The sequence below is a fragment of the Chitinophaga japonensis genome (assembly GCF_007830125.1).
Taxonomy (GTDB): Bacteria; Bacteroidota; Bacteroidia; order Chitinophagales; family Chitinophagaceae; genus Chitinophaga; species Chitinophaga japonensis.
This window is the reverse complement of sequence record NZ_VLLG01000007.1, coordinates 171,831-287,173: the sequence shown is the minus strand read 5'-3', so window position 1 is coordinate 287,173 and position 115,343 is coordinate 171,831. Positions and strand designations below refer to the sequence as shown.

General features: G+C 52.7%; 64 protein-coding genes and 1 tRNA gene (2 of these 65 cut by a window edge). 50 read left to right on the top strand and 15 right to left on the bottom strand.

The window, feature by feature from the left end; genetic code table 11:
* The 22 genes from LX66_RS26970 to LX66_RS26865 form a co-directional block, all read left to right on the top strand.
* Window positions 1-532, top strand: partial view of a non-ribosomal peptide synthetase gene (locus tag LX66_RS26970; protein ID WP_145719323.1) — the 3' end only. It extends 2,786 nt beyond the left edge of the window; only the last 532 of its 3,318 coding nucleotides appear in the window; its start codon lies beyond the left edge, outside the window; it ends in the stop codon at window positions 530-532.
* Between the two features lie 25 nt (window positions 533-557).
* Entirely contained in the window at window positions 558-1,583 is a 1,026-nt protein-coding gene (locus LX66_RS26965) for a TauD/TfdA family dioxygenase (RefSeq protein ID WP_145719320.1), read from the top strand.
* A 17-nt stretch (window positions 1,584-1,600) separates the two neighbouring features.
* Complete coding sequence (locus tag LX66_RS26960; RefSeq protein WP_145719319.1) at window positions 1,601-11,224, top strand: non-ribosomal peptide synthetase; 9,624 nt, start codon at window positions 1,601-1,603, stop codon at window positions 11,222-11,224.
* Between the two features lie 19 nt (window positions 11,225-11,243).
* Window positions 11,244-14,417: a non-ribosomal peptide synthetase gene (locus LX66_RS26955; protein WP_145719317.1), complete on the top strand. Its 3,174-nt coding sequence runs from the start codon at window positions 11,244-11,246 to the stop codon at window positions 14,415-14,417.
* 26 nt (window positions 14,418-14,443) lie between these two features.
* Window positions 14,444-19,813, top strand: coding sequence for an SDR family NAD(P)-dependent oxidoreductase (locus tag LX66_RS26950; RefSeq protein ID WP_145719314.1), 5,370 nt, complete (start codon window positions 14,444-14,446; stop codon window positions 19,811-19,813).
* Window positions 19,814-19,831: 18 nt separating this feature from the next.
* Window positions 19,832-20,710, top strand: a complete 879-nt coding sequence (locus LX66_RS26945; RefSeq protein WP_145719312.1) for a 3-hydroxyacyl-CoA dehydrogenase family protein — start codon at window positions 19,832-19,834, stop codon at window positions 20,708-20,710.
* 22 nt (window positions 20,711-20,732) lie between these two features.
* Window positions 20,733-20,987: an acyl carrier protein gene (locus LX66_RS26940; RefSeq protein ID WP_145719311.1), complete on the top strand. Its 255-nt coding sequence runs from the start codon at window positions 20,733-20,735 to the stop codon at window positions 20,985-20,987.
* A gap of 11 nt (window positions 20,988-20,998) precedes the next feature.
* On the top strand, window positions 20,999-22,156 hold the full coding sequence (locus LX66_RS26935) for an acyl-CoA dehydrogenase family protein (RefSeq protein ID WP_145719309.1): 1,158 nt from the start codon (window positions 20,999-21,001) through the stop codon (window positions 22,154-22,156).
* A 10-nt stretch (window positions 22,157-22,166) separates the two neighbouring features.
* Entirely contained in the window at window positions 22,167-23,135 is a 969-nt protein-coding gene (locus LX66_RS26930) for a 3-oxoacyl-[acyl-carrier-protein] synthase III C-terminal domain-containing protein (protein WP_145719307.1), read from the top strand.
* A 5-nt stretch (window positions 23,136-23,140) separates the two neighbouring features.
* Window positions 23,141-24,184, top strand: coding sequence for an HAD-IIIC family phosphatase (locus tag LX66_RS26925; protein ID WP_145719305.1), 1,044 nt, complete (start codon window positions 23,141-23,143; stop codon window positions 24,182-24,184).
* A gap of 146 nt (window positions 24,185-24,330) precedes the next feature.
* Window positions 24,331-27,420: a non-ribosomal peptide synthetase gene (locus tag LX66_RS26920; RefSeq protein WP_145719304.1), complete on the top strand. Its 3,090-nt coding sequence runs from the start codon at window positions 24,331-24,333 to the stop codon at window positions 27,418-27,420.
* Between the two features lie 17 nt (window positions 27,421-27,437).
* On the top strand, window positions 27,438-28,697 hold the full coding sequence (fabD, locus tag LX66_RS26915; protein WP_145719302.1) for an ACP S-malonyltransferase: 1,260 nt from the start codon (window positions 27,438-27,440) through the stop codon (window positions 28,695-28,697).
* On the top strand, window positions 28,694-41,776 hold the full coding sequence (locus LX66_RS26910) for a non-ribosomal peptide synthetase (RefSeq protein ID WP_145719300.1): 13,083 nt from the start codon (window positions 28,694-28,696) through the stop codon (window positions 41,774-41,776). Before fabD ends, LX66_RS26910 begins: the two co-directional genes overlap by 4 nt.
* Window positions 41,773-52,137 (top strand): non-ribosomal peptide synthetase, encoded by a 10,365-nt coding sequence (locus LX66_RS26905; protein WP_145719299.1) that lies wholly within the window; start codon window positions 41,773-41,775, stop codon window positions 52,135-52,137. Before LX66_RS26910 ends, LX66_RS26905 begins: the two co-directional genes overlap by 4 nt.
* A gap of 13 nt (window positions 52,138-52,150) precedes the next feature.
* Window positions 52,151-53,815, top strand: a complete 1,665-nt coding sequence (locus LX66_RS26900; RefSeq protein WP_145719297.1) for a cyclic peptide export ABC transporter — start codon at window positions 52,151-52,153, stop codon at window positions 53,813-53,815.
* Between the two features lie 6 nt (window positions 53,816-53,821).
* The gene (locus LX66_RS26895) at window positions 53,822-54,517 is read left to right on the top strand and encodes a thioesterase II family protein (RefSeq protein WP_145719295.1); all 696 of its coding nucleotides are present in this window, start codon (window positions 53,822-53,824) and stop codon (window positions 54,515-54,517) included.
* A 2-nt stretch (window positions 54,518-54,519) separates the two neighbouring features.
* A complete protein-coding gene (locus tag LX66_RS26890) occupies window positions 54,520-56,127 on the top strand; it encodes an MBL fold metallo-hydrolase (protein WP_145719293.1) in 1,608 nt (535 codons plus the stop codon).
* Window positions 56,128-56,144: 17 nt separating this feature from the next.
* Window positions 56,145-56,804 (top strand): 4'-phosphopantetheinyl transferase family protein, encoded by a 660-nt coding sequence (locus LX66_RS26885; RefSeq protein WP_145719291.1) that lies wholly within the window; start codon window positions 56,145-56,147, stop codon window positions 56,802-56,804.
* A gap of 130 nt (window positions 56,805-56,934) precedes the next feature.
* The gene (locus LX66_RS26880) at window positions 56,935-59,379 is read left to right on the top strand and encodes an outer membrane beta-barrel protein (protein WP_158642778.1); all 2,445 of its coding nucleotides are present in this window, start codon (window positions 56,935-56,937) and stop codon (window positions 59,377-59,379) included.
* Window positions 59,380-59,494: 115 nt separating this feature from the next.
* Window positions 59,495-61,972 carry a M1 family metallopeptidase gene (locus LX66_RS26875; RefSeq protein ID WP_158642777.1) on the top strand — a complete coding sequence of 826 codons (2,478 nt, stop codon included), beginning with the start codon at window positions 59,495-59,497 and terminating at the stop codon, window positions 61,970-61,972.
* Between the two features lie 33 nt (window positions 61,973-62,005).
* Window positions 62,006-63,760, top strand: coding sequence for a carbamoyltransferase family protein (locus LX66_RS26870; protein WP_145719285.1), 1,755 nt, complete (start codon window positions 62,006-62,008; stop codon window positions 63,758-63,760).
* Between the two features lie 12 nt (window positions 63,761-63,772).
* Window positions 63,773-65,971 (top strand): hypothetical protein, encoded by a 2,199-nt coding sequence (locus LX66_RS26865; RefSeq protein WP_145719283.1) that lies wholly within the window; start codon window positions 63,773-63,775, stop codon window positions 65,969-65,971.
* A gap of 12 nt (window positions 65,972-65,983) precedes the next feature.
* On the opposite strand, the gene nagB is transcribed toward LX66_RS26865, so the two are convergent.
* The 7 genes from nagB to LX66_RS26830 all read right to left on the bottom strand — a co-directional run bounded on the left by nagB (window position 65,984) and on the right by LX66_RS26830 (window position 75,864).
* Window positions 65,984-67,909, bottom strand: a complete 1,926-nt coding sequence (gene nagB / locus LX66_RS26860) for a glucosamine-6-phosphate deaminase (protein ID WP_145719281.1) — start codon at window positions 67,907-67,909, stop codon at window positions 65,984-65,986.
* A gap of 166 nt (window positions 67,910-68,075) precedes the next feature.
* Window positions 68,076-70,388, bottom strand: a complete 2,313-nt coding sequence (locus LX66_RS26855; RefSeq protein ID WP_211366589.1) for a glycoside hydrolase family 20 protein — start codon at window positions 70,386-70,388, stop codon at window positions 68,076-68,078.
* Window positions 70,389-70,448: 60 nt separating this feature from the next.
* Window positions 70,449-71,234: an endonuclease/exonuclease/phosphatase family protein gene (locus LX66_RS26850; protein ID WP_145719279.1), complete on the bottom strand. Its 786-nt coding sequence runs from the start codon at window positions 71,232-71,234 to the stop codon at window positions 70,449-70,451.
* A gap of 105 nt (window positions 71,235-71,339) precedes the next feature.
* Window positions 71,340-72,089, bottom strand: coding sequence for a copper homeostasis protein CutC (locus LX66_RS26845; RefSeq protein WP_145719277.1), 750 nt, complete (start codon window positions 72,087-72,089; stop codon window positions 71,340-71,342).
* Window positions 72,090-72,183: 94 nt separating this feature from the next.
* Complete coding sequence (locus LX66_RS26840; protein ID WP_145719275.1) at window positions 72,184-73,224, bottom strand: N(4)-(beta-N-acetylglucosaminyl)-L-asparaginase; 1,041 nt, start codon at window positions 73,222-73,224, stop codon at window positions 72,184-72,186.
* 113 nt (window positions 73,225-73,337) lie between these two features.
* Window positions 73,338-74,339, bottom strand: a complete 1,002-nt coding sequence (locus LX66_RS26835) for an ROK family protein (RefSeq protein ID WP_145719273.1) — start codon at window positions 74,337-74,339, stop codon at window positions 73,338-73,340.
* Complete coding sequence (locus tag LX66_RS26830; RefSeq protein ID WP_244620527.1) at window positions 74,311-75,864, bottom strand: MFS transporter; 1,554 nt, start codon at window positions 75,862-75,864, stop codon at window positions 74,311-74,313. The genes LX66_RS26835 and LX66_RS26830 overlap by 29 nt, the downstream gene beginning before the upstream one ends.
* Before the next feature lie 339 nt (window positions 75,865-76,203).
* Between LX66_RS26830 and LX66_RS26825 the strand changes: the two genes are divergently transcribed.
* Entirely contained in the window at window positions 76,204-77,535 is a 1,332-nt protein-coding gene (locus tag LX66_RS26825) for a sugar MFS transporter (protein WP_145719269.1), read from the top strand.
* Between the two features lie 140 nt (window positions 77,536-77,675).
* Here the strand turns inward: LX66_RS26825 and LX66_RS26820 are convergent, their stop codons facing one another.
* Window positions 77,676-79,070: a Gfo/Idh/MocA family protein gene (locus LX66_RS26820; RefSeq protein ID WP_145719267.1), complete on the bottom strand. Its 1,395-nt coding sequence runs from the start codon at window positions 79,068-79,070 to the stop codon at window positions 77,676-77,678.
* A 164-nt stretch (window positions 79,071-79,234) separates the two neighbouring features.
* Here LX66_RS26820 and LX66_RS26815 point away from each other — a divergent pair, with 164 nt between their 5' ends.
* The 10 genes from LX66_RS26815 (at window position 79,235) to argH (ending at window position 90,716) form a co-directional block, all read left to right on the top strand.
* The gene (locus tag LX66_RS26815; protein ID WP_145719265.1) at window positions 79,235-81,325 is read left to right on the top strand and encodes an alpha-L-fucosidase; all 2,091 of its coding nucleotides are present in this window, start codon (window positions 79,235-79,237) and stop codon (window positions 81,323-81,325) included.
* Window positions 81,326-81,741: 416 nt separating this feature from the next.
* Window positions 81,742-82,536 carry a GNAT family N-acetyltransferase gene (locus LX66_RS26810; RefSeq protein ID WP_244620526.1) on the top strand — a complete coding sequence of 265 codons (795 nt, stop codon included), beginning with the start codon at window positions 81,742-81,744 and terminating at the stop codon, window positions 82,534-82,536.
* Window positions 82,537-82,560: 24 nt separating this feature from the next.
* Window positions 82,561-83,757: an argininosuccinate synthase gene (locus tag LX66_RS26805; RefSeq protein WP_145719263.1), complete on the top strand. Its 1,197-nt coding sequence runs from the start codon at window positions 82,561-82,563 to the stop codon at window positions 83,755-83,757.
* A 29-nt stretch (window positions 83,758-83,786) separates the two neighbouring features.
* The gene (gene argC / locus LX66_RS26800) at window positions 83,787-84,773 is read left to right on the top strand and encodes an N-acetyl-gamma-glutamyl-phosphate reductase (protein WP_145719261.1); all 987 of its coding nucleotides are present in this window, start codon (window positions 83,787-83,789) and stop codon (window positions 84,771-84,773) included.
* 49 nt (window positions 84,774-84,822) lie between these two features.
* The gene (locus LX66_RS26795; RefSeq protein ID WP_145719259.1) at window positions 84,823-85,950 is read left to right on the top strand and encodes an aspartate aminotransferase family protein; all 1,128 of its coding nucleotides are present in this window, start codon (window positions 84,823-84,825) and stop codon (window positions 85,948-85,950) included.
* A 31-nt stretch (window positions 85,951-85,981) separates the two neighbouring features.
* Window positions 85,982-86,935 (top strand): Rossmann-fold NAD(P)-binding domain-containing protein, encoded by a 954-nt coding sequence (locus tag LX66_RS26790; protein WP_145719257.1) that lies wholly within the window; start codon window positions 85,982-85,984, stop codon window positions 86,933-86,935.
* A 3-nt stretch (window positions 86,936-86,938) separates the two neighbouring features.
* On the top strand, window positions 86,939-87,724 hold the full coding sequence (gene argB / locus LX66_RS26785) for an acetylglutamate kinase (protein WP_145719255.1): 786 nt from the start codon (window positions 86,939-86,941) through the stop codon (window positions 87,722-87,724).
* Window positions 87,725-87,726: 2 nt separating this feature from the next.
* Window positions 87,727-88,791, top strand: coding sequence for a M20 family metallo-hydrolase (locus LX66_RS26780; RefSeq protein ID WP_145719254.1), 1,065 nt, complete (start codon window positions 87,727-87,729; stop codon window positions 88,789-88,791).
* Window position 88,792: 1 nt separating this feature from the next.
* The gene (locus LX66_RS26775) at window positions 88,793-89,374 is read left to right on the top strand and encodes a GNAT family N-acetyltransferase (RefSeq protein WP_158642776.1); all 582 of its coding nucleotides are present in this window, start codon (window positions 88,793-88,795) and stop codon (window positions 89,372-89,374) included.
* Between the two features lie 10 nt (window positions 89,375-89,384).
* Window positions 89,385-90,716: an argininosuccinate lyase gene (argH, locus tag LX66_RS26770; RefSeq protein WP_145719251.1), complete on the top strand. Its 1,332-nt coding sequence runs from the start codon at window positions 89,385-89,387 to the stop codon at window positions 90,714-90,716.
* 1 nt (window position 90,717) lies between these two features.
* Here argH and LX66_RS26765 read toward each other — a convergent pair whose 3' ends face one another.
* Window positions 90,718-93,096, bottom strand: coding sequence for a TonB-dependent receptor (locus tag LX66_RS26765; protein ID WP_145719249.1), 2,379 nt, complete (start codon window positions 93,094-93,096; stop codon window positions 90,718-90,720).
* A 315-nt stretch (window positions 93,097-93,411) separates the two neighbouring features.
* Between LX66_RS26765 and LX66_RS26760 the strand changes: the two genes are divergently transcribed.
* From LX66_RS26760 to LX66_RS26740, 5 genes are all read left to right on the top strand, one after another.
* The gene (locus tag LX66_RS26760; protein ID WP_158642775.1) at window positions 93,412-93,813 is read left to right on the top strand and encodes a single-stranded DNA-binding protein; all 402 of its coding nucleotides are present in this window, start codon (window positions 93,412-93,414) and stop codon (window positions 93,811-93,813) included.
* Between the two features lie 146 nt (window positions 93,814-93,959).
* Window positions 93,960-94,031, top strand: a tRNA-Met gene (locus LX66_RS26755).
* A gap of 64 nt (window positions 94,032-94,095) precedes the next feature.
* Window positions 94,096-94,962: a GTPase Era gene (gene era, locus LX66_RS26750; RefSeq protein ID WP_145719245.1), complete on the top strand. Its 867-nt coding sequence runs from the start codon at window positions 94,096-94,098 to the stop codon at window positions 94,960-94,962.
* Between the two features lie 15 nt (window positions 94,963-94,977).
* The gene (gene der, locus LX66_RS26745) at window positions 94,978-96,294 is read left to right on the top strand and encodes a ribosome biogenesis GTPase Der (RefSeq protein WP_145719243.1); all 1,317 of its coding nucleotides are present in this window, start codon (window positions 94,978-94,980) and stop codon (window positions 96,292-96,294) included.
* Window positions 96,295-96,402: 108 nt separating this feature from the next.
* Complete coding sequence (locus LX66_RS26740; protein ID WP_145719241.1) at window positions 96,403-96,606, top strand: hypothetical protein; 204 nt, start codon at window positions 96,403-96,405, stop codon at window positions 96,604-96,606.
* Window positions 96,607-96,698: 92 nt separating this feature from the next.
* Here LX66_RS26740 and LX66_RS26735 read toward each other — a convergent pair whose 3' ends face one another.
* Window positions 96,699-98,300 (bottom strand): S41 family peptidase, encoded by a 1,602-nt coding sequence (locus LX66_RS26735; protein ID WP_244620525.1) that lies wholly within the window; start codon window positions 98,298-98,300, stop codon window positions 96,699-96,701.
* A 205-nt stretch (window positions 98,301-98,505) separates the two neighbouring features.
* Here LX66_RS26735 and LX66_RS26730 point away from each other — a divergent pair, with 205 nt between their 5' ends.
* From LX66_RS26730 to LX66_RS26690, 9 genes are all read left to right on the top strand, one after another.
* Window positions 98,506-99,363, top strand: coding sequence for an N-acetylglucosamine kinase (locus LX66_RS26730; protein ID WP_145719239.1), 858 nt, complete (start codon window positions 98,506-98,508; stop codon window positions 99,361-99,363).
* A gap of 26 nt (window positions 99,364-99,389) precedes the next feature.
* A complete protein-coding gene (murQ, locus tag LX66_RS26725) occupies window positions 99,390-100,211 on the top strand; it encodes an N-acetylmuramic acid 6-phosphate etherase (RefSeq protein WP_145719237.1) in 822 nt (273 codons plus the stop codon).
* A gap of 18 nt (window positions 100,212-100,229) precedes the next feature.
* Complete coding sequence (locus LX66_RS26720; RefSeq protein ID WP_145719235.1) at window positions 100,230-100,799, top strand: hypothetical protein; 570 nt, start codon at window positions 100,230-100,232, stop codon at window positions 100,797-100,799.
* 108 nt (window positions 100,800-100,907) lie between these two features.
* Entirely contained in the window at window positions 100,908-101,591 is a 684-nt protein-coding gene (locus tag LX66_RS26715) for a succinate dehydrogenase cytochrome b subunit (protein ID WP_145719233.1), read from the top strand.
* Between the two features lie 35 nt (window positions 101,592-101,626).
* Complete coding sequence (locus LX66_RS26710; protein WP_145719231.1) at window positions 101,627-103,600, top strand: fumarate reductase/succinate dehydrogenase flavoprotein subunit; 1,974 nt, start codon at window positions 101,627-101,629, stop codon at window positions 103,598-103,600.
* Window positions 103,601-103,689: 89 nt separating this feature from the next.
* Complete coding sequence (locus LX66_RS26705; protein WP_145719229.1) at window positions 103,690-104,070, top strand: four helix bundle protein; 381 nt, start codon at window positions 103,690-103,692, stop codon at window positions 104,068-104,070.
* Between the two features lie 31 nt (window positions 104,071-104,101).
* Window positions 104,102-104,866: a succinate dehydrogenase/fumarate reductase iron-sulfur subunit gene (locus LX66_RS26700; RefSeq protein ID WP_145719227.1), complete on the top strand. Its 765-nt coding sequence runs from the start codon at window positions 104,102-104,104 to the stop codon at window positions 104,864-104,866.
* A 118-nt stretch (window positions 104,867-104,984) separates the two neighbouring features.
* Window positions 104,985-106,373: a Gfo/Idh/MocA family protein gene (locus tag LX66_RS26695; RefSeq protein ID WP_145719225.1), complete on the top strand. Its 1,389-nt coding sequence runs from the start codon at window positions 104,985-104,987 to the stop codon at window positions 106,371-106,373.
* Between the two features lie 73 nt (window positions 106,374-106,446).
* The gene (locus LX66_RS26690) at window positions 106,447-108,582 is read left to right on the top strand and encodes a S9 family peptidase (protein WP_145719223.1); all 2,136 of its coding nucleotides are present in this window, start codon (window positions 106,447-106,449) and stop codon (window positions 108,580-108,582) included.
* Between the two features lie 117 nt (window positions 108,583-108,699).
* Here the strand turns inward: LX66_RS26690 and murI are convergent, their stop codons facing one another.
* The 3 genes from murI to LX66_RS26675 are packed head-to-tail and all read right to left on the bottom strand — an operon-like array spanning window position 108,700 to window position 110,992.
* On the bottom strand, window positions 108,700-109,530 hold the full coding sequence (gene murI, locus LX66_RS26685; protein WP_145719221.1) for a glutamate racemase: 831 nt from the start codon (window positions 109,528-109,530) through the stop codon (window positions 108,700-108,702).
* 36 nt (window positions 109,531-109,566) lie between these two features.
* On the bottom strand, window positions 109,567-110,232 hold the full coding sequence (locus LX66_RS26680) for a carbonic anhydrase (RefSeq protein WP_145719219.1): 666 nt from the start codon (window positions 110,230-110,232) through the stop codon (window positions 109,567-109,569).
* A 40-nt stretch (window positions 110,233-110,272) separates the two neighbouring features.
* A complete protein-coding gene (locus LX66_RS26675; RefSeq protein ID WP_145719217.1) occupies window positions 110,273-110,992 on the bottom strand; it encodes an EcsC family protein in 720 nt (239 codons plus the stop codon).
* A 74-nt stretch (window positions 110,993-111,066) separates the two neighbouring features.
* On the opposite strand from LX66_RS26675, the gene LX66_RS26670 reads away from it, so the two are divergent.
* Window positions 111,067-112,713 carry an ABC-F family ATP-binding cassette domain-containing protein gene (locus tag LX66_RS26670; RefSeq protein WP_145719215.1) on the top strand — a complete coding sequence of 549 codons (1,647 nt, stop codon included), beginning with the start codon at window positions 111,067-111,069 and terminating at the stop codon, window positions 112,711-112,713.
* 47 nt (window positions 112,714-112,760) lie between these two features.
* Here LX66_RS26670 and LX66_RS26665 read toward each other — a convergent pair whose 3' ends face one another.
* Complete coding sequence (locus LX66_RS26665; protein WP_145719212.1) at window positions 112,761-113,162, bottom strand: response regulator; 402 nt, start codon at window positions 113,160-113,162, stop codon at window positions 112,761-112,763.
* 264 nt (window positions 113,163-113,426) lie between these two features.
* Window positions 113,427-114,269 carry a DUF3450 domain-containing protein gene (locus tag LX66_RS26660; RefSeq protein ID WP_145719209.1) on the bottom strand — a complete coding sequence of 281 codons (843 nt, stop codon included), beginning with the start codon at window positions 114,267-114,269 and terminating at the stop codon, window positions 113,427-113,429.
* 233 nt (window positions 114,270-114,502) lie between these two features.
* On the opposite strand from LX66_RS26660, the gene LX66_RS26655 reads away from it, so the two are divergent.
* Window positions 114,503-115,228: a ribonuclease H-like domain-containing protein gene (locus LX66_RS26655; protein WP_145719207.1), complete on the top strand. Its 726-nt coding sequence runs from the start codon at window positions 114,503-114,505 to the stop codon at window positions 115,226-115,228.
* A 14-nt stretch (window positions 115,229-115,242) separates the two neighbouring features.
* Window positions 115,243-115,343, top strand: the 5' end (the start) of a protein-coding gene (gene holA / locus LX66_RS26650; RefSeq protein WP_145719205.1) for a DNA polymerase III subunit delta. 895 nt of this gene lie beyond the right edge of the window; only the first 101 of its 996 coding nucleotides appear in the window; it begins with the start codon at window positions 115,243-115,245; the stop codon falls past the right edge of the window.

Genomic DNA, 115,343 nt, shown 5'->3' with positions numbered 1-115,343 from the left:
GGACACCTTCGGGCAGTTGCTGGATAATGTGAAACAGCTTACTCTTAAAGCATTTGAGCATATTGACTACCCGTTTGAAAATATCCTGGAAGACATTAACCTGGATATTGACAAACAGCGGAATCCCCTGTTTGACGTGGGGTTAACCTACATATCCTTCCTGAATATCGGCGGGGAAGAAGAAGCCGGGGATCAGCAGGAAGGCGACGCCGCTATCCGGGTGAAGGGTATCTACCCCGGTTTCAAATTCATTAAATCAGACTTATGGATTAAAGCCGTGGAAAACGGGAACGAGCCCTTCCTGTTTGTCTTCTCTTATAACACAGACCTCTTCAGGCCCGCGTTTGCCACGAAGCTGATAGACGACTTCCGTAATCTGGCGGCGCTGGTAGCAGAGCGGCCGGACGCCACCCTCAGCAGCCTTGTTGAAAAGGCCCGGGAGGCCGAAGCTGCGGCAAGCGTGCAGAAACAACAGCAGGTCAGGGACCGGAACCTCGAAGTATTAAAGAATTTTCGTGTAGGTACCAGGTAATCCAGAATACTAAAATCATGCAACTATGAACCAGGATATCAGGCAACAGCGGTTAAAGAGCCTGCTGGCTACCCAGCCCAGGCTTCACCGGCTGGACCAGACCAGCGTAAACATACTATACGCAGACGCCAATGCCAGGCAGGTGCCTGTTACGGTAATTACAGAAGATAAAGACGCCCTGCTGCATAAATGGATACCGGCCGGCATGGCTATGGTAAGGGAGCAGTTGCGGACCCATGGAGCGCTGCTTTTCAGGGGATTTAATGTCGCATCGGTAGAGGCGTTCCGGTTAGTTGTGCAGGCCTTTTCTGAAGAGGCGATGCCCTATACGCAACGTTCTTCTCCCCGGACAGAGATCAAAGACCGTATTTATACCTCTACAGACCATCCTGCAGACCAGTATATCAATATGCATAATGAGCTTTCCTATTCCTACAGGTGGCCTTTGCAGATTATGTTCTGTTGTATGCAGCCGGCAGCAAAAGGAGGCGAAACGCCGATCGCGGATAGCAGGCAGGTATTAAAGGCTTTATCCCCGCAAACCCGGCAGCAGTTCCGGGATAAGGGGATCATGTATGTCCGGAATCTGGGTGGCGGCCTGGGGCTGGACTGGCAGCAGGTATTCCAGACAGATAGCAGGGAAAGCGTGGAGGAGGAATGCCGGCAAAATGAAATGCATTTTGAATGGAAAGACAATAACCGTTTGCAGATACGCTGGACCAGGCCTGCCATTGTAAAGCATCCTGCTACGGGTGAGGAAATATGGTTCAACCATGCTTACTTCTTTAATGCTGCCAACCTTGATGAAGCGGTAGCAGATGCAGTAATGTCCCGGGAGGATATGCCCTTCAATACCTTTTATGGTGATGGCAGCCCCATACCTGTGGCCGTGCTGGAGGAGATCGGCGCTGCGTATGAAAGGTCCAGGATCGTTTTTCCCTGGAAGAAGGGAGACGTGCTGCTAATGGATAATATGTTGATGTCCCACGGCCGCTATCCCTATGAAGGAAACCGGAAGATCATGGTGGCCATGTGGGAACCCAATCGTTAACCAATTAAAGTTTCAAGATGATCTCAGATGTAGCTCAACAGGTAGATGGTGTACGCATGTCACCGCAGCAAAGACGTTGCTGGTCCTTGTTTAAGGAAACCGGCCGCATGCCGTACCATCATATAGCCATCGCTATCACAGGCGTGTTTGATAAAGACGCCCTGCAACATGCTATTGCAATGCTTTATGATGCGCATCCTGTGCTTAGCACTGTATTTCCTGAAAGGGACGATGCCCTGTTCCCTCTGCAGGTAGCGCTCCAGCCCCCGGAAGATCTGCTGCTGGAGCTTTTGTTGCCTGCTGGTACCGGGCCGGAAGACAGTAAGGCTAAAGCGGCCGCCCAGTTTGCGGGGAAAGCCAGGCAAAAGGCGGAGCAGGGGCAGTGTGGCGCTACCGCATTTGTGCTTACCCGTACGCCGGCCGGCGTTTACATGATCCATTTCCTGGCGGAGGCGATTGTGATGGACAGTTATTCTGCAGGCCGCCTTTTACAGGAGTTGTGCACTCTTTATGATGGGGCAGTAAAGGGGCTGGTAGCGGAAGGTAACGCAGAGGAGGAGCCAATCCCTTACACCCAGTTCGCTGAATGGCAGAACAGCCTGGCGGAGACGCCAGTCGGGGAAGCAGAGGAATTCTGGAGCCAGTATCGCTTTGAGCATTTGCTGGGCAAGGCTTTCTATGGAAAGGCGCCTGATAATACCGCCTCTGGGGATATTGCGCATACCCCGCTGCTGCCGCTGGGCGCCGGCCTTACCAGGCAGTTGGAAATGCTGGCAGAAAAAAGCGGCCATTGCATACGTGAAATACTACTGTCCGCGCTGTACGGAAATTTTTACGGGCATACGCGGGAAGATGCGCTGGTAATAGGTTATGTCAATAATGATCGTGCCTATGAAGAGCTGAAGGCCACCCTGGGGCCGGTGGGGAAAACATTACCGCTGTATGTGGAAATGGAAGGAGATATGTTATGCGCTACATTGCTTGAAAATGTTGCGCAGGCCATTAACCAGGTGAGTAGCTGGGAGGAGTACTGCACATTTGGATATGATAACAATGACTATGCCTCTGCAGGCAGCGCCCGTTTTCAGGTTGGCTTTGAATGGCTGCCTTTTCCCCTGCAGTCTGAAAACGGACTGTTGCTGCATAGTTGGGAAAGCGCTGAAACCTGTTTCAGTTTCAAGTTGTGTGGCGTGCATGCCAACGGTGAGCTGGGCATACAGGCCGCTTTCAGCAACCGGCATATGACCCTGGCAGAAGCGGAACTGCTGTTACAGCAGATTGTCGCATTTTTACAGCAATATGCTGCTACACCCTCTGCAGCGCTGAAAGACATATCCTCCTTAGGTAAAGGGGATAAGGAGATCATAGCCGCTGCCAACTGTCCGCAGAAAATGCCGGTGTTGGCTGCAACAAACGTTGCTGCGCATTTTAGCATGACGGCAAAAATGAATGCCGGTGCTGTAGCCGTTGGCTGGGACAAGGGTAGCTTGAGCTATGCCATGCTGGACGGTTATGCCAGCCGGCTGGCTAACCTGTTGCAGCAGCGGTATGGTATAGCAAAAGGAGACAGGGTGGCAGTCTGCATGGAGCGTTCTCCCTCGCTTATCGTGGCTATCCTGGGCATTACCAGGGCCGGTGGAGTGTACCTGCCGATAGATACGGCATTCCCGGAAGAAAGAACGCAGTTCATGTTGGCAGATAGTAAGGCTCGTGTGCTGATAACAGGCGAAAGCACGCATGTTACTGCCGCTACCCCCCTGCTAAGATTGGATGAGGACCTACAGGTATTGCAGACCTTCAGTGAAACAATTGATCCTGTGGAGATCAATGCGACTGATCCTCTTTACCTTATTTATACCTCGGGTTCCACCGGGCAGCCTAAGGGAGTGCTGGTATCCCATCAGTCCTTACTGCATTATGTGGGCTGGTTTAGCGGCACCCATAAGATCGGCGTTGGGGATGCTACCCTGCTCTTTTCATCCGTAGCGTTTGATCTCGGCTATACTGCGCTTTGGGGCAGTTTGTTGTCAGGGGCAGCCTTGTATCTGCTTCCTGAAAGGCAGGTGCCGGAACCGGATGAATTAATACAAGCACTGATCAGGTATGCCATTACTTTCATCAAGCTGACGCCCTCACACTTTGACCTGCTGGTAAATGCCGCAGATTTTGAGGAGCATGTGCAGGCTTACAAGCTGCGGCTGATCCTGCTGGGAGGAGAGGAGATCAGGGTGCAACAGCTCGAAAAATATTTTGCCTCCCGGCCGGAGGTCACTTTTGTGAATCATTACGGTCCTACGGAAGCTACTATTGGCGCCATTGCCAAAACGATTGTTTACAATGAGTGGAATGATTTTAGCCGTCGTCCTGTTATAGGCCGTTCCCTGGGGAGCAACCAGGTGCGCCTGTTGCAGGAAGGCACCGGGATGCAGGTGCCTGTGGGGGCGATTGGCGAGATATGTATTGCAGGAAAGGGAGTAGCTATCGGCTACCTGAATAATGCGCAACTGACAGCGCAGAAATTCGTTGCAGACCCCGTGCAGCCCGGGGAGCGCTTGTATCGTACCGGCGACCTGGGACGTTTGTTGCCCTCAGGCGACATTGAATTTATCGGGCGCTCGGACTTCCAGGTAAAAATACGTGGATACCGTGTAGAGACCGGTGAAGTGGAAACCCGTCTCCGGCAGTTTCCCGGTATACGAGAAGTGGTGGTAGTGGCTGGTACGGATGAGCAGGGCGATAAATATCTGTGCGCCTATTTCGTGCCCGCTATAAAAATTGACAAGACTGCCTTGGATGAATTTCTCAAAAAGCAGTTGCCTGCCTGGAGCATTCCGGCCTATTACGTGAGCATGCTCTCGCTGCCGCTTACACCCAATGGAAAAATAGACCGCCGGGAATTACCAGACCCCCGGAAAGCAGCCTTAAAACAGCAGGTGGAATATGTAGCCCCGCGCAATGAGCTGGAAGCGAGCATTGTCAACATCTGGAAAGAAGTGCTGCAAAAGGAAAAGGTCGGTGTCTATGACAATTTTTTTGACCTGGGCGGTCACTCCATAAAGGGCATACGCATTATCTCCCGGCTGTCCAAAGAGCTGAATGTAAAGCTGGAGATCAGGCACCTGTTTGAAGCGCTGACCGTAGCAGGCCTGGCGGAATGTATAAGGGAGCAGGACAGGACCGCCTTTGAGAAAATTGTCCCTTTGCCTGCTCAGCCGGACTACGAGCTTTCTCATGCCCAGAAAAGAATATGGGTATTGTGCAAGTTCGAGGAAATATCCCTGGCTTATAATATGCTGGGCAATTATGTGCTGGAGAATATTGACCGTTCTGCACTGGAGCAGGCTGTACAGGCGCTGATCATGCGGCATGAAAGCCTGAGAACTACTTTTCGGATTGTGGAGGGATCACCGCGACAGGTGATCAATGCATATGAGGCCGGTGGGTTCGGGATGCAGTATGTAGATGAAAGGGCATCCGGCGACAAGCAGGCAACAGCCCGCAAATATTTGCAGGAAGAAGCGGATACGCCTTTCGATCTCGAACAGGGACCGCTGATTCGGACTAAACTGGTACAGTTGGAAGACAACCGCTACCTGTTCATTTACAACATGCATCATATTATTTCCGATGGTTGGTCGTTACAGGTATTTGTAAATGACGTGCTGCAGCTATATAATGCAAATGTAGCGGGGGAAAATGTTCAGTTGCCGCCTTTAAAGATACATTACAAGGATTTTGCAGCCTGGCAAAACAAATTGCTGGCCAGCAAGGCCATTGAGGAACACCAGCAATACTGGTGGAGCCAGTTCTCAGGCGATATTCCGGTATTGAACCTGCCGCTGGACTTTCCCCGGCCGCGCATAAAAAGTTATAACGGCCGTAAAATGAGCATCGCTATTGAACAGCCGTTGCGCGACAGCCTGGTGGTGCTTGCACAGCAAGCGGATGCGTCCCTGTTTATGGTCCTGCTGGCAGCGGTAAAAGGTTTTCTTTACCGGTATACCGGACAAACGGACATCATTATCGGCGTACCCAATGCCGGGAGAGAACACCTGGACCTGGAAGACCAGATAGGGTTTTATGTGAACAGTTTGCCGGTACGTACCCGTTTCTCCGGGCAACATTCATTTACAGCATTGCTGGAAGCGGTAAAGACAGGCATGCTGCAGGGGCTGGAGCATCAACAGTATCCTTTTGACCGGCTGGTAGATGACTTGAACCTGGACCGCGACATGAGCCGATCTCCCCTGTATGATGTAATGGTGCAGTTGAAAAATTACCAGTTCGGTGAAAAGGAAATAGACCCGGAAGTAAATGTAGCGGAAGAAATATTTGAAATGAAAACCAGCCAGTTTGACCTGTGCATAGATTTTGCCGAGATGGAAGCAGGGCTGGGTGGTTTTATAGAATACAATACAGACCTGTTCTTGCCTGCAACCGTGCAATCACTTTGGCAGCACCTGCATTATTTTATACAGGAAGCAACCAGCAATCCCGACCGGCCGTTATGTGAGCTGCCGCTGTTGAATGTAGCGGAGCAGCAACGTATCCTGGAGCGTGGGGGCGTGTACCGGTATGCACCGGAAAAGCACTGCCCGCATGTGCTGGAACATTTTGACTATTACCTGCAGGAGCAGCCGGATGCCCTGGCTGTGGCATTGGGGGAAGAAACGCTTACCTACAGGCAATTGGACCTGGAAGCGGAAAAGATAGCCGGTTTTATCAGGGAACAGGCGGACCAGTTTGCGGACAAGCAGCCGGTGGTAGCTGTACTGATGGATAAATGCCCTGAAATGATAACAGCCGTACTGGGTATCATGAAGGCCGGCGCTGTATGCCTGCCGCTGGATCCATCACATCCGCATGCCAGGATACAGTTTGTAGTGAACGATGCGGGCGCCTCCCTGATCCTCTCAGGTAAAAAGTACCTGCATATGCTGAACAAGCTGCAATGGGAGTGTAAAGCGCTGAAAGCTTTTCTTTGCATGGATACGGACGATGTATACCAGGTAGCGCATGAGTGGGATGAAGTGAAAAATGAACAGGAGGTATGGGATTATGTAGGTGAAAATTCACATGACGATATTTCCGGCGGCGGCTGGACTTCCAGCTATACCGGGCAGGAGCTGAGCAGGGAGGAGATGGACGAGTATGCGGAGAATGTGCTGCTGAAACTGCGCCCTTACCTGGATGAAAATACTAAAGTACTGGAAATTGGCTGCTCCTCAGGTATCAGTATGTTTAAGGTAGCACCCTTTGCAGGACAATACTTCGGTGTTGACCTGTCGGAAAAGATCATTCAGAAAACACGTACAGAGGCCCGCAGGAGAGGCTTCACGAATATTACGCTGCAACGGGCGGCTGCCCATGAAATAGATACGCTGCACTGGGGTGGTTTTGATGTGATTATCATCAACAGCGTGGTACAAAGTTTCCATGGACATAACTATCTCCGCCAGGTAATCAGCAAATGCATACCAATGCTGAAAAGTAAGGGTATCATATTTTTTGGGGATATTCAGGATCAGGACCGGAAGCAGGCGCTTATAGATGATCTTATAGCTTTTAAGGCGGCAAACAGAGAGCAGGAATACTTTACCAAGACAGACTGGTCCTATGAGCTGTTTCTCAGCAGGGTATTCTTCGATGATCTCCGTTTTGATTACCCGGAGATAACGGACGTTATCCATTCAGACAAAACCGGTACGATTGCCAATGAACTTACCCGGTTCCGTTTTGATTGCCTTGTTGCCATTGACAAAGAGCAGGCGGAACCGGCCGGCGGTAGCCGGTGCAAATCCCAGTTTGGAAAATCCATACTGCAACAATATAACCGGTCACAGGCGCCGGCCTGGTACAGGCAGCCCGACTCAGCAGCACAGTTAGCTTACATTATTTACACATCTGGCACTACCGGCTTGCCCAAAGGCGTAATGATCCGGTACCGGGGATTGAATAACCTGGTATTGTCCTATCGTGATGATTACGGGCTGGGAGAATTTAGCCCCTGCCTGCTGCAAACCGCCAGCATTGCCTTTGATGTGTTCTTCGCGGATATCTGCCGCACGTTGTTCCTGGGAGGCAGGCTGGTGTTATGCCGGAATGAAGTTGCTATTGACCCGCCCAGGCTATACGCACTGCTGTCACAATCCGGCGTGAATGTGCTGGACAGTACGCCCTCGCTTATTGTACCGTTTATGGATTACGTATATGAGAACGACCTGAGTGTTGATTTTCTCCGTTTGCTGATACTGGGCTCGGACAGTTGCCCTGCAAATGAATTCAGGAAGATCTATGACAGGTATGGCCGCCATATGCGTATTATGAACTGTTACGGCACTACGGAAACAACGATAGAAGCATCCTTCTTTGAAGCCGGACCTGATCATCTGCCGCAAAGCGGTATTACCCCCATTGGAAAGGCTATCAGCAATGTTACCTACTACGTGCTGGACGAATATGGACAACTGGTGCCGGACGGAGTGCAGGGTATCCTGCATATTGGAGGGGCAGGAGTAGCCGCAGGATATATTAACCGGCCGGAGCTGGACAGGGAACGGTTTGTGCCGGATCCTTTCATCCCGGGAAATACGATGTTCAATACCGGTGATGTAGTAAGCTGGAACCGGGAAGGCCAGATTGCCTTTAACGGGCGCAACGATTTCCAGGTGAAAATAAGGGGATACCGGGTGGAGCTGGGCGAAATAGAAAGCCAGTTGCTGGAGCTGAACCAGGTAATGCAGGCTGCAGTGATTGCCCAGCGCGATGCAGACGGCGCAAATATGCTGGTGGCGTATTATACTGTAACCGCGTCATTACAGCCGCAGGACCTGAAGCTGTTGCTGCAGGCTAAACTGCCGGAATATATGGTGCCCGCCCACTTGTATTGCCTGGATAACCTGCCTTTAACCGCCAATGGCAAACTGGACAGAAAGGCGCTGCTGCAACTGAGCCCGGTAGCTAACCGGAGCTGGCAGCAGGCGCCGCGTAACCGGCTGGAACAAAAGCTTTGCAGGATATGGGCTGATGTGCTGGGCCGCGAAGGTGAAATAGGGGTTAATGAGAATTTTTTTGATATAGGGGGGCACTCCCTCAAAGCAACCCGGGTGATCTCAAGAATCTACAAGGATCTGGGCATTAACCTGGAGTTGCGTAATATTTTCCTGTATCCCACTATTGAATCCCTGGCCAGGGAGATTACCGCCAGCAACCGCCTGTGTTATTATGAGGAAATACCCGCTGCTGAAGCCGCAGAGTACTACGCAGTGACGCCTGCGCAGAGGCAGATGTGGACCATGCACCATCTGGACGGGCAGCAGTTGATCTATAACATGCCTGCAGCTTACCGGGTAACCGGTGCGCTGGACACAGAGGCTATGGCCTATGCCTTTGAAGCCCTGGTTGCCCGCCATGAAATACTCCGTACTACTTTTCACATAGTAGACCAAAAAGTGCTCCAGAAGATACACCCGGCAGATGCCTGGCCGCAGCGGCTGGAAGTGGTGGACCTTACGGCAGCCGCCGGTAAGGAAACCCTGGCAGCAGAAATGGCAGCAGCAGACGCGCAGGTACCCTTTAACCTGGAGGCAGGCCCCCTGTTTCGCGCAAAATTGCTGCTGCTGGGACCAGAGGAATTCCTGCTGCTGATCAATATCCATCACATCATCTCGGATGGTTGGTCTCATACTGTAATGGTCAATGACCTGTTGCATTTTTATCGTAGCTACTGGCAAACCGGCGCGGCAGCGTTGCCGCCGCTCAGGATACAGTTTAAGGATTATGCTGCCATGCTCAACAGCCAGATGGATGAAGGCACCATCCGGGAGCACCGGGATTACTGGATCTCACAGTTCAGTGATTATAATACTGTGCTGCAGTTGCCGGTAGATGGGGAAAGAGCGGAACAGAGGAGCATGGACGCGGAAAAAGTGTTCTTTACACTGGACCGCAATGTGCAGGAAAGCCTGCTAAAATTGGGAAAGGAACATCATACCACCTTATATGCCGTATTGTTATGCATTTACAACCTGTTGATCCGGCATGTAACCGGGCAGCATGATGTTGTAACGGGCAGCCCGGTTTCGGGAAGGGATTACGTGGAGCTGGAAAACCAGTTGGGACTTTACCTGAATGCGCTGCCATTACGTCTGCATATCAGGGATGAGGAAACCATTGGCGCATTGCTGGAGCATGCCGGTAAAACCGTGCTGGCTGCTCAGCAATACAAGCGCTATCCTTTTGAGCAACTGCTGCAGGATATCCGGTATAAACGGCAACCCGGAAGGGCCCCGCTTTTTGACATCGGGTTTACCCTGCAGAATATGGACGGCATGGAAAACGGGGAAGCTGTTGAAATTATAGAACAGTTAAATATTACGGAATACAACAACCACTTCAGGAAGGTAAAAACGGATCTATGGCTGCATGCCTGGGAAATGGAAGACGGCATCGGTTGCTCTGTTACTTATGACAAGCAATTATACAGGCCGGCTACGATTGAAGGTTTGGTAAAGGACCTTAAGGCAATAGCAGTAATGATAGCCGGTAATCACCAGGTAAGCGTCGGTTGGTTGCTGGAACAATTGCATCATGCAAAAAAGCAAGCGGATATGAAAACGCAGGATCATACAAAAGCAAGGAACATTGAAAAGTTCTTCAGCGCCAGGAAAAAGGAAATCAGGCTGGAGGCAGCCACCATTGTTACAGAAGAGCAGATGGAAGGCAACCGTCCTTACCCGCTGCTGTTAAAGCCTGCTATGCAGGATGTGGACCTGGTGCAATGGATGAGGGAACGAAATGGCGCGGTGAAGCAGCAACTGCAGCAATACGGGGCGCTGCTTTTCCGGGGCTTTAAAGTGAAAACCCTGGAGGACTTTGAGCGGTGCTGCGACGCGCTCGGGGAACAGAAAATGTACTACAAGGATCAATCCTCCCCGAGGAAACAGGTACAGGACAAGCTGTATACTTCAACGGAGCACCCGGCAGACCAGGTGATACATATGCACAATGAACTCTCCTACTCCCACACCTGGCCGCAATACATCCTGTTCTTTTGCATGGAGGCTGCTGAGCAGGGGGGGGAAACACCTATTGCAGATGCGAGAAAAATGTTGGAAGTATTGTCTCCTGAAACAGTGCGCAAATTCCGGGAGAAAGGTGTCCGCTATATCAGGAACCTGAAACGGGGAATGGGATTGTCATGGCAGGATGTTTACCAGACCAATGATCCGGGCGCCGTAGAAAGGCACTGTAATGATAATAACATTGATTACACATGGATCAATGCAGATCATCTGAGTATAAGCTGGGAGAGGCCGGCCATACGCCTGCATCCTGTAACCCAGGTGCCGATATGGTTTAATCATGGCCTGTTCTTTAATGCCTTTACCCTGCCTGACAGCATCTTGCAACTGTCAAGGAACGAGTACGATCTGCCATTCAATACCTGCTACGGTGACGGTTCGCCTATTGAAAAGCATGTGCTGGAGGAGCTGCAGCAGGCATATGAAAAATGCAAGCAGCAGTTTGCCTGGCAGCCGGGCGATATCCTGTTGCTGGACAACATGCTGATGTCGCATGGTCGTAATGCTTTCAGTGGCAACAGGAAGCTGTATGTATCTATGTTAAACCCGCTTTCATAAGTTTCCAAACCCAGTTAACATGGAAAATAACGTAAAAGGCTTTGAGCTGTCTCCGCTACAGAAAAGGATATGGCGTCTGCAGGCAGCCGGGCACCGCCTGTGTACAGTAGCATCCTTCCGTTTCACAGGCGTTACAGACGTTCCGGGCATCAGGTCCTTGCTGGAAAGCCAGGTGGAAGCCCATGAAATATTCCATACAAGGTATAAGCAGGCTGCGCAGATGCAGTATCCATTCCAGGTGCCGGGATGGGAGAAATGCTATAGCATACGTGAAATGGACATTTCCCTGGAAGAATTTGACGTACAGGCTGTCATTGCAGATAATCTGTTTAATTCGCTGCAGGCCGGCGACCTGCACAGGGAGGATATGCTGACAGAGATACTGATTGTCAAAACAAGACCGGGGGAATGCATCCTGATGATAAAGGTGGATGCCCTTTCAGGCGATGTTGGCGTGATCACTAATATCGTTAGCAACCTGTTGGCAGGCATGGAAGGCATGCCCGCTGCAGAAGACGATGAAGTATACCCTTATGTACAATTTTCCCAATGGCAGCAGGAACTGATGGATGAAAGTAACGAGGAAGCGGAGCGGTGCTGGCTGGAAAGAAGAAACAAGCAGGAATGTTATTCCCGCCTGCCATTCTGCATTAACAAGGAGCCTGCAAAGCATACGGCTACTGTTGCTGTGCCGGCGGTGCTATCAATGGAGATTGCTCCTGCCTTACAGCAGGCCATACAGCAGTACTGCGTTTCAAAAGAGGTAACTGCAGAGGCATTGCTGAAAGCTGCATGGATAGTATTGCTGGCAGATTACATGGACTATGCCGGCGATTTCATTATCGGTTGCCTGGAAAATGGCCGGCATTATGATGCATTTACCGGGATAAACGGGTTGCTGGCCAAGGCGCTTCCCTTTAAAGCTGCTGTTGCAAAGGATGATAGGATAGAGCAGGTACTGCAACAGGTGATGGAAGAAACAGCGACCACCCGGGCCTGGCAGGATCATTATTTCAATATTCCCGGCGAACAGCGTTGGCAGGGGGCAGGTGCATTCGATCTGCTTTTTGAGTACCATGCGTTATTGCCGCAGAAAACTATCCACGTAAAAGGAGCCCTGGACCATATATACGTACATACGGAACCTTGCCGGTTAAAGCTGTTTTGCTGCGATACCGGGGCAGCCGGAGGCCTTCGCCTGGACCTGTACTATGATCCCGCTGTATTGGAAAACCGGCAGGCGGAACTGATAGGGGAGCGGTTGGTGCATATATTGCAGCAATTGCTGGCAGGCGGAAACCCAAGGTTGTCCGACATCCGCACCTGCACAAAAGCAGAATATGCGCATATGGTGAATAACATGTATGCGCCGGAGATTGTGATAGAGGATGAAACGGAACCTGTGTCGATCCCGGCTTATTTTGAGTCCTTGCTGGAGAAGATGGCTGATCGCCCGGCAGTGGGATACCAGCATAAACAGGTGACCTATGCGGAGCTGAATGAAAGAGCCAATGTATACGCGCACCACCTCATCCGCAGGTTGGGCGTAAAACCGGGAGAGATAGTGGCTTTCCAGGTGCCCCGGTCCATCAGTATGATCCAGGTGATAATGGGCATATTGAAAGCAGGCGCTGCATTTTTGCCGCTGGACATGGCAGCCCCCGAAGAAAGGGTGAAGTTTATTCTACAGGATAGCGGAGCCAGGGTGCTGATAACGCAGGGAGCCGTTTTGCCTGCCATAGCGGCGGTTACCCGGCATTGGGCGCTTGATGATGGCATCGGGGAGATAGAGGAATGTGTATCTGATCCGCAGGTGCAGATATCCCCTGTTGCGCCGGCATACCTTATTTACACCTCCGGTTCCACGGGCCGCCCCAAAGGCGTGCTGGTGCCTCATGCCGCCTTGCTGAATTACAGTCGTTGGTTCAGCGCCGTGTACAATATAGGCCCGGAAGACAGTTCGGTGCTATTCTCTTCCATTGCGTTTGATCTTGGATTCACCAACTTATGGCCGGTATTGTTAAGCGGCGGGCAGGTACATCTCCTGGAAGAAACGCAGTTACTGGATACGGCCCACCTTTGCACCTTGCTGTTAGAGAAGGCAGTTACTTTTATAAAGCTCACGCCTTCGCACTTCAACCTGCTGGTACATGAGCCGGGGTTCGAAAACATGGCGGCAAAGCTGAGATTAAAGCTGGTAGCGCTGGGCGGCGAAGAGCCACGCCCGGAAGATATGGAAAGGTATTGCTCCCTGAACCCCGGTATAACATTTGTGAACCATTACGGCCCTACAGAAACCACTATAGGCACGGCTTCCAAAAGAATAACCGCAGAAAGCCTGCCTGCTTTCAGGCAATGTCCGGTTATAGGCAAACCGGTAACGGGCAATGAAATATTTATATTGGACGAATATGGCCGGGTATTGCCCTATGGCGCTACCGGGGAAATATGCGTGGCTGGTAAAGGCCTGGCCATAGGATACATGAATGGAGCGGCGCTGAACCGGGAGAAATTTATACCACACCCCCAGGAGCCGGGTAAACGGCTTTACAAGACTGGTGACATAGGACGTTACATATTGAACGGTGATATACAGTTTCTTGGCAGAATGGATTTCCAGGTAAAGATCAGGGGATACCGGGTGGAGCCGGAGGAGATCAGGAATGTGCTGATCACTTATCCCGGGATAAAGGAGGTGGCCGTGCTGTATATCCCGAAGGGAACTGCAGGCGGACTGGCAGCCTATTTCAGCGCTGATGGCCCTGTTGAGAAAAGCAGGCTGCAGGAGTTCCTGGCACAGCACCTGCCGTCTTATATGATACCTGCCTGGTTTGTGCCGGTGAGTGCGATTCCTTTAACGCCAAACGGTAAAACAGACAGGAAGGCATTAATGGAGCTGCCCCTGGAAAGGACCGGCGCTGCAACATTTGTAGCACCGGAAAAAGACCTGGAAAAGAAAATTGCACAGTTGTGGAAAGATATCCTCTGTGTGGACAGGATTGGCATTCAGGACAACTTTTTTGACCTGGGAGGCAATTCGCTGAAGCTGATACTGATGCTGAGAGAGCTTTCAAAAATATTCCCTGGAGAAGTAACCCTCACGGACCTGTTCCGGTACAATACCATTGCCTCCATTATCCGCTTCCTTGGAAAGGAAGAACCGGAAGCAGCCGTTTCAGGATTTGAAATATAATTCCTTTAATCGCAAAAAATTTAATAATGCCTGTTAAGAAAGATGTTGCCATTATTGGTATGAGCGGCGTATTCCCCGAAGCAGATGATCTTGATGCATTTTATGAGAACCTGAAAAATGGCCGGGATAGCGTTCGTCCGCTGTCTGATACCCGCCTGGGGTCCTCCAGCCTGGATATGTCCATGGCCTACCGGCCGTTTGCTTACCTGGAGAGGATCGATACCTTTGATCACAAGTTCTTTAAAATACCCAAGAGCGAGGCGGAAATGATGGAGCCGTCGCAACGCATATTTCTTGAGCTGGCAGTAAAGGTTATTGAGCATGCAGGTTACCGGCTGGAAGACCTGCGTGGTTCCGCTACCGCGGTCTATCTTGCTTCCCGCACCTGGGCGGCGATTCAATATTACCTGTTGGCTAACTATGATGATAATCCCTCTATTTTTATGGGTACCCTTGGATCCATGATCTATGGGCGTATCTCCAACTGGCTGGACCTGCACGGCCCTACCATGATGATAGATGCCGCCTGTGCTTCATCATTGATAGCCGTTACAGAAGCTTATGATAAGCTGGTAAAGGGAGAGGTGGATTATGCCATTGCCGGAGGACTGGGTATTAACATCAACCTGATGAAACTAACCGACCAGGGGCACCTGGGTACTTACAGCACGGACGCCCGCTGCAAGGCTTTTGATGCAGGTGCCGATGGTGTAGTGCCGGGTGAAGGAGGCGGGTTGGTTTTAATGAAACGGCTGGAAGATGCGATTAGGGACCGTGATATGGTACATGCCGTCATCAAGGGAGGCGCCGCTTGTCACAACGGCAGCCGTTCCAACGGCATTATGGCGCCCAGCCCGCAGGCCCAGGCTGCAGTTATTCAGCAGGCCTGGAAGAACGCCGGTGTGCCACCGTCATCCATTGGGTATATTGAAGCGCACGGCACCGGCACCAAGTTGGGCGACCCTATTGAGTTTAGCGCTATCACTGAAGCCTTCAATGCGCATGCAGTAAGCGGTAAAAGCTGTGCGGTCAGCGCCGTGAAAAGCAATATAGGCCACCTGGGCAGTGGCGCCGGCATTGCCGGTATCATTAAGGCTGTCCTGTCGTTGAAGCACCGGCAGCTCTTCCCTTCGCTGCATTTTAAAGACCCGAACCCTTACATAGATTTTGAGCATACGGCTGCATATGTTAATACTTCCCTGCAGGAGTGGGAGGTTAGAGAGGCCCCCCGGCGCTGTGGCGTGAGCGCTTTTGGATTAAGCGGCACCAATGCCCATGTTGTATTGGAGGAATATGAAGATCCCGCACCCGGAACGCAGGAGGCGCCTGGCCACTACCTGTTGAAAGTAGCTGCAAAGTCGCCTGCAGCGCTACAGGTCTATACCCGCAATATCCGCCGCTTCCTGGCGGGCATAAACGGTTCCTGGGCCAATGCTTTGTATACCCTTAACAGGGGACGGTCTGATTACAATTACAGGATCTGCTTCAGCAGCAACAGCAAGGAAGCATTATTACAGCAGTTGGATGCATATGCCGAAGGCGGCAAAGCTGTAAAGGAAGCGACAGTTGCACGGGAAGTGGTGTTGCTGTTAGGCAACGGCGGGCTGTATCCAGTCGTTTTATCGCGGTACGCATGCGGGTATCCCGTGTTTGCAGAAGTGTTTAACGGCTTGTGTCCGGGTTTTCCCGGCAACAGGCCTGAGGATAATATGCTGGTGTTTGCTGCCCAGTATGCCATGTACCGGCAGTTACAGGCATGGGGCGTCAGGCTGCCGGTGGTGATAGGTACGGGTATTGGCAGGCTTACATCAAGGGTTATAAAAGGAGAGCTGCCGTTGCATGAGGTGGCGGCATTGCTGAAGGGCCATGCAGCCGGCCCCTCTCCAGACAAAGATAAATTCCGGGAAATTGTAAAGGAACTGCAGGAAAAGAAAGCCCCGGTATTCCTGGAGCTGGGTAATGACGGCGCCCTGGCCGGCATGCTGCAGGAGTGGGCGCCCGCAATGGGAATTGCGGCAGGTAGCATATTCCACCACCCGCCTGTAGAGGGGCAGGATAGCCTGCTGACCCTATTTGCAGGGCTATACCAGGAAGGCATTGCTGTAGACTGGGACCAGCATTATGCAGGTAAGGCATATCGTAAGGTGGAATGTCCCGTTTACCCCTTTGAAAAAACACGTTGCTGGTTTACAGAGCCTACCTGGCAGTCAAAAGAATCGGTAAAGGACTGGTACTATGACCTTTGCTGGACGGCTGCTGCTGCAAAAGAGGCGTATCGCCGGCCTCTTACGGGACAGGTCCTGCTGGTGTTTACGGATCAGGAAGGTGTGGCGCCGGCATTGACCGGCCTGTTAGAAAAAGCCGGCAACAGGTGTGTATGCATATCTCCGGGCAGCGGCTTTGAAATGGTGTCAGATACATTGTTTCGCATTAATTACCTTGCAGAGCGGGACTTCCACCTCCTGGAAAACAGCGTGCGTGCGCTTTATGGAACACTGGACGGTATTATCTACCTGGGCGGCTACTTCAAACCGGACGCCATTGCCTTACAGGGGCCGGCAGATAGCCTGCAGCAGGTCTTCTATGGGTTATTCCACGCTTGCAAAACATTTTCAAAATACTTTACGAAGCCGAACTTTAACCTGGCTGTACTGACTGCCAATGTGCACAGCGTAGTGCCGGAGGACCGCCTGCTATCTCCATTGGCGGCATTAACCTCCGGCATGATCAAAGCAGTTCTGGCAGAATATTATACCCTGAAAACAACCTGCGTGGACCTGGATGGCTTGCACACGCCACCCCAGTTTGCAGCGGAGCTGTTATGGGACGAGCTATCAGGAGATGAGGCCATCCGCTTTACAGCATACCGCAATGGTGTACGTTACGTGCAGGAGTTGAACCGCATACCGGAAGCGCGTTTACAGCAAAACCATTATCAACCGGACCGGGAAGGAGTATACCTCATTACGGGCGGCCACAGCGGCATTGGGTTCGAAGTGTCCAGGGCGCTGGCCTCCCGGGGAAAAGTCACTTTGCTTATTATTGGCAGAAGGCCAGAGCAGGATGTGCTGCAGCAGATGCAGTTGCTGGAGCAATTAGGGGCCGCAGTGCATTATTATAGGGCAGATGTGAGCAATGAAGCAGAGATGCAGGTATTGTTCAGGCGCATAAAAGATCGTTTTACGCATCTGTCCGGTGTGATACACAGTGCAGGTATAGGCAGCAGTGGCATTGCCATAGAAAAGCGGGAGGCAGCGGACGCAAGGCTCACTTTAGCACCGAAGGTGCAGGGCTCCCTGCTGCTGGAACAACATACCCGCTCTATGGATCCCGGATTTTTCGTTGTATTTTCTTCTATCGGGGCATTAGTGCCGGCAAGCAACAGCGCCGACTATTCCGCCGCCAATATATTCCAGGATGCCTTTGCTGCATACTGGCGCATGAAGGGGCGCAACTTTATCAGTATCAACTGGCCGGACTGGAAGGAAACCGGGCTTTCCTATCGCAAAACATTGATGCGCTCCGCGGAAGAGGTGAGGGAACGTCATGCCTACCTGGAACCGATTACGACGGCAGACGGTATCAGCGCCTTCTTCCAGGCGCTGGAGCAGCAGGAGGAGCGGTTTATCGTGATAAAGGCGGATTTCAGGAATTTCATGATCAATCCCTATTTCAAAGTAGGTGCTGTTGGAAAGCTGCAGGGTGAGGAAGAAACGCCTGAACAGAAATTCAGGAATTTTCTGGCGGAAGCAGCCGCCACCTATACTCCCACCCAGATAGAGCTGGCGGAGATCTGGCATGACGTGTTGAAGCTGGAGCATGTTAGGCTGGAAGATGATTTCTACGATCTGGGCGGGCATTCATTGAATATTATAAGGATGCTGAATCGTATTGAGCAGCAGATGAATGTGGCCCTTCCGATAGAGGAGCTGCTTCGGAGCAGCACATTGGCAGGTATAGCAGCGCGTATTGACGAAATAAAGGGTGCGCAGGCGGCAGTAACGCAGGCGGCCATTCCCCGTATTGCTGAAGGCGAATATGCGGAGCTGTCTCACGCACAGTTGCGGTTCTGGTTATTGCATCAACATGAAGCGGGCAGGGAAGCTTATAACGTACCCGCTGCCTACCGGCTGAAAGGAAAGCTGGATATCAGCGTGCTGGAGAAGGCGCTAAGCGCTTTCGTCGAAAGGCATGAAAGCCTGAGAACAGTTTTTACTTTACAGCAGGGAGTGCCGATGCAAAAAGTGGTGCCGCTGTCTGAAACCGGATTTGTCTTGCAGGTGCATGATTTTTGCGGCCGGCCGGACGCAGCGAAGCTGGCGGCGGATCAGATCAGGTCGGATGCGGGCATTGCTTTCGATCTTGAAAAGGGACCGGTTATACGCGCGCATTTATACCGCGAGGAGGAAACATCCTGCCTGTTTATGATTATGCTGCACCACATCTCGTCAGATGGCCGTTCCATGGAAATATTGCGTCAAGAGGTGCTACAGTGCTATAAAGCCGCATTGCTGCAGCAGGAGCCGCCCATGCCTCCCTTGCAGATCCACTACAAGGACTATGCTGCATGGCAGAATGAACGCATACGAAGCGGTTATTTTGATCAGCACAAAGCATACTGGAAGGAGCGGCTGGCTGGCATGCAGCCTCTTTTACTGGAAAAGCACTTCGATTATCCCCGCCCATTGCAGGAAAACTACGAAGCAGGCTATACGGCGTTCTTTTTACCGGCATCAACAATGGCCCGGTTGAAGTCACTGGGAAACAACAGTACGCTGTTTATCAATACGCTGCTGATTTTCCAGGTACTTCTGTCCGCATATGCAGACAGTACGGATATAGTGGTTGGCACCCCCGTAGGCGGACGGGAGCATGCCGAACTGGAAAACCAGGTAGGAAATTACCTCAACACGTTATTGCTCCGCACACAGATTGACAGGGATAAGCCGTTTAACGTACTGTTGGATGAAGTACGGGACCAGGTATTCAGGGACTACCGCTATCAGGCCTATCCTTTTGACCTGCTTGTGAACGACCTGAATCTGCATAACAGCACCCACGTTTTTGAAACAGGATTTACCTGGAATACCCGCCATGCATCCTCAGAAGATGAGGGGCTGGAATTTGAAATAGAAGAATACGCCACTGGTTTTAATAAGGCAAAGGCCGACATCTGGCTGCATGTTACCGAAATAACGGACGGACTGCAGGTTGGATTCCTGTATAAGAAATCCCTTTTTAGGGAAGATACGATCCTGCTGCTGTCAAGACGTTTCCAATCCCTGATAGAACAATGTATTCAGGACCCTGCCATCAAAGTGGGGGATCTCAGCCTGGACATATCAGTCACTTCAGATACAGCAAAAAATAAAATAGTATTCGACTTTAACTTCTGATTCTTCAAAAAAAATATCATGGGTAATAATTATCAACACTACCATGTAGGCATTATCGGCGCCGGCATTATGGGACAGGGCGTAGCCTTTCAGTGTGCCAAGTTCGGGCATCAGGTAACGTTGCTGGACATATCGGAAGAGGTGCTGGCGCAGGCCAGACCTAAGATAGAGCAGCTAAGCAGGTTTGATACTATGATGCAGCGGCAGCAGAAATCGCCGGAAGGCACCTGCAGCCGGCTACTGGATAATATCCGGTATACTACTGACTGGGCCGATCTGGGAGACTGTACTTTCATTATTGAAAATGCCACAGAGCTGGAAACCACCAAACTGGATATTTTTAAGCGTATTTCCAGCATTATCGGCAATGATGTGATCGTAGGTGTCAATACATCCTGCGTGTCTATCACCAAACTGGCTGCATGCCTGGAAAACCCCGAGCGGGTAATAGGCCTGCACTTCTCCAACCCGGTTCATATGATGCCTGCAGTGGAAATGGTAAGAGGTCTGTTTAACAGCGATTCGGTAATTGCAGCAGCAACAGGATTTTTAGCAGGTATGAAGATGCATGGCATTGTTGTGAATGATTCCCCTGGATTTATCAGCAACCGCGTAATGCTGGCCTATATCAATGAAGCTATCTACTGCATACATGAAGGGGTAGCCACTGCCGGCGATATTGACCGCATATTCAGGGAATGCCTTTCTCATACCATGGGCCCCCTGCAAACAGCCGACCTGATAGGGCTGGATACCATTTTACAGGCTATGAATGTGGTATATAGCAATTTCAGCGATTCGAAGTACAGGCCCTGCATATTGCTGAAGCGCATGGTGGATGCCGGCATACTGGGCCGTAAGAGCGGCAAGGGATTCTATGATTATAGCATTAATTAACATCACCTGTCAAACATCAGCTATGAACGATATTAAAGAAAAAGTAAGAGCATATTTATTGCAAAGCATCAATCAGGGGAAAGCATTTACAGATGCGGACGATATTTTTGAGTTGGGCATTGTAAACTCTCTCTTTGCCATGCAGTTGATCACCTTTATGGAAACAAAGTTTTCCATCCGGGTGGAGAATGACGACCTGGAAATATCCAATTTCAATACTGTCAACAATATTACGGGCTTTATACAGCGCAAGCTCAATGTAATCACTACTGCTTAAGCAACGGGAATATGGTACGCATTGAACAGGATATACATTACAGGCAGCAAAGAATGGCTTTCAGAAAGTTTGCCGAAAGCGAGATAACGCCCGTAGCCGAACAATATGACCGGGAGCAGGTATTCCCGGCTGCTCTCCTGGAGAAGATGGCTGCGGAAGGCTTCCTGGGCGCTACTATTCCACAGGAATACGGGGGCCGCGGATGGGACCAGGTAACGGCCGGCCTGATGTATGAGGAGATAGGCAGGGCCTGCTCCTCTGCGCGCAGCCTGCTAACCGTGCACCTGGCACTGGTGGCAGAAACAATTGCCAGGTGGGCAGGTAGTGCGCAGCAGGCATACTGGCTGCCGCTGCTGGCCAGTGGGAAAAAAATTGCTGCTTTCTGTCTCACGGAACCGGAAGCAGGATCTGACGCCCGGTCCGTGGCTGCTACCTATATGCAGCAAGGTGACAGGTTTGTACTGAATGGCCGCAAAAGGTGGACGACTTTCGGACAGGTAGCGGATGTATACCTGGTATTTGCCCGGAATAAGGAAAAGATATCCGCTTTTCTCGTTAACAGGGATAACCCCGGAGTGGAGGTGACGCCAGTACAGGGAATGCTGGGCACCCGGGCCTCCATGATCGCGCATGTAACATTCACAGATTGTGAAGTGGAAGCGGATGCCCTGCTGGGCAGAGAAGGTTTCGGCTTTATTTCCATTGTGAACACTGCGCTGGATAATGGTCGGTACAGCGTTGCGCTCGGTAGCCTGGGCATTCTGAAATGTTGCTTGCAGCATAGTATGGAACATGCCTCCCGCCGCCGGCAATTTGGCAATTATCTCAAGGACCACCAGTTGATTAAGTTGAAGATCACTGATATGATAGCGGATGCGAAGGCAACCGGAATGCTGTGCTACAATGCCGCCCTACTGAGAAAGGAAAAGCAGGCCAATGCGCTGATACAAACCTCCCTTGCCAAGTATTATGCAGCGGCTGCAGCCAACCGTGCCGCCAGGGAGGCCGTGCAGGTGCTGGGAGCGCTGGGATGCAGCGAAGACAGCGCTGTACAACGGTGCTTCCGGGATGCGAAGATCATGGAGATTATCGAAGGATCAACGGAAATGCAGCAGTTGCTGATCAGCGACCATGGTTTTGCTGACCTGGCGTCTATTATAGAAGACTAAACAAGCGCTTATGATCGGTATCAATGAAATAGCTACAGTGATTACGGGAGAGAAGTTACCCGTGGCCGGCCTGCTGGAACAAAGCATGCTGAAAGAGGAAGAGTACGTGTATTTTGCCAGTTCCGGCATTGCCAGCATATACAATGCGGCGGACCATAGCGCCTACGACCTGGCAAAACAGGCCGCCGCAAAAGTGCTGGAAAAAGCTGCAGTGCCGGCTGAAGAGATCAGTCTTATTGTGTACATCCATAGCCGGTTGCCGGAATACCTCGTAAGCTCCCAGGCAGGCAGGCTGCAATACGATCTGCAGGCCCGTAATGCAGTGTTCTTTTCCGTATCCGACCTGGGCTGCGCAGATATTTCCATGGCCATGCAGTTGGCGCAGGTTTACCTGCAAAGCAATGCTGCCGCCAATCACGCCTTGATCTGTTATGGCAGCAAGCCCTATGCGCCCAGCCGCTTCAGGTACCCGGTTACCATTAACGGCGACGGGGGAATGGCGGTATTGTTATCCCGCACTGACAGAAACCAGATCATTGATATTAAAATAAAAACAAACGGCCGGTACTGGAACCTGTTCCAGGTAGACTATAAGAACAAGAATTTCCTGGAGTACAGGGAAGAATGCACCAGCGTCCGCTCTTATGCCTTTGAGCTGGCTATTGAAAGCAGGAACGAGTTTGTAAAGCTAAATAATGGAATACTGTCAGCAAACGACCTGTCAAAAACGGACATCAGCCATTTTATGATGCAGAATTTATCCATGCGTGCATATAATTATTATGAAGAAGCCCTGGGTATTCGTATAGCCGGCGCTTGCAGGAAAAACCTGCAGGAATTCGGTCACCTGGGCCCGGGGGACATTATCTGCAACTACGCAAGGGCACTGGGGGAAGGGGGAGTACAGCGGGGAGAGCATGTCCTGTTAATGAATAACAGCCCTGTGGCAGTATGGAGTTCCATCTTAATTAAAGCATAAACAATATGGAAAAGAAATGCATAAAATGCGTGGTATGGGATCTTGATGAAACGGTCTGGCATGGCATCCTTTCTGAAAATGACCAGCTCCGTTTAAGAGATGGCATTGCGGATGCTATCAGGGTGCTGGATGAAAGGGGGATTATCAATACCATTGCCAGCAAGAATAATGCGGCAGATGCGCTGGATAAACTGGAATCGTTTGGCCTGCTGGAATATTTCCTGGTACCACAGGTGAACTGGGGCGCAAAGTCCGCCTCCATTCAGAGAATAAAAGAACAGCTCAATATTGGTTATGATGCCATTGCCTTCATAGATGATCAGCCGTTTGAGCGCGACGAGGTAAAGTCTGTGCTCCAGGAAGTGCACTGTTTTGATGTGGATATTATAGCAGGTATGCAGCAGGATGAACGGTTTATTCCCCGCTTTATTACAGATGAATCTGCAAAGCGCCGGCTGATGTACCTGACAGATGAATTGCGGAAACAGGAAGAAGAGCAGTTTACAGATAACCAGGCGTTCCTGCAGCAACTGCAACTACAGCTCAATATAGCCGGGGCGCAGGAAAAGGACCTGCAGCGGGTGGAAGAGCTGACGCTGCGTACCAACCAGTTGAATGCTACCGGTTACGCTTATACTTATGATGAGCTGTTACAGCTACTGCAGAACCAAAGCTACCAGGTGCTGGTATGCGAGCTGACAGACAAATACGGGTCTTACGGGAAAATAGGTGTATCCATGCTGCAAACAGTTGGCGACAGGTGGAACATACACCTGCTGCTAATGTCCTGCAGGGTTATGTCAAGAGGCGTAGGTTCCGTGCTCCTGGCCTATATTGTCCGGGAGGCGATGCGCCATGAAAAGCAGCTATACGCAGATTTCCTGCCTACTTCCCGCAACCGCCAGATGTATATCACTTATAAGTTTGCCGGCTTTAAGGAGGCGGGCAAACTGGAAAACGGGGGCATACAGTTGATACACGATGGGGTAACGGTTCCTGCTATTCCTGATTACCTGCAGCTAACAGCAACGAATTTGATACCCCGGTAGCCGCGCTTGCCGTGGCCCTCTCTCAACATGCTATGGAAACATAGCGCCCCCATTCTGTGGCCTGTTCCACAAGGGAGGGGGGCCACGGCAGCCGCATACCGCCATCCTGTCTTTAAAAAAAATTTAATCACACAAAACCCGGATCTATGGAACCATTAAATGCTGCTTTACAGAAACAGTCTTTCGAATACTGGATGAAAAAAGTGACTGTACAGGAAGATGGGTTGACCGGCTACCTGGAGCAGCCTGCTGAAATCCCTCATCTGTTGTCACTGGATATTACAGCTCCAGTAATGGAGGATGTCCGCAGGGTAGCCAGGAACGATGTTTCAGAGTACGCGCTTTTTTTTGCTCTTTATTCGTATCTGCTGTACCGGTATTTCGGTGCCAACTGCCTGGTCACCTCTCCTGATCTGAAATTGTTTCCTCCTGCAGCTAAGGATCATTTGCTGTTTTATACAACAACTATACGGGAAGAAAAAACGCTGAAGCAGATCATCATGGATTTTCAGCAGGAAGTACTGGCTGTAATAGACAAGCGGAACATCGATATCCATACGTTTCTGCAGGCGGCAGGGCAGAAAGGCATTGACACGGACCGTATACAGTATTTTGGTTTCCTGCATGATAAGGTGAACGAGCAGTCGGTGCTGCCGGATAAAGCCCGGATAAAGCTCATTGTACGGGAAGATGCTGGTAAATACCAACTGCAACTACAGGTAAACGGAATAAAGGAGGGCCTGCTGATTGGCCGGCAGTTTATACGTCAGTACCTGCACCTGTTGTCCAACATCCGTACCTTGCTTGACCGGCGGGTAGCTGAAATCGATGCACTGCCGCCGGTTAAAACGCCGGGCATAATAGCAGCGGGAAAGGATACCGTATTGGATTTTTTCCGTGCACAGGCGGCAAAGCAGCCGGACCTCGTTGCGCTGAAGAGCAGGGGAGGCAGTTGTACTTATGCAAAAGTAGAAGAGGATAGTAACCGGCTGGCGGCTTACCTCGCCGGGGAAGGGCAGGTGAAGAAAGGCCAGGCTGTTGGGTTGCTGGTGCCCCGCAGTGAGTGGATCATAACAGGTATTTTAGGTATACTGAAAGCAGGAGCCGTATTTGTACCGGTTGACCCGGCATGGCCTGCCAATAGGATACAATACATACTGGAAGATGCTGGTGTGGGGATGCTGCTTACCACTACTGAATACCTGCCCCTGCTTACAGCATTTACAGGAAGATTGTTTGCTTTTGACATACAGCAGGATATGCTGCCTCCGGCGCCGGCGCCGGAAGTGACGGTAACCGGTGAGGATGCTGCCTATATCATGTATACTTCAGGTACCACTGGCCAGCCCAAGGGAGTGGTGATCGATCATAAAGGAGTGGCTAACTATGCTGCCTGGCTGCACCGGGAATTTAACCTGGGGGCTGGTCATGCCGCTGTACTGGTCACCTCCTACGCATTCGATCTTGGTTATACCGCCATTTGGGGCACTATTCCCTGGGGAGGCACCCTGCATATTCCCGGAGAGGATTACAGCAGGATGCCGGAAAAGCTGTATGCCTATCTTGCAGAGGAAAGGATCAGCTTTATTAAAGTAACGCCTTCACTGTTTCATCTGCTGTTGAACGCCGGTAGCACTGCAAAAGGAGCATCCTTGTTCCTGGAAAAGGTTTTCCTGGGCGGGGAAATGATAAGGCCGGCAGACATAGCTGCATTCATGGAGCAATACCCGGATACCGTATTCATCAATCACTATGGCCCCACGGAAAGCACCGTGGGCTGTATCTTCCATACCATCACCCATAAGGAGCTGCCCGTTTTTTCAGCACGCCCGGTCATAGGCAAGCCGGTGCTGAATACCCAGGTGCTGATACTGGATGAGCACCGGCATATATTGCCGGATGGCATCTGGGGAGAGATCTGCATCAGTGGCCCGGGAGTGGCAAGAGAATACCTCAACAAACCGGATATTACGGCACAGCAATTTATTTCCAAACAGGAGGCAGTAACAGGAAAACTCTACCGGACAGGTGACTACGGGCGTTACCTGGAAGATGGCGCCATTGAGCTGAAAGGCCGTAAGGACAACCAGGCCAAGATCAGGGGATACCGGGTAGAGCCGGAAGAGATAGCTAAATGCCTGGAACAGTTTCCCGGCATCCGGGAGGCAGTGGTGCTTTTGCAACGCGCAGGGGTGGACCAGCATGCAAAGCTGGTGGCATTTTATACTTTAAGGGATGATGAAGGAGGAGCAGCGACCGGCGAAGCAATCAGTACCTATCTGAAGGCACACCTGCCGGATTACATGATACCTTCGGATCTTATTCCTGTTGACGCTATGCCGGTAAACGGGAACGGAAAGCTGAACCGGGAGCAGCTCCTGGCGGCGGTGGCGGGCGGCGGTACAAAGCACCGGCGCCGGCAGGTGATGCCGGAAAATGAAACAGAGCGTATCATACTTGAAGCCTGGCAAACGGTTTTACAACGTGAAGACATCAGTACAACGGACAGCTTTTTTGAGCTGGGCGGCAATTCCCTGCTGCTGGTGCAGGTAAATATAGCATTGAACGAATTTTTCCCGGCATTGACCATTACAGACCTGTTTACCTATATCGACATTGCCTCGTTGGCCGCCTATATTAATGGCGCCGGTGCTACGGCCGGGGTCAGCCTGGCGGGTACGGCACTGAAGCTGCCAGCGGCTTATTTTAACGCAGCCGGCCCTGTTGACCGGCAGGCAGACCTGTTTGTGCAGTTGGATGAGGGCGTAGGCCACCGGGTAAAGGCCGTTGCTGCTGCCTGTGGCGTGGCCGAAACGGATATTTACCTGGCTGCGTTTGCATACGCGCTGGCAAATAGCGCAGGGGCAGGGGCGGTGCCACTGCACCTGGAAGAAGGGCAAGGTGTGCTGAAACGGCTGTCAGTGCCTGTGCAGCAGGCGGAAAGTAAAGAGCAGTTGTATCGGTACGCCGCTGCGCAAAGAGAGGCACCGCAGTTGGTTTTTGAAGCCGGGGGCCTGATCCGCCCAGCCGATGAGGAGATGGCGGAGGATATGGTCTGTGCGTTGATATGTTTGTCTGACCGGTTGGCAACCGCTGCCAGGCTGTTTGATATGACCCTCTCCGTACAGGAGCAGAACGGAAACCCCGCTTTTTCACTGGCATACGCACCGCGGCTGTGCGAGGAGAAAATGCAGGCATTGCTGGAAATGTTTGTTAGCATACTCGAAAACGTCTGATTCTTAATACTTGCATTATGTTGAAAACAGCATTGTTGTTCCCGGGCCAGGGCGCACAATACCCTGGTATGGGCAGGCAATTGTACAAATCCTCCGCAATAGCAAGGGAGGTGTACGAGCAGGCCAGCGATGCACTGGGAATGGATATGAAAAAGCGCTGCTTTGAAGGAAGTGAATACGACCTGCAGCAAACAGCACTTGCACAACCGGCCATTCTCACCACCAGCGTGGCTTTTTTCCGGCATTTTATCCGCCAGGAGATAGGTTGCTGTCCCCAGTATCTGGCGGGGCACAGCCTGGGCGAGTACACCGCGCTTTGCTGTGCTGGCGCCTTGCAGTTAGACGATGCGGTGCGCCTGGTGCATCAGCGTGGAAGGCTGATGCAGGACGCCGTATCTGCAGGAGAGGGAGATATGGCCGCAATCAGCGGGTTGACGGATGCACAGGTAGCGGAGATCTGCACAAAGGTATCCGGGATAGCGCCCGCTGGTTTATGGATAGCAGCCTATAACCTGAACGCGCAAGTGGTGATAGCGGGATCCAGCAAACAGGTAGCGGCAGCCATGCAGCAATGCGTAATACAGGGTGGCGAAGCCGTAAGGCTGAAGGTAAGCGCGCCTTTTCACACACCCCTGATGTCGCCTGCTGCGGATAAGTTGCTGGAAGTGTTGTCTGCATGCTGTATAGGACAATTGCAATGCCCGGTGATAGCCAATGTAACCGGCCTTCCCTATACAGATGAAACAATGATCATGCAGGGACTGTATACGCAGATGACCCAGCCGGTACAGTGGCGGCATACGCTGGAATACCTGCATGGGCAGGGCGTCGGTTATTTTATAGATGCAGGGCCCAGGAAGCTGCTGCGCAACCAGGTAAGAAACCATGGCATGCGGGCTGCAGCATACGCCCTGGAAGATCCGGCAGATATAGATGCACTTCGGGAAAATATCGGCAGCAACGTGGCTGCTGTAGTCACTCCTTTAAGTAAGGCAATGGCTATTGCCGTAAGCACCAGGAACCGGAATCATGACGAAGAAGCGTATGAAGCGGGGGTAATAACGCCGTTCAGGAAAATGAAACAGCTACAGGAACTGGTGGAACAGGAGCGCCGTTTGCCTTTAGCGCATGAAGTAAAGGCTGCCTGCCGCCAACTGTGGCAGGTGTTGCAGGCAAAGCAACTGCCGCCATCTGAGGCAAGGGGCGCTTACCGCCGCTTATGTTTTGAAACAGGTGCTACGCTGGTTTGGCCGGAGCTTAAAGAAATGGAAATATGATGAATAAGGATATTTTTAACATAGGTGTGGATGCTGGTAACAGCCATGCCGGTAACGGGAAAAGGCATAACCGCATAGAGCGGGTATCCAGGAAAGATATTGCTATTATCGGCATGAGCGGCAGGTTGCCGAAGGCGGATAACCTGCGTGTGTTCTGGGACAACCTGCTGGCCGGTATGGATGGAGTAGCGCCATTTCCCGCAGCCAGGGTAGCGGAAGTGAATAATTACCTGGCTGCTGCCGGGTTATCCCCGCTGAGTGCTGCACAGTTCAAGGAAAAAGGCTTTCTGGAAAACATAGACAGGTTTGATAACAAATTCTTCAATATCTCCTATAAGGAAGCCTGCCTGATGAATCCCGCGCAGCGCCTGTTCCTGGAAGTGGTATGGCATGCTATACAGGATGCCGCCTATGCACCGGCCAGCCTGAGGGGGACCCGTACAGGCGTTTACGTTGGGTTCACGGAAAGGAATGAAGGATACTACAACCTGGTAAAAGAGCTGGAGCCGGAACTAACAGGTATGGCGCATCCGGGCAACGTAGCCTCTATTCTGGCCAGTCGTATCTCTTACCTGCTCGATCTTAAAGGGCCGGCAGTGCTGGTTGATACGGCCTGTTCATCTTCTCATGTAGCTGTGCATACCGCCTGCCAGGCATTGCGTAATGGTGAAATAGACATGGCCATTGCAGGTGCGGTGAACCTTAGCTGGCTGCCTGTAAAAGCTCCAGAAGGTGCCGGTATAGGTATAGAATCCAAAGGCGGCCGCGCACGTACATTTGATGATCATTCCGATGGAACAGTAGGAGGAGAAGGCGTAGTGGCCGTACTGCTCAAGCCCTATAGTGCAGCACTCAGGGACAGAGATCATGTAATAGCGCTTATCAAAGGCAGCGCCATTAACCAGGATGGGCGCTCCATTGGTATTACCGCCCCCAGCGTGCTGGCGCAGGTGGATGTGATTGAAAAAGCCTGGCAAAATGCCGGCATCGATCCTGAAACCATCTCTTATATAGAAGCGCATGGTACAGCCACCAACCTGGGTGATCCCATAGAGATTGAAGCGATCACGCAGGCATTCAGAAAATATACGCGGCAAAAGCAGTTTTGTGCTATTGGTGCGGTAAAAACCAATGTAGGGCACCTGGATGCAGCAGCCGGGATGGCCGGCCTGGTAAAGGCCGCCCTGGCATTAAAGCACCGGCAGTTACCCCCCAGCATACATTTTGAACGGCCTAACCGTAAAATAAGTTTTGAAACCTCGCCGGTATATGTAAACGATACGTTGCGCGACTGGGAAACAACTGCGCAGGCACCGAGGCGTTGTGGGGTAAGCGCCTTCGGCATCAGCGGCACCAACTGCCACCTGGTGCTGGAGGAAGCCCCCTTGCAGGAGCGCCCGCCCGCAACAGGCTTGCAGCCACTGGTGGTTTGCTGCTCTGCAAAAAATGAGCAGGAGCTGCTGACGACCGCCCGCCAGCTACTGGAGCATTTGAGAAAGCTGCAGGATTATTACCTGGAGGATGTTTGCTTTACGCTGAATACAGGCCGGGAGCATCTGCAATACCGGTTTGCGCTCCAGGTAAATGATAAGGCCAGCCTGGAATCACAACTGGAACAGGTATGCCTGCACGGCTTGCCGCCAGCGCCTGCCAGCACCAAAGAGGAAAAAGCACAGGCAAACCGCGCTGCCGCACAGCTACTGCAGGAATGGGAGGTAACGCCGGACGCCAGGCTTGTGCCCAGATTATGCGAACTATACCTGAAAGGAGCGGATATTGACTGGGAGGTGCTGTACGCAAACAGCTCCTGCTACAGGATGAGCCTGCCGGGTTATCCTTTTGAAGCAAAAAGATGTTGGGTAACCTATCCCGAAAAAGTAACAAACACAACATTCATGAACGCCATTACACAGACCAACAACCAGGAGCATGTTGCAGCAACCGGGAAGGAACGTATCATGTCACAGATAAAAGAAGTGATTGCCGGTGTTTTTGAGTTAGCCCCTGAAGAAATTGACACAACGGCCTCTTTCCTGGAAATGGGACTGGATTCCATTTCCATTATCCAGGTAAAACAGATGGTCCGCTCAAAATATAACATTGACATCAGCATTGATACGCTATTCAATGAAGCCGCCTCACTGGATGCGTTGTCCGCTTATATCAGCCGGCATTTGCCACCGGAACCGGCGCCCCCGCAGGTAACTGCGCCAACTGCTGCACCGGCGGAAAACCTGCCTCCTGTTGACAGACCGGCCGTTGACAGGTCGGCGCTGGAAAGCATCGTAGAGCAGCAACTGAAAATAATGGCTGATCAGTTGAGACTGTTGCACTACCCGGGAGCGTTGCCTGCCGTGGAGCAGGAGCCTTTCAAGGCAGCAGCGCCGCCGGAAAGACCTGTGCCTGCAGGCAGGGATAAAGCGGAGCAACAGGGAACTTTTCAATGGACAAGCACTGCCTTCCAGGATTTTGACGAACAGCAGCGCCGGCATCTCGCGGACTTTATCACAGCCTTCAACCGTAAAACCGCTGCTTCCAAACTGCATGTGCAACAATCACGGGCCCATTTCGCCAATAACAGGAATACCGCCCACTATAACAAAACATTGAAGGAGCTTTCTTATCCCATTATTATGAAAGCTGCCAAAGGCGCCCGTGTGTGGGACCTGGATGACAATGAATATATAGATATGTCAATGGGATTCGGTGTATTCCTGTTGGGATATAACCACCCGGTAGTGGAAAAGGCCGTGCAGGAATACGCGGGCAACTTCTTCCTGGGCCCCATGTCCCATCTACCGGGAGAAGTGGCGCAGTTGCTGCACGAGCTGACAGGTGTGGACCGGGCTGCATTCTATAACTCCGGCACAGAGGCGGTAATGGTAGCCCTGCGCCTTGCCAGGGCTGCTACCGGCAGAAATAAGATCGTAATGTTCGCCGGTTCCTATCACGGTACGTTTGATGGGGTATTGGCGCAGCGTGACATGTTCTCCGGTAATTATAACGCAGTACCTAAAGGCGCTGGCATTCCACACAAAATGCTGGAGGATGTGCTGTTGCTTGACTATGGCTCAGATACCGCGTTGGAAGTGATACGCGAGCACGCACATGAGCTGGCCGCTGTATTGGTGGAACCGGTGCAGAGCCGCAGGCCTGAATTTCAGCCGGCAGATTTTCTGCATGCGCTACGGGTTATGACGGAAGAACTGGGCATAGCACTGATCTTTGATGAGATCATCTCCGGCTTTCGGATACATCCCGGGGGCTGCCAGCGCTGGTTAGGCATACAGGCGGACCTGGTAACTTATGGCAAGATTTGTGGAGGGGGGCTGCCGCTGGGGATTGTGGCAGGTAAATCTGCGTTTATGCATGGAGTGGATGGCGGTGAGAACTGGCAGTATGGCGATGATTCGCACCCGGTATTTGATCACCGGAAAACTTTTGTGGCAGGTACATTCTGTCATCACCCGTTGTCAATGGCGGCTGCCAGCGCCATGCTCCGCTACCTGAAAGAGCAAGGCCCCATATTGCAGGATACGCTGAACAAACGCATGGAAGCGCTGGCGGCAGAACTGAATGCTTTCTTTACCGATCAGGGGCTGCCCGTCAGCATTGTACATTTTGGATCCCTGTTCCAGATACGCGCCGGTATGGAGTTATCGCTGTTTTTCCATTACCTGGCTTACAAGGGTATTTATGTGTGGGAAGGAATGACGCTCTTTATTTCACCTGCCCATACGGACAGTGATATTGCCGCATTTATACAGGCAGTGAAAACAACGGTTTTTGAAATGCAGGAGAAAGGCTTCCTGGTTTCAAATACGAATGAGAAAACAGGCAGGGCGCCCGCGCCCGCCCGTATACCGCTTACCTATGAGCAGAAGCGTCTTTGGTTTACGGCAACGGCGCATGCACAGGCAAATACGGCATTCAATGCACGTCGTTCTTTTAATGTCCGGGAAGCAGTCAGCATACCTGCGCTCAAAGAGGCAGTGCGACGTTTGGCCGCCCGGCACGAAATATTACAGACCGTGCGGATAGACGGGGCGTTTCTGCATCTGCAGCCTGCATTGGAGCCGGAAATTATTACTGACGAGGAAGCCATGCAGCAGCCGTTCGATCTTGCAAATGGTCCCCTGTTCCGCATAGCGGTTTTGGGGAAGTCAGATGGCAGCTATGAGGTATTGTTTATGATTCACTCCATTATCGCAGATGGGTGGTCGCTGAATGTGCTGTCTGATGAGCTGCTGCAGTTATACATCGCGGCAACCGCCAATACTGTGGCAGCGTTGCCGCCGGCTCCTTCATTCCGGCAGTATGTGGAATGGATGCAGGCGGAGCACGCTTCGCCGTTGGCAAAGGAGGCCGTCGCATTCTGGAAGGAGCAGCTAAAGCAGCCTGTCAGCTCTCCAGCCCTGCCAGCAGGCGTATTCCGCAACAAGCCGCAACAGGAGGGCGCCGGCGCTGGCTGGGTATGGGTGCTTACAAAGCAGCATACGGAAAGCCTCAGGAAGTTTGCGCAGGAAAATGGCCTCAGTATGTTTATGTTGTTGCTGGGCGCCTTTGAAGGGCTGTTATACCGTCTTTGCCGGCAGTCCAGGATGGTTATTGGCATACCTGCTTCAGGGCAGTTGCTGATGGAGGCGCCTGGTATGGTAGGACAATGCAACCAGATCATTCCTTATATCCATGAGGTGAACGGCATACAGCCTTTTCGCAGTTTCCTGAAGGAAGTAAAGCAGGCCTGGCTGGGCGTTTACAAACACCAGCGCTTTTCATGCCTGGATCTGCTGCAGCAGGAAGGAGAAGAAGACCGCTTCCCGGATATACGCGTGGTTTTTAATATGGACCCTGCCATACGTCATACAGAGGTGGAAGAGGCGCAGGAGGATGTTGTACGGGAAAAACCGGGTGAGAACAAGTATGATTTTTTCCTCAATGCAATTGAAGCAGGCGGATCACTGCGGTTGCACTTCCAGTTTAACAAGCACTATTACCCGGAAAAGATAGTACGTGCATGGATAGATCATTTCAGCGCCTTGCTGTACGGAGCGCTGGAGCGCCCGGAAACGGCGGTGGATGAGCTGCCCGTGGTAGCCGCGCAATCTGCAGCTACAGCAGCCGGCCGGCCGCCATCCTTTCCGCAGGAAGATACGCAGGCAGCCCTGCACGTACTGCTGGAACAAATAGCAGCGGCCAACCCGGCCAGGGCGGCTTTAACATATGATGGCGCTACTTATACCTATCAGCACATTAACCACATAGCCGGTTGCTTTGCAGGGTACCTGCAGGGGCTGGGCATGGGCAATGGACAGGTAATAGCCGTTCGCACCAATGGCGTATATGAAACCTTGGTGGCCGCATTGGCGGTACTTAAGGCAGGCAGCGCCTATACACTGCAGACCCGGACATTAAAAGAGCTGCCTGTTGTGGAAGACGGGATGCTGGAGGAATGGCTTGCCAGGCAGCAACCTGGCATGAACGGTTACCTCAGCATGCCGGCCAGCGGAGCGGCTATTGCAAAGGTGGCTTCCGGGTTGGAGGTAAGCCATCGCCGGATGATTGACCAGCTCAATGCCGTTGCGCAGCAAACCGGGCCCGAAGTTGGAGATGCCGGGTATGAGCTGGTAACCGCCGGCCTCGGGAAAAATATTTGGACAGATATTGTGCTGTCCGGCTGGTTGCAGGCGCGCCATGTAATGGTAAATGAGCAGCGTCCAGGCAGTGAAGCGGAAGGGGTGTTTTTCCTGGACAGGTCGCTATGGATAAAATTACTGCTGGGTAATGATACGGCCATCTCGGTCCCCGGCAGGCAGTTGGCCATCATTTCCACCACGCCTGTAACCGATCTGCATACTGCCTGGTGGAAGGACTACCTGAGAATAACAGATAGAAAGAGTGTTGCCGGATGGTTTTATGCGCCGCCGGACGCTCCATTTTTACTGTCCTGGAACAGGCTGCCCGATGCGGACAGTAAAATAGCGCCGCCGGGAATATGGCCGGTAGCCCGGCCGCTGGCTGGTAACCGGTACGTGGTGCAGGACGGGCAGGATAAAGTATTGCCCGATGGCGTGTACGGCCGGCTGCTGGTACAGGTGGACAACAGGCTTTGGCAAACAGGTATTCCGGCAAGATTGCTGGGCGCCGGTGAAGCAGAAATAGATGTTTTCTCACAACAGGAAAGCGCCGGCCGGCAGTTGCTTGCTGAAATGATCATGTTGCATACGGGTATTCCTGACGTCAGGATAGATGACCGTAACGGTCACGTATGCCTGGTAACCGCACAGTTCCCGGTAGCAAAGCTGATGCAGTTAATGCAGTACTTGCACGAAGCCGGGGTGCCGGAGCAGCGTCAGCCGTTGCGCTATGGTGTTATTCCGCCTGAAATGCTGGACGCTGACGGCGCTTTTGACGAGCGGGCGGTAACGCCGCTCATACCTGCGGCCGATCAGCAGCTTTTGCAGGCAGATCCTGTGGAAGAAAAAGTGATCGCCCTGTTCAGGAAACTATTTCCTTCCCGTAAGTTCTTTACGGTAGATGATAATTTCTTTGCACTGGGAGGTAACAGTATTAATGGTATACAACTATTGTCCTGGATATACAGGGAATGGGGCATAAAGCTGGATATTGCCCAACTGTTTGAGTGTCCCGCGATTAAGCAGTTGGCCGGCCTTATCAGGAAGGCTGGTTATGGAGAATTTACACATATTCCCCGGTTGCCGGAAGCAGAGGACTATGAAGCGTCACATGCCCAGAAGCGCTTGTGGATACTGCATCAGAACGAGCATGAAAATCTTGCCTATAATATGTCCAGCACCTATGTGCTGCAGGAAGGTTTTGATAAGGCGGCCTTTGAAAGGGCTTTGCTGACCGTTGTTGAACGGCACGAAATACTACGCACTACCCTCTGTAACAAAGAAGGGGCGCTGCGGCAGCAGATACATGCACCTGGCAGCATTCCCTTCCGGCTGGAGGTAACAGACCTGAAACAGGACCCTGACAGGGAGAAGCAGGCATTGGAAATTGCCGTACAGGAAAGAAATACGGTATTTGATCTCGAGCGGGGGCCGCTGTTAAGAGCGCGGCTGCTGGAAATGGAAACAGATCGCAGCATTTTTATTTTCACGTTGCACCACATTGTCTCCGACGGGTGGTCAAAGGAAATACTGACCAATGAAGTGCTGTGTCTGTATACCGCCTATATGCAGAACAAACCGGCGGACCTTCCCCCGCTGCCTATCCAGTACAAGGATTTTGCGCATTGGCAGAATGCACAGATCGGGCAAGGGGAAGCCACCAAAGCCCGGGACTACTGGTTAAAACATTTCAGCGGCGATCTGCCGGTGCTGGAGATCCCGGCCGATTATCCCCGGCCTTCTGTGCGTTCCCAGAACGGCGCCAACTGCGCTGTGCAGATTGATGCGGACCTGCTGCAACACATCATTGACCTGGCTAACCGGAACGAGTGTACATTATTTACCTTCCTCTTTGCAGTTGTGAAGGTGTTGTTATATAAATGCTCCGGGCAGGACGACATTATCATCGGGTTGCCGGTTTCCGGGCGCGACCATCCTGACACGGAAAACCTGGTAGGCCTGTTCGTGCATACATTACCTATACGTACCTCGTTTAAGGGCTCCGATAGCTTTACGGAATTCCTGCAGCTAGTCAGGCGGAACATGATGGATGCATACCGCCACCAGGTATACCCGGTAGACCAGTTGGTGGAAGACCTCAATATCAGTTGGGAGATCAGCCGCCGGCCCCTGTTTGATGTGATCGTAAACTGGCCGGACATTCACACCGGCATCGGGAATGAGGAACAGGAGGGGCTGGCAGCGGATACATTCTCTGTAGAGCGTAATAACAGCATGTTCGACCTGTCATTCTCCTTTATCGCCATGCCGGGAAACTGCCAGGAGCTGAACATCAATTACAATACGGATATATATGCTGCCCATAGCATACAGCGCATGCTGGAGCGTTTTATAGCATTGCTGCGCAGCATTGTACAGGACAGTGGCCAGCGGATAGACAGGCTGGAATACCTGCCTGTTGAAGAAAAAAATGCGTTGCTGGAATTCTCAGGGCCAGGTCGGGCAGTGCTGCCGGCCCCGGACCTTGTGACGCTTTTTGAGGCCACTGTACAACGCTGTGCCCATCAGCCGGCATTGCGTTGTGAAGCAACTACCCTGAGCTATGTGCAGATGAATGAGCAGGCTAACAGGCTGGCAGATTGCCTGGTAAAGGATTACGGTATCCGGCCCGGTGACAGTGTGGGCATTATGGTAGGCCGTAATGAATGGATGGTAGCAGGCGTGCTGGGTATCCTGAAAGCCGGTGCTGCTTATGTGCCGGTGGATCCTGAATATCCTGCTGACAGGGTGAACTATATAATAGCAGACAGCGGCATTAATGTACTGGTGACAGAAACAGAAGAAGTGGATACCCTGGCGCCGGTACAGCATGAGATGAAAATACTGGACCTTTCCGGCTTTAAGGAAAAGGAGCAGCAGTATGACAAGGCTAACCGTTTGTTAAAACCAGGAACGGACAGCCTTGCCTACCTGGTGTATACTTCCGGCTCAACCGGCAATCCCAAAGGCGTGATGATTGGTCATCGGGAGCTGCTGGGTTTATGGAGCAGCCTGGGAACAGCGTACCGGCTGGATAGGTTGGGCATCCGGCTGCTGCAGGTGGCCAGCCTTTCCTTTGATGTGTTCTTTGGCGATATGCTGCGCAGCATTTTCCGGGGAGGGGTGATGGTGATCTGCCCGGCCGCGAAGCGGTATGATCTGCCCGGTTTGTATGAGCTGATGCAAAAGGAGCGGATCACCATGGTGGAATCCACCCCCGGCCTGTTACTGCCGCTGCTGGATTACATTTATGAAGAAGGAAAGGATATCAGCTTCCTGGAAATACTGAACATGGGGTCCGATATGCTTTCGGTAGAGGATTACCGGCGCGCATATGAACGTTTCGCGCATACAGGCATACGTATTATTAACAGCTATGGCACTACGGAAACAACGATTGACTCCAGCTTATATGAAGGAGTGGGTGCTGATCTCCGGCCGCTGGGATATGTGCCTATAGGCCGTCCCCTGGAAAACAGCCGTATATATGTGCTGGACAGGAACCTGCAGTATTGCGGCATTGGTATAACCGGGGAGCTGTGCATAGGTGGAGCCGGTGTAGGTCGTGGATACCAGGGCCGCCCGGACCTGACTGCACAACGATACCTGGAGAACCCGCATGCAGCAGGGGAGCGCCTGTATCGTACCGGCGACCTGGCCCGTTGGACTCCCGAAGGCAACGTGGAATTCCTGGGCCGCGGCGACAACCAGGTAAAGATCCGTGGCTACAGGGTAGAGCTGGGAGAGGTGGAAAGCGTATTGCAAAGTTACAATGGCGTCCGGGAAGCAGTAGTACTGGCACAGGAAACAGGTGGTACAGACAGGCACCTGGTAAGCTATATAGTATGGAAGGATGCGGCCGATGAGGAGGGACTACGCACCTGGATGAGGGAAAAGCTACCCATGTACATGCACCCGGCCTATTATGTGGCAATGGACCGCCTGCCTTTAACCAGCAATGGAAAAGTGGATCGCCGGCAACTGCCGGTACCGGAGATGGCGGAAACAGGCGCCTATGAAGCGCCGCGCAATGAAGTGGAAGCTGCATTGGTAAAGATATGGGAAGAAGTGCTGCAGCGGGAGCGGATCGGCATAAAAGATAATTTCTTTGACCTCGGCGGTCATTCCCTGAAGGGTATACGGGTATTATGGCGCGTGCGGAAGGACCTGGGCGTGGATATATCATTCCCCGACATTTTTAACTATCCACGCATCATGGATCTTGCCGTTCTCATTAGCCAATCGGCCGCAGCCGGCGCGGTAGCCCCTGTGCCTGTGCTGCCAGCGCAGCCCAGGTACGAACTGTCGCACGGGCAGTTGCGCATGTGGATACTGGCGCAGATGGAAGAAAGCCGCTCTGCTTACAACATGTGCATGTCGTTTGAATTGAGGGAGGACATTGATCTTTCAGCGCTGTCAGGAGCCTTTGAACAGTTGATAGCGCGCCATGAAATATTGCGCACCATATTCCTGAATGATCACGAAGGCGTATGGCAGGTAGTGCAGGCACCGGCGGACAGTGGGTTCAATGTAAATGTAGTGGACCTTACCGCACAGGATGTACCAGCACAGCAGGAATATCTGGCAAAGCTGTCTGCTACTGAAGTCCGGTATAAGTTTGATCTGGGCAGGGGGCCGTTGTTACATGCCCACCTGTTGCGCATGAAGGAGGAGTTTGCCGTTCTGCTGATCAACATGCACCACATTATATCCGATGGTTGGTCTGTGGATGTAATGATGGAGGAGCTCACCAGCATTTATGAAGGGTTGGTATCCGGTAAACCGGCAGTGCTGGAACCGCTGAAAATACAATACAAGGATTATGCAGCACAGCAAAACAAGCTGCTGAACAGCCCGGAAATAGCTGTGTATAAAAATTACTGGCTGGAGCAGTTCTCCGGGGAGCTGCCGGTGTTAAACCTGCCATTGGACCATATCCGTCCTGCCGTCAGGAGCTACCGGGGAGCTACAGTGAGGACCGTACTGGGCCGCGAGGATACACACGCGCTGCAACGTTTTGTACAGCGTGAGCCGGATAAAAGTATGTTCATGGTGCTGCTGGCCTGCACTTACACTTTGCTGTACCGTTATACCGGCCAGGAAGATATGGTGTTGGGCGTACTGGTTGCAGGAAGAGAACACGATGACCTGCTGGGACAAATAGGATTGTATGTAAATACATTAGCGTTGCGCACCCGCTTCAGCGGACAGGAAAGTTTTGACAGCTTGCTGGAAAAAGTACAGGAAAGCCTGTTGGGAGCTTTCGAGCACCAGGTATATCCCTTTGACCTGCTGGTAGAGGACCTCAACATTACAGGCGACAGAAGCCGTTCTCCCCTGTTTGATGTGCTCGTTACCTACAAAAGGGATGAGCATGCGGACGACATCCAGGAAAACCAGCAGAATGAGGCTTCGGCGGAAGAGCTGGATATGGGAGACCTGCAAAGGGAAGACAGCAATATCAGCAAGTTTGATATCACCGTCAACTTCCGTGAACAGGCCGGCGGTTTGTACATCAGCATCAACTACAACACGGACATTTTTGATGAAACGCGTATCCACAATATGCTGCGCCACCTGCAGGAAATGACGAGGTCCGTATGCCGCCATACCGGGCAGCCGCTATCTGGAATGAAGTACCTTACTGATAAGGAGACAAAGGACCTGCTGGAAAAATTTAATGATACCGCAGTGCCTTACCCACAGCACAAGACCATACATGGGCTGATTGAAGCGCAAGCCGCCCGCACCCCGCATAATACCGCAGTCATACATGAAGGAGTGAGCCTGACATATGATGAGCTGAACCGGAGCGCCAACAGGCTGGCGCATTACCTGGCAGCCAAACATGGGTTGGGGCCGGGCAAAGTAACCGGCGTACAGGTAGAGCGGTCGGAGAAAATGATCATCTGCCTGCTGGCTATATTGAAAACAGGTGCTGCCTATGTGCCTATAGATGGGGAGTATCCAGAGGAGCGCATTCAATATATCATTGCAGACAGCCGGCCGGATATTGTACTGAAGGATCATGACCTCGATTCGGACATGCTGCAGGGCAATGGATATAGTGACGCTAATCCGAATGTGCAGACGGAGCCTTCCGACCTCGCATACCTGATCTATACATCCGGTTCCACCGGGCGGCCCAAAGGGGTAGCGCTGATGCATCGCAATGCGGTCAGCTTTATAGACTGGTGCCACCATGAATTTAATACCGAAAAGTTTAATACTGTACTTGCATTAACCTCCTATTGCTTTGACCTTTCCATATTTGAGATGTTTTACAGCCTGAGCGCCGGCAAGCAGGTGCTGGTGCTGAAAAGTGTGGTGGATATGCAGAAGTATGTGGAGTGTATGCCGGATGTACTGCTTAATACAGTGCCTTCCGTGATAGACAGCCTGATCAGGTTGGGGACCAGCTTCAGTAATGTACGGCTTATCAATATGGCAGGAGAGCCGGTACCACGTGCCATAAAGGATCATTTCAGAGGTTCAGGTATCATAATACGGAATCTTTACGGCCCTTCAGAGGATACTACCTATAGTACCTGCTACCGGTTTAGCGATGATGACGACAGGATATTGATAGGAAAGCCTATCAGCAATACCAGGGTATACATACTGGATGCTGCCAATAGCCTGGTGCCTGTAGGATTCCCCGGCGAGCTGTGTATTGCTGGCGCGGGTCTGGCGCGGGGCTACCTGAACCAGGAACAACTGACAACCCAAAGATTTGTGCCCAACCCCTTTGAACCCGGGGAACGGATGTACCGCACCGGTGATATTGCCCGGTGGACGCCCGATGGGAATATTGAATTTCTGGGCCGTAATGATGACCAGGTAAAGATCCGTGGTTACCGCATTGAGCTGGGTGAAATACAGCAGGTGATGGTGAGCTATGAGGCTGTACAGGAGGGCATCGTGCTGGCTGTACCGCTGGCAGGAGGGGAAAGGGACCTGGTAGGTTACGTAGTATGGTCTGGTACGCCGGACGAGGTGGCGCTGCAACGCTATATGAAGAACAAGCTACCGGTGTATATGCAGCCCGCGCATTTTGTGGCGCTGGAAAAAATGCCGCTGAACAGCAACGGTAAAATAGATAAAAAAGCGCTGCCGGTTCCGCAATCCCCGGCCGCCACAGGAGTCCCTGCAGAAAGCGCCGGGTCGCCGGTGGAAGAAGCGTTGACAGCTATTTGGGAGGATGTGCTGCAGCGGAAAGGCATCGGTATTTCCGATAATTTCTTTGAAATAGGCGGTCATTCGCTGAAAGGTATGCGGGTGCTGGCCAGGATCAATGCCACTTTTAATGTAAGGTTCACCCTGAAGGATATTTTCAGGAAGCCGACAATAAAGCAGCAGGCAGCCGCTATTGCAGAAAGCTGTCCTGCGCCAGCGCCTGTAAAGCAGGTGAATAATAATAACCTCGAAGAAATAATTATATGAGCATTTCCGCATTAATGACAGCGTTGCATGACTTGAAGGTGGAAATATCACTTACGGGCAATGATCAGTTGAAGATCGTAGCGCCGGAAGGAAGCTTAGGGCCGGATATGATTGCACAGCTCAGGGAGCATAAGGAAGCGTTGGTGCATTCGTTGAAATCGGGAGCAAGAGCTGATGATACTTTCATTCAAAGGTTGCCGGACGCACCTTTGTACGAAGTGTCCCATGCACAGCGCCGCCTATGGATACTGCACCAGATGGATGAAAGCAAATGCGCCTATAACATATTCATGGCGTATGAGCTGAATGGCCCGCTGAATCCCGAATGTCTGAGAACAGCCTTCAGGCTGCTGGTTGCCCGTCATGAAATATTGCGCACCGTCTTCGTGAGCAATGCGGAAGACCTGTGGCAAAAAGTGCTGGAACCGGAGACCGCCGGCTTCGCTGTAATAGAGAAGGATATGCGGGAAGCGGATGAAGCGTACAAGCAGCAGCAACTGGCTATACTGGCAGATGCAGGATGGAAGCACCAGTTTGATCTGGAGACAGGACCGCTGCTGCGGGTGCAGTTGGTAGCGCTGGAAGAACAGCGGCATGTGTTGATGATGGGCATGCATCACATTATATCAGATGGCTGGTCGCTGGAGATTATGATGGACGAGCTGGTGCAGCTATACGAAAGTTCGCTTACCGGCATGGCTTCCGCGCTGCCTGCCCTGAGAGTGCAATACCGGGATTTTTCCGGCTGGCAGAACCGCCTGTTTGAAAGTCCCCGTATGCAGGCTCATAAGCAATACTGGAACCGGCAACTGGCAGATGGGGTGCCTGTGCTCAACCTGGCTACAGATATGCCCAGGCCGGCGAGGAAGACCTACGAGGGCGTTACCAGCAGCATGTGGCTGGATACCGGCGAGTGTAACCTCCTGAGAGCCATGTTGCACAAGCACCGGGGTAGCAGTATGTTCATGGCGCTGGTAGCCTGTGTGAAAGCGTTGTTATTCCGTTATACCGGGCAGGAGGATATTATACTGGGCACGCCGGTGGCAGGCAGGAGCGTGGAAGATCTTTCCGGTCAGATCGGCTGTTATGTGAATACGCTGGTACTGCGTACCCGTTTCAGCGGACAGGAAAGTTTCAGCGCCCTGCTGGACAAGGTAAAGGATGTAATGCTTAATGCTTACGAACACGAAGTATATCCGTTTGACAAGCTGGTGGAAGACCTGGGCATTGTAACAGATCCCAGCCGTTCCGCCCTGTTTGATGCCATGATCACCTACCGTAAAAGTGATGCCCCCGTCATGGATAGCACGGGAACGAATAATGCTGCTGGGGGCAGCAACGATGGAGAATTGCAGATGCGCAGTTTCAGCACCGGAGAATATGAGATCAGCAAATTTGACATCACGTTCAATTTTGAAGAATACCATGATAGTTTATGGATAGGCATTAATTACAGTACGGATCTTTTCTGTAGGGAACGGATAGACCGTATGCTGGTGCATCTCAGGATGCTCATAAAAGCGGTATGTACAGACAGCCGGCAACCGTTAACAGCAATAGCTTTTCTGCCGCAGGAGGAAAGTAATGCTTTGCTGAGCCACTTTCCTGCCGCTATCGGCGCCGGTGAAGCAGCTACCTTGCACGGTCTTTTTGAGGTGCAGGCTGCCCGTATGCCTGAACATACAGCGCTGGTCTGTGAAGGAGAGCGCATAACGTACGAAACCCTGAACCGGCATGCTGACGAAGTAGCCGCCACACTTGCTGCCAGGTATGGAGTAAAGCCGGGCGACCTGGTTGGCATTATGATGACCCGCTCTGCGGGAGCTGTTGCCGGGCTGCTGGGCATCCTCAAATGCGGTGCAGCTTATTTGCCGGTTGATCCCGGCTATCCAGAAGAACGCATTCAATACATGATGGCGGACAGTGGGGCACGTATCGTTCTGACAGATCAGTTGTATGAGGAGCTGCTGGCCTGTCCCGCAAACCCCGGAGTATATGTGCAGCAACCTGTCAGCGGCGACAGCCTGGCTTACGTGATCTATACTTCCGGCTCCACCGGCAGGCCCAAGGGCGTAATGATAACGCATGGCGCGGTGCTGCACCTGCTGGAAGGTTTACGGCAGGAAATGCAGTTGCAGCAGAACTGGCAGTATCTGCTAACAGCCTCGCTTTCATTTGATGCCGCCGTAAAGCAGGTGTTTGTGCCGTTAACGATGGGTGCCACCCTGCACGTGTGCAGGGATACCGCCGATGTGACTTCCCTGGTGGCGTACATCAGGGGGCAGCAGATTAATGTGCTGCACGCCATGCCCATGTTATGGAAGGAAATATTAGCCGAAATAGCCGCTACGGGCGGAGGTACGGCCCTTTGCTGTATCTCGTCCGGTGGCGATGAGCTGGACCGGGAATGTATGGAGCAGATGAAGCGGCAGTTCCCGGCAGCAGCTATCTATAACACTTACGGACCAACGGAGATATGTGTAAATGCACTGATATATGATATGCAGCAGCCTGGCGCGCATGTGCCGCTGCTGGGGAAATGCCTGCCCGGCTATCGTGCTTATATCCTGGATAAGCAGGGAAAGCTGATGCCGGCTGGCTATCCCGGGGAGCTATGTATTGCTGGTACCGGTCTGGCGTGGGGGTACCTTGGCCAGGAGCAGCTCACGCAGGAGCGTTTTGTAGCTGATCCGTACAAACCGGGGGCGCTGATGTACAGGACAGGGGACCTTGCTCGCTGGACCTGGGACGGCAATATTGAATTTCTGGGACGCAATGATCACCAGGTAAAGATCCGTGGCTACCGCATAGAAACCGGCGAGATAGAGCGAGTGCTGGCACAGTACGAAGGAGTGCAGGAAGCGGTGGTTACCGCCTGGAGATCCCCCTCGGGAGAAAAGGAACTGGTGGGTTATGCGGTATGGAAGGATCAGCCGGATGAAGCCGGCCTTCGCAAGCACCTCCACCGGTATTTGCCCGGCTATATGCATCCGGCGCACCATGTAGCGCTGGACCGCCTGCCTTTAAATGGCAATGGAAAAGTAGACCGCAACCGTCTGCCTGCTCCCGTGCAGGAGATCAGCAGCAGGAAGTATGAAGCCCCGCGTAATGGAGCAGAGGCGCTGCTGGTAAAGATATGGGAAGAAATATTGCAGCGCAGGGGCATTGGTATCCACGATAACTTTTTTGAACATGGCGGCCACTCGTTGAAGGGTATGCGCATGCTGTGGCGCATCCGGCAGGAGTTCGGGGTGGAGATCCCTTTCCGGGAATTATTCAGTCATCCTACCATCAGTGGATTAAGTACCTGGCTGCGGCAGGGAGAAATGGATGGCCATGCTGCAGGACGAACAGCACCTGAACCCTTGCCGCCGGCAGACAAATATGCGCTGTCACATGCACAGCAGCGTTTATGGATACTGGACCAGCTTGAAGAAAGCGTTACCGCGTACAATATTCTTACGGGCTATGAGCTGAAAGGCAGCCTGGACGTTACTGCGCTGGATGCTGCGCTGAAAGCGCTGGTAGAGCGGCATGAAATACTACGCACCGTATTCAGAAGCGATGCCCAGGGCCCCTGGCAGTATGTGCTGTCCCTGGCAGAAAGCGGGTTTGCCATGATATATATGGATCTTTCAGATGAGGGGGTGGCGGCGCAACAGCAAAAGCTGACTGCGGTTACAGCCCTGGAAAGGGAGCATCGGTTTGAGCTGGATAGCGGTCCCCTGTTCCGGGTACAGTTGGTAAGATTATCTGCCGTGCAGCACATATTGTTGCTGAACATGCACCATATTATTACGGATGGCTGGTCACTGGACGTATTGCAGAACGACCTGGTGCAACTGTATATAGCCCGGCAGCAGGATAGTGCAGCAATGCTGCCCCAACTGCGGGTGCAGTACAAGGACTATGCTGCCTGGCAGCACCAACAGTTGACCGGTGCATATGGCAGGGAGCATGCCCAATACTGGCAGAACCAGTTGGGGGGCAACCTGCCCGTGCTGGAACTGCCGGCTGATTATACCCGTCCCCGTCTTAAAACATTCAATGGCGCCACACTGCAGCACTGGCTGGAGGGCAGCTCTTATGATGCCCTCCGGTCCTGCCTGCGCAGTCACAGCGGCAGCAGCATGTTCATGCTGCTGGTAGCCGGTCTGAAAGCGCTCTGCTACCGCTATACCGGCCAGGAAGATATTGTGCTTGGAACCCCTGTTGCGGGCCGGGATCACGAATACCTGTCCGGGCAGGTAGGCTTCTATGTAAATACCCTGGTGCTGCGTACCCGTTTTGATGGCAACGGCACTTTTGGAGACCTGCTGCATAAAGTGCAGGAAACCGTGCTGAATGCATATGAGCACCAGTGCTATCCCTTTGACAAGCTGCTGGAAGACCTGGACGTAACGCCTGACCGTAGCCGTTCCGCCCTGTTTGATGTAATGGTATCCTATGCGAAAGTAAATAATGCGGATGCAGATGAAGCGCCGGATGCGCTACGGATCATGGAATATGAAACAGGTGAAGTGAACATGAGTAAATTCGATCTCACTGTTCATTTCACGGAATATCCAGACAAGGTGGCCGTTGCGATCAACTATAATACGGACCTGTTTTCCAGGGAGCGTATTATAAGCATGCACCGGCACCTGAGCCAGCTCCTGGAGGCCGTGGCCGGCAATGTAGAATTACCGCTGTCCATGATCCCATACCTGGCGGAAGATGAAACGCAGCAGTTGTTAACTGCCTTTAATGATACGGCAGCAGACTATCCACGTGATGCTACCGTGCATGATTTATTTGCGGCGCAGGTAGCCCGTACTCCGCATGCAGCAGCAGTGGTGTTTGGGGAAACGCGGCTAACCTATGCAGAGCTGGACACGCTGGCGGAGAGGGCTGCTGCCGCCTTGCAACAGGTATATGGCGTGAAAAGCGGGTCCCTGGTGAGCGTAATGATGGACCGGTCTGACCGGTTGATTATCTGCCTGCTGGGCATCCTGAAATGCGGCGCTGCTTACGTGCCGGTTGATCCCGCATATCCGGCAGACCGTATACGGTATATGCTGGAAGACAGCCGGCCCGCAGTGGTGTTGTCAGACAGCCCGGCAGGCAACGATCTGCAGAAGCATATACCATGGATCACATACGAACACCTGATCAGTCATAACTGCAGCGCATATACGCATACGAACCATGTTGCCACGGACCTGGCCTACGTGATCTATACATCCGGGTCTAGCGGCCGTCCCAAAGGTGTAATGGTAGAGCACAGATCTGTGGTGAACCTGTGTTACTGGCACCGTAGCGCCTTTGAGCTGAGCAACGCCTCAAAAGCCTCCGTATATGCAGGGGTGGCATTTGATGCGCTCGGATGGGAGATATGGCCTTACCTGCTCACAGGGGGATGCCTGTTCCCCGTAGCGGAACAATACCGTACGAATGCCAGGCTGATGCAAACGTTCCTTGAAGAGCACGGCATTACGCATGCCTTTTTGCCTACCGCTCTGTACGAAGAGCTGGGCAGCCATCTTTCCCTCCCGGCGGATAACAATATCCGGTTGCTGGTAGGTGGCGACAAACTGAACAGGATATATCCCGGGGCTACCGTAATAAATAACTATGGTCCCACAGAAAGTACGGTGGTGGCCACTTCCGCTATCTGCAGGGCAACAGGTGGAAAAGTAACCATTGGCAGGCCGGTAAGCAATACCCGTATCTACATCGTGGACCGGCATCTGAAATTAATGCCCATAGGCTGCCCGGGAGAACTGTGTATAGCGGGAGAAAGCCTGGCGCGCGGTTACCTGGGGCAGGAACAGCTTACCCGGGAACGCTTTGTAGACAACCCGTTCGAGCCTGGGGCCCGCATGTATAAAACGGGAGATATAGCGCGTTGGACGCCGGACGGCAATATTGAGTTTCTCGGTCGCAATGATCACCAGGTGAAAATCCGCGGCTACCGTATTGAAACAGGTGAAATAGAAAGGGTATTGCAGCAATATGCAGGGGTAAGGGAAGCATTGGTAACCACCTGGGAGCCCGCATCCGGCGAAAAAGAGCTGGTAAGCTACCTGGTATGGGAGGAAAGCCCTGATGAGCCCGGCCTGCGCGCCTGGCTGGAGCTACGGCTGCCCCGTTACATGCATCCGGTACATTATATCGCCCTGGACCGCCTGCCGCTGACCGGCAATGGGAAGGTGGACCGCCGTCAGTTGCCGGCGCCCGCGCTGCATGCGCGCAGCCGGCAATATGAAGGCCCGCGTAATGAAGCGCAGCAGCAATTGATTGCCATTTGGGAAGAAATATTGCAGCGCCGCGAAATAGGTATTCACGACAACTTTTTTGACCTGGGCGGTCATTCCCTGAAGGGCATGCGCATGTTATGGCGCTTGCGCCAGGAGTTTGACGTAGACATTCCGTTCCACGAGTTGTTTAGCTATCCTACGGTAAACACCTTGTCAACATTATTATCCGCCGGCGCCCGGCAGCCAGTGCTCCCCCTGGAGCCAGTGCCCCGCAAGGACAAATACCATCTGTCACATGCACAACGCCGTCTATGGGTGCTGGATCACCTGGAGGAGAGTGCCACAGCTTATAACATACTTACCGGCTACGAATTGGAAGGCGAGATGGACAGGACCATGCTGGAAACTGCCTTTACGAAGCTGGTGCACCGCCATGAAATACTGCGTACGGTATTCATCAGTGATGAAGAGGGACAGTGGCAGCATATACGCCCGGCAGCGGAGAGCGCCTGTGGCCTGCTGTTTATGGATCTGACCATGTATGAACCGGCAGCAAAGACCCGGCGTCTGGAAAGCCTGAGAGCAGCGGAACGGGATTTCAGGTTTGACCTGGAGCAGGGCCCTTTATTCAGGGTACACCTGGTGCGGCTGAATGCTGCCCGCCACATCCTGTTGATCAATTTCCATCATATTATTGCAGACGGCTGGTCAATGGAAGTGCTGCGTAATGACCTGGAGCAGCTATATGCAGGAGCAACCCTACCTCCATTACCCGTTCAGTACAAGGATTACGCGGACTGGCACAACAGGCTGCTGGCAGCAGATGAAGTGCATGGCCGCTATTGGAAGGAGCAACTGGCAGGCGGCGTACCCCTGCTGGAGCTGCCCGCGGATTATACACGTCCTCCCGTAAAAACCTATCATGGCGCCGTGAGTAGCGCATGGCTGGATAATACGGTGTATGCCGGTCTCCGGTCCTGTTTGCAGGAAAGTAAGGGCTCCAGCATGTTTATGCTGCTGGTAGCGGGACTCAAGGCCCTGTTTTACCGGTATACCGGCCAGGAAGATATCGTGGTCGGTACACCGGTAGCCGGCCGGGATCATGAATACCTGTCCGGGCAGATAGGCTTCTATGTAAATACCCTGGTGCTGCGTACCCGTTTTAATGGTACCGGCACCTTTCAGGAGCTGCTGGAACAGGTGCGGGAGGTGATGCTGCATGCCTACGCGCACCAGGCATACCCCTTTGACAAGCTGGTGGAAGACATGGACCTGGCTGCTGACCGCAGCCGCACGCCGTTGTTCGATATAATGGTATCCTACACGCGTCTGGCGCCGGCAGAAGAAAGCAGCGAAGCAGGTCCTGTCCTGCAGGTAACAGAGCATAGCACCGGTCAAACAACCGTGAGCAAATTTGACATGACTGTTCACTTCACGGAGCATACGGACGGTATACACGTGTCCGTTACCTATAACACCGGTATCTTTAAAAAGGAGCGGATCACACGGATGCTGGAGCACCTGCAGGAGCTGTTTACCGGCATAGGTGCCTGTAGCAGCCGGAAATTATCCGAAATGGTATACATCAGTGAGCCTGAAAGGAATATCCTGCTGGGATCATTCAGCTATAGCGGCAGCACGCCCTATCCTGCGGAGCATACCATACACGGATTGTTTGAAGACCAGGTGCTGCGCATGGGCGAGAGTCCCGCCGTTATATACAATAACCGTATACTGAGTTATGCAGCGTTGAACCGGGAAGCGGACAGGGTAGCCAGTTACCTGCGAAATGCATATGGCGTACGCCCTGGCCACCTGGTAGGACTGATGATGGACCGCTCTGAGCGGTTGATGGTATGCCTGATGGGTATCCTGAAGGCTGGTGCTGCTTACGTACCTATTGATCCCGAATATCCCGCGGACCGCATACGGTATATGCTGGAAGACAGCGCCCCCAAAGTGCTGATAACAGACCGGGAGCCGGATGCTGGTATCAATATGGAAATAATGAACATTGCAGGAGAATGGGAGCTGCTATCCTATTATCATGACGATGAAAAGGTGCCTGTTGACAGCCACTCTCCTGCCTATGTGATCTATACCTCCGGTTCCACTGGCCATCCCAAAGGGGCCATGATAGCGCACCATTCGGTTGTGAACCTGTGCGCCTGGCTACAGGAGCAGGTATACACCCCGCATGGTGGCCAGCTCACGGCTATGCTTACGGCCTCCGTCAATTTTGATGCGTCCGTACAGCAATTGTTTGCTCCCCTGCTGTCAGGTGCGCGACTGGTAATGATCAGTGAAGCGGACCGTCGCAATGCGGAGCGTTACATACAGCATCTCCAGCAGCAGCAGGTATCCGTTATAGATATTACGCCCGGTTACCTGCGGGTATTGCTGGAGGTGCTGAAAGGCGCTGGTACAGCGGGCCTCAGCCTGCAATATGTGCTGGTAGGAGGAGAAGCGCTACCGACAGAAGACCGCGCATTATTTTACCGCGTTTTCGGGAAAAAGGCACAGTTGATCAATGTATATGGTGTAACGGAAGCAACGGTGAATTCTACTTACGAAGTGGTGGCGCCCGGTAGCAGCAACAGCCTGTGTATAGGCCGCCCCCTGAAAAATACGCGCATCTATGTACTGGACAGGCAGCTTAATCTCTGTGGCATCGGTATACCGGGAGAGCTGTGCATTGGCGGCGTAGGGGTAGGCCTGGGATACCTGGGCCGCGAGGAGCTGACGCGAGAGCGTTTTATAGATAATCCGTATGTACCGGGCGAACGCCTGTACCGCACCGGTGATCTGGCGCGCTGGGCCGGGGATGGAACGATAGAATACCTGGGCCGCGGCGATAACCAGGTAAAAATAAGGGGCTACCGCATAGAGCCCGGGGAAGTGGAAAATGTATTACAGGGATGTCCCGCAGTGCGTGAAGCGATTGTGGAAGTACATAAAAGTGCATCCGGCGACAAAGCCCTGGTCAGCTATATTGTATGGAATGAGGCGGAAGCGGAGGCCGGCCTGCAGGACTGGCTCCGGCAAAAGTTACCCCGGTATATGCACCCCGCATATTACATTACCCTGGACTACCTGCCGCTGACAGCCAATGGCAAAGTGGACCGTAAACAACTGCCGCTGCCTGAAACGGAGCCGGCCGCAGTGTACGAAGCGCCGCGTAATCCCATGGAAATAACGCTGGCCGACATCTGGGAAGAGGTTTTACAACGCAGGCCTATCGGCATTCGTGATAATTTTTTTGCATTAGGTGGACATTCCCTGAAAGGAATAAGGCTGATGGCAAGGATCGCCCAAACATTTAACCGCAGGGTAAGCATCCGGGAATTGTATGAATACCCGGATATAGCCACACTGGCCGCTTTCCTGGAAAGGCCGCCTGAAACGGAAGAAACATTGATTTTCCCCTTTTTCCCCCGGCAGGATGCCCATGCTACTCCTGTCATTTTTATTCCGCCCATTATAGGCTCGGCCACTATCTACCAGCACCTGGCAGAACAGCTCCGGGAAAGCTTTACCTGCTATGGCATGCAATATCAGGGCTTCGGGGGCGGACCTTTTGCCTCTTCCGTGGAGGAAATGGCGAGCTCCTGTGTACAGCAGTTGCTGGAGCGTATTCCAGCCGATCACTTCATATTGTTAGGCTACTCCATGGGGGCGTTGATAGCGTATGAAGCAGCCTGCCTGCTGGAAGCGCAGGGCAGGTCTGTTACGCTGCTGCTGGTAGATAAAGAACTGCCTGCCGCTACAGGCGGTATAAAAGCGTTGCCTGCTGCCGAAGTGCTTGATCAGCTTTTTGAAAAGGAGATCAGCAGTTGGGAGTTGCCGGAGGGCGAAGGACGCCCGGATCATCACCATTTGAAGGAAATGTTCCAGGCAACTTACCGCATCATGCGCGCTTATAACCCTTCCGGCTTCATTAACGGCAATATTATTGCTTTTGAGGCGGCTGGCAGGAACACTGCTGTCATGCATGAATGGCAGCGCTTTACCCGTGGAGATTTTGAGTACCACCGGCTCGAAGGAGATCACTATCATGTAATACAGGACCCCCGTTTGCCTGCATATATGCTTCAACTGGAATATTCCAAAAACATCCTCTAACAACCGCATTGTTATGAACTTTATCAGATTACTAAAATACAGGTCAGGTAGCTTTTTTTTGCTGATTGCCTTGCTGGGAATTATAAACAGCCTGGTATTCGGCAGTATTATGGTGTTTATCAACAATGTGATTGCAGGCGTGGGTCTACCCTTTGCTTTACTGCCGCAAAGTTGGTTGTACGGTCTCCTGCTGCTTGTATCATTTATATTGAACAAGACTTTCCAGACCTGTATTGCCAGGCTGACCAACAGCATCGTATACGAATATGAATCCGCCGTTATCGATAAACTGCGGGTATCCACATTCGAATCTTTCGAGAAGCTGGGGGCGCAAAGAGTATATACCGCCATACAGGATACCCGTCTGCTGGCACAGTTGCCCTCCAATTTTGTGAACGCAGTGAATTCGGTAGTGATCATTTTTTGTGGAGTGGCTTACATGTGCTGGCTTTCCTGGAAGGGAGGGGCGTTGATACTGTTGTTCATGACTTTGTTGCTGATTTTTTATCTGGCCAGGAACAGCGCTATAGAAAAACAGTTGAACCAGGTGCGCGACCTGCAGAATGACTATCACCGCTACCTGCGCGATTTCCTGAATGGTTTCCGGGAAATAAAGATGAGCCTTCAGCGCAACAACAACATTTACGAGCATTACCTGAAACATACCTTGCATCGTGCTAGGGTGCTGAATGACCGGACTTCAATACGCTATCTTATCAACGAGCTTACGGGCAACTACAGTTGGTATATTGTACTGGGGCTGATCCTGTTTATAATGCCGCAGGTGCTTACCATACCGGCCGCGCGTATTACGGCATTTGTGGTCACCATTCTGTATATAATGGGCCCGCTTGCCACATTGATCTCCTCCTTTCCATTTTTTACCCGCCTCAAAATTGCAGTTGAAAGGATTGAAGGGCTGGAAAGGGAAATAGATACTTACCCGCAGTACGACCTCGAAAAAGAAACGGTTTCCTTCCCGGAAAATTTCAGGGACATTGTATTCAACAACGTAGGCTATGAGTATAAAGATGCCGGGGGCAAACCTCTGTTTGAGGTAGGCCCGTTTAACCTGTCTATCAGGAAAGGAGAAGTAATATTTATTACCGGCGGTAACGGCAGCGGTAAAAGTACCTTTATCAACCTGCTGACCGGCATCTATATGCCTACGCAGGGCAACCTGCTTTACAACGGGCAGCAGTTGGTAATGAACAGCTATCCCTGGTACAGCAACCGCCTTTCCGCCATTTTTACCGGTGCTTACCTTTTCAATGAGAATTACGACGGGTTTGACCTGGAAGAAGACAACCGGGTATTGCAAAAGTATATTCGGATGATGGAACTGGAGTCTATTGTGCGTTTCGATTCCGCCAGGAAAACTATTGATAACAAACTGTCTATGGGACAGCGCAAGCGCCTGGCGCTGATCTATGCGCTGATGGAGAACAGGGACGTAATAGTGTTGGACGAATGGGCTGCTGAGCAGGACCCTGTTTTCCGGGCATATTTCTATGAGCAGATTATACCTGTGCTGAAGCAGATGAAGAAAACAGTGATTGCTGTAACGCACGACGATAAATATTACGGGCAGGCCGACCGCATCCTGCATTTTGATTATGGCAGGGTTATAAAAGATATAAAGGTGCAGCCGGTTGCCCATTCCGCACTTGCAAAATAAGAAGCTATGAACGTTTTTTCCATTCCCTTTGCTGGTGGCAGCGTTTATTCATTAAAGCCTTTTGATATGTATATGCCGGAAGGGATACGCTGGATACCATTGGAGCCGCCTGGCAGGGGCAGACGGATACGGGAGCCGCTTATCAGGGACCTGCATATGATGGCGAAGGATATCTTTGACCAGATCCGGTCTGCGCTGCAGGAACCTTATGCTATTTACGGGCACAGCATGGGCGCGATGCTGGCATACCTGGTTACGCGGCAGGTGCTGGCAGCCGGGCTGCCGCCTCCCCGCCAGCTTTTTTTGTCAGGTTGCGGCGCCCCCTGTAGTAAGTTAAATCAGCCCGGCAGGCACAAGCTGCCCAAAGAAGCATTCTGGCAGGCGCTCCGGGAACTGGGCGGCAGCCCTCCTGAAATACTGGAAGATGAGGAGCTGCAGCATTTTTTCGAACCCATTCTGAGAGCGGATTTTGAAGCCATCGAAAAGTACTGCTACCAGGAGGTAGCGCCGTTTGATATACCGATTATCGCTATGATCGGTTACGAAGAATTTGTAACCCGGGAGGAAGTAGCACTATGGCAAATGGAAACAACGGCCCCGGTTGAGGTTGTCACCTTTCCCGGCAATCACTTTTTCATTTTTGACCGTGCATATGAGATAGCGCGGCTGATCAAAAAAAGTTTAAACCTTACAATCGTTTAATTATGAAAAACAGGCTTTTATATCTGAAACCGAATGTTGTAATAGAACCGCTCTATTTCAGGTGGTATGCCTGGTCGCACCTGGTTTCGCCCGCCACGGCTGCCATGAACATTACCGGCCGGCACCTGAAGATCATGGATTCTTATATACAGGCGCCCGGCATCCATGCAGCGGCGGCCAGGAACCCCAAGCTGCTGGGCGGCCCTTTTATGGATTATAAGACCAACCGCGTAGAGGAGATTAAGCAGTTGCGGGAGGAAACGAAGGAGAGGGGTGCCCTGCAACTGGAATTTGCAGCCGCAGTAAAGGAACTGGACAGCCTGCTGAAGCAGTATGAAAAAGGCGTTTCACTGGAGCCGCTTTATGAAAAGGTGCCGGATATCCTGAAAGGCTACGTGGAACTGGTATACGACCTGAACAATAACCCATCCTTCCGCTTTATTGAGGCCCTGCTGTATAAAAGCCCCCTGTACGATGAAGGTTTGCAAAGCATTTCCATGTGGATCACGGAAAATGATGAAAGGCCTTTTGTGCTCAGCACCCCACGGCTGGAGGAAGAAAACGTGCTGAATCTGCAGATACCCTTCCGGCACCCGTTCATCGACGCTATATCCCGTATGAAGCGGGAGCCGTCTACCATGGAGGCGTTAATGGAAATAGTGGATTTCGAGATAAGCGATCCGCAACTGTTTGAGTCATTCTTTACGGAAACGCCCCCTGTACCATACGCTCCCTATACGGGAGACAGGATCAGGATGCGATACTTCGGGCATGCCTGCATACTGGTGGAAACCAGTAATACTTCCATACTTGTAGATCCCTTGATCAGCTATTACGGCTACCAGCACGAAGTAGAAAGGTTTTCCGATATTGATCTTCCCGACCAGATCGATTATGTGCTTATCACGCATAATCACCAGGACCATATTCTTTTTGAAACATTGTTACCCCTGCGGCATAAGATAAAACACCTGGTGATACCTAAAACCACTTCAGGCGCTATGCAGGATCCCTGCCTGAAACTGATGTTCAAGGAGGTAGGGTTTAACAATGTTATTGAGATCGGTAACCTGGAAGAGATCACGCTGGGGGACTGCACTATTACCGGTATTCCTTTCATAGGCGAGCACTGCGATCTGAATATCAATACCAAAAGCTGCTACCATGTAAGGGCGGACGGGTTTTCCGTATTGTTCTGCGCAGATTCCTGCAATGTAGAGCCGCGACTGTACCAGCATGTACAGCAGATCATCGGCGATGTGGATGTGTTGTTCCTCGGCATGGAATGTGATGGTGCGCCGCTTACCTGGCTGTATGGCCCCCTGCTTACAGAAGAGCTTTCGCGGGAAAAGGATTTCTCCCGACGCCTGGCTGGTTCCGACTTCCAACGAGGCATCAACTTGGTGAAGGCGCTGTCGCCCGCGGAGGTGTACGTATATGCCATGGGACTGGAACCATGGCTGGAATTCATCAGCAGCATCCGTTATGACGAGCGGGCCAACCCCATTGTGGCATCCAACAAACTGATAGCCGAATGCCAGAAAATGGGCATTGTAGCCGAACGGCTGTTTGGTGAAAAGGAGCTGCTCTATGAATCCGTTTTGGTTTAACCTGAAATCTCTCTTTTATGGTGTACGTTTATTACTGCAAAAACAGCCCGTTACCGGTGGGCGTTTATCGCTCCTGGCTGCAGAGAATGCCGGACCCGTTTGTACGCCGGCTGAACAGGCTGGCGCACCGGCATGATGCACAGGCAAGCCTGTTGGGGCGCATGCTGCTGCTGTATGCGCTCCAAAACCTTGGTTACCGGCATCTTAGCCTGCATGACATCCGGTTCACCGCATACCAGCGACCCTACTTTGAGCACACCGACCTTGACTTCAATATCTCGCATTCAGGCAATTATGTGATCTGCGCAATAGCGGAGCATAATAAAATAGGGATAGATATCGAGGAAGTGAAGCCGGTATGCCTGGATGATTTTGAAACCCTGTTTTCTGAGGCGGAACTGCTGGAAATACGCCGGGATCCCTGCCTGGAACAGGATGCTTTTTACAGCCTGTGGACTCAGAAAGAAGCGCTGGTAAAAGCGGAAGGCTCCGGGTTGAACTTCCCGGTGCGTGATATTGTTGTACAAAATGGCAGCGCTGTGCTTTCCGGGACCACCTGGCATTTATGTGATCTGGACCTGGTGGAGGGGTATAAGACCCACCTGGCAATGCAAATGACTGGAAATAATACGGTTACGATAAACCCTTTGCGTATGGTGGATATGCTGGAGGCATAACCGCCCTTTTTGTACTTATAAAATACCCTTTGGTGTAACAGTTTTCAGCCCCGTCCCATATCAGGCTAAGTTTGGGCAGTAATCTTTACCTCAAATAATTGTTATTATGCAAATTTTATATAATATAAAGATGCCCGTCTTTCTGCTGGCATATATGCTATTAGCCCTGCAGGGTATCGTACAGGCCCGGCAAGCGGTTACCGGGCCGGGGCTGAAGGGCCGGCTGTCTGGTCCTGAAGGAACAGCGCTGGAATTTGCTACGGTAAGCCTGCTGCAGGCATCGGACACTTCCGTGGTAAAAACAGTGGTGAGCGACGCCGGAGGCGTGTTCAATTTCGGTACAATCCCGGCTGGCAGTTATATCCTCCACGTATCCCTTATTGGGTACAAACCGCTGAGGAAACCCCTGGAGCTGAAGGGAGCCGCTACCGCCCCGGTTGACCTGGGCAACCTGGTGCTGGAGCAAAGCATCCGCAATATAAAGGAAGTGGTGGTAGCCGGTAAAAAGCCCCTGATCGAGCGTAAGCTCGACAAAACGGTTATGAATATCGAGAACAGCCTGCTGGCCACCGGCAGCACTGCCTTCGAGCTGTTGCAGCTCGCCCCGGGTGTGACCATTACCAACAACGATAAGGTACAGTTGAACGGAAAAAGCAGCCCCCTTATTATGATAGACGGGAAGCCTACTTATCTTTCCGCTGCCCAGGTAAGCAATATCCTGAAAAGCATGCCTTCCAATACCATATCGGAGATAGAGATCATCAGCCAGCCATCAGCAAAATACGATGCGGCCGGCACTGCCGGGATCATTAATGTCAAGACAAAGCAGAACAGGAAAGTAGGCTTTAACGGTACTGTTACCGGTGGTGCAGGCTATGGCCGCCGGGAAAAGTACAGGGGCGGCGTCAACCTGAACTACAAGGGCGAGAAGATCAACCTTACAGGAGACTACACCTATTCCTTTAACCATTCTGTAAGAACGCTGGATATTGATCGCGATGTACGCCTGTCAGGCGTACGTACCCTCTTTGACCGTTCCGGCGATACTCACAATGAACTGGGCGCCCATAACTACAAGGCAGGGCTGGTGTACTTTATTAACAAGGATCATGCAGTGGGCCTGCAGTTGATGGGATATGCCAATGATCAGCGCACCAATTCGGATAACACTACCAATATATTCAGTGAAAAGCAGAAGCTGGACTCTATGATGACCTCCCGTGCGAATGAAAAGTCCGGTTTCAACAACATAGGAGGCAATTTCAACTACCGTGGCAAGCTGGACACGCTGGGCCGTGAGCTGGCCTTTGATGCAGATTATTCCAGGTTCAGGAACAATGTAAACCGGTATTTTATCAATACCTTGTACGACAGTCAGGGCGTCAACATTGGCACACCGGACCAGGTGCGTAATTACTTCCCTACCGAAGTAGAGATAGTGGCGCTAAAGGCAGACCTGGTATACCCGCTGGCCAAGAAGATCAAAATAGAGGCCGGCGCCAAGACAAGCTTTGTGTCTACAGATAATGACGCCCGCTATGATTCCCTGCTGAACGGGGAATGGAAGCCCTCCCTTTCCCAGACCAATCATTTTATTTACAAGGAAAATGTTAATGCCGGCTACCTGAACTTCAGCAAAGAATGGAGCAAAACCAGCCTGCAGGCTGGGGTAAGGGTGGAACAAACCAATTCCGACGGACATTCCGTTACACTGGATAGCCGTACTAAACGCTCCTATACCAACCTGTTTCCCAGTTTATTCCTCAGCCGTAAGTTGTCTGCGGATAACACGCTGATGTTTTCCTACAGCAAGCGTATTGAGCGGCCCAGCTACCAGGATCTGAACCCCTTTCGGTTCTATGACGACCGTTACACATTCCGGGAAGGCAATCCATACTTAAAACCGGCTTACACACATTCATTCGAGATGACCTATTCATGGAAAAATGAAGTGACCGTTGTGGCTCGCTATGGCCTTACAAACGACGTGATTGCAGAAGACCTGCAACAGGACGACAGCACGAATGTTACCAAATCATTCCTGCGTAACCTGGAGCAGTTGCGCACCATGTCTGTAAGCCTTTCCTATTCAAAGGATGTTACAGACTGGTGGACCACTGACAATACCATTACCTTTAATCGCAGTCAGTATGTAGACGATAACGAAGGTATTTACAGAAACTTCCATAATTATGATTTCAATATCAATATCTATCAGTCTTTCAGGCTGGCAAAAGACCTGTACGCTGATATAGGCGGTTTCTACCTGTCGCCCTGGCTATATGGATTCATCAAAGCGGAGGCACAGTACAAACTAGACATTGGCCTGAAGAAGAACCTCTGGAACAAGAAGGGCAGCATCAGGCTCCGGGTGAGTGATGTGTTCTATACCAACCGCTTCAAAGGCAAAGCCGTGTACAATAACGTAGATGTAGCTATTCATAACCGCTTCGAGAGTCGGGTAGCTTTTGTCACATTTACATATCTATTCGGCAATACCAAGCTGAAAGTGGCCAAACGTAATGATAGTGCTACCAGAGAAGAAAAAGAACGTGTAAAAAAGGAAAACCAGTAGTACAAAATATACTAACCCCATCTTTAAATTCCCTGGGAGCAGTTGCCTGCTTCCAGGGATGCTTTCTCTTACAATAAATTGCTGTTTTATGAATATGGTATTTAAAATATGCCGTATGACAGGTGTGGGAGCCTGCATACTGGCATATCAATTGGCTTTTGGCGCGCCCCGGGGAGACACGCTGCCGCAGGTTGCGCAACTGGTGCATACGCGCCTTGATATATCGTTTGACTATCCACACCATCTTGTATTGGGGAAAGCGTGGATTACATTGCAACCCACGCAGGAACAGCAGGATTCCCTGATACTGGATGCCAAAAGCATGCAGGTGGCGACCGTAGCTTTGCAGCGCGATACCGGGAAACAGCTCCTTCCTTTCTCATATGATGGCTGGCAGTTGCGCATAAAGCTGGATAAAAGGTATAGCTACAGGAAAGCATACACGGTATATGTGGAATATACTGCTATGCCCGATTCGCTGAAAACGACTGCTGCCGGCCCGGTGCAAACAAATAAAGGTATATATTTTGTCTCAGCGGGAAAAGACAGTACCGGTCAGCTCTACCAGGTATGGACACAGGGCGAAACATCCGGCGCTTCTTCCTGGTTTCCTACTATCGACCAGCCTGACCAGCGCAGCACTTCAGAAATCAGCATCACCATGCCAGCACCTTACATATCCTTGTCAAACGGTGTGTTAAGCAGCCGGCAGCAGCACCCGGATGGTTCACATACAGAAACCTGGATCATGTCTGACCCGCATGCGCCTTATCTTTTTATGCTGGCTGTTGGTAAATTTGAGAAGTATCATGACAGTTGGAACGGGATGGCTGTTGACTATTACATGGAGCCTGGATACATCGCTTATGCAAAGGAAATATTCGGCCGTACCCCGCAAATGATCGGCTATTTTTCTGAAAAGATCGGGTACAGGTTTCCCTGGCCCAAGTACGCGCAGATTGTGGTAAAGGATTATTTCTCCGGGGGGATGGAGAATACCAGCGCCACGCTCTTTGGCGACCTGTTACGCAGAAAGCCGCGTGCGCTTATCGGTGACGAGGAAGCGAAGTGGATCATTCCACACGAGCTTTTCCATCAATGGTTTGGCGACCTGGTTACTTGTGAACAGTGGTCGCAGTTGGCGCTTAATGAGTCCTTTGCAAATTTCGGTGAGGTGCTTTGGGGAGAGTATGCCTATGGTAAAGATGCAGCGCACCATCATGCCTATGAAGCGATGCTGAAGTATTTTCAGCAATGCAGGGAAGGAAAAGATCATCCCCTGATCTATAATGACTACAGGGAGGAAAGCCAACTGTTTGATGCGGTTACCTATGAAAAGGGCGGTTGCATACTTGGTATGCTTCGCGCGCTGGTAGGAGAAAAGGCGTTCTTTGGCGCGCTGAGCAATTACCTGAAAGTCAACGCATTTAAAGCAGTGAATGCCAATGACCTCCGCACAGCCTTTGAGAATGAGACCGGCCGTGACCTGAAATGGTTCTGGGACCAGTGGTTTTACCGGAAGGGATATCCCGTGCTGGACATCTCTTATCGCTATAATGACCTGGAAAGCTCCGTAGCCGTAACAATCAGGCAGGAGCAGGAGGAAGACATATTCATACTGCCCCTGAAGATAGATATATATACAGGGGGGGAAACGGCTACACAGGAAATTATTGTAAACCGGCGCTTACAGACCTTTATCATTCCCTACCCGAACAAGCATGCAAGGCCCCTACTCGTAAATGTAGATGCTGACAAGCAACTGATCTGCAAAAAAACAGACAGGAAATCGTTGGAAGCATTTATCTACCAATACCGGCGCGGGCGCAATTACCTGGACAGGAGAGAGGCGCTGAAAGCGTGCCTGCTTGCCCAGGATACCAGCGCACGAGCCAGGGCGTTTCTCTATACCGGGTTAAAAGATGCCAATGATGGATTGAGAAAGCTGGTGATACAGTTTATGAACATAGATAATGCAGCTATCCGTAATACCTATGCAGCCACAATTGATAGCCTGGCGCGCTATGATACGGAGGCGCTGGTACGCCAGGCAGCGATAAAGAAACTCAGAAGCCTGAATGACCCTGCCTATACGAACCTTTTCATCAGGTCATTGCAGGACTCTTCCTATAATGTGGTGGCATCCTCCCTTATTGCGCTGAACCGCCTGGACCGGCAGTTGGCTACCCGGCATATGACGCCTTTCCTGGAAGATAATGAAATGGCCAGCACTATACTGGATATCTACCTTTCCAACGAAGACCCGAAAGACAATCGTTCCTTCCTGGAAATAATCGCCCGGCAGAACGAACGGCAGCAGCAGGGTTACCTGGTAAAGTACCTGCGTTACCTGGCTACGCTGAATGATGCGGATACTATCGCGGCAGGGCTTGAAGAGTTCCAGCGGATTGTAATGGGGATAGACGCCCGGTTTATGGACCAGCCGGGTATGCTGGGCAACCTGGAGCTGCTGGCGGAGTTCAAGCTGGACCTGATAAAAAAGACTGCCAGCAAAAGTGTACGGTCTTCCCTGGAAAAGCAGGTGGCCAGCATTCGTTCCGCTATCAATCATCTCTCCGCTAATATGAACTAACATTTTTATTTCATTGCTTCAAACATTCTTCCTATGGCTTTGAACATAATCGGTATTTCCGCCCTTTACCATGATTCCGCCTGCTGTCTTGTGCAGGATGGCAAGCTGAAATTTGCGGCAGAAGAGGAACGGTTTTCCAGGATAAAGGCGGACGACGCCATTCCCCGCATGGCGCTGAAATATTGCCTCAAAGAGGCGGGGCTCCATATCGGAGACATCGACTGTATTGCATTTTATGAAGATCCGCGCAAAAAGCTCGGACGGCAGCTATGGAGCGGCATATGGGACCGCTCTGCCATTTTACGCAAAAAATTCCGTCCGCGTTGGGTAGAACGCGAAATACGCGACATACTGGGATATGAAGGCAACATTGAGTTTTTTGACCACCACCTGTCCCACGCAGCCAGCAGTTACCACTATTCCGGTTTTGACAATGCAGCCATCATGACGGTAGATGGAGTAGGCGAGTGGGCTACTACTACCTATGGCATGGGCCTGGGTAGCAATATTGACCTCTGGGAAGAGGTGAGCTACCCCCATTCCCTGGGATTGCTGTACAGCACCCTGACCAACTATCTCGGTTTTGAAGTGAATGAAGGAGAGTACAAGGTAATGGGCCTTGCGCCCTACGGAACCCCCCGCTATTTGCGGCAGGTACGGGAGCTGGTGACAATTCTGGATGATGGCCAGTATGCGCTTAATATGGAATACTTCGATTTCCTGGAAGAAGAAAGGATGTTCACCGACAAGCTGGCCGTACTGTTCGGCAAGCCTGCCAGGACACGCAGCATACCGGTAGATCAGGATCATATGGACATTGCCCGCAGTCTGCAGGTAGTGCTGGAAGAAATACTGATTAATAAAGCATTGTACCTGCATCGCAAAACCGGCAGCCCCAATCTCTGTATGGCCGGTGGGGTGGCGCTCAACTGTGTGGCCAACGGTAAGATCATTAAAAACACACCGTTTAAGCATCTGTTCGTACAGCCTGCGGCTAATGATGCAGGCGGTGCGCTGGGAGCGGCCAGCCTGGCTTACACGAAGTACAGCGGGCAGCTCATGCAGCAGGATAAACTGTCGCATGTTTATCTGGGTCCCCGCTTTGGAACGGCTGTTATCCGGCAGATGCTGGAAGCTACCTCCCTGCGCTTTCACAGTTTTGAAGGCAATCCCGAAAAGCTCCTCAAAGCAACAGCCGCCCGTATTGCCGACGGCAAGGTAATTGGCTGGTTCCACGGCAGGATGGAGTTTGGACCACGTTCGCTGGGGGCGAGGTCAATCCTGGCGGACCCCCGGGACGCCGGCATGCGTGACAAGATCAATGCCATGGTGAAAAAGCGGGAAGGCTTCCGGCCTTTTGCCCCCGCCGCCCTGGATAGCGAGTATAAAAAGCATTTCGATATCGACCATGAATCTCCTTTCATGCTGGAAACCTGCCAGGTGATCTCCCCGATAGACCTTCCGGCCATAACGCATGTAGACGGATCTGCCAGGCTGCAGACAGTAAGCTACAACACCAATCCACGGTTTCACGCCCTGCTGGAGGCCTTTTATGCGCTTACCGGCTGTCCCATTCTGCTGAATACCTCTTTCAATGTAAAGGGAGAACCTATTGTATGTACGCCGGAAGACGCGCTTAATTGCTTCATTGGCACCAACATAGATGCATTGGTGCTGGAAGACTTTATCATAGACCGTGATGAGAACGAACTGGACATACTGGAATGGATGGCGGGTGTGATGACCACGAAATACGCGGCAGCACGCAATACTTATACATTCATCTGAAAAACTGCAACTATGAAAGCAACAGGAGTACAAAAAAAGCAGGCAAATGATCTGGCGGCCCTGCTATACGGACAGGATGATCCCTGCCTGTCCGACCAGGTAAAATCTCTGGCGGCAGCATTGGGTATAGGACAATTGCCTGGTATTGAAAACGGGGAGACAGCAAGCTATTTGACGTCTGATGATCGGGCGCCGGGAGATAATGGGACCCTGCCTGGCAGGATAGGTATATGGAACCTGGCAACGGAAAACGGGGAGGAGATCTATATACGCGATCAGGGCGCCCGTATGGATTGGTGGCTGTGGGCCAAGGTACATCAGTTCCCTGCCAGGCCGGCTCCCGGCAGGAAGCGGGTGGTGCTGTTGGGTGAATCCGTGGCAAGGGGCTATCTCTATGATCCTTTTTACACAGTGGCACAGGAGCTGGAAGCGCAGCTCAACCGGGTGGCGCCCGGGGGGCTGGAGGCTGAGGTGCTGGACCTGGCCCGCACAGACCTGTCGCTACCCATGTTAAAGAACATTCTGGCCGAGTGTGTATCCCTGCGGCCTGATGCCATTGTAATTTTTGCCGGTAATAACTGGTTGCATACCATGAAAGAGACCTTTGGCCCTGCGGACTATCAGCAGCTATGTCACCTGCTGGACCGTGGCAGCCTACAGGAAGTAGGCGCATTGCTGGAAGGCCGGTTCAGGGAATTGGTGACCAGCTTCCTGGAGTTTGCCGGTGGTATTTCTCTCCAATCCGGCGTGCCGGTGGTTTTTATGATACCGGAGTTTAACCTGGATGACTGGACCAGCAATCCGCTGGAAAAAAATGTCACCCGCCTGAATAACAATGGCGCGGCCAAATGGGTATCGTTGGTGGAAAGCGGGGAGGAGGCTTTATTACGAAAAGATTTTACTGCGCTGGAAGACATTGCCGCGCGTATGATAACCCTGGACATTACACATCCGTTGGGTTATGAATGGAAAGCCGCCTGCAGGAAAGCTGCCGGTGATTGGCCCGCCGCCAGGACGATGATGGAAAAGGCACGGGATACCGCTATCTACGGCCGTGCAGAAACCAAGCCCCGCTGCCTGGCCGTAGTCAGGAATACGATCCTGGAGCAGGCTCCTGCAAACGGGATCACCGTGGTAGATCTGCCGGCGGTATTCAAGGACAGTTGTCCCGATTCGCTGCCTGGGCGCCACTTCTTTCTTGACTATTGCCACCTTACAGTGCAGGGCATTAAAGTGGCTGTACGGCAAACCGCGGCAACGGTGGCTGGCGTGCTGCTGGGCAGGGAGGTAGCAGTTGTACTGGACGACAGCGGCCTCTATCCCGGTGATGAAGCGATAGCGGTAGCACATGTGGCCGCAGCGGTACATAATGCCCATTATGGCCAGCCGGCGCCGGTGCTGCACTATCATTGCAGCCGGGCCGCTGAAGTAGCAGACCTGACCAGGGACTTCATGCGCAATTTTGTTGATTTCTCTACTCGCAGACTGCAGACTTCGCTTTGCAAAACCCATGAAGAGGTGGTGAGCAGTGGCGTATTTACCCAGTACGAAGGAGGTCTGGGGTTTATTCATGATCGCAAAAAAAAACTGCTGGATGTTGCACTGGTAGATGCCATGGTAGCCGTAGCATCAAGCCCTGCGGAAAAGTTGGCGGAAAAGATGCTGCTGCTCCGTGTGGCCGAACATATGCCGGCGGCAGATTATGATGTGAACCTGCTGGAGGCCTGCTATGCCACTACCAGTTATGATGAATTTAACCTGGAAATACAGGAAAGAAATTACTACCAGGCCAGGAGTCACCGTTCCGATTTTACTTTTGTGGCAGACGGCCGCTCCGTCTTCAGCGCTACCATAACAGGGAGGATACCAGGCTGCACCCGGGGCGTACAAGAGGTGCGCATACTGGTAAATGGCCGGTTGCTGGAAACCGTTGCACTGCAGAACCAATGGAGAACGATATCCATACAACTGCCCGCCGGCCCGCTGACCCGGGAAGGCGTGAACACCATTTCCCTGCATTGGCCTGCGCCTGAAGAGCACCGGCCTGCTGCGCCCGCTTCCATACAAACGCCAATGGAGTTCCTTGATTTTATGTATCCGGTATGGGGGGAAATCTATGCTTTTGATCTCAGAAAGGCAGCAGATGATAATGGCCTGTTTGCAAATAATAACGCCCCCGGTTATACGGAGGCGTTACAGGCTTCTTTATAAATGCAAGGCTGCTTACATGAAATGATACCTCACAAAGGCTTCCATGGCCGCATACTTTTGCAGGCCTAATTTATCATACAGCTCTGCGGTATTGGCATTGCGGTCTTCCGCCCTTTGCCAGAACTCGCGCAGGTCTGTACCCTGGAAAGGCACCACGTCTTTCTGGCTCTGGTGGATGAAGATGCCCAGGCGTTTCTGTATCACCTGGTCAGGGCTCATGGGCACGGCCATTTCTATCTCGTGGATGTCCCATTCCTGCCAGGCGCCTTTGTACAGCCATACCCAGCAATCTTTCATAAAGTCCTCATGCTTCAGCCTTTCCAGCGCGGCGAAGATAATGTCCAGGCAAACCTTGTGCGTACCATGCGGATCGGCCAGGTCACCGGCGCAGTAGATCTGGTGCGGTTTAACCTCGCGGATCAGGTCTACGGTCAGTTGGATATCGGCTTCGCTCATGGGTTTCTTTTCTACCAGGCCGGTTTCGTAGAAGGGCAGGTTCTGGAAGTGGATGTTCTCTTCCTTAATGCCTACGTAACGGCAGGTAGCCCGTGCTTCGCAGCGGCGTATCAGCCCCTTGATGGCGCGGATCTCCGGCGTATCTTTCTGGCTGGGTTTTTTGATCTTCAGGAATGCCTGGGCCTCTTCCAGTATCTGGGAGCTTTTGCTCCGGTCTATGTCAAACATGCCTTCAAAGCCTACGGCAAAATCAATGAAGCGCAGCACAAACTCGTCTGTAACGGCAATATTGCCGGAGGTCTGGTAAGCTACATGCACATCGTGCCCCTGCTCATGCAGGCGGATGAAGGTGCCGCCCATGGAGATGATGTCATCGTCCGGGTGGGGGGAGAAGATCAGTACGCGCTTGCTGGCAGGCTCGGAACGTTCCGGGTGCTGGGGCAGGGGTGCGCCGGGCTTGCCGCCGGGCCAGCCGGTGATGGTGTCCCGTATGCCGTTGAACTCTTCGATGTTCAGCTCATAGGCAGAGCCGTATTGTACGATCAGGTCATTTAAACCGCTTTCATTGTAATCCTTGTCGGTCAGCATCAGGATGGGCTTGTTCAGCTTCTGGGCCAGGCTGGTCACCGCTTTGCGGCGGAGTTTGGGCGTCCATTCGCAGTCGCCGGTCAGCCAGGGCTCCTTGAAGCGGGTCAGCTCCTGGGCGGCCTGCTCGTCTATCACAAACTTGCAGTTGGGATGCTGCTGCAGCAGGGAGGCCGGCACCTGGTCGCTGCTGTGGCCTTCCACGGCGCGGCGCACGATCTTGGCTTTGTGCGTGCCCCAGGCCATCAGCAGTACGTGCTTGGCTTTGTAAATGGTGCTGATGCCGGCGGTAATGGCCAGCCTGGGCACCTGGCTCATGTTCGGGAACTCGTAGGCATTGGCCAGGCGGGTGCTGTTGTCCAGCGTTACCAGGCGTGTGTGGGAGTTCAGGTTGGAGCCCGGCTCGTTAAAGCCGATATGCCCGTTGTTGCCGATACCCAGTATTTGCAGGTCAATACCGCCTGCCGCTTCTATTTTCCGCTCGTATTCCTCGCAATAAGCCTTTATTTTCTCTTTAGGCACCGTACCATCCGGTACGTAGTAATTTCCTTCGGGGATGTCAACATGGTTAAATAACTGCTCTTTCATGAACCGGTTGTAGCTCTGCAGCGCGTCCGGTTCTATGGGATAGTATTCGTCGAGGTTGAAGGTGACCACGTTCCTGAAACTGAGCCCTTCTTCCCGGTGCAGGCGCACCAGCTCGGCGTATAAGTACTTTGGTGTGGAGCCGGTGGCCAGTCCCAATACACAGGTTTCTTTGGCCGCCTGCTTAGCTTTGATGAGTGCTGCTATTTCCTGCGCCACTGCGCGGGACCCGTCCTTAGCTGTGGGATATATATCCACGGCTATCTGTTCAAAACTGTCAATCAGTTCGATCTCCTGATGATTAAGCGTCATGGTAAATGTTTTGGATTAGAGGCGTTTTAAAAGCGAGCCGGAAAATTAAACAAAATTGTGCTAATGTGCTAATATACTGATATGCTAATGTGCTAATTGACAGATTTATTAGATAATATTTATCTATATCACTCCTTATCAGCATACTGGCATATCAGCACATTCACTAATTGATTATTATTTCATCTATAAACAGCCAGGCCGGGCTGCCGGCTCCCTGTGCGCCGGCCGGTATTTTGCCTGCATGCTGCGCCTCTACCTTTACATAGCGGCCTCTTACCTGCTGCAGCGCCTTACGCACCTGGTTGATGCCGTCCTTATCAAAGCTGCGCTGGCTGTATACCTCTTTATAGTGCTGCCCGTCGTCTGATACCAGGAAACGTATTTGTTTGGGCGGGTAGATGCCCGGTCCTTTAAAGTTCAGGGTATTCAGCCCTACGGTATGGATGTCCTGCACGCTGTCCAGGTCCACTACGGCCTCCATGTTGTTGCCGCTGTAGCCCAGCCATTGATTGTCATTATATTCCTTTACACCGGCAATGCCGTTCACGAGGGCAAAGGGGCTGCCGGGGTTGTAGCTGGCGTTGGGGGGCTCGGCCAGCGTTACCTTTTTGCCCATTGCTTTATGATAGGTAAAGGGCTGCACGTACTCGTTGCCATAAGCTTTACCGTCCAGGAATACCGCCGCCCGCACTGTTTCCGTCTTTTCCACGGTGATGGGGCCGGTGTAGGGGGTAGACTGAACAGACGGCGCGCTGCTGTCCGTGGTATAAAAGATCTTCCCGCCATCCAGCTTGCTGTCCAGCTTTACTACTACGCCACCCTGGCCGTTGCTTTCCACCACGCCGTTTATCTCGAACACGTGTTTGGCATAGTTCACTTTTTTCATATCCAGGCGGTGCAGGTGCGGTTTCAGCCGCTCCACAAAATCGTCGTAGTTGCGTTTGTCCGCCGGGCTCCATAATACCTCTGCCAGGGCGGTAGCGCGGGGGTATACCATGTACTCCACGTGAGAGGAATTGTCCATGTACTCTGTCCATACATTGCCCTGTGCGCCTTTGATGTAGGGGGCTTCTTCCCTGCTTAGGGCTTCGGGCACCGGCTCATAGCTGTAAACCTCGCTCACCGGCGTAAAGCCGCCGATGGCTACCGGCTCGTTCTTGCTCTTGGACTGGTAGTGGTCAAAGTAGCAGTAGTTGCCCGGTGTCATGATCACGTCATGCTTTTGCTTTGCTGCAGCAATGCCGCCTTCTATGCCGCGCCAGCTCATCACCGTGGCGTTGGGGGCCAGCCCGCCTTCCAGTATCTCGTCCCAGCCGATGATGTTGCGTCCCTTGCTGTTCAGGTATTTTTCCATGCGCTGTATGAAGTAGCTCTGCAGGGCATGCTCGTCCTTCAATCCTTCTTCCTTCATGCGGCGCTGGCATTTGGGGCATTTTTCCCAACGCGTTTTGGGCGCTTCGTCGCCGCCGATGTGAATGTATTTGCCGGGGAAGAGCGTCATGACCTCATCCAGCACATCCTGCAGGAACAGGAACACGCTGTCGTTGCCCGCGCAGTAAATGTCGTCGTACACGCCCCATTTGGTGCCCACCTCGTAAGGGCCGCCGGTGCAGCCCAGGTAGGGGTAGGCTGCCAGCGCCGCCAGGGAATGGCCCGGCATTTCTATCTCCGGTATCACGGTCACGTGGCGCTCCGTGGCATAGGCTACCACGTCTTTTACCTCTTCCTGTGTATAATAGCCGCCGTAAGGCTTGCCGTCAAATTTCTGGTCATTGTAATGGCCCACCATGGACTCCTTACGCCTGGAAGCCACTTCCTGCAGGCGGGGATATTTTTTGATCTCAATGCGCCAGCCCTGGTCTTCCGTAAGGTGCCAGTGGAAGGTATTGAGCTTGTGCATGGACAGCAGGTCGATATATTTTTTGATGAAATCCACGGGGAAAAAGTGGCGGCCTACGTCCAGGTGCAGGCCCCGGTAGGAGAAGCGCGGGTAGTCCGTAATATCCGCGCCGGGTATCCACAGCGCATTGCCTTTTTCCACGGGCAGCAACTGGATCAGTGTCTGTATGCCGTAAAAGGTGCCGGCGCCGTCATTGCCATTGATGTCAATGCGGTCTTTGGCCACCTGCAGGCGGTAGCCTTCTGCATGGGCGGCGCTGTCTGCACCGGTATGCAGCACAATGGCGTTTTGGTCGCCCTGGTCTGCAATGGTCAGTTCATAGCCGGTCAGCTCTTTCAGCCAGGCGTTGAACAGGCCTGCTGCCTGCTGGTCTTCCGGCGTGGTGGCTACCAGCACGGTCTGTTTGTCCAGCAGGAAGGAGTCCGGCTTTTCTGTTACGCTTACGGGTATGGGAATGATGCTTACCTTGCCTTTAGGAGCGTTCTGATGATTACTGCTGCAGGCGGACGCGCCTGCCAGTGCCAGCATTACTGTAGCATACAGTATGGCACGCATACGGCTCATTGTACTGTTCATAAAAATTTTAGTTTCAGCCAGTGATGTTGTGGTGTTTAAAAGACGGCTCCTAAGATACAACTATTCGTCAGACGTTGTATGCTTAATTCTCAGCTCGCAAACCACCGGCCGGTGGTCGGAGGCCACTGTTTCTGCAATTACGCGCGGCTCCACCACCTCCCAGTGTTGCTTGGGATAGAGCAGGATGTAGTCCAGTTTTACGGTGGGCGTGTCGGAAGGGCAGGTAGGACCGGTGCCCTGCGTGGCATCGGCAAACAGCTCCTTCAGTATAGTGATTTCTTTGGCAGCAGGCGGCGCATTCAGGTCGCCTGCCAGTATTACCGGTGTTTTGGCATCGGTGAAGTGTTTTACCAGGGCGGTGGCCTGGCTTACCCGGTCGGCCGGGTCTTTGCCGGCATCCAGGTGGGCGCTGACAAATTGCAGCATGCTGTCGCCGGGCAGTTTAATGGTAGCTACGCCGGCTACCCGCGGTTCCCTGCCGGCAGTACCGGGCAGGGCTATACGTTCTTTGGCGGTAATGGGCAGGCGGGATAATATGCCGGTGCCGTAGCCGCCGCCGTCATAGTTCATCGCTTTTGCAAAATAGGTATACATGCCGGTCAGGGAGGCCAGTTCCTTCAGTTGGTCTACGCCATTGGTGCGGCCCGTAACGCTGTCCACCTCCTGGAGGGCCACCAGGTCGGGATTGGTAGCCAGTATTACGTTGGCGATGCTTTGCAGGTCGGTTTCACCGTTCATGTTCTCCGCATGGTGAATGTTGTAGGTCAGCACTTTAAGATGCTGGGCAGACAGCATAAAAGGCAGGCTGCTGACAGTAAGTGCTGTTAAAATAAGGATACGTTTCATAGTACGAAGGATGATGTATGATGTAAGATATAAGATAATATGAAACAAAAAAAAATATCGAACCTCCCCATTCCTGCCTCCTGTCTCCTACTTCATACTTCCAGTTTACAATAATGCCCTGGCGGCCGTTTCCAGTATCTGTTTTACCTCGCTTGCCTGTGTAAGGGATATGCCGTACTCCGGCACGCCCGGTATGCCGCCCATGCTTACATGCGGGTTACGGTAGCGCATCCCGCTTTCCGTATAGGCTTTGGCAGTGGTATGGTACTCCGTGGCGCCGGTCTCCTTTACCAGGGTGGCAATGTTATGCGCCCTTACCCCTGAGCCTGCCATAATGGCGATGCGGCCGGCGGCGCGCTGCACCAGTGTTTTCAGCAGCGGAATGCCTTCCACGGCTGTGTTGCGCTGCCCGGAGCTGAGTATGCGCTCACATCCGGTCTCAATAATATCCTCCAGCGCCAGCAACGGGTCTTCCGTCATGTCAAAGGCCCGGTGAAAGGTGACCCCCAGGGGCCAGGCAAGCTCCACCAGCGCTTTGCAGCGCTCCTTGTCCACGCGGCCCTCCGGCGTCAGGATGCCTATCACCACCCCGTCGCAGCCCAGTTGCTTACATATCTCTATGTCTTTCTGCATTATGTCAAATTCCAGGCCATCATATAAAAAATCGCCGCTCCTGGGCCGGATAATAGGGTAGAGGGCAATATCCACCTGCTCCCGCGCCAGGGCAATGGTGGCAAAGCTGGGGGTGGTGCCTCCTTCCAGCAGGTTATCGCACAGTTCTATCCGCTGCGCGCCGCCCTGCTGCGCCGCTATGCAGGAAGCCACGGAGCCGGCGCATATTTCTAAAGTGATCATGCTTTATAAAGAATGTAAAATGTAAAATTTCAAATGCAAAATGCAGAAGTTGGTGGCAGGGTACTTTTACATTTGAAATTTTACATTTATCATTTTAAAAATAGTGTTTCCCTGCTATCAGCTCATTGTGCGTATCACTGTCGCATACGGCGTAGCTGAAGCCTTCCTGCAGGCAGTAGGCGCCATACTCGCCCTTCTTATTGAGGGCCAGGAAGCCTACCTGTATCTCTTTTGCCTTTTGCGGGCTCTTTTTTACAATGCGCGCAACTGCTTCCTTGCAGGCGGCTTCGGGCGTATATCCCTGCCGCATCAGCTCCACTACCAGGTGGCTGCCCACAATGCGGATCACTTCCTCGCCCACGCCGGTAGAGGTAGCGGCTCCCACCTCGTTGTCCACGTACAGGCCGGCCCCGATAATGGGAGAGTCGCCTACCCGCCCGCGCAGCTTGTAGGCCATGCCGCTGGTGGTGCAGGCGCCGGACAGGTTGCCCTGCGCATCCATGGCCACCATGCCAATGGTATCGTGGTTGTATACATTGCCCGGCAGTTGCAGCGGGTTAAAAGCCGTAGCGCCGTTACCGTTATAGGTCTTGTTCTCAATGTTCATGATCGGCTTGTATTCCGATTTTTTCAGCCATTCTTTCCATGCCTTTTCGGACGCCGGGGTCAGCAGGTTCTCTTTTTTGAAGCCGTTGGCCAGCGCAAACTGCAGGGCGCCTTCGCCGGTGAGCATCACATGTGGTGTTTTTTCCATCACGGCGCGGGCCACGGAAATGGCGTGCACAATATGTTCCAGGGCGGTTACAGCGCCACAGTTACCCAGTTCGTCCATGATGCAGGCGTCCAGGGTCACATGGCCGTCCCGGTCTGGCAGGCCGCCCAGCCCAACGGTCTGTATGTCGGGATCGCCTTCCGGTATCCTTACCCCGGCTTCTACCGCATCCAGCGCGCGGCCGCCGCGTCTCAGCACCTCCCAGGCCGCCTTGTTGGAAGGCAGGCCAAAGTCCCAGGTAGATATTACAATGGGCTTGCCTTTTGTTACCCTGCCGGCAGCCTGTGCGGGCTTTATCCCGTCCAAAGAGAAAGCAGCGGCGCCCAGGGCCGCTGCTTTTAGAAAGTTCCTTCTATCTTGCATAATCAGTTAAATTCCAAATTCCAAATACCAAACAAATCCTTCAATTCCTTACCCTGCACCCTGCAGTCTAAAATATTCCTATTTAACTATAAAAAAATCCAACGTTCGTTTTATCACTCCCCCATTTTGGTATTTGGAACCTGGTACTTGGCATTTTGTTGCTCCCAGGCTAATGCGCTGGCGCCGAGTATGGCGGCATCGCTTTCCTTCAGTTCGGAGAATACCAGCTTTACCTTGTTCTGGAAAATGGGTAGCAGGTTCATTTCCATGTGTTCCCGCACCGGTTTCATGATCAGGTCGCCGGCTTTGGTAAGGCCGCCGAACAGGATGATGGCTTCGGGGCTGCTGAACATCACGAAGTTGGCCAGCGCTTCACCCAGGATCTTGCCGGTAAACTCGTATACTTCCCGTGCCAGCGGATCGCCGGCCATAGCCGCCTCAAACACCAGCTTGGAGTTGATCTCCTCTTTCGGATGGTCGCGCAGGGTGCTTTTCACATCCGGGCGCTCCGCCAGGAATTCCAGGGCGGTATTGGTTACGCCGGTAGCGGAAGCATAGGCTTCCAGCGAGCCATGCGCACCGGTGCCCGGGTGCAGCCTGCCGCCGGGTATCACAATGCAGTGACCCAGCTCCCCGGCAAATCCGTCATGGCCGTATATCAACTGGCCATTGGCTACAATACCGCTGCCCACGCCGGTGCCCAGGGTGATGACAATAAAATCTTTCATGCCTTTGGCAGCGCCGTAGATCAGTTCTCCCAGCGCGGCGGCATTGGCGTCATTAGTTAATACGGTAGGCAGCCCGAATTTTTCTCCCAGCAGGTTAGCCAGTGGTACAATGCCTTTCCAGCGCAGGTTGGGCGCATATTCAACGTTGCCGGTATAAAAGTTGCCATTGGGCGCGCCTACGCCAATACCCCTGATGTTATCTATACCGCCTACCTGTTCTATCAGTTTGGAGAGGTGGCCGTGCAGCTCGTCCAGGAAGTCTGCTACTTCTTCGTGCTGATTGGTTAACATGCGGCCATCGCATAAAATATTTCCTCTGCGATCTACGATGCCAAACTTTGTATTGGTACCGCCAATATCAATGCCCACTACTAATTGCTGACTCATAATCGATTCCCTGAGATTTTAGTATGTTTTTAACTCGAAATGCAAAAAAGGCCAGGTATGCAAAGCATAAAACAGGAATAACATAGGAAGCATGTATTCCCAGCCCGGGTATGTCTGCCAGTCCTCCCTGTACCGGTGGTATCAGGGAACCTCCCAATATCATCATTACCAGGAAGGAGGATGCCTGACTGGTATACTTACCCAATCCTGCGATGGACAGGGAAAAGATAGAAGGCCACATTACAGAACAGAAAAGGCCGCCGCTCACAAAGGCGAAAGTAGCTACCGTACCGGTGGTCAATAGGCCGGTCACCATGGCGCCCACGCCCAGCAGGCCGAATATCATCAGCGTTTTGGCCGGTTTTTCCTGGCCGGCAAAGAAACCGATGATCTGTATCACGATCACGCCGGCATAAGGATACAGCCCGCTCACGTCATTGCCTTTCCAGGCATTGGCGCCCAGGATCACGCCGTAGGCGATGAAGGGCACCAGCACGAACAGCAACTGCCGCGTGGTTTTGGACACGTTGAACACCGTAATGGCGCCGGTCCAGCGGCCGATCATCAGGCTGCCCCAAAACAGGGAGATGTACGGGTCTATCTGCGATTCCGGCAGCCCTTCCGGTGTAAGGAAACCGGGCAGCTTCAGCAGGGCGCCCATATTGCTGGCCACGGATACTTCCACTCCTACGTATACAAAGATGGCGATCATGCCCAGCACCAGTTGCGGGTACTTCATAGCGCCCCAGCCTTCGCCGTTCTTAGTGGACGCCGTGCGCGCATAGAACAGGATGGCCAGGATACCCAGGATGCCGGCTATAAAAAAAGGCAATGCGTAATCCAGCGCAATGCCTATCAGTATCAATACAAACATGGCGGTAATGGCTACCAGTGCGCCGCTTGCCTTGCCGGACTTTTCGAAGTGCTCGTCGCCGGTGGTTTTGGGCATTTTGCTGAAAGCAAAGATGGCGGCCGCTACCAGGAACAGCACGATCAGCAGGATGTACAGGGTATTGATCTTGCTGATGTCCGTATGCGTTACATCCCCGCCCTGGGCGCTGCCAAACAGCAGCATGCTCACAATGATGGGGCCGATGGTAGTCCCGAAAGAATTGACCCCGCCGGCCAGGTTCAGGCGGTGGGTGCCTTTGGCCGGATCGCCCAGCAGGATGGCGAAGGGATTGGCCGACGTTTGCTGCAGCGAGAATCCCAGGGCCACGATAAAAAAGGCGCCCAGTATCAGGTAAAAGGCGATGGTCTTATCCTCCATGCCGTTGCCCAGGTTCACCGCCCCTATCAGGGCCACGGCGCCCACTACGGAGATCAGCAGGCCATAGATAATGCCTTTCTGGTAACCGATCTTGTTGAGGATATCCACCCCCCGGATGGCCGAAAAAAGATATAAAAGCAAAGACCCGATAAAGTAAGCGCCGTAAAAGGCAAAGTCTATCAGTTGGGACTCCAACTGGTTCAGATCAAAATGGGCTTTGCAAAATGGGATAAAAATGCTGTTCGATGCAGCCACAAACCCCCAGAAAAAAAATACAAGTATGAGTACAAAAAAGGAAGGGTGTGTGCTTTGCTTTGTTTGTTCAGCCATAAACGTGTTAAATTACGGTAACTTTTTGCCGGATAAATGTATAAATTATTTTTTAAGATTTTCTAAAATAAAAATAAATTGTTGCAATTTTATATTATGCAAAAACGTTTTAGCGCAGAGATTATAGAAAATTATCTAAAATTGATGATGAATGAATAATCTGGCAAAATAGATGATAAAGCGCTGTAAAATACAAGAATAGTTACTTAAGTTCGTGCTGCCTTTATAGAACCAAAATCTCTATATTATAACTTAATAATTGCTATGTCATCACAAACCGCTGCCGCGCTAACCGGGAAGAAGACCGCCAGTTATGCGCAGTCCATCACTATTATTGGCGTTCTCTTCTTCGTTTTTGGTTTCGTAACCTGGCTGAACGGCACGCTGATCCCTTTCCTGCAAATTTCCTGTGAGCTGAACGTATCCCAGGCCCTGCTGGTGACTTTCGCCTTTTACATGGCTTATTTTTTCCTGGCCATTCCGTCTTCCTTTATTCTTAACAGGACCGGTTTTAAGAACGGTATGGCGCTGGGACTGGTGGTAATGGCCGTGGGTTCGCTCATTTTTGTGCCGGCTGCCAATGCCCGGAGCTTCGGGATGTTCCTGACCGGCCTGTTTGTTCAGGGCGCGGGACTGTCCCTGCTGCAAACGGCTTCCAATCCCTACATCAGCGTGATAGGGCCCATTGAGAGCGCAGCCAAGCGTATCAGTATCATGGGTATCTGTAACAAGGTGGCCGGCGCTATCAGCCCCCTGGTGCTGAGCACCATTGTGCTGAAGAATGCGGAAGCCCTGGAAAAGCAGATCGCGGCCACCACCGATGCTGCGGCGCGCGCCGTGCTGCTGGACAGCCTGGCCTCCCGCGTGGTAGGGCCTTACATTGTGATCGCCATTGTACTGGTGCTGCTGGCCTTTATGATCAAACGCTCCACCCTGCCGGAAGTGGATACGGACGGCGACAGCGCAGGTGCTGCAGGGGGTGGCAATGGGCGTACCAGCGTGTTCCAGTACCCTTACCTGCTGCTGGGCGTGTTGTGCCTCTTTGTATATGTAGGGGTGGAGGTAATGGCCGGAGATGTGATCGGCACCTATGGCAAGCAAATGGGCATGAGCCTCGACAAGACAAAATATTTCACCACATTTACCCTGCTGGCCATGCTGGTAGGTTATGTGATAGGTATCCTGACCATTCCAAAGATCATTTCACAGGACAAGAGCCTGCGTATATCCGCCATACTGGGCATCATTTTTACCACGGGTGCTTTCCTGACGGACGGTAACCTGGCAGTTACTTTCATTGCGTTGCTGGGATTGGCCAACGCCCTGATGTGGCCTGCCATTTTCCCGCTGGCGATTGAGAAACTGGGCCGGTTTACCAAGATCGGGTCTGCCCTGCTGGTAATGGGCATTGCAGGCGGTGCAGTGGTGCCGCAGATATACAGCGGCCTTTTCGACAAGGAAGGGCTGTTCGGCTTCCTCTATTCAGACAGCATCAACTTCCGGGAAGCTTTCCTGTACTGCATGCTGCCCTGTTACGCCTACATCCTCTATTACGCCATGGCGGGGCATAAGGTAGGGAAAGCAAAAGGAGCGTAAAATTCCAAATCACGGAAATTCCAAATCCCAAAATCCAAATTCCAAACTAATGGCTGTCACCTATCTAACCGCAACTGTTCGTGTTATTGATGGCCTACCAACATTTTGGAATTTGGATTTTGGGATTTGGAATTTAATATTTAATATTCTTCATTCAGCGCGAATACCGGCTTTCTATTGATCCACTTGCCCCGCGTAAAGTCCGGTATATACTGCACATTGCCGCCTTCCGCCACAGACTGTTCGCTCAGCGGCGTAATAGCATACCAGGTAGCCAGGTCATACACGTCCAGCGCATAGGGCGCCTTGCGCTTGATGCTTTCTATAAAGGAATTGATCACAAACCAGTCCATGCCTCCATGCCCTGCGCCGGATGCGTCATTTGCATAGCGCTTCCACAGCGGGTGATCATAGCGGCTCATGTAGCTGTCCGCATCTTTGGGGCTGCCTGCTTTTTCCCACTCGTCATAAGGACTTTTGCCTTCCACGTAAATGGAGTCAAAATCATCCATCCACAGCCCGTTGGTACCCTGTACCCGGAAATTGAGGGAATAGGGGCGGGGGGAGTTGGTGTCATGCGAGAGCATGATGGTTTCCCCGTTGCTGGTCTGTATCAGCGTGCTCACAATATCCCCCAGTTTGAACCGCACTTTGGCGTTGGGATGACCGGCGCCGCCGTTGTCCACGATGTACTTATGCAGCCCGCGGGACTTGGTTGCTACGGAGGCGAGCGATACCAGGCGGTTGCCGCGGTTAATGTTGATCATGTTGGCTACCGGTCCCAGTCCGTGGGTAGGATAAAGGTCGCCGTTGCGGTGCACGGAGTGGTTGGTCCGCCATTTGGCCTCGGACATGGCTTTTTCGCCAAACTCCACACCGCCGCCGTACAGTTGTTTGCCGTTGTTGAACTTTACTTTGCGCAGGTCGTGCTGGTAACCGCCCTGCAGGTGGGTCAGCTCCCCGAACAGTCCTTGCCGTACCATGTTCAGCACCGCCATTACATCCCGGCGGTAACAAACATTCTCCATGCCAAACACCGGTACCCCGGTTTCCTCGCTGGTATTCACCAGTTCCCAGCACTCCTGGATGTCCGAAGCGCCGCATACTTCCACGGCCGGTGTTTTGCCGGCCTTCATGGCCGCTACCGCCTGTATGGTATGCCATTCCCAGGGCGTAGCAATGATCACGGCGTCCACGTCGTCGCGCTGCAGCAGGTTCAGGAAATCCTCGTTGCCGTTGGAATACTCGGCCACTTTCTTTTTAGCGCCATAGGCTTTGCGGATCAGCTCCCGGGACTGGGGAATGGCCCACTGGGTATCGGGGTCGCAAATGGCAACTACTTCCACATCGTCGCGTTGCAGGCACAGGCCCAGGTGTCCCTGGCCCCTGGCGCCTACGCCAATAAGCCCTACCCTTACTTTTTCCTGCCTGGCCTGGGCAAACAGGCGGGCCGGGGTGTCCAGCAGGGATAAGCCTATCCCCGCAGCGGCGGTTTGTTGAATGAATGTTCTGCGATGCAATGGCTGCTTGTTCATACTGAATAGTTTTGAATAGATTTTGATAACGTGGCACGCAAGTAATGCAGCGCTAAATTTATACAATCCTATTATCTTATCAAATGTTGGTCAGATTTTCTCCTGGCGGCTGCTTTCCCTGCATACTGTATTACTTTTAATCTTCGTACCACGATTGTCAATGTATGATAAGAAACCTAGCAATACTGATCACCGCCCTGGCAGGGAGCTGCCTGCAGGCCTGTAACAACGCGCCGCAGCAGCCCATCCGGCCTTATGGCGCGCTGCCCACCAAAGCCCAGTTGGAATGGCAGGACCTGGAATACTATATGTTCATCCACTTTGGTCCCAATACATTCACAGACCGGGAATGGGGGCACGGGGACGAGGACCCGAAAGTATTCAACCCCACGCAACTGGATGCCCGCCAGTGGGCGCGTACCGCCAGGCAGGCCGGTATGAAGGGCATCATTATCACTGCCAAGCACCACGACGGTTTCTGCCTGTGGCCCAGCAAATACAGCACACATACGGTGCGCGAAAGCGCCTGGAAAGATGGCAAGGGCGATGTGCTAAAGGAGCTGTCCGCCGCCTGTAAGGAATACGGCCTGCTGTTTGGCGTGTACCTGTCGCCGTGGGACCGCAACCATCCGGCCTATGGCACGCCGGAGTACAACCAGGTGTTTGCCAATACGCTGAATGAAGTGCTGTCCGGCTACGGCCCCGTATTTGAGCAGTGGTTTGACGGCGCCAACGGCGAAGGCCCCAACGGCCGCAAGCAGGAGTACAACTGGCCGCTGTTCCATGAAGTGGTGTACCGCAACCAACCCAATGCCATCATCTTCAGCGATGTAGGCCCCGGCTGCCGCTGGGTGGGCAATGAGAACGGCTTTGCCGGCACTACCAACTGGAGCACCCTGAATGTCAAAGGCTTTGCGCCCGGCCGCGAAGCGCCGCCCACTTCGGTGCTCAATACCGGCAACGAAGACGGTGAAAAATGGGTGCCTGCCGAAAGCGATGTTTCCATCCGCCCGGGATGGTTCTTTAGCCCGGCTACCAACGACAAGGTGAAAAGCCTGGCGCACCTGATGGAAATATACTATGGCTCCGTGGGGCGCAACAGCAACCTGCTGCTGAATGTGCCGGTAGACCGCCGGGGGCTCATCCATCCCAACGACTCTACCCGCCTCATGGAACTGCGGCGCTACCTGGATGAAGCCTTCAGGACCAACCTGGCCCTGAAAGCGGAGGTAACGGTAACGGATATACGTAATATGCCGGAGGTGAGCGCCGCTCACCTGAACGATGGCGATCATAAAACCTACTGGGCCACACCGGATGAGGTAAAGCAGGCCGGCATTACGCTTACCTTCCCGCAACCGGTCAGCTTCAACCGGCTGGTGCTGCAGGAGTATATTGCCCTGGGCCAGCGGGTAAAGGCCTTTACCGTGGAGGTATGGGAGAACGGCAGCTTTAAGGAGGTGGCCAGCGAAACCACCATCGGGCACAAGCGCATCCTGCGCCTGCCGGATGTGACCACCGACCGTGTACGTATACAAATAAAAGAAGCAAAAGCCTGCCCGGTGATCAGCGAGGTGCAGTTGTACCAGGCGCCCGGCCTGATGGCTACCCCGGAGATCCGCCGCAACAGGGAAGGCATGGTGTCCATCACCGCGATGTCCCCTGACCCTGAGCTGCACTATACACTGGATGGCAGCGAGCCGCAGTACAGCTCTCCCCGCTATACGCGGCCCCTGGCCCTCCCGCAGGGCGGGGTAGTGAAGGCGAAAGCCTTCCTGGACAAAGGCAAAACCGCCGGCCCTACCGTCACCGCTGAGCTGGACATTGCGCCGGTGAAATGGAAAGTGCTGCATGCCGACGACAACCCGGAACAGGCCGCCCGCGCTATAGATGCGGACCCGGGCACCTATTGGGTAGCCGGCGCCGGCAACAGCGCGCGCTACCCGCATGAGCTGCAGGTAGACCTGGGTGAAAGCCTGTCTCTCAAAGGATTTACCTATACTCCCCACCGGGGCGGCCACGATAGCAACGGCACCTTTTACCGCTACGCCTGTTATGTAAGCCGGAACGGGAAGGACTGGGGCCAGCCGGTAGCAGCCGGCAGCTTCGATAACATCCGGAACAACCCGGTGAAACAGACCGTTCGGTTCCCGCAACCGGTCAGTGCCCGCTATATCCGCCTGGTGGCCCTGGAGCCCGCCACGGACAAGGACCGGTCGGCCAGCATTGCCGAGCTGGGTGTTATAACAAAGTAGAATATCTATAGTGTTAATAATAAACGGATTACATGAATCTTAACAGAGGAATGTGGTCCGTTTTTATTTTGTGTTAAAATATTTTCCCGGAGAAAAATTTTGAAGAATTATAATGAATAAGTTATAATTTTGCGCTGAATTCAATAAAGACAGTTTTTTAACAATTTAACGCTGAACTGAAGTTGGAAAACGTTACAACCCATACCAACATCTCTGCATATCATCCTTCTCTGAGGGAAGGCATGTATTCTATTGGGTTTAATGTCTTTAGATATCTTTCCCGACGACCTCGCATTTGATAGCGTTCGTCTTACATCCGGCACGCTATCGCACAATGATTCCCCGTCATTGCTGACCCTTTTCCCATAGAGGAAGCTCATTTAATATTATTGGTTCACTTTTTTCAATTTCCGAAGTTGGAAAATCAACATATCATCGTTAGGGTGGCCACCCCTGACGATAAGCATTATGCAAAGATCATCACAGATGAAATGGAATCCTCCGCCAAGGCGCGCGGAACCGGCATTGCCAAGCGCACGCCGGAATACGTGGAGATGAAGATGGAGGAAGGCAAGGCCGTGATCGCCGTTACCGACCAGGGCGAGTGGGTAGGCTTTTGCTACATTGAGGCCTGGGGGCATGAAAAATTCGTGGCCAATTCCGGCCTGATCGTGAACCCCGCTTTCCGGGGGCATGGCGTGGCCAAATCCATCAAGCAGCGCATATTTGAACTGTCCCGGAAAAAGTACCCGGACGCCAAGATATTTGGTCTCACCACCGGCCTGGCCGTGATGAAGATCAACTCCGAGCTGGGCTATGAACCCGTGACCTATTCCGAGCTGACCGACGACGAGGAATTCTGGAAAGGATGCCGGAGCTGTGTGAACTTTGACATACTCACCACCAAGCAGCGTACCAACTGCCTCTGCACCGCCATGCTGTACGACCCGGAACAGAAGCGGAAGGAAGCCGAGGAAAAAGCGGCCCGGGAAAAGGCCGCTACGGAGAACGTACCTACCATGCAGCCCCAGATGATGGTGGCCGCCAACGGCACGGTACGGCAGCAGAAAAGGCAGCGGCTGTTCAAGGAGAACTTCCGCCTGTTTGAGCGCTGGCTGCGGTATAAAAGATACGTGCTGCTCAAAACCCGGAAAGACGGCGGGGCTGCCAGCAGCATGAAGAAGAAATTCTTTTTATTTAACCTGTTCTGATAGAACATTCCAAAAAACGTCCTGATGAGTAAAAAAGTAGTACTGGGATTTAGCGGAGGGCTCGATACTTCCTACTGCGTAAAGTATCTTTCCGAAGAGAAAGGATATGAAGTGCATTCTGTGATCGTGAATACCGGCGGTTTTACTGCCGAAGAGTTGCAGGAAATAGAAAAGCGCGCCTATAGCCTGGGAGTAAAAAGCCATAAAGCGGTAAATGCCGTACGCTCTTATTACGACAAGGTGATCAGGTACCTGGTGTTCGGGAACGTGCTGAAGAACAATACCTACCCCCTGAGCGTATCCGCCGAGCGGATGAGCCAGGCCCTGGCCATCGCGGAATATGTAAAGGAGACCGGGGCCACCGCCGTAGCGCACGGCAGCACCGGCGCCGGCAACGACCAGGTGCGGTTTGACATGATCTTTCATATTATGATCCCCGGCGTGGAGATCATTACTCCCATCCGCGACCTGAAGCTGAGCCGGGAGGAGGAAATAGACTACCTGCGCTCCAAGGGCGTGCAGATGAATTTTGAAAAGGCCCTGTACTCCATCAATAAAGGCATCTGGGGCACTTCCGTAGGTGGTAAGGAAACGCTTTCCTCCAACGGCATGCTGCCGGAATCCGCTTTTCCTACCCAGCTCACCAAACAGGAGCCGGAACAGGTGACCCTTACTTTTGAAAAAGGAGAGCTGAAAGGCGTGAATGACAAAACCTTTGACCATCCTGCCGAAGCCATACAATATTTACAATCCATCGCAGGGCCCTTTGCCATTGGCCGCGATATCCATGTAGGCGATACCATTATCGGTATCAAGGGCCGCGTGGGCTTTGAGGCTGCTGCGCCCATGGTGATCATCAAGGCGCACCATGCGCTGGAAAAGCACGTGCTCACCAAGTGGCAGTTGAGCTGGAAAGACCAGTTGGCCCAGTTCTATGGCAACTGGCTGCATGAAGGGCAGATACTGGACCCCGTGATGCGCGACATAGAAGCCTACCTGGAAAGCTCCCAGCAGCAGGTAAGCGGCCAGGTGTTTGTAACGCTCATGCCTTACCGCTTCCAGGTAACCGGCATCGAATCCCCCTATGATCTTATGAGCAGCAAATTTGGCAAATATGGTGAAATGAACACCGGCTGGAGCGGGGAAGACGTGCGGGGCTTCAGTAAAATATTCGGTAACCAGACCATGATCTGGCATCAGGTAAATGAGTCTGCAGGCTAAGGCCGGCGGCAAAAAAAGCGAAAGTACAAATGGCGAATACCATCACAAAAATCAGGACAGGCATTATTGGCGGGGCCGGTTATACCGGCGGGGAAATGATCAGGATACTGCTGAACCACCCGCATGTGGAAATAGCGTTTGTACATAGCCGTAGCAATGCCGGGAATCCCCTGCATAGCGTGCATACCGACCTGCTGGGCGAAACGGACCTGGCCTTTACGGCGGATATCAGCAGCGATATTGATGTACTGTTCCTTTGCCTGGGGCATGGGGAAGCCAGGAAGTTCCTGGAAGCCAGCACCATTGCCCCGGCGGTGAAGATCATTGACCTGAGCCAGGATTTCCGCCTGGGCGAAAGCTTGCCGGGCCGGGAGTTCGTATATGGCCTTCCCGAGCTGCAGCGGGATAAGGTAGCGGCGGCGCAGAACATTGCCAATCCCGGCTGCTTTGCCACTGCCATACAACTGGGACTGCTGCCCCTGGCACAGGCGGGCCTGCTGCAGGAGGTGCATACCACCGGCATTACCGGCAGCACCGGCGCCGGGCAAAGCCTGCAGGCCACCACCCACTTTACCTGGCGGGCCAATAATGTTTCCACCTACAAAGTGCTGACCCACCAGCACCTGAAAGAGATACGACGAAGCCTGCAGTTGTTGCAGCCTTCCTTTACCGGCAATGTGAACTTTGTGCCGGTGCGGGGCGATTACCCCAGGGGCATCTGGATCACTTCCTACCTGGAAAGCGATCTCTCCCTGGAACAGGCGCTACAACTGTATCAAACCTATTATGCACCGCACCCGTTTACGCACGTAAGCGAAAAGCAGATCCACCTGAAACAGGTGGTGAACACCAATAAATGCCTGGTCCAGTTGGAAAAGACCGGCAGCAAGCTGGTGATCCATTCCATCGAGGACAACCTGCTGAAAGGCGCTTCCGGGCAGGCGGTGCAGAACATGAACATCATGTGCGGACTGGATGAGACCGCGGGACTGAAACTGAAGTCCATCGTGTTTTAGCGCATGACATTTTCAAACAATAGTTGCTTAAACCATCTCTTTCAGCATCATGAAATTATTCGACGTATATCCCATCAACGATATCACTATAGCCAAAGCGGCCGGCGCCCAGGTATGGGACGATAAAGGCACGCAATACCTGGACCTGTACGGCGGCCATGCCGTGATCTCCATCGGCCACACGCATCCGCATTATGTACAGCGCCTGTCTGAACAGCTTAGCAAAGTAGGCTTCTATTCCAATTCCATCCGCATACCGTTGCAGCAGGAGCTGGCGGAAAAGCTGGGCCAGGTGTCCGGCCGGGAAGACTACCAGCTTTTTCTCTGTAATTCCGGCGCAGAAGCCAATGAAAATGCGCTGAAGCTGGCCTCCTTCCACAATGGCAAAAAGAAGATCATCGCTTTCCGGAAAGCCTTTCACGGGCGTACATCCCTGGCCGTGGCGGCTACGGACAACCCGAAGATAGTAGCCCCGGTAAATGAAACAGATAACGTGGTATTCCTGCCCTGGGAAGATGAAACTGCGCTGGAAGCGGCCTTTCAGCAGCATGCCGTGTCTTCCGTGATCATAGAAGGCATCCAGGGCGTGGGCGGCATTAATGTAGCCAGCCCGGCCTTCCTGCAAAAGATCAGGCGCCTGTGCGATGCGCACAATGCCGTATTCATTGCGGACGCCGTGCAGTGCGGCTATGGGCGCAGCGGGAAATTTTTCTCCCACGACCATGCCGGCGTAAGCGCCGACATCTATACCATGGCCAAAGGCATGGGCAATGGCTTCCCGGTGGGCGGCATCATCATTGCACCGCACATACAGCCCTCTTACGGCCTGCTGGGCACTACCTTTGGCGGCAACCACCTGGCCTGCGCGGCTGCACTGGCCGTGCTGGAAGTGATAGCACAGGAGCAGCTCATTCAGAACGCCGCTACACTTGGACAGTATCTCATGGACCAACTGCGCACCCTGCCAAATATCAAAGAGGTAAGGGGCCGGGGTCTGATGATAGGCATTGAGCTGCCGGAGGAACTGAACCAGGTCAGAAAGGAATTGTTATTCAGGCATAAGATATTCACCGGGGAAGCCAGGCCGAACGTGATACGGCTGCTGCCTTCGCTGGCGCTTACAAAGGCACAGGCAGACCAGTTCCTGGTGGCCTTCAAAACTGAATTAACGAAATAGTGAACACAGGGGAAAAGATAAAAAATAACAGATGAAGCAATTTATTTCCGTAGCTGATGTGCCCGGCGTGCCGGGTATGATCAACACAGCACTGGGCTACAAAAAAGAGCCGTTCAAAGATAAAACGCTGGGAGCCGGCAAAACGCTGGGCATGTTATTCCTGAATCCCAGCCTGCGAACAAGGCTTAGCACACAGGTAGCTGCCAGGAACCTGGGCATGGAAGTGATCGTGTTCAATATTGACAAAGAAGGCTGGCAACTGGAAATGAATGACGGCGTGGTAATGAGCGGCAGCACTACGGAGCATGTGAAAGAAGCCGCCGCCGTGATGGGACAGTACTTTGACATCCTGTCCATCCGCACCTTTCCCGGCCTCCAAAATAAAGAGGAAGACTATACGGAAAAATATATCAGCCAGTTCATTAAATACGCTGGCATACCCGTGGTAAGCCTGGAAAGCGCTACCTTACACCCCCTGCAAAGCCTCACGGATGTAGTGACCATCCACGAGCATTGGCAGCAGCCGCGCAAACCGAAGGTGGTAATGACCTGGGCGCCGCATGTTAAGGCCCTGCCGCAGGCCGTGCCCAACTCCTTTGCGCAGTGGATGAACGCCTGGGGGGAAGCGGATTTTGTGATCACACACCCGGAAGGGTATGAGCTGGACCCTAAATTCAGCGGTAACGCCCGGGTAGAGCACGACCAGGATAAAGCCCTGCAGGATGCGGATTTTGTGTATGTAAAAAACTGGTCTTCGTATAAGGATTACGGTAAGATCACCAGTACGGACAATAGCTGGATGATCACCAACCGCAAGCTGGAGCAGACCGCCGGCGCAAAGGTAATGCACTGCCTGCCGGTAAGAAGGAACGTGGTGATAGCAGACGAGGTGCTGGACGGGCCGCAGTCCATCGTGATCCGGCAGGCCGGCAACCGCGTGTGGGCAGCCCAGGCCGTACTGAGCGAAATCTTAAAAAATAGCTGATCCATGCAATTATTTGTTATCAAAGTAGGTGGTAATGTCATTGATAACCCGGCCCTGCTGCAGTCTTTCCTGCAGGACCTGGCGGCGGTGCAAGGCCCGAAGGTGTTGATTCACGGCGGCGGGAAGATCGCTACCCGCATCGGCGAGCGGCTGGGCATCGAATCAAAGTACGTGGACGGGCGCCGGATCACGGATGCCGCTACCATCGACCTGGTAACCATGGTATACGGCGGGCTGGTGAACAAGCAGGTGGTGGCGCACCTACAGGCCCTGCACTGTAACGCGATCGGCCTTACCGGCGCGGATGCCAACATCATCCCGGCGGTGAAACGCCCCGTAAAGGAAATAGATTACGGGTTTGTGGGAGACATCACCAGCGCAGCGCTGAACATTGCGCCGCTGAAGGCCCTGCTGGACGTAGGACTTACGCCGGTATTTGCGCCGCTCACCCACGACGGGCAGGGACAGATGCTGAACACCAATGCGGATACCATTGCTTCCTCGCTGGCTACCGGCCTGTCCGCCTACTACGATGTACGCCTCATTTACTGCTTTGAAAAGAAAGGGGTGCTGCAGAACGCAGAAGACGACGACTCCGTGATACATCTTATCAACCGTGAAATATATGCCCGCCTGCTGGAGCAAAAGGTGCTGTCAGACGGGATACTGCCCAAGCTGGAGAATGCTTTTGCCGCTATTGAAAGCGGGGTGAAGGAAGTGCTGATCGGGCATGCTGCCGATGTGCGGAGCAATACGTCCGGTACGGTAGCGGGTACCTTAATATGCTGACTATGTGGAACCAACAGTTATATGAAGATGCTGTAAAACTGCTGCAGCAACTGATCGCCACGCCCTCCATCAGCCGCGAGGAGCAGGGCACAGCGCAGTTGATCGGCAGCATGCTGGCGGAAAAGGGCGTGTCTTTCCGGCAGCACCTCAACAATATCTGGGCGCAGAACAAATATTTTGATCCCGCAAAGCCCGTGATCCTGCTTAATTCCCATCACGATACTGTAAAACCGAACCCGCAATATACCCGCGATCCTTTCAGCCCGGACATTGTAGACAATAAGCTGTATGGCCTGGGCAGCAACGATGCCGGCGGCTGCCTGGTGAGCCTGATCGCCGTTTTCCTGCATTTTTACGGGCGGGAGGACCTGCGTTACAACCTGGTGCTGGCTGCTACCGCGGAAGAAGAGATCAGCGGTACCAACGGCATAGAAAGCATATTGCTGCAGTTGCCGCCTATTGAGCTGGCCATTGTAGGCGAGCCTACACAAACGCAACTGGCCATTGCGGAGAAAGGGCTGATGGTGCTGGACTGCGTGAGCCGGGGCAAAGCCGGGCATGCGGCCCGCAACGAAGGCGAGAACGCTATTTACAAGGCGCTGGCGGACATCAACTGGTTTCAGCAATACCAGTTTCCCGAAGTGTCGGAAACGCTGGGTCCCGTTAAAATGACCGTCACCGTGATCAACACCTCCAACAAGGCGCACAATGTGGTGCCGGCCGACTGCTCCTTCGTGGCAGACGTGCGGGTAACGGAGAAGTATACACTGGAAGAAGTGCTGGACACCATCCGGCAGCACGTAAGCTGCGAGGTAACGCCGCGCTCCATGCGCATGCGCCCCTCCGGCATACCGCTGGATCACCCGGTGGTGCAGGCCGGGCTGCAACTGGGCAAAAGCTGGTACGGATCGCCTACCACCTCGGACCAGGCGCTGATACCCGCCACTTCCATAAAAATAGGCCCGGGCGATTCCGCCCGTTCCCATACGGCGGATGAGTACATTGGCCTGGACGAGATCAGGGAGGGTATTGATACTTATATTAAATTGCTGGAACAAATTGTATAAGATGGACTTTTATCCTGTGCTGGAAAACAAACGCGTGCTCCTGCGCCCGCTGCAGGCAGCGGATATAGAGGGCCTGCTGCCGGTGGCTTTGCAGCCGGTATTGTGGAAGGTGTCCACCATTAAGGTGCAGGAAAAAGCCGACCTGGAAAAATATGTGCAAACGGCGCTGGCAGACCGGGAGCGGGGAGAGGCCATTCCCTTTGTGATCATTGACAGGCGGGAGAACCGGGTGGCCGGCAGTACCCGCTTTGCCGCTATCTCCCAGTCGCACAGGCGCGCGGAGATCGGCTACACCTGGATAGACCCGCCCCTGCAGGGCTCCGGCCTGAATAAAGCCATGAAATTCGCCATGCTGCAGCACGCCTTTGAGGTGATGGGACTGAACCGCGTGGAGCTGAAAACGAATGAGCTGAACACCCGGTCCCGCAACGCCATCCTGAGCATCGGCGCGCAGCAGGAAGGCATCCTGCGCCATCATATGGTGGGCTCCGACGGCAGCCTGCGTAACACGGTATACTTCAGCATACTGAAAGCCGAATGGCCGGAGATAAAGGAAAGGATATTTGCGAAATACGGTTTTTAAACATGAACACATGAAACTTTGGCAAAAAGATAAATCCGCCCTGGCTGCCGTAGAGCAGTTTACCATAGGCAGGGACCGGGAAATGGACGCTTACCTGGCCCCTTTTGATGTGCTGGGCTCCCTGGCGCATATCGCGATGCTGGAAAAGATCGGGCTGCTGACGGCGGAGGAGCTGGCAGTACTGCAGCAGGAGCTGAAAAACATCTATACAGAGATCGGGGACGGGCATTTTGTGCTGGAGGAAGGGGTGGAGGATATTCACTCCCAGGTGGAGCTGCTGCTCACACGCCGGCTGGGAGAAGTAGGCAAGAAGATACACAGCGGCCGTTCCCGTAATGACCAGGTGCTGGTGGACCTGAAGCTGTTCCTGCGGAGCGAGCTGCAAACGCTGACCGGGGAGGTGAAGCAACTCTTTGACCTGCTGCAGCAGAAAAGCGAGCTGTATAAAGATGTGCTGCTGCCTGGCTATACGCACCTGCAGGTAGCCATGCCATCCTCTTTCGGGCTGTGGCTGGGCGCTTACGCGGAAAGCCTGGTAGACGACCTGACCCTGCTGCAGGGCGCTTACAAGGTGGTGAACAAAAACCCGCTGGGCTCCGCCGCCGGCTACGGTTCTTCGTTCCCCCTGGACCGTGAGTTGACCACCCATCTCTTAGGATTTGACACGCTCAATTATAATGTTGTATATGCCCAGATGGGGCGCGGTAAAACGGAAAAGACCGTAGCCTTTGCCCTGGCGGGCCTGGGCGCTACCCTGGCCAGGCTGGCCATGGATGCCTGCCTGTTCATGAACCAGAACTTCGGCTTTATCAGCTTCCCGGATGAGCTGACCACCGGCTCCAGCATCATGCCGCATAAAAAGAACCCGGATGTTTGGGAGCTGATCCGCTCTTATGGCAACAAATTACAGGCGCTGCCCAACGAGATCGCCATGATGACCACCAACCTGCCCTCCGGCTACCACCGCGATCTGCAGTTGCTCAAGGAGAACCTGTTCCCTGCTTTCCAGGTGCTGCGCAACTGCCTGCAGATGGCCGGCCTCATGCTAGGGCATATGCAGGTAAAGGAGAACATCCTGGAAGATGAAAAGTACCGCTACCTCTTCAGCGTGGAGGTGGTAAACAAACTGGTGCTGGAAGGCGTTCCCTTCCGGGAGGCGTACCGCCAGGTGGGCATGGATATTGAAAAAGGCACTTTCGTACCGCAGAAGGAAGTACACCATACCCATGCCGGCAGCATTGGCAATCTTTGTACTGAACAGGTAAAGGAGCTGATGGAAACTGTGATAAAAGGCTTCCCCTTTGAAAAAGTAGAGGCGGCCATCAGCCGCCTCCTGCAATAGGTCAGAATCCTACCGTTAACCCCACCAGGTAATTGGTGCCGGCCATCGGGTAGTAGTAATTATCGGATACTACCTGCCCGTCTGCTATCCACGTATAGGTGGCGCCGTTAGGCTCATACTTTTTGTTGAATACATTGTTCACCATCACCTGCAGGCTCAGCTCCCTGAACAGGCGCTGGGGTATGGTATACAGGGCGCGTACATCGTTCACGTAGTAAGCGTCCAGGCTGCGGGCTTTGCTGCCCGTATTGTCCAGGTACTGCCGGCCGGTGTACTTGCCCAGTACATCCAGGCGCAGGTTTTTTACCGGCGTTACGGTAAGGGTATAGCCCGCTACCACGTTAGGGGAGAAGGCGATATCCTGGTCGCCGTAGGAGATAGTGTCCTGTTTCCCCGCATCGTAGTTGTCGATATATGCCGTGTAATCCTGCACTTTATTCCGGCTGAAGGCCGCATTTACCGCCAGGGAGAACACGCTGTTCAGGCGAACGCTGCCCTGCAGCTCTATACCGACGCGGTAGCTTTTGGGAATATTGGTACGGGTATAGGCGCCTACATCATTCAGCTTGCCCGTTTGCACCAGTTGGTTTTTGTAGTTCATGTAATAGGCATTGGCCTGCAGGTTAAGGCGGTTGCTGCGCAGCACATATCCCGCTTCCACGTTCCGCAGGGTTTCGTGTTGAGGCGTTTGCTCCAGTCCTGCTTCAAAATCATCGCGGTTGGGCTCCTTATTGCCGATGGCAAAAGAGGCATATACCCGGCTGCGGTCGTCCAGGTAATAATACAGTCCCGCTTTGGGATTGAAAAAGTGATAGGTATTGTGCTGGATCAGTGAAGGGTTGTTCCGGAAACCGTCTATGTTGTAGCGCACCGTGCGGTATTGCAGGTCTGCAAACAGGTGCAGGGCGTCCGTAATGCTGGCCTCGCCTTTCCAGTAAATGTTCAGGTCCGTTTTAAACGCGTCCAGGTCGTAGTATTTGTGGTCCTTGTCAATATCGTACTGCGCCCAGATGATCTTGCCATAGTGCTCGCCGTCATACCGGTTCCAGCCGCCGCCCAGGCTCCAGTTCAGCCGGTGGCCGGTGCTGTTCACGGAAAAGACGGTGCCATAGAAATAATTATCCAGCCAGAGTTGCCGCACCAGGTCGGTGGTGTCTACCGGCTGACCGTTAATGACGGGCGGCGTGAGCCCGTAACCGGTGAACAGCTCCTGCGCTTTGTACTGCTCATAATAGCCCCTGCCGCGCGTATAGTGCAGCGCTACGTTGAAGTTAAGATGCGCATTGATCTCCTGGTTCAGGAACAGTTGGTAGTGATCCTGCTGGTAATTGTCCGTTTCATTATCATAGGGCTCGCCGGGCTTTTCGGTACCGGCGGAGTTGTAGGTCCGGTCTGTTTTCAGCAGCGCTTCGGGCACGCCATTCCAGGCCTGGTAGGTCTTTTCCTTGCCGGAGAACACGTTCAGTCGGATGGCGGTCTTTTTGGAGATGTAGGCGGCGGAGGTATAGAAAGAGCGCAGGTCGGAGCTGGCCCGGTCTATGTACCCGTCGGAGCTGATCTTTGAAAGCCGCGCATCCACGGTAAAGTGGTCGTTGATCAGGCCGGAGCCGGCCTTTATCGTATGTTTCCAGCTATTGAAGGAGCCGTAGCTGTTGCTGGTCTCCCCGTAAGCTTTGTCCCGGAACTCGTTGGTGCTGAGGTTCAGCGTGGCCCCGAATGCGCCGGCGCCGTTGGTGGAGGTGCCTACGCCGCGCTGCAGTTGTATGCTGCTGACAGAGGAAGCGAAGTCGGGCATATTTACAAAAAAGGTGCCCTGCGATTCCGCATCGTTGATCGGGATGCCGTTTACGGTCACATTGATACGGGTAATGTCTGACCCGCGCACCCGCATACCCGTATAGCCGATACCGTTACCAGCATCGGAGCTGGTCACCACGCCGGGCAGTTGGTTCAGTAAAACGGGCAGGTCCTGTCCCAGGTTCTGTTGTTTGATGTCCGCTGCGTCCAGCGTGGAGCGGGTAAAAGGTGCATGTTTGCCGCCGCGCAGGCTGCTGATCTCTACCGGCTCTACGAACAGGCCGGTTTCTTCCAGCGCAATGTTGAGCTGGCCGGGCGCCTGTCCGGCCTGCAGCGTGGTAGTGTAGGTGCGGTAACCCAGGTAGCTGGCCTGCAGGCGGTACGCGCCTTTGCCGGGAGCCGTCAGTTGGTAGCGGCCGCTGGCATTGGTATGCACCCCGCTGGCGGTGTTGCCGTCAATGATCATGGAAACGCCCTCCAAAGGCTGGCCGGTGGTCTTATCGGTAACGGTACCGGTAATGGTTTGCTGGGCGTACAGCGCAGCGCTGCTGCAAAGCAGCATTAAAAGCATTAAATGTTTCATCCGTTGTATTAGATTTTTTACTGGCCGGATGGAACCTCGCATTAATATGCCCTTATATGGGAAAAGTAATCTTGCTCGGTTTCATCAGTAGTCCTTTTTTCCTAACCAGCATTACCTGGTCCAAGGTTCAATGGGTGTGATCTCAGCCTGACAGTAAGGCACCCCAAATGAAAAGTGATACTGCAAAGGTAGGTGTGCTATGGTTAAAAAAATAAAATATTTTTCAGGTTAATGATTTTATGCTACCTTCCAACTGCACTTCTCTCTGATTTTTCAAAACCTTTTTCGTTAAACCAACCAATTAAATCTAATCTGATGATCAAACTTCAGCTCATCGGCTATTTGGGAAAAGATGCCGTTCAAAGAGAAGCTAATGGCAAATCCGTATTAAGTTTCCGCGTGGCGCATACAGAGCGCTTTAAAAACCAGCAGGGCGTGCAGCAGGAGCGCACCACCTGGGTAGACTGTGCATTATGGGAAAAGGATACGCTGGCGCCCTACCTTACGCAGGGCACGCAGGTGTATGTGGAAGGATTTCCCAGTGTGGATGCATATAACAACAGTGCTGGTGAAATGGTGGGGCAATTGCGCCTGCGCGTCATGAACCTGCAGTTGCTGGGCGGAGGCCGGCGCGAGGAGGACCGCCAGCGGCAAACTGCCGGCGCCATGCAGGACGATGCTGCCATGGAGCAGCCTGCAGATGATCTGCCGTTCTGATGTAAAGAAAGCATGAAACGGGTGGGCCAGCCGCAGGCTGGCCTGCTTCGTTGGACCAAATGAAGGATAGAAAGAATAAATTGAAAAACAATTTCTTTGAAAAATATTTGGTATTAAAAAATCATCCCCTTACCTTTGCACCTCATTGCGAGGTAGAGCAGAGGTAGCTCGTCGGGCTCATAACCCGAAGGTCAGAGGTTCGAATCCTCTCCTCGCTACTAAAACAAAAAGAGCCGAAGTAATTCGGCTTTTTTTTATTTATGTAAGTTTGAGCAGGATTTTATGCACAAAGCGGGATTTGTAAATATTTTCGGTAAGCCCAATGCAGGCAAGAGCACCCTGCTGAACGCCCTGGTGGGCGAGAAGCTGGCTATTATCTCGCCCAAGGTGCAAACCACCCGCCACCGCATTACCGGCATTGTAACGGAGCCCGGCTACCAGATCGTTTTTTCGGACACACCCGGTATCATCGACCCCAGGTACCGCCTGCACGAGAAAATGATGGGTGCGGTTAAGTCGGCCCTGGAAGATGCGGATGTGGCGCTGCTCATTATGGATGCAAAGGACCGGGTAGAGGAAAGCCTGGAACTGTTCGACTCCCTGAAGCTGAAGGTGAACCGCATCCTGGTGCTGAATAAGACAGACCTGCTCAAAAAAGAAGAGCTGGCCGCCCTGAAAGCCCGCTGCGAAGCCTGGGGCAAAGCGCCCGTAATAGCGATCTCCGCCATGCAGCGCGTGGGCATAAAAGAGCTGCTGGAGCAAATTGTGGCCCGGCTGCCGGAAGGCGAGCCCTTCTACCCCGAAGACACTTTAACGGATAAGTCTACACGCTTTTTTGTAGCGGAGATCATCCGGGAAAAAATATTCCACCTGTTCGAGGAAGAGATCCCCTACCATACCACGGTAGTGGTTTCCCAGTTCCAGGAAAAAGAGACGCTGACAAAAATATCAGCGGAGATCGTGGTGACCCGCGAAACGCAGAAAGCCATTATCCTGGGAGAAAAGGGAAAATCCATCCGCCAGTTGGGCACCCTCGCCCGGCAGGACATCGAAAAATTCATTGGCCGCAAGGTATTCCTGGAGCTGTTTGTGAAAGTAAGGAGCAAGTGGAGGGATAATGATACGTATCTGAGGGAATACGGCTATTAGCATAAATTTAAAAGTATGTCAGGATTTACAGTAGCCATCGTAGGCCGTCCCAACGTGGGGAAATCCACCCTGTTCAACCGCCTGCTGGAGCAGCGTAAGGCCATCGTGGATGATGTGAGCGGCGTAACCCGCGACCGGCAATATGGTATTGCCGAGTGGAACGGTAAAACGTTCAACGTGATAGACACCGGCGGTTTTGTGGCAAACAGCGAGGACGTGTTTGAGCGGGAGATCCGCAAGCAGGTGAAAATAGCCATGGAGGAAGCCAATGTGCTGCTGTTCATGTGCGATGTGACCACCGGCATTACCGACCTGGACGCGGACGTGGCGGACCTGCTGCGCCGTTCCTCCAAACCGGTGTTCCTGGTGGTGAATAAAGTGGATAACAGCGAGCGGCAACTCGAAGCTGCCGAGTTTTACAGCCTGGGGTTTGACAAGCTGTTCTTCCTGTCTTCCATTTCCGGCAGCGGCACCGGCGAGCTGCTGGATGAAGTAGCCGCCCTGATCACGGATGACGCGGAGCAGGCCGGCCAGGCAGACGCCGAACTGCCCAAAATAGCCATTATCGGCCAGCCGAACGTAGGGAAATCCTCCCTGCTGAACGCGCTGATAGGAGAGGAGCGGAATATTGTATCCGATATTCCCGGCACCACCCGCGATACCATCCATACGCATTACAAGCTGTTCCAGAAGGATTTTGTGCTGATAGACACCGCCGGTGTGCGCCGCAAGGCCCGCGTGCACGAGGACCTGGAGTTCTATTCCGTGATCCGCGCCATTAAAGCGATGGACGAGGCGGATGTGTGCATGCTGCTGCTGGATGCCGCCAAAGGCATTACCGCCCAGGACCTCAGCATTTTCAGCCTGGCGGTGCGCAAGGGAAAAGGGATGGTGATACTGGTGAACAAATGGGACCTCGTGGAAAAGGAGACCAATACCGCCCGCGACTATGAAAAGGAGCTGAAGCAGCGCCTGGCGCCTTTCTCCGACGTGCCCATCGTCTTCACCTCCGTTTTGCAGAAACAGCGCATTTTCAAGGCCATCGAGGAAGCGCTGCGGGTATATGACAACCGCCAGCGCAAGATACCCACCTCCAGGCTGAATGATGTGATGCTGAAGGCCATTGAGGCCTACCACCCGCCGGTAGTAAGGGGCACGCCTATCCGCATTAAATACGTGACCCAGTTGCCTACCCATACCCCGGCCTTTGCCTTTTTCTGCAACCTGCCGGATGATGTGAAGCAGCCTTATAAGAACTACCTGGAGAACCAGTTACGGGCAAACTTTGATTTTGAAGGTGTTCCGGTGAAATTATTTTTCAGGAAGAAATAAGAGAACGGGCGAAATAAATATAAAAGAACGTATTATAAAAATATCTATTTTATATTCAAAAATATTTATATAAATTTGCACGATCTTAAAACTAATCACTTACAAAGTATGAAAAAATTATTCGTGTTTGCCATCGCTGCAGGTTTGTTCTTTGTTGCCTGCAATAGCGGCGCTTCTGAAGCTACCACTGATTCCGTTGCTACTGAAGCAGTAGATACCCTGTCTGCTGAGCCTGTAGTTGACTCTGTAGCTATGCCTGCTGATTCCGCTGCCGTAGCTGATACTGCTGCTGAAGGCGCTGAGCATCACTAATCGTAAGATAAGTTATATCATAACTTTCTTGCAAGAAGTTAGTAGAAAAAAAGCCGTCTCTTTCGGGGCGGCTTTTTTATGTGCGGATGTGCTTACTGTTTTAACTCTTCTATCGCCCGCTTCACCATTGCATCCGTGGCGTTAAACACTTCGTAAAACCCTTCTGTACGGAACAATTGCCGCCCCAGCATGGCTTTGATACGGTTGCGTATCTCCGTTTCGTCATGCGCCGTTATATTTTGCAGCCCCGGCACCTTTTCCTCCCGGGCAAAGCTTTTGAAATCATTGTACAGCGCATCGCTTATGCTGAACTGTTTGTTGAAGGCCGCCGCATCCTGGTAGCGGCTGAAAGTTTCCCGGTGCGTATTATAGTACTGGTATGCAAAATTGGCAAAAGTATTGCGTGTGTACATTTCCGTTAGCAGGGGAGAGAACCGGCTGGTATCAAACGGGATGAAAATGTCCGGCGTAATGCCGCCGCCGCCGTACACAACCCGGCCCTTGGCCGTTCTGTAGGGTATGGTGTCCGTTGGTTTGATGCTGTCGCGGTTCAGGAACTCGCCGTGGTTGAAGCGGTTCACGATATCTTCATCATAAGCTTCCCGCCCGTTGGTATAAGGTTTTTGTATGCTGCGGCCGGAAGGAATGTAATAGCGGGCCACGGTGAGCCGTAAAGCCCCGCCGTTGCTCAGGTCAAATTGTTCCTGCACCAGCCCTTTGCCAAAAGTGCGCCGTCCTATGATCAGCCCGCGGTCCCAGTCCTGTACGGCGCCGGCCAGTATTTCGCTGGCGGAGGCGGAGCCTTCGTCCGTCAGTATGGCCAGCTCTCCTTTTTCAAACAGGCCGGGCTTTTCGCATTTATAGTCGGTACGCGGGTAGCTTTTCCCCTGTGTATATAGGATCAGCTTATTCCCGTCCAGCAGCTCGTCTGCAATACGGGTGGCAGCGTCCAGGAAGCCGCCCGGGTTCTGGCGCAGGTCTATCACCAGCTTTTCCATACCCTTTCGCTGCAGGCCGCGGATGGCGTCCATAAATTCCTGGTAGGTGGTGGCGGAGAACTTGCTGATCTTGATGTAGCCGATGCCGGGTGTCAGCAGGTAGCTGGCGTCAATGCTCAGCAGGGGGATCACCCCGCGTTTGATGGTGATGTCCACCAGCTTTTGCTGGCGCAGCATGGTTACTTTTACTTCAGAGCCTTTGGGGCCGCGCAGCAGCTTGCGGATCTTGTCGGAGGTGATGTCGTTGCCCGCCACCAGGCTGTCATTTACCTTAATGATCTTGTCGCCGGTCATCACGCCTGCCGCTTCCGAAGGGCCGCCTGCCAGCACGGCTACGATATTAACGGTATCTTCCGTGATATTGAACTCCACGCCAATCCCTTCAAAATTGCCTTCCAGGTCTTCGTTCACTTCTGCCAGGCTGGAGGGGGGAATATATACGGAGTGCGGGTCGAGGTGGCTGAGCAGGCCTTCTATCGCCTCCTGCTGCAGGTTGGCTACCTGCATGGTATCCACGTATTTTACTTTGATCAGGTCCATGGTTTCCTGTAAGGCGCTGCGGTTGCCCCGGTTAAAGAGGATGGCGGTAGCCCCGCTTTTTGCGCCCGGCATCTTGTGTCCCAGGTACATGCCCAGCGCCAGCACCACGGCAAATAAGAGCGGCAAAAAAACATTCAGCTTTCTGTTCTTCAACATAATTTCTTGTATTATGCTTAAAGCTGAAAGTATAAAGCAGAAAGCTGACCGTAGCGAATTTATCCGCAGCAATCAGCTTTAAGCTTTCTGCTTTCAGCTTTAGGCTATTTTCAGCAGCATTTGTATATGTAATTCCGTTTTATTTAAATTGTGACAAAAATAGCATAATTATATTGCGCTTCATTAATTTCATAAAACAACGGGTATGCCTGTAAAGGTCAAGCTGATAGCAGATAGTGGTTCTACCAAGGCAGATTGGAGCTTGTTGACAGCAAAGGAGCATTTCCGTTATAAGACACAGGGGATCAGTCCCTTTTTTCTGACGGCCCCCCAGGTGCGCGATATCCTGGAAAAGGAGCTGCTGCCGCAGCTTCCGCCGGGTGTACAGGTAGAAGAAATTTTCTATTACGGCACCGGTTGTTCCCAGCCCAAAAGCATACAGATCATGGAAACCGCCCTGCGGGCCGTGTGGCCTGCCGCCGCCGTTTCCGTTTCGCACGACCTGATGGCCGCCGCCCGGGCGCTGTGCCAGCATAGCGCCGGCATCGCCAGCATACTGGGCACCGGCTCCAACAGTTGTTATTACGACGGCACCACCATCGTACATAATAATCCCGGTCTGGGCTATATACTGGGCGATGAGGGCAGCGGCGCCTACCTGGGCAGAAAGCTGCTGCAGTACTATTGTTATCATTCCTTTGATGACGAGCTGCTGTCCCGCTTTGATGCAAAGTACCACACCAGCAAGGACGAGATACTGGAGCATGTGTACCGCAAGCCCATGGCCAACCGTTACCTGGCCAGCTTTGCGGAATTCCTGGGAGAGAACAGGGGCCATTACATGGTGGAGAATATACTGGAAGATGGGCTGAACGACTTTTTTTTCAATCATATTTATAAATACCGCGAAAGCTGGACCCACCCCCTGCACTTCACCGGCAGCATTGCCTGGCATTTCAGGGACGTGCTGCAGGCGCTTTGCGAGCTGTACGAGCTGCAGTTGGGATCGGTATTACGCAATCCCATGGAAGGGCTGGTGAAATATCATGAGGGGGAGAGATAATAAACGAAACACAAATCCAAAAAGGAATGTCTTTTATAAAAGTAACAGAACAAACTTCCCGCTATCGTCACCTGGAGCAGATGAGCATCCCGGAAATACTGACCGCTATCAACCAGGAGGACCAGACGGTGCCGCAGGCGGTAGCTAAGGTGATTCCACAGATCGAGGCGCTGATAGCGGCCATAGCAGACAAGATGCTGGCCGGCGGGCGGTTGTTCTACCTGGGCGCAGGCACCAGCGGCCGCCTGGGCATTGTAGACGCATCGGAGTGCCCGCCTACCTTTGGCGTGCCCTATGGCCTGGTGATAGGCCTGATAGCCGGGGGCGACGCCGCCATCCGCAAAGCCGTGGAGTTTGCGGAAGACGACCGGGAGCAGGGCTGGAAGGACCTGCAGGAATTTAACATTACCGAAAAGGATGTAGTGGTGGGCATTGCCGCCAGCGGCACCACGCCCTACGTGATCGGCGCTTTGCAAAGGTGCCGCCAGGAAGGCATCATTACCGGCAGCATCTGCTGTAACCCCGGCGCCCCGCTGTCGGCAGCGGCAGACTACCCGGTGGAGGTAGTGGTAGGGCCGGAGTTCGTGACCGGCAGCACCCGCATGAAAAGCGGTACGGCCCAAAAATTGGTACTAAATATGATATCTACGGCTGTGATGATACAGTTGGGCAGAGTAGAAGATAACAAAATGGTGAACATGCAGCTCAGCAACGACAAGCTGGTAGACCGGGGTGTGAAAATGCTGATGGAAAAGCTGCAGCTTACGGATTACGATACAGCGAAAGAATGGCTGCTCAAAGCCGGCAGCGTAAGGAAGGCCATAGAGGAATATAGCAGGATCAGTTAAATTTGTGAAGGAAGACCCATGCATGATATAGAACCATATTACAACTGGCGGCATTTATATACTGCAGAAGAGGACGAGCTGTCGCCGTTCTATGGTAGGGAATACAGCGAGTTTGAATTTTCCAATACCGTATATAATTATTATGTGCATCCCCAGTGGGATGAGTTCGGATCACGCACATTGTACCTGAAAATACTGTTTGCAGACTACCAGTTCAATTTTGCCATCATCGAGGTGCTGGGCGAGTGGAACGATGCGATCGAGAATGATGTGATGACCCTCAAAAGGGAGGTGGTGGACCTGATGATCGCCCACGGCATCAAAAAGTTCATCCTGATCACCGAGAATGTCATGAACTTTCACTCCTCCGACGACTGCTATTACGAGGAATGGTGGGAGGATATCCGGGACGACGGCGGCTGGATCGTGAGCCTGAACATGCCGGAACAGACCCGGCAGGAGTTTGTGCAGGCTCACCTGGACCATTACGTGCACCTGGTAGACAATGACAGGTGGAGAACCTATCAGCCGCAACATTTGTATAATATGATAGATAACCTGATGATGCGGCGGCTGGAACAGGGATAAACCTGAAAACTGAGAAATATCATTTGGATTTAATTTTTCCTGAATTAAATTTGCCCGACATTTCGGAATATATTATCATATTATTTTATAAGGAAGCTCGAATTTTATATGAAGTGGTCACAATTCTTTAACACCTCCATTGGTAAGAAATTATTAGTAGGCGCTACCGGCTTGTTCCTTTGCAGCTTTATAGTGGTACACCTGGCCGGTAACGTGCAACTGCTGTACAACGATGGAGGCAAGGCCTTCAACAGCTACGCTGCCTTTATGGGGCACAACAGCCTGATCCAGTTCATTGCCTGGGGCCTGAAGATCGTGATCCTGCTGCACCTGGTTGTGGCGCTGCAGCTTACATTCAGCAACCAGCGGGCCCGCCCGGTGAAGTACGCCATGAACCCCGGTAACCAGACCTCCTCCTGGTTCAGCCGCCAGATGGCTGTGATGGGCAGCGTTTTGCTCATCTTTATCGTAGTGCATCTGGCCAATTTCTGGTACCGGTTTCACTACGGCAGCCTGCCCACTATCAGCTACGAAGCCACCGGGCAGCCTGTGAAAGACCTGTACACCGTAGTACAGACCGCTTTTAAGGAGGGCTGGCTGGTAGCCCTGTACGTGATCGGTATGGTGGCGCTCTCCTTCCACCTGGTACATGGCTTTAAAAGCGCTTTTCAAACCTTCGGCTTAAATCATGTGAAGTATAACGGGTTGATCAAATTCACAGGGGTATGGTTGTTCGGGATCCTTATTCCGCTGGGCTTCGCCCTTATTCCTCTTGTGATATATTTTAAATAACCCGTACTGCTTTACCTTCAAATTTTTGACATATTATGTTGGACGCAAAAATTCCTGCCGGCCCGTTAGATAAAAAATGGGAAAATTATAAAGGGCATTGTAAGCTGGTGAACCCTGCGAATAAGCGTAGCCTGGAAGTGATCATAGTGGGTACCGGCCTGGCAGGCGCTTCCGCAGCAGCCTCCCTGGGAGAACTGGGATATAAAGTGAAAGCATTCTGCTTCCAGGACAGCGCCCGCCGTGCGCACAGCATTGCCGCGCAGGGGGGTATCAATGCTGCCAAGAACTACCAGAACGATGGCGACTCTGTATACCGTTTGTTTTATGATACCGTAAAAGGCGGCGACTACCGCGCCCGCGAAGCCAATGTGCATCGCCTGGCTGAGGTGAGCGGCAATATCATTGACCAGTGCGTGGCGCAGGGGGTGCCCTTTGCCCGCGAATACGGCGGCCTGCTGAGCAACCGCTCCTTCGGCGGCACCCAGGTGCAGCGTACCTTCTATGCTGCCGGCCAGACCGGCCAGCAATTGCTGCTGGGCGCCTACTCCGCCCTGGAGCGCCAGGTAGCCCTGGGTAATGTAAAGCTCTACGCCCGCCACGAAATGCTGGACATTGTGACGATAGACGGCAAGGCCCGCGGCATCATTGCCCGCAACCTGATCACCGGCGAGCTGGAACGTCATTTCGGTCATGCAGTGATCATTGCGAGCGGCGGCTATGGTAACGTGTTCTACCTTTCCACCAACGCCATGGGCTCCAACGTAACCGCTGCCTGGAAAGCCACCCGGAAAGGCGCTTACTTTGGCAATCCCTGCTTTACACAGATACACCCCACCTGTATACCGGTATCCGGCGACCACCAGTCCAAGCTGACGCTGATGTCCGAGTCGCTGCGTAATGACGGCCGTATATGGGTGCCCAGGAAAAAGGACGACAACCGCAAACCGAACGATATTCCCGAAGATGAAAGGGATTACTACCTGGAAAGAAGGTATCCCGCCTTCGGTAACCTGGTGCCGCGCGACGTGGCTTCCAGGGCCGCCAAGGAAAGGTGCGACGCCGGTTACGGGGTGGGCAGCTCCAAACAGGCCGTGTACCTGGATTATGCCGCCGCTATACAGCGTTATGGCAAGATAGAAGCCGGCAAACGCGGCCTGGAATCGCCTACCGCCGAGCAGGTTCGCCAACTGGGTATGGAAGTGGTGGCCGAGAAATACGGCAACCTTTTCGAGATGTATGAAAAGATCACCGGCGAAAATCCTTACCAGGTGCCCATGCGCATCTACCCGGCCGTGCACTATACCATGGGCGGGCTGTGGGTGGATTATGAGCTGATGACCAGCGTGCCCGGCTTATACGCCCTGGGCGAAGCCAACTTCTCTGACCACGGCGCTAACCGCCTGGGCGCTTCTGCGCTGATGCAGGGCCTGGCAGACGGTTACTTCGTGATCCCTTACACCATCGGCAACTACCTGGCCGACGAGATCCGCACCAAGCCTATCCCTACAGACCACCCGGCCTTTGAGGAAGCAGAAAAGCAGGTGAAAGATAATATTGCGCGCCTGATGGGCATCCAGGGCACTAAATCCGTGGATCATTTCCATAAGCGCCTCGGCAAGATCATGTGGGACAAATGCGGCATGGCCCGTAACGAGCAGGGACTGAAGCAGGCGATAGAAGAGATCAAAGCCCTGCGTGCGGAGTTCTGGAAAGAGGTGCGCATACCCGGCGCCGCCGGCGAGTTCAACCCCGAGCTGGAAAAGGCCGGCCGTGTGGCCGACTTCCTGGAGCTGGGAGAGCTGATGTGCATCGACGCCCTGGAACGCCGCGAATCCTGCGGCGGCCACTTCCGGGAAGAGTCACAGACAGAGGACGGCGAAGCCCTGCGCGACGACGCCAACTTCAGCTATGTAGCTGCCTGGGAGTACAAAGGCGACAGTAACTATGTAGTGCACAAAGAGCCGCTGGTGTTCGAAGAGTGCAAGCCTACGCAACGTTCTTATAAATAATGGTTGAATGGTTTAATAGTTAAATGGTTATCTATTGCCATGTAGAATTTTAAATAGTTTTTTTTGTTAGCTCCTTTGAAGTTTCATCCATGGAAGCAAGAAAGTATTTGAAATTAAACGACATAAATGCTTATAAAACTGCTTTTCATTTAAGTAACTATGTCTGGAATGTGGTAAGTACCTGGGATAATTTAGCCAGAGCTACAATAGGGAAGCAATTTATAAACGCTACAGATTCCATATCTGCCAATATAGCAGAGGGTTTTGGAAGGCATTTTAAAAAAGATAAAATAAATTTTTACAGGATAAGTAGAGGTTCCGTTATTGAATGTTTGGACTGGAATGAGAAGTCTAAGATGAGGAGATTAGTGACAAAGGAACAATATGATTACATCTTTTGCGAATTGCAAAAGTTACCACAATCAATTAATTTATTAATTAAATATACAAGAGATAAACTGAGGGAATAACAATTTAACAATTAACAATACAGCCATAACAATGGAACATTATACGATGAACCTCACATTAAAAGTGTGGAGGCAAAAGAATAAAAACGATCAGGGCGGGTTTGAGACCTACCAGGTAAAAGACATTTCTTCTGAAATGTCCTTCCTGGAAATGTTTGACGTGCTGAATGAGCGCCTGATCAATGAAGGTAGAGAACCAATAGCATTTGACCACGACTGCCGTGAAGGTATTTGCGGTATGTGTTCCATGCATATCAACGGCCGCGCACATGGCCCCTGGGCAGGCACTACCACCTGCCAGTTGCACATGCGCGCCTTTAAGGACGGCGATACCATCACCGTGGAGCCCTGGAGAGCCGGCGCGTTCCCCGTGCTGAAAGACCTGACGGTGGACAGGGGCGCTTTTGACCGTATTATAGAAGCAGGCGGCTATATCTCCGTGAACACCGGTAACGCCGTAGACGCCAACGCCATTCCCGTTCCAAAGGATAAAGCGGATGAGGCCTTTGCTGCCGCCGCCTGTATCGGCTGTGGCGCCTGCGTAGCTGCCTGTAAGAACTCTTCCGCCATGCTGTTTGTTTCCGCCAAGGTATCCCAACTGGCGCTGCTGCCCCAGGGAGACCCGGAAAGAAGCACCCGCGTGCTGAACATGGTAGCACAGATGGACAAGGAAGGTTTTGGTAGCTGCACCAACACCGGGGCCTGCGAAGCGGAATGTCCCAAGGAGATATCGCTCACCAACATCGCCCGCCTGAACCGGGAGCTGATCCGCGCCGGCTTTACCTACGAGAAATAAGGAATATATTATTGACGAGCATACGAAAGCTGCCTGTGATAACGGGCAGCTTTTTTGTTTTCTTCCGATTTCTTGTTATTATTATATACTGATCTATCCACGTCTTAAAAGCTAAATTATGTCAGGTAATTCCCGCAGAAAGTTCATTAAACAGTTGGGCGGTACCGCTGCCATGCTGGGCGCCGGCTCCCTGGCCGCCCTGGGAAAGGAGCCGGTGCAGCTCCTGCAACCTCATACGCGTGTATCCGCTAATGATAAAATACGCCTGGGCTGCATTGGCATGGGCATTATGGGCTTTGGTGATGTAGACTGTGCGCTGAGAGTGCCCGGGGTGGAGTTTGTGGCTGCTGCAGACCTGTATGACGGCCACCTGCAGAAAGTAAAGGAGGTATACGGCTCCCAGGTTTTTACCACCCGCGATTTCCGGGAGCTGCTGGAGCGCAGGGATATAGACGCCATCATTGTAGCCACCCCTGATCACTGGCACGATACCATTTCCATACAGGCCATGGACAAAGGCAAGGCCGTGTATTGCGAGAAACCCATGGTGCAGCAGATAGCAGAAGGGCATGAAGTGATTGCCGCGCAAAAGCGCAACAAGGCCGTGTTCCAGGTAGGCAGCCAGCGCGTAAGCAGCGTGGCCCTGGCGGAGGCCCAAAAGCGCTACAGGGCCGGGGAAATAGGCCAGCTCAATATCGTGGAAGCCCGTTATGACCGGCATGATGCGCTGGGCGCCTGGCAATATTCCATCCCGCCGGATGCCAGCCCTTCCACCATTGATTTTGACGCCTTCCTGAAAGATACCGCCAAAGTGCCCTTTGACCCGGTGCGCTTTTTCCGCTGGCGTAATTACCAGGCCTATGGCACCGGCGTGCCTGGCGACCTGTTCGTGCACCTGATCTCCGGCCTGCACTTCATTACCGGCTCCGCAGGACCTTCCCGCATCTTTGCCAGCGGCAACCTGGTGCAGTGGAAGGACGGGCGCGATGTACCCGACCTGGTGGTGGCTATCTTCGATTACCCGGAAACAGACACCCACCCCGCTTTCCAGACCACGCTGCGCGTGAATTTTGCAGATGGCAGCGGCGGTGGCGGCCATACCCGTTTTATCGGCACCGAAGGCATGATAGAAATGGGCTGGAACGATTTCCGCCTCAAAAAGCACAAACTGCCCGAAGCGCCCGGCTACGGTGGATGGGATACCTACAACACCTTTACGAAGGAGATGCAGGAGGCTTATGTAAAACAGTACGACGCCAAATACCCGCCGTCCACCCGCAAGGCAGACACTTCCGAAAGCAGGTTTGCCGCACCGGAGGGCTATGACGACCGCTATGATCATTTTGTGAACTTCTTTGAAGCCATGCGCTCCGGCAAGCCGGTAGTGGAAGACGCCACTTTTGGCCTGCGGGCGGCCGGGCCGGCATTGCTCACCAATGAAAGCTATTTTAAAAAGCAGGTGATCCACTGGGACCCGGTTGCTATGCAAATAATTAATAATGAATAATTAACAATTAATAATATTCGTAACATTCATGCTTAAACGAAACGCTGGTGTTACGACTATTAATTCAGATTTTATGAAACATCCCCCAGGTTTTGCAGTCCTGCTATGCGTCACCCTGATAGGGATGGGCTGTAAGGAGAAAAAGAGTACCATGACGGAACAAACGAACGTTGCGCCGCCGGTAGCGCCTAAAGTCCCCAAAAAGCTCACTATACACGGAGACACCCGTATTGACAACTATTACTGGATGAACGACCGGGCCGATCCCAGGGTGATCAGCTACCTGCAGGCGGAAAACGCCTACCTGGATACCATCATGCAGCCGCAACGGGAACTACGTACAAAGCTGTACGAAGAGATGCGCGGGCGCATTATGGAAACGGACGCCAGCACGCCCTACCTGAAGAACGGCTACTACTATTATACCCGTTATGAAAGCGGGAAGGAATATCCCATTTACTGCCGTAAGAAAGGCAGCCTGGAAGCCGATGAGGAAGTGATGCTGAACGTGAACGAACTGGCGCAGGGACATGCCTACTATCATGTGCAGGGGCTGCAGGTAAGCCCGGACAACCGGCTGCTGGCATTTGGCGTGGACACCGTGAGCCGCCGCAAATACGTGCTGTATGTAAAGGAGCTGGAAACCGGCCGCATACTGCCCGATGCCCTTCCCGACACCAATGGCGAGGCGGCCTGGGCCAATGACAATCAAACCTTTTTCTATACCCGCAAGCACCCGGAAACCCTGCGTGAAGAACGCATTCTGCGCCACAAATTAGGTGAGGCCCCGGACAGGGACGAGCAGGTATTTATGGAGAAGGACGAGACCTTTGATGTGGATGTGAGCCGCAGCAAATCCGGTAAATACATCGTGATCCGCTCTACCAGCACCTTGTCCTCCGAAAGCAGGATACTGGAAGCGGACCAGCCGCAGGGGCATTTCCGGGTTTTCCAGCCCCGGCAAAAGGACATGCTGTATGATATTGAGCACCTGGATGACCGCTTTTATGTCCGCACCAACTGGCAGGCGCAGAATTTCCGGCTGATGGAATGCCCGCTGGATAAAACCGGCAGGGATCACTGGAAGGAGGTAATGCCCCACCGCCCCGATGTGCTGCTGGAAAATTTTGAGGTGTTCCGCGATTTCCTGGCGCTGGGCGAGCGCCGGAACGGGCTTACCCGGTTGCATATCCTGAACCTGCTCAACCAGCAGGATCACTACCTGCATTTTGACGAGCCGGCCTATGTGGCGGAGATCGGCATCAATCCCGAAATGGACACGAAGGAGCTGCGCTACAGCTATACCTCCATGACCACGCCCAATTCCACTTACGACTATAACATTGAAACGCGCAAAAGCGAGCTGAAGAAACGGCAGGAGGTGCTGGGCGGTTATGACCCGGTGAACTACGTAACAGAGCGGCTATACGCTACGGCTAAGGACGGCGCCAAAGTGCCTATTTCCCTGGTGTATAAGAAAGGCTTCAGCAAGGATGGCAACAGCCCGCTGCTACTGTATGGATACGGCTCCTACGGCTTCAGCATGGACCCTGCTTTCAGCAGCGTCCGGCTTAGCCTGCTGGATCGCGGCTTTGCCTTTGCCATTGCGCATATCCGGGGAGGAGAGGAACTGGGCCGGCAATGGTATGAGGACGGTAAGCTGTTCAAAAAGATGAACACCTTCACGGATTTTATTGCCTGCGCAGAGCACCTGGTGGCGCAGCAGTATACCTCGCCGCAGCATTTGTACGCGCAGGGCGGCAGCGCCGGCGGCCTGCTGATGGGCGCCGTCGTCAACCTGCGGCCGGACCTCTGGCACGGCGTGCTGGCGGGCGTGCCTTTTGTGGATGTGCTTACCACCATGCTGGATGAAAGCATTCCCCTTACCACCAGCGAGTTTGACGAATGGGGCAATCCCGCGCACAAGGACGCTTACGAGTATATGAAAACCTATTCCCCTTACGATAATGTGAGCGCCAAAGCCTATCCCAACATGCTGGTCACCACCGGCCTGCACGATTCGCAGGTGCAGTACTGGGAACCCGCCAAATGGGTGGCCAAATTAAGGGAATTAAAAACGGACAATAACCTGCTCTTGCTGAAAACGGATATGGAAGCGGGGCATGGCGGCGCCTCCGGCCGCTTCAGGGCGCTGGAAAAAACAGCCCTGGAATATGCTTTCCTGCTGAAGCTGGAGAAGGGAAATTGAATGTAAAATGCTAAATTTCAAATGTAAAAGTTGAAAGCAATCTTTCAACAAGACTTTATTGTTTTCGTTGTACGCTGCTACCAACTTTTACATTTGAAATTTAGCATTTTACATTCTCTACAGCGCTAAATGCTCCGATTGCACCGTCTTGCCAAAAAAGGTAGCGGCCATCCGGTCAAATACCTGCGGATCGTCCGTGGTAAAGAACTGCCGGCGCCCCTGCCGGCTCAGGCGGGTTTCCATCTCCGGGTGGCGGCGCAGGTAATCTTTCAGGCTGTGCGCCACTATCTTGCCTTGTGATAATACGGTAATGCCCCCCGGCAGGTATTCCCTGATCCTGCCCATCAGCAACGGGTAATGGGTGCAGCCCAGCACCAGCGTATCAATGTTGGGCGATAGGGCCAGCAGGTGATCCAGGTGTTTTTTAATGAAGTAATCCGCGCCGGGGCTTTCATGCTCATTGTTCTCCACCAGCGGCACCCACATGGGACAGGCTTCCTGGTGTACTTTTACCTGCGGAAAGAATTTGTTGATCTCGATGGGATAAGACTCGGAAGCCACCGTGCCGTTGGTTGCCAGTATGCCTACTTCCCCGGTTTGCGTTAAAGTGCCTACCATTTCCGTGGTGGGACGTATAACGCCCAGCACCCGCCGGTCCGGCGCCATGCGGGGCAGGTCCTTTTGCTGGATGGTGCGCAGCGCTTTGGCGGAGGCCGTATTGCAGGCCAGTATCACCAGGGGGCATCCCATGCGGAAGAGATGCTGCACGCATTCCAGCGTATAGGCATGTATGGTATCAAACCCGCGGTTGCCGTAAGGAGTGCGGGCATTATCGCCCAGGTACAGGTAGTCGTACCCGGGCAGTTCGGCAATGATCTCTTTGAGCACCGTCAGCCCGCCATAGCCGGAATCAAATACGCCGATCGGTCCCTGTTGTTGTCGCTCCATTTTACGCTATTCATCTTACATCCCACTTCCTACTTCTTATTTCCTACTTCCTACCTTTCCTATTCCTTTCCCCGTGAGGTCGTAAATTTTCTGTATTTCGTGCAGCAGGCCTATAAAGTCTATCTTGAGGTCTACCAGCAGGCCGTTATGCAGGTCATACACCCATCCGTGCACGGTCGGGTAGCCTTTCTCCACGTAGGATTGTTGTACGGAGGCGGTTTTGATCACGTTCAGGCATTGCTCCTGCACGTTCAGTTCTACCAGCCGGTTGTAACGCTGCGCGCTGTCCTCAATGGCATCCAGCTCTTCCATGTGCAGGCGGTACACGTCGCGGATATTGCGCAGCCAGGGGTTCAGGATGCCCAGGTCCTGCGGCTGCATGGCGGCTTTTACGCCCCCGCAGTTGTAATGCCCGCAAACAATGATATGCTTTACCTCCAGGTGGCGCACGGCATAGTTGATCACGGACATGATGTTCATGTCAATGTTGTTCACCAGGTTGGCAATGTTGCGGTGTACAAATACTTCGCCCGCATCCAGCCCCATGATCTCGTTGGCCGGCACGCGGCTGTCGCTGCAGCCAATGTACAGGTAATCCGGCCGCTGCTCTCTTGCCAGCTTTTCAAAGAATTGTGCGTCTGTTGCCAGCCGGGATGCCACCCAGCGCTTATTGTTCTCGAATATCTGTTCGTAGGAGGTCATACGTGATGGATTGATTTGCAGTAATATTGTAAAGATACCTTTAAACCTTAAATAAACGCATGCGGTAGGCGTTCATGGCGGTAACGCCCAGCTTGTCCGTAAGGCGGTGGTTCACATAGGCCCCTACCACCGCGCCTATGCCCGGCATAAGCTGCAGCAGCTTGGCAATATCCAGGTAATCCCGGTACTCCTGCTGAAATCGCCGCCAGTCAAAGGAATGAATGTCCTCCGGCAGGTTGTGGCTGTACGTTTCCCAGTTGGCCATTACCGGGTAATTGGCGTTGCGGTACTGCTGGCTGGAAAAAGTAAGCTGGAAAATATACAGGATGTATAAACGCTCCGGGTAGGATTTTACATCAAACCCGTACAGGGCGGCTATCTCGAACAGCATTTTCATTTTCATGCTCAGGAAGAGGGGAAAATCGGCCAGGCCCAGCAGCAGGCCCCCGGCGCCGGTAATAGCGCCTTCGGTAGCGGTGGCCGTCTTGTAGAACTGTATGCGCGACCGTACCTTTTCCTCCGTGAGTATCAGCTCCTGCACCGGCTGCGGGGCCGGGTTGGTATAGCCGGCGCCGTACAGCACGGCCCGGATCATTTGTTTGATGGCTACGGTGAACGCCTGGTGCACTTTTTCCGGGATGATACGGTTCACCCGGTCCTGTACCCGCTTGGACAGGCGCCCGGGCAGGGAAGGGCTGCGCTGCATCTGCCGCTGCCAGCGGTCCAGTTCCTTTCGCACTTGTTGTTCGTAGGTTTCCATGAATCTTTGAAGTTAATGTGTATTTCGTAACTTTGCGCCTTATTTCTTAAGCCAGATAAAACTTTTAAGCCAGTATGATCAGTGTTAAAAATATATCGCTTTCTTACGGCAAACGCGTATTGTTTGATGAAGTAAACCTCAATTTTACCAAAGGGAACTGTTATGGGGTGATCGGGGCCAATGGCGCCGGCAAGTCCACCTTTCTCAAGATATTATCCGGTGAAATAGAGCCTAACAAGGGCTCCGTGGAAATTACTCCCGGCGAGCGCATGAGCGTGCTGAAGCAAAACCACTTTGAGTTTGACGAAACCACCGTGCTCAACACCGTGCTGATGGGGAATAAACGTTTGTGGGAAATAGCCAAGGAACGGGACGCCATTTATGCCAAGGCCGATTTTTCGGAAGAGGACGGCATGCGGGCCGGCGAGCTGGAAGCGGAGTACGGCGAAATGGGCGGTTATACGGCCGAAAGTGACGCTGCTGCCCTGCTGCTGGACCTCGGTGTGAAGGAGGAAATGCACAATTCCCTGATGAAGGAGTTGAGCGGCGCCCTCAAGGTGCGCGTGCTGCTGGCGCAGGCCCTGTTCGGCAACCCGGACATCCTGCTGCTGGACGAGCCCACCAATGACCTGGACGTGGAAACCATCGGGTGGCTGGAAAATTTCCTGGGCGGCTACGAGAACATCGTGATCGTGGTATCCCACGACCGTCACTTCCTGGATGCCGTTTGTACCCACGTGGCCGATGTGGACCGCAGCAAGATCCAGATATTCACCGGTAACTATACCTTCTGGTATGAATCTTCCCAGTTGATGGCGCGCCAGTTGGCCGACAAGAACAAGAAGATGGAGGAAAAGCGGAAGGACCTGATGGACTTTATCGCCCGTTTCTCCGCCAACGCTTCCAAGAGCAAGCAGGCCACTTCCCGGAAGAAGGCCCTGGAAAAGCTGGTGATAGAGGAGATACAGCCCTCCAACCGCAAATACCCGGGCATTATCTTCAAGCAGCAGCGCGAAGTGGGCAACCAGATACTGAATGTAGAGAAGCTGGAAAAGGCAGTGGACGGCCGTACGCTGTTCAGCAATGTGAGCTTTACCGTGAACAAGGGCGACAAGATCGCCTTCCTGTCCAAAGATCACCTGGCCCTTGCCACCTTCTTTGAGATCATAAACGGGGAAATGCAGGCCGACGGCGGTAAATTTGAATGGGGCACCACTATTACCAAAGCTTATTTACCGAACGATAACGCCCGGTTTTTTGAAGACCCGTCCCTGAACCTGATGGACTGGCTCCGGCAGTACGTGCCCCCGCATGTAACGGATGTGGATGAGCCTTTCCTGCGCGGCTTCCTGGGCAAAATGCTGTTCAGCGGCGACGATATCATGAAAAAGACCAATGTGCTGAGCGGTGGAGAGAAAGTGCGCTGCATGATCAGCCGTATGATGCTGCAGGACCCGAACGTGGTAATACTGGACGAGCCTACCAACCACCTGGACCTGGAATCCATCCAGTCCTTCAACGAAAGCATGAATAACTTCAAGGGCATCGTGCTTTTCACCACGCATGACCATACCTTTATGCAATCTGTCGCCAACCGCATCATTGAGATCACCCCGAGGGGCGTGATCGACAGGCTGACCACCTTCGATGAGTACCTGGAAGATGAAAGAGTGAAGGGGCTGCGGGAGGAAATGTATGCGAATGTGCAGATGGCCGGGTAATGTGCCGGCCCTAGATGTGCGAATGTGCAGGTATGCACATCCGCACATCATCCCAGCGCATCCAGGATCACTTTTACCTTGCTTTGATCCAGCGGTTTGGTGAGGTATGCCGACAGCTCCGGCGTGGCGGCCACCTGCTGCATATCCCTTACATCCATGGAGGAGGAGCACATGATGATCCGGATCTCCTGCGGCAGCGTTGGCCGCAGCGGGCGGAATGCTTCTATGAATTCCCAGCCGCTCATGCTGTGCATGTTCACATCCAGCAATATCAGGGCAGGCAGCGGGGCGCCCGGGATGCGCAGTTGTTCCAGGGCATCTTCAGCAGAATGGAAGGAGGTAATGTCGAGGGTATGCTGGTAGCCGCTCTGCTGCCCCAGCAGCTTTTTAATGATAAAGTGAAAAATTTCATCATCATCTACTACGTACATTAGTTTCGTTTCTCCCATGCATTTGGTTTTTTAGGCGGTTCCGGTTATTTAATGGTACTGTTTGCATGCAAGTAAAAAATAGGATTCCCTTTCATTTCACATGAGCAATAAATTACGGGCTATCTGCAGGGGCAAAGAACGTTAAATTAAATATATTCTTATATATGGATAATCCTCAATAACCAATCATTAACAATTCGGCAAAAAATAAAGGGATCATCATCCTGGTAAGGTGATAATCCCTTTATTGTTATTTTGGTTAAAACGGTGGATCGCAGCGGATCAGAACAGGCCGCCTTTCTTCATGTTCACTTTGCCTTGCCCTATCCTGTAGCCGTTATGGTATATCTCCACGCTGTAGTCGCCGGGTTTGAAATCGGAGTTCTGTTTCCAGTCCATGCTGACCGTTTGTTTTTCACCTTTTACGTAAGCCACGGTTTTCTTGGCCGTATACAGTTTCTCGGTGCCATCCTCCAGGCTGAAGCGGCCGGAGCCCAGCGCTTCCACTGCCAGGGGAGTGCCGTCGGGAGCGGTAATGGCTACAAATATCTCTTTGTCGCCGGTAGGAGCGATCCTGTTCTCGTCCAGGTCAAAGGTTACCCGCATCATGTCCGCCCGGTTGGCTTTTGAAGTGGCTACTTCCTTGCCGTTCTTTTTTACGTTGATGGGTTGCAGTTTGATGTTGCTGGCATGCAGCACGGAGCCCAGGTTCACTTCCCGGTTCAGGCTGTCGCTTACCATGCCTACGGAGTCCCTTTCCCTGCGGGCCACATCCCTTTCACCGGCCAGCACCAGCTTTTCACCTTCCAGGCGCTCAATGGTTTCCTGGTAGCCGGCGATGTTGGTCTTCAGTTGCTCTATCAGGCGGCGGGCTTCTGCCAGTTCTGCCTGGGTAGCATTTTTATTGGAAAGAATGCTGGATATCCTGGCCTTCATATCGGCAATTTCCTTATCTTTTGTTTTTACCAGGCTGTCCATGCGGCTGTTCTGCGAGATCAGGTCGTCCAGGCGGGCGTTGGCAGCGTTATATTCCTGCTGCAGCGCGTCCCGGGAAGAGGAGATGGAATCTATCTGTGTGCCTTGTTGTACAATGGTTTCGTTCGCCTTATTTTTGTCGTACAGCATATATATCCAGGTACCTGCCAGAGCTGCAATCAGAATTCCGTATATAAGTCCGTTACGGCTACGGGGTTTTTCAGACCCAGGAGATCCCGGCGCAGGCGTGTTGAATGTGTTCTCAGTCATAGATGTGTTTTTTATGTTTAATTGTTATATGGTTAAAAAACGTTATACAAAAATAACTTTTTATAATTCATTTAGTTCATTTCGTTCACAAACTTTTAAACAGGATTTTCTCAGTGCTACCTAACGTTGCTTTAGACCAGTTATTACTGCTAGATATAGAGACCACCCCCGCTGTTGCGGCTTTTGAGGACTTGCCCCTGCCGATCCAAAGCCTCTGGCTGGAAAAAATATCAAAAATTGCGCCAGATTCAGCAGATGGAACCGGCGACTATGCCGCAAAAGCAGGCATTTACGCCGAGTTTGGAAAGGTGGTCTGCATCTCCGTTGGCTTCTTTACACTGGAAAACAATCAGTACCAGTTACGCCTCAAATCCTTCTGTCATGATGATGAAAAGGTCGTATTAAACGATTTTCTGGCTTTAGTTAATAAATTTTATGCCAGATTTCCGCGTTTCCAGTTTGCCGGGCATAACATCCGGGAATTTGACATCCCCTATATCTGTAGGCGTTCTGTCATTCATCAGCTATCTTTGCCGCAGCCCCTGCAGTTGCACGGGTTCAAGCCCTGGGAAGTGCCCATGCTGGACACCCTGCAGCTCTGGCGCTTCGGGGATTATAAAAACTACACGTCCCTGAAGCTGCTGACCGCCATCCTGGGCATACCCACCCCCAAGGACGATATAGACGGCAGCATGGTAGGCCGGGTGTACTGGCAGGAGCGTGACCTGCCGCGCATAGCCGCCTACTGCGAGAAGGATGTGCTGGCAGTGGCGCAACTGGTCCTGCGCTTTAAGGGAGTGCCCCTCCTGAAGGAGGACGAGGTGGTAATCGTTAAGTAACAGAAAGGAGATATATGGAATACCAGGATATTATAAAAGATTGGAAACAAAAGAAATTCCGTCCGCTGTACTGGCTGGAGGGAGAGGAGGACTTTTTCATAGACCGGGTGAGCAG

Bases quoted from the DNA above. Each gene is read 5' to 3' on its own strand.
- LX66_RS26965 (WP_145719320.1), top strand. From the start codon at position 558: ATGAACCAGGATATCAGGCAACAGCGGTTAAAGAGCCTGCTGGCTACC.
- LX66_RS26960 (WP_145719319.1), top strand. From the start codon at position 1,601: ATGATCTCAGATGTAGCTCAACAGGTAGATGGTGTACGCATGTCACCG.
- LX66_RS26955 (WP_145719317.1), top strand. From the start codon at position 11,244: ATGGAAAATAACGTAAAAGGCTTTGAGCTGTCTCCGCTACAGAAAAGG.
- LX66_RS26950 (WP_145719314.1), top strand. From the start codon at position 14,444: ATGCCTGTTAAGAAAGATGTTGCCATTATTGGTATGAGCGGCGTATTC.
- LX66_RS26945 (WP_145719312.1), top strand. From the start codon at position 19,832: ATGGGTAATAATTATCAACACTACCATGTAGGCATTATCGGCGCCGGC.
- LX66_RS26940 (WP_145719311.1), top strand. From the start codon at position 20,733: ATGAACGATATTAAAGAAAAAGTAAGAGCATATTTATTGCAAAGCATC.
- LX66_RS26935 (WP_145719309.1), top strand. From the start codon at position 20,999: ATGGTACGCATTGAACAGGATATACATTACAGGCAGCAAAGAATGGCT.
- LX66_RS26930 (WP_145719307.1), top strand. From the start codon at position 22,167: ATGATCGGTATCAATGAAATAGCTACAGTGATTACGGGAGAGAAGTTA.
- LX66_RS26925 (WP_145719305.1), top strand. From the start codon at position 23,141: ATGGAAAAGAAATGCATAAAATGCGTGGTATGGGATCTTGATGAAACG.
- LX66_RS26920 (WP_145719304.1), top strand. From the start codon at position 24,331: ATGGAACCATTAAATGCTGCTTTACAGAAACAGTCTTTCGAATACTGG.
- fabD (WP_145719302.1), top strand. From the start codon at position 27,438: ATGTTGAAAACAGCATTGTTGTTCCCGGGCCAGGGCGCACAATACCCT.
- LX66_RS26910 (WP_145719300.1), top strand. From the start codon at position 28,694: ATGATGAATAAGGATATTTTTAACATAGGTGTGGATGCTGGTAACAGC.
- LX66_RS26905 (WP_145719299.1), top strand. From the start codon at position 41,773: ATGAGCATTTCCGCATTAATGACAGCGTTGCATGACTTGAAGGTGGAA.
- LX66_RS26900 (WP_145719297.1), top strand. From the start codon at position 52,151: ATGAACTTTATCAGATTACTAAAATACAGGTCAGGTAGCTTTTTTTTG.
- LX66_RS26895 (WP_145719295.1), top strand. From the start codon at position 53,822: ATGAACGTTTTTTCCATTCCCTTTGCTGGTGGCAGCGTTTATTCATTA.
- LX66_RS26890 (WP_145719293.1), top strand. From the start codon at position 54,520: ATGAAAAACAGGCTTTTATATCTGAAACCGAATGTTGTAATAGAACCG.
- LX66_RS26885 (WP_145719291.1), top strand. From the start codon at position 56,145: ATGGTGTACGTTTATTACTGCAAAAACAGCCCGTTACCGGTGGGCGTT.
- LX66_RS26880 (WP_158642778.1), top strand. From the start codon at position 56,935: ATGCCCGTCTTTCTGCTGGCATATATGCTATTAGCCCTGCAGGGTATC.
- LX66_RS26875 (WP_158642777.1), top strand. From the start codon at position 59,495: ATGACAGGTGTGGGAGCCTGCATACTGGCATATCAATTGGCTTTTGGC.
- LX66_RS26870 (WP_145719285.1), top strand. From the start codon at position 62,006: ATGGCTTTGAACATAATCGGTATTTCCGCCCTTTACCATGATTCCGCC.
- LX66_RS26865 (WP_145719283.1), top strand. From the start codon at position 63,773: ATGAAAGCAACAGGAGTACAAAAAAAGCAGGCAAATGATCTGGCGGCC.
- nagB (WP_145719281.1), bottom strand. From the start codon at position 67,909: ATGACGCTTAATCATCAGGAGATCGAACTGATTGACAGTTTTGAACAG.
- LX66_RS26855 (WP_211366589.1), bottom strand. From the start codon at position 70,388: ATGAACAGTACAATGAGCCGTATGCGTGCCATACTGTATGCTACAGTA.
- LX66_RS26850 (WP_145719279.1), bottom strand. From the start codon at position 71,234: ATGAAACGTATCCTTATTTTAACAGCACTTACTGTCAGCAGCCTGCCT.
- LX66_RS26845 (WP_145719277.1), bottom strand. From the start codon at position 72,089: ATGATCACTTTAGAAATATGCGCCGGCTCCGTGGCTTCCTGCATAGCG.
- LX66_RS26840 (WP_145719275.1), bottom strand. From the start codon at position 73,224: ATGCAAGATAGAAGGAACTTTCTAAAAGCAGCGGCCCTGGGCGCCGCT.
- LX66_RS26835 (WP_145719273.1), bottom strand. From the start codon at position 74,339: ATGAGTCAGCAATTAGTAGTGGGCATTGATATTGGCGGTACCAATACA.
- LX66_RS26825 (WP_145719269.1), top strand. From the start codon at position 76,204: ATGTCATCACAAACCGCTGCCGCGCTAACCGGGAAGAAGACCGCCAGT.
- LX66_RS26820 (WP_145719267.1), bottom strand. From the start codon at position 79,070: ATGAACAAGCAGCCATTGCATCGCAGAACATTCATTCAACAAACCGCC.
- LX66_RS26815 (WP_145719265.1), top strand. From the start codon at position 79,235: ATGATAAGAAACCTAGCAATACTGATCACCGCCCTGGCAGGGAGCTGC.
- LX66_RS26805 (WP_145719263.1), top strand. From the start codon at position 82,561: ATGAGTAAAAAAGTAGTACTGGGATTTAGCGGAGGGCTCGATACTTCC.
- argC (WP_145719261.1), top strand. From the start codon at position 83,787: ATGGCGAATACCATCACAAAAATCAGGACAGGCATTATTGGCGGGGCC.
- LX66_RS26795 (WP_145719259.1), top strand. From the start codon at position 84,823: ATGAAATTATTCGACGTATATCCCATCAACGATATCACTATAGCCAAA.
- LX66_RS26790 (WP_145719257.1), top strand. From the start codon at position 85,982: ATGAAGCAATTTATTTCCGTAGCTGATGTGCCCGGCGTGCCGGGTATG.
- argB (WP_145719255.1), top strand. From the start codon at position 86,939: ATGCAATTATTTGTTATCAAAGTAGGTGGTAATGTCATTGATAACCCG.
- LX66_RS26780 (WP_145719254.1), top strand. From the start codon at position 87,727: ATGTGGAACCAACAGTTATATGAAGATGCTGTAAAACTGCTGCAGCAA.
- LX66_RS26775 (WP_158642776.1), top strand. From the start codon at position 88,793: ATGGACTTTTATCCTGTGCTGGAAAACAAACGCGTGCTCCTGCGCCCG.
- argH (WP_145719251.1), top strand. From the start codon at position 89,385: ATGAAACTTTGGCAAAAAGATAAATCCGCCCTGGCTGCCGTAGAGCAG.
- LX66_RS26765 (WP_145719249.1), bottom strand. From the start codon at position 93,096: ATGAAACATTTAATGCTTTTAATGCTGCTTTGCAGCAGCGCTGCGCTG.
- LX66_RS26760 (WP_158642775.1), top strand. From the start codon at position 93,412: ATGATCAAACTTCAGCTCATCGGCTATTTGGGAAAAGATGCCGTTCAA.
- era (WP_145719245.1), top strand. From the start codon at position 94,096: ATGCACAAAGCGGGATTTGTAAATATTTTCGGTAAGCCCAATGCAGGC.
- der (WP_145719243.1), top strand. From the start codon at position 94,978: ATGTCAGGATTTACAGTAGCCATCGTAGGCCGTCCCAACGTGGGGAAA.
- LX66_RS26740 (WP_145719241.1), top strand. From the start codon at position 96,403: ATGAAAAAATTATTCGTGTTTGCCATCGCTGCAGGTTTGTTCTTTGTT.
- LX66_RS26735 (WP_244620525.1), bottom strand. From the start codon at position 98,300: ATGTTGAAGAACAGAAAGCTGAATGTTTTTTTGCCGCTCTTATTTGCC.
- LX66_RS26730 (WP_145719239.1), top strand. From the start codon at position 98,506: ATGCCTGTAAAGGTCAAGCTGATAGCAGATAGTGGTTCTACCAAGGCA.
- murQ (WP_145719237.1), top strand. From the start codon at position 99,390: ATGTCTTTTATAAAAGTAACAGAACAAACTTCCCGCTATCGTCACCTG.
- LX66_RS26720 (WP_145719235.1), top strand. From the start codon at position 100,230: ATGCATGATATAGAACCATATTACAACTGGCGGCATTTATATACTGCA.
- LX66_RS26715 (WP_145719233.1), top strand. From the start codon at position 100,908: ATGAAGTGGTCACAATTCTTTAACACCTCCATTGGTAAGAAATTATTA.
- LX66_RS26710 (WP_145719231.1), top strand. From the start codon at position 101,627: ATGTTGGACGCAAAAATTCCTGCCGGCCCGTTAGATAAAAAATGGGAA.
- LX66_RS26705 (WP_145719229.1), top strand. From the start codon at position 103,690: ATGGAAGCAAGAAAGTATTTGAAATTAAACGACATAAATGCTTATAAA.
- LX66_RS26700 (WP_145719227.1), top strand. From the start codon at position 104,102: ATGGAACATTATACGATGAACCTCACATTAAAAGTGTGGAGGCAAAAG.
- LX66_RS26695 (WP_145719225.1), top strand. From the start codon at position 104,985: ATGTCAGGTAATTCCCGCAGAAAGTTCATTAAACAGTTGGGCGGTACC.
- LX66_RS26690 (WP_145719223.1), top strand. From the start codon at position 106,447: ATGAAACATCCCCCAGGTTTTGCAGTCCTGCTATGCGTCACCCTGATA.
- murI (WP_145719221.1), bottom strand. From the start codon at position 109,530: ATGGAGCGACAACAACAGGGACCGATCGGCGTATTTGATTCCGGCTAT.
- LX66_RS26680 (WP_145719219.1), bottom strand. From the start codon at position 110,232: ATGACCTCCTACGAACAGATATTCGAGAACAATAAGCGCTGGGTGGCA.
- LX66_RS26675 (WP_145719217.1), bottom strand. From the start codon at position 110,992: ATGGAAACCTACGAACAACAAGTGCGAAAGGAACTGGACCGCTGGCAG.
- LX66_RS26670 (WP_145719215.1), top strand. From the start codon at position 111,067: ATGATCAGTGTTAAAAATATATCGCTTTCTTACGGCAAACGCGTATTG.
- LX66_RS26665 (WP_145719212.1), bottom strand. From the start codon at position 113,162: ATGGGAGAAACGAAACTAATGTACGTAGTAGATGATGATGAAATTTTT.
- LX66_RS26660 (WP_145719209.1), bottom strand. From the start codon at position 114,269: ATGCTGTACGACAAAAATAAGGCGAACGAAACCATTGTACAACAAGGC.